The organism is Rania fehmarnensis (genome assembly GCF_056494185.1).
In genome coordinates this window covers 1,614,803-1,730,145 of the sequence record NZ_CM151398.1, presented here as the reverse complement: position 1 = coordinate 1,730,145, position 115,343 = coordinate 1,614,803, and the positions used below count along the sequence as shown (strand labels likewise).

General features: G+C 54.7%; 70 protein-coding genes and 1 pseudogene (2 of these 71 running past the window's edge). 40 read left to right on the top strand and 31 right to left on the bottom strand.

The genetic code is table 11. From position 1 onward, the window contains the following. The 3 genes from SH573x_RS05410 to xrtU all read right to left on the bottom strand — a co-directional run. Positions 1 to 519, bottom strand: the 5' portion of a protein-coding gene (locus SH573x_RS05410; protein WP_479353313.1) for a hypothetical protein. The gene continues 393 nt to the left of window position 1, outside the view; the window shows 519 of its 912 coding nt (coding positions 1–519); it begins with the start codon at positions 517 to 519; its stop codon lies off the left edge, out of view. A 126-nt stretch (positions 520 to 645) separates the two neighbouring features. After that, entirely contained in the window at positions 646 to 2,415 is a 1,770-nt protein-coding gene (locus tag SH573x_RS05405; RefSeq protein WP_479353312.1) for a tetratricopeptide repeat protein, read from the bottom strand. Between the two features lie 43 nt (positions 2,416 to 2,458). Beyond that, on the bottom strand, positions 2,459 to 4,246 hold the full coding sequence (gene xrtU / locus SH573x_RS05400; RefSeq protein ID WP_479353311.1) for an exosortase U: 1,788 nt from the start codon (positions 4,244 to 4,246) through the stop codon (positions 2,459 to 2,461). A gap of 219 nt (positions 4,247 to 4,465) precedes the next feature. On the opposite strand from xrtU, the gene SH573x_RS05395 reads away from it, so the two are divergent. Continuing rightward, complete coding sequence (locus SH573x_RS05395; RefSeq protein ID WP_479353310.1) at positions 4,466 to 5,758, top strand: outer membrane protein assembly factor BamB family protein; 1,293 nt, start codon at positions 4,466 to 4,468, stop codon at positions 5,756 to 5,758. A 94-nt stretch (positions 5,759 to 5,852) separates the two neighbouring features. Here the strand turns inward: SH573x_RS05395 and SH573x_RS05390 are convergent, their stop codons facing one another. After that, the gene (locus tag SH573x_RS05390; RefSeq protein WP_479353309.1) at positions 5,853 to 6,311 is read right to left on the bottom strand and encodes an Hsp20/alpha crystallin family protein; all 459 of its coding nucleotides are present in this window, start codon (positions 6,309 to 6,311) and stop codon (positions 5,853 to 5,855) included. An 809-nt stretch (positions 6,312 to 7,120) separates the two neighbouring features. Here SH573x_RS05390 and SH573x_RS05385 point away from each other — a divergent pair. The 4 genes from SH573x_RS05385 (at position 7,121) to SH573x_RS05370 (ending at position 12,992) form a co-directional block, all read left to right on the top strand. Further along, entirely contained in the window at positions 7,121 to 7,744 is a 624-nt protein-coding gene (locus SH573x_RS05385; RefSeq protein WP_479353308.1) for a TlpA disulfide reductase family protein, read from the top strand. Between the two features lie 410 nt (positions 7,745 to 8,154). Next, a complete protein-coding gene (locus SH573x_RS05380) occupies positions 8,155 to 9,654 on the top strand; it encodes an ammonium transporter (protein ID WP_479353307.1) in 1,500 nt (499 codons plus the stop codon). A gap of 128 nt (positions 9,655 to 9,782) precedes the next feature. Beyond that, entirely contained in the window at positions 9,783 to 11,468 is a 1,686-nt protein-coding gene (locus tag SH573x_RS05375; RefSeq protein ID WP_479353306.1) for an amino acid permease, read from the top strand. Between the two features lie 147 nt (positions 11,469 to 11,615). Continuing rightward, positions 11,616 to 12,992 (top strand): transposase, encoded by a 1,377-nt coding sequence (locus SH573x_RS05370; protein ID WP_479353305.1) that lies wholly within the window; start codon positions 11,616 to 11,618, stop codon positions 12,990 to 12,992. 77 nt (positions 12,993 to 13,069) lie between these two features. On the opposite strand, the gene SH573x_RS05365 is transcribed toward SH573x_RS05370, so the two are convergent. Next, positions 13,070 to 13,870: an alpha/beta hydrolase family protein gene (locus SH573x_RS05365; protein WP_479353304.1), complete on the bottom strand. Its 801-nt coding sequence runs from the start codon at positions 13,868 to 13,870 to the stop codon at positions 13,070 to 13,072. Between the two features lie 264 nt (positions 13,871 to 14,134). Between SH573x_RS05365 and SH573x_RS05360 the strand changes: the two genes are divergently transcribed. Then, positions 14,135 to 15,676, top strand: coding sequence for an amino acid permease (locus tag SH573x_RS05360; RefSeq protein WP_479353303.1), 1,542 nt, complete (start codon positions 14,135 to 14,137; stop codon positions 15,674 to 15,676). 103 nt (positions 15,677 to 15,779) lie between these two features. Here the strand turns inward: SH573x_RS05360 and SH573x_RS05355 are convergent. The 8 genes and pseudogenes from SH573x_RS05355 to SH573x_RS05320 all read right to left on the bottom strand — a co-directional run. Further along, positions 15,780 to 16,619: pseudogene (locus SH573x_RS05355) on the bottom strand (IS3 family transposase); the annotation flags it as partial. A gap of 20 nt (positions 16,620 to 16,639) precedes the next feature. Next, entirely contained in the window at positions 16,640 to 16,864 is a 225-nt protein-coding gene (locus SH573x_RS05350; protein WP_479351326.1) for a transposase, read from the bottom strand. A 434-nt stretch (positions 16,865 to 17,298) separates the two neighbouring features. Further along, a complete protein-coding gene (locus tag SH573x_RS05345; protein WP_479353302.1) occupies positions 17,299 to 18,930 on the bottom strand; it encodes a response regulator in 1,632 nt (543 codons plus the stop codon). Positions 18,931 to 18,947: 17 nt separating this feature from the next. Then, positions 18,948 to 19,349: a response regulator gene (locus SH573x_RS05340; RefSeq protein WP_479353301.1), complete on the bottom strand. Its 402-nt coding sequence runs from the start codon at positions 19,347 to 19,349 to the stop codon at positions 18,948 to 18,950. Then, the gene (locus tag SH573x_RS05335) at positions 19,346 to 21,688 is read right to left on the bottom strand and encodes an ATP-binding protein (protein WP_479353300.1); all 2,343 of its coding nucleotides are present in this window, start codon (positions 21,686 to 21,688) and stop codon (positions 19,346 to 19,348) included. Before SH573x_RS05335 ends, SH573x_RS05340 begins: the two co-directional genes overlap by 4 nt. Continuing rightward, positions 21,681 to 22,382 (bottom strand): biliverdin-producing heme oxygenase, encoded by a 702-nt coding sequence (locus tag SH573x_RS05330; protein WP_479353299.1) that lies wholly within the window; start codon positions 22,380 to 22,382, stop codon positions 21,681 to 21,683. The genes SH573x_RS05335 and SH573x_RS05330 overlap by 8 nt, the downstream gene beginning before the upstream one ends. Before the next feature lie 33 nt (positions 22,383 to 22,415). Further along, complete coding sequence (locus tag SH573x_RS05325; protein WP_479353298.1) at positions 22,416 to 27,341, bottom strand: CheR family methyltransferase; 4,926 nt, start codon at positions 27,339 to 27,341, stop codon at positions 22,416 to 22,418. Positions 27,342 to 27,462: 121 nt separating this feature from the next. Continuing rightward, a complete protein-coding gene (locus tag SH573x_RS05320) occupies positions 27,463 to 29,043 on the bottom strand; it encodes a sigma-54-dependent transcriptional regulator (RefSeq protein ID WP_479353297.1) in 1,581 nt (526 codons plus the stop codon). A gap of 429 nt (positions 29,044 to 29,472) precedes the next feature. On the opposite strand from SH573x_RS05320, the gene SH573x_RS05315 reads away from it, so the two are divergent. The 3 genes from SH573x_RS05315 to SH573x_RS05305 all read left to right on the top strand — a co-directional run bounded on the left by SH573x_RS05315 (position 29,473) and on the right by SH573x_RS05305 (position 31,369). Continuing rightward, the gene (locus SH573x_RS05315) at positions 29,473 to 29,952 is read left to right on the top strand and encodes a PA2169 family four-helix-bundle protein (RefSeq protein ID WP_479353296.1); all 480 of its coding nucleotides are present in this window, start codon (positions 29,473 to 29,475) and stop codon (positions 29,950 to 29,952) included. A 115-nt stretch (positions 29,953 to 30,067) separates the two neighbouring features. Further along, a complete protein-coding gene (locus SH573x_RS05310; protein ID WP_479353295.1) occupies positions 30,068 to 30,442 on the top strand; it encodes an Hpt domain-containing protein in 375 nt (124 codons plus the stop codon). Between the two features lie 15 nt (positions 30,443 to 30,457). After that, on the top strand, positions 30,458 to 31,369 hold the full coding sequence (locus SH573x_RS05305) for a YihY/virulence factor BrkB family protein (protein WP_479353294.1): 912 nt from the start codon (positions 30,458 to 30,460) through the stop codon (positions 31,367 to 31,369). Positions 31,370 to 31,384: 15 nt separating this feature from the next. Here SH573x_RS05305 and SH573x_RS05300 read toward each other — a convergent pair whose 3' ends face one another. Next, on the bottom strand, positions 31,385 to 34,450 hold the full coding sequence (locus SH573x_RS05300; protein ID WP_479353293.1) for a DUF7133 domain-containing protein: 3,066 nt from the start codon (positions 34,448 to 34,450) through the stop codon (positions 31,385 to 31,387). Positions 34,451 to 34,682: 232 nt separating this feature from the next. Between SH573x_RS05300 and SH573x_RS05295 the strand changes: the two genes are divergently transcribed. Both SH573x_RS05295 and SH573x_RS05290 read left to right on the top strand, forming a co-directional pair. After that, positions 34,683 to 35,873: a formylglycine-generating enzyme family protein gene (locus SH573x_RS05295; protein WP_479353292.1), complete on the top strand. Its 1,191-nt coding sequence runs from the start codon at positions 34,683 to 34,685 to the stop codon at positions 35,871 to 35,873. 86 nt (positions 35,874 to 35,959) lie between these two features. Next, on the top strand, positions 35,960 to 36,964 hold the full coding sequence (locus SH573x_RS05290) for a UbiA family prenyltransferase (RefSeq protein WP_479353291.1): 1,005 nt from the start codon (positions 35,960 to 35,962) through the stop codon (positions 36,962 to 36,964). 336 nt (positions 36,965 to 37,300) lie between these two features. On the opposite strand, the gene SH573x_RS05285 is transcribed toward SH573x_RS05290, so the two are convergent. After that, positions 37,301 to 39,244 carry a prolyl oligopeptidase family serine peptidase gene (locus tag SH573x_RS05285; protein ID WP_479353290.1) on the bottom strand — a complete coding sequence of 648 codons (1,944 nt, stop codon included), beginning with the start codon at positions 39,242 to 39,244 and terminating at the stop codon, positions 37,301 to 37,303. A gap of 153 nt (positions 39,245 to 39,397) precedes the next feature. Between SH573x_RS05285 and SH573x_RS05280 the strand changes: the two genes are divergently transcribed. The 9 genes from SH573x_RS05280 to SH573x_RS05240 all read left to right on the top strand — a co-directional run bounded on the left by SH573x_RS05280 (position 39,398) and on the right by SH573x_RS05240 (position 49,428). Continuing rightward, a complete protein-coding gene (locus SH573x_RS05280) occupies positions 39,398 to 41,287 on the top strand; it encodes a hypothetical protein (protein ID WP_479353289.1) in 1,890 nt (629 codons plus the stop codon). A gap of 198 nt (positions 41,288 to 41,485) precedes the next feature. Continuing rightward, positions 41,486 to 41,830 (top strand): tellurite resistance TerB family protein, encoded by a 345-nt coding sequence (locus tag SH573x_RS05275; protein ID WP_479353288.1) that lies wholly within the window; start codon positions 41,486 to 41,488, stop codon positions 41,828 to 41,830. 66 nt (positions 41,831 to 41,896) lie between these two features. Further along, a complete protein-coding gene (locus tag SH573x_RS05270; RefSeq protein WP_479353287.1) occupies positions 41,897 to 44,188 on the top strand; it encodes a dienelactone hydrolase family protein in 2,292 nt (763 codons plus the stop codon). 28 nt (positions 44,189 to 44,216) lie between these two features. Beyond that, the gene (locus SH573x_RS05265) at positions 44,217 to 45,233 is read left to right on the top strand and encodes a Gfo/Idh/MocA family oxidoreductase (RefSeq protein ID WP_479353286.1); all 1,017 of its coding nucleotides are present in this window, start codon (positions 44,217 to 44,219) and stop codon (positions 45,231 to 45,233) included. Positions 45,234 to 45,351: 118 nt separating this feature from the next. Beyond that, positions 45,352 to 46,932, top strand: a complete 1,581-nt coding sequence (gene modA, locus SH573x_RS05260) for a molybdate ABC transporter substrate-binding protein (RefSeq protein ID WP_479353285.1) — start codon at positions 45,352 to 45,354, stop codon at positions 46,930 to 46,932. After that, positions 46,932 to 47,747: an ABC transporter permease gene (locus tag SH573x_RS05255; protein WP_479353284.1), complete on the top strand. Its 816-nt coding sequence runs from the start codon at positions 46,932 to 46,934 to the stop codon at positions 47,745 to 47,747. The genes modA and SH573x_RS05255 overlap by 1 nt, the downstream gene beginning before the upstream one ends. Beyond that, positions 47,744 to 48,418 (top strand): ABC transporter ATP-binding protein, encoded by a 675-nt coding sequence (locus SH573x_RS05250; protein ID WP_479353283.1) that lies wholly within the window; start codon positions 47,744 to 47,746, stop codon positions 48,416 to 48,418. Before SH573x_RS05255 ends, SH573x_RS05250 begins: the two co-directional genes overlap by 4 nt. Then, positions 48,408 to 48,677 (top strand): MoaD/ThiS family protein, encoded by a 270-nt coding sequence (locus SH573x_RS05245; RefSeq protein ID WP_479353282.1) that lies wholly within the window; start codon positions 48,408 to 48,410, stop codon positions 48,675 to 48,677. The genes SH573x_RS05250 and SH573x_RS05245 overlap by 11 nt, the downstream gene beginning before the upstream one ends. Before the next feature lie 4 nt (positions 48,678 to 48,681). Next, positions 48,682 to 49,428, top strand: a complete 747-nt coding sequence (locus SH573x_RS05240; RefSeq protein ID WP_479353281.1) for a HesA/MoeB/ThiF family protein — start codon at positions 48,682 to 48,684, stop codon at positions 49,426 to 49,428. A gap of 185 nt (positions 49,429 to 49,613) precedes the next feature. Here the strand turns inward: SH573x_RS05240 and SH573x_RS05235 are convergent, their stop codons facing one another. Next, a complete protein-coding gene (locus SH573x_RS05235; protein WP_479353280.1) occupies positions 49,614 to 50,243 on the bottom strand; it encodes a sigma-70 family RNA polymerase sigma factor in 630 nt (209 codons plus the stop codon). A gap of 118 nt (positions 50,244 to 50,361) precedes the next feature. Here SH573x_RS05235 and SH573x_RS05230 point away from each other — a divergent pair, with 118 nt between their 5' ends. Continuing rightward, a complete protein-coding gene (locus SH573x_RS05230; RefSeq protein WP_479353279.1) occupies positions 50,362 to 51,594 on the top strand; it encodes a radical SAM protein in 1,233 nt (410 codons plus the stop codon). A 240-nt stretch (positions 51,595 to 51,834) separates the two neighbouring features. On the opposite strand, the gene SH573x_RS05225 is transcribed toward SH573x_RS05230, so the two are convergent. Beyond that, a complete protein-coding gene (locus SH573x_RS05225; protein WP_479353278.1) occupies positions 51,835 to 52,146 on the bottom strand; it encodes a hypothetical protein in 312 nt (103 codons plus the stop codon). 317 nt (positions 52,147 to 52,463) lie between these two features. On the opposite strand from SH573x_RS05225, the gene SH573x_RS05220 reads away from it, so the two are divergent. Then, positions 52,464 to 53,270 (top strand): alpha/beta hydrolase, encoded by an 807-nt coding sequence (locus SH573x_RS05220; RefSeq protein ID WP_479353277.1) that lies wholly within the window; start codon positions 52,464 to 52,466, stop codon positions 53,268 to 53,270. A 768-nt stretch (positions 53,271 to 54,038) separates the two neighbouring features. Here SH573x_RS05220 and SH573x_RS05215 read toward each other — a convergent pair. Beyond that, positions 54,039 to 54,686 (bottom strand): BMC domain-containing protein, encoded by a 648-nt coding sequence (locus SH573x_RS05215; protein ID WP_479353276.1) that lies wholly within the window; start codon positions 54,684 to 54,686, stop codon positions 54,039 to 54,041. Positions 54,687 to 55,051: 365 nt separating this feature from the next. Here SH573x_RS05215 and mdh point away from each other — a divergent pair, with 365 nt between their 5' ends. The 4 genes from mdh (at position 55,052) to SH573x_RS05195 (ending at position 64,335) form a co-directional block, all read left to right on the top strand. Next, entirely contained in the window at positions 55,052 to 55,999 is a 948-nt protein-coding gene (gene mdh, locus SH573x_RS05210) for a malate dehydrogenase (RefSeq protein ID WP_479356652.1), read from the top strand. 328 nt (positions 56,000 to 56,327) lie between these two features. Further along, positions 56,328 to 57,110 (top strand): alpha/beta hydrolase, encoded by a 783-nt coding sequence (locus tag SH573x_RS05205; protein WP_479353275.1) that lies wholly within the window; start codon positions 56,328 to 56,330, stop codon positions 57,108 to 57,110. A gap of 210 nt (positions 57,111 to 57,320) precedes the next feature. After that, complete coding sequence (locus SH573x_RS05200) at positions 57,321 to 62,393, top strand: neutral/alkaline non-lysosomal ceramidase N-terminal domain-containing protein (RefSeq protein WP_479353274.1); 5,073 nt, start codon at positions 57,321 to 57,323, stop codon at positions 62,391 to 62,393. Positions 62,394 to 62,856: 463 nt separating this feature from the next. Then, positions 62,857 to 64,335, top strand: coding sequence for an RtcB family protein (locus tag SH573x_RS05195; protein WP_479353273.1), 1,479 nt, complete (start codon positions 62,857 to 62,859; stop codon positions 64,333 to 64,335). Between the two features lie 557 nt (positions 64,336 to 64,892). Here the strand turns inward: SH573x_RS05195 and SH573x_RS05190 are convergent. The 5 genes from SH573x_RS05190 to SH573x_RS05170 form a co-directional block, all read right to left on the bottom strand. Beyond that, positions 64,893 to 67,460: a VWA domain-containing protein gene (locus SH573x_RS05190; protein ID WP_479353272.1), complete on the bottom strand. Its 2,568-nt coding sequence runs from the start codon at positions 67,458 to 67,460 to the stop codon at positions 64,893 to 64,895. Continuing rightward, on the bottom strand, positions 67,457 to 69,625 hold the full coding sequence (locus SH573x_RS05185) for a vWA domain-containing protein (RefSeq protein ID WP_479353271.1): 2,169 nt from the start codon (positions 69,623 to 69,625) through the stop codon (positions 67,457 to 67,459). Before SH573x_RS05185 ends, SH573x_RS05190 begins: the two co-directional genes overlap by 4 nt. Then, entirely contained in the window at positions 69,616 to 70,320 is a 705-nt protein-coding gene (locus SH573x_RS05180) for an acyl carrier protein (RefSeq protein ID WP_479353270.1), read from the bottom strand. Before SH573x_RS05180 ends, SH573x_RS05185 begins: the two co-directional genes overlap by 10 nt. 62 nt (positions 70,321 to 70,382) lie before the next feature. Beyond that, entirely contained in the window at positions 70,383 to 71,261 is an 879-nt protein-coding gene (locus SH573x_RS05175; protein ID WP_479353269.1) for a DUF58 domain-containing protein, read from the bottom strand. 180 nt (positions 71,262 to 71,441) lie between these two features. Beyond that, the gene (locus tag SH573x_RS05170) at positions 71,442 to 72,452 is read right to left on the bottom strand and encodes an AAA family ATPase (protein WP_479353268.1); all 1,011 of its coding nucleotides are present in this window, start codon (positions 72,450 to 72,452) and stop codon (positions 71,442 to 71,444) included. Positions 72,453 to 72,547: 95 nt separating this feature from the next. Between SH573x_RS05170 and SH573x_RS05165 the strand changes: the two genes are divergently transcribed. Together SH573x_RS05165 and SH573x_RS05160 are read left to right on the top strand one after the other, a co-directional pair. After that, entirely contained in the window at positions 72,548 to 82,369 is a 9,822-nt protein-coding gene (locus SH573x_RS05165) for a tetratricopeptide repeat protein (protein WP_479353267.1), read from the top strand. A gap of 118 nt (positions 82,370 to 82,487) precedes the next feature. Then, entirely contained in the window at positions 82,488 to 82,844 is a 357-nt protein-coding gene (locus SH573x_RS05160) for a type 2 periplasmic-binding domain-containing protein (protein WP_479353266.1), read from the top strand. A gap of 87 nt (positions 82,845 to 82,931) precedes the next feature. On the opposite strand, the gene fabG is transcribed toward SH573x_RS05160, so the two are convergent. Continuing rightward, a complete protein-coding gene (fabG, locus tag SH573x_RS05155; protein ID WP_479353265.1) occupies positions 82,932 to 83,729 on the bottom strand; it encodes a 3-oxoacyl-ACP reductase FabG in 798 nt (265 codons plus the stop codon). 224 nt (positions 83,730 to 83,953) lie between these two features. Between fabG and SH573x_RS05150 the strand changes: the two genes are divergently transcribed. The 4 genes from SH573x_RS05150 to SH573x_RS05135 all read left to right on the top strand — a co-directional run bounded on the left by SH573x_RS05150 (position 83,954) and on the right by SH573x_RS05135 (position 92,754). Then, the gene (locus SH573x_RS05150) at positions 83,954 to 85,537 is read left to right on the top strand and encodes an acyl CoA:acetate/3-ketoacid CoA transferase (RefSeq protein ID WP_479353264.1); all 1,584 of its coding nucleotides are present in this window, start codon (positions 83,954 to 83,956) and stop codon (positions 85,535 to 85,537) included. 72 nt (positions 85,538 to 85,609) lie between these two features. Beyond that, positions 85,610 to 86,392, top strand: a complete 783-nt coding sequence (locus SH573x_RS05145; protein WP_479353263.1) for an NIPSNAP family protein — start codon at positions 85,610 to 85,612, stop codon at positions 86,390 to 86,392. Positions 86,393 to 86,401: 9 nt separating this feature from the next. Continuing rightward, positions 86,402 to 89,446, top strand: a complete 3,045-nt coding sequence (locus SH573x_RS05140) for a PD-(D/E)XK nuclease family protein (protein WP_479353262.1) — start codon at positions 86,402 to 86,404, stop codon at positions 89,444 to 89,446. Positions 89,447 to 89,487: 41 nt separating this feature from the next. Beyond that, on the top strand, positions 89,488 to 92,754 hold the full coding sequence (locus SH573x_RS05135; RefSeq protein WP_479353261.1) for a UvrD-helicase domain-containing protein: 3,267 nt from the start codon (positions 89,488 to 89,490) through the stop codon (positions 92,752 to 92,754). Between the two features lie 8 nt (positions 92,755 to 92,762). Here SH573x_RS05135 and SH573x_RS05130 read toward each other — a convergent pair whose 3' ends face one another. After that, positions 92,763 to 94,928 carry an efflux RND transporter periplasmic adaptor subunit gene (locus SH573x_RS05130; RefSeq protein ID WP_479353260.1) on the bottom strand — a complete coding sequence of 722 codons (2,166 nt, stop codon included), beginning with the start codon at positions 94,926 to 94,928 and terminating at the stop codon, positions 92,763 to 92,765. Between the two features lie 829 nt (positions 94,929 to 95,757). Between SH573x_RS05130 and SH573x_RS05125 the strand changes: the two genes are divergently transcribed. From SH573x_RS05125 to SH573x_RS05110, 4 genes are all read left to right on the top strand, one after another. After that, complete coding sequence (locus SH573x_RS05125) at positions 95,758 to 96,054, top strand: hypothetical protein (protein ID WP_479353259.1); 297 nt, start codon at positions 95,758 to 95,760, stop codon at positions 96,052 to 96,054. Positions 96,055 to 96,317: 263 nt separating this feature from the next. Next, a complete protein-coding gene (gene nagB, locus SH573x_RS05120; RefSeq protein WP_479353258.1) occupies positions 96,318 to 97,139 on the top strand; it encodes a glucosamine-6-phosphate deaminase in 822 nt (273 codons plus the stop codon). A 2-nt stretch (positions 97,140 to 97,141) separates the two neighbouring features. Continuing rightward, positions 97,142 to 98,089, top strand: coding sequence for a rhomboid family intramembrane serine protease (locus SH573x_RS05115; RefSeq protein ID WP_479353257.1), 948 nt, complete (start codon positions 97,142 to 97,144; stop codon positions 98,087 to 98,089). A 332-nt stretch (positions 98,090 to 98,421) separates the two neighbouring features. Beyond that, positions 98,422 to 98,976, top strand: coding sequence for a hypothetical protein (locus tag SH573x_RS05110; protein WP_479353256.1), 555 nt, complete (start codon positions 98,422 to 98,424; stop codon positions 98,974 to 98,976). 308 nt (positions 98,977 to 99,284) lie between these two features. Here SH573x_RS05110 and SH573x_RS05105 read toward each other — a convergent pair whose 3' ends face one another. Continuing rightward, positions 99,285 to 100,928, bottom strand: coding sequence for a prenyltransferase/squalene oxidase repeat-containing protein (locus SH573x_RS05105; protein ID WP_479353255.1), 1,644 nt, complete (start codon positions 100,926 to 100,928; stop codon positions 99,285 to 99,287). Here SH573x_RS05105 and SH573x_RS05100 point away from each other — a divergent pair. Then, positions 100,918 to 101,235, top strand: coding sequence for a hypothetical protein (locus SH573x_RS05100; RefSeq protein ID WP_479353254.1), 318 nt, complete (start codon positions 100,918 to 100,920; stop codon positions 101,233 to 101,235). The genes SH573x_RS05105 and SH573x_RS05100 overlap by 11 nt on opposite strands. A gap of 407 nt (positions 101,236 to 101,642) precedes the next feature. Here SH573x_RS05100 and SH573x_RS05095 read toward each other — a convergent pair whose 3' ends face one another. From SH573x_RS05095 to SH573x_RS05080, 4 genes are all read right to left on the bottom strand, one after another. Beyond that, on the bottom strand, positions 101,643 to 102,992 hold the full coding sequence (locus SH573x_RS05095) for a trypsin-like peptidase domain-containing protein (RefSeq protein ID WP_479353253.1): 1,350 nt from the start codon (positions 102,990 to 102,992) through the stop codon (positions 101,643 to 101,645). A 333-nt stretch (positions 102,993 to 103,325) separates the two neighbouring features. Beyond that, complete coding sequence (locus SH573x_RS05090) at positions 103,326 to 105,278, bottom strand: hypothetical protein (protein WP_479353252.1); 1,953 nt, start codon at positions 105,276 to 105,278, stop codon at positions 103,326 to 103,328. Beyond that, entirely contained in the window at positions 105,275 to 107,077 is a 1,803-nt protein-coding gene (locus SH573x_RS05085; RefSeq protein WP_479353251.1) for an ABC transporter permease, read from the bottom strand. Before SH573x_RS05085 ends, SH573x_RS05090 begins: the two co-directional genes overlap by 4 nt. Positions 107,078 to 107,152: 75 nt before the next feature. Further along, positions 107,153 to 108,103 carry an ABC transporter ATP-binding protein gene (locus SH573x_RS05080; protein ID WP_479353250.1) on the bottom strand — a complete coding sequence of 317 codons (951 nt, stop codon included), beginning with the start codon at positions 108,101 to 108,103 and terminating at the stop codon, positions 107,153 to 107,155. A gap of 479 nt (positions 108,104 to 108,582) precedes the next feature. Here SH573x_RS05080 and SH573x_RS05075 point away from each other — a divergent pair, with 479 nt between their 5' ends. Further along, positions 108,583 to 109,968 carry a bifunctional folylpolyglutamate synthase/dihydrofolate synthase gene (locus SH573x_RS05075; protein ID WP_479353249.1) on the top strand — a complete coding sequence of 462 codons (1,386 nt, stop codon included), beginning with the start codon at positions 108,583 to 108,585 and terminating at the stop codon, positions 109,966 to 109,968. Between the two features lie 512 nt (positions 109,969 to 110,480). Further along, the gene (locus tag SH573x_RS05070; protein ID WP_479353248.1) at positions 110,481 to 110,993 is read left to right on the top strand and encodes a hypothetical protein; all 513 of its coding nucleotides are present in this window, start codon (positions 110,481 to 110,483) and stop codon (positions 110,991 to 110,993) included. A gap of 186 nt (positions 110,994 to 111,179) precedes the next feature. Here SH573x_RS05070 and SH573x_RS05065 read toward each other — a convergent pair whose 3' ends face one another. Further along, on the bottom strand, positions 111,180 to 112,433 hold the full coding sequence (locus SH573x_RS05065) for a BaiN/RdsA family NAD(P)/FAD-dependent oxidoreductase (protein WP_479353247.1): 1,254 nt from the start codon (positions 112,431 to 112,433) through the stop codon (positions 111,180 to 111,182). Between the two features lie 173 nt (positions 112,434 to 112,606). Here SH573x_RS05065 and SH573x_RS05060 point away from each other — a divergent pair, with 173 nt between their 5' ends. Beyond that, positions 112,607 to 115,343, top strand: partial view of a PSD1 and planctomycete cytochrome C domain-containing protein gene (locus SH573x_RS05060; RefSeq protein WP_479353246.1) — the 5' portion only. The gene runs 335 nt beyond the window's last position; the window shows 2,737 of its 3,072 coding nt (coding positions 1–2,737); it begins with the start codon at positions 112,607 to 112,609; the stop codon falls past the right edge of the window.

Sequence of the window (115,343 nt, the reverse complement as noted above, 5' to 3'; positions counted from 1 at the left end):
GGCATCAACCGTGTTTCGTCCAACCTTCATCTGGGCAGTGGGTACCACCACATTGCCTGCGACTCCGTAGACGTACAATTCGTGATTTAGGAAGCTCAACGGATCGGGAAAAGCGGCTACTTCAAATGTATTGAAATTGGTAGGTGAGTCGATGCGTCCCAGCCACACATCCGATCCTGATATCTGCTGGCCCCCAACTACATTCACTATTTGACTTGGACCGGTCACGGAATTCGATCCGTACAGAGTCAAGGTTTCGCCCACACCTGGATGAAAGTGCGTTGCACTGATGAAATAGTTAGGGCTGATCATAGTTGCCCAGCGTCCTCCACTACTTCGGGCAACGCCAGACCAATCGAACGGATCGCCGATGAACTGGCTGCTATTGGCGAAACGGTTATGTTTCGCTGGATCATAACCGCGCACCGTCAGATCCGCGATCGCCGAAGACTGAAACCATGCCACGCAGCAAGCCATGAAAGCTACAAGCGCTTGCCATTTCAAATTAGGAAGTATCATCGTCTCGTCCCCCTTAACGCGCAGAACCACCATTTCGCATTAAGTACACAATGTGCAAGATAAGCAAGTGTCCGGTTCAGTTTTCTGCAAAGATTTGCCAGGCTAGACTGTGCAAGCAAAATTTAACTACTTCTTGGGAGCAACATTGCCAGTCGGGTTTTTCACTGGCAGCGTCGTTTTGGATTGTGGGGGTGTGTTGGGGGGAGTTCCGCCGGGTTGAATAAGCCCTGTAAGAGCTGCATTGGCATCAGCTTCTGCCTCCGCCTCAGGACCGACGGCCGCTGGAGGCTTTTTGGCTGCTTCTTCTTTAAGTTGGGCCAGCGACTTCTCTTGAGCCTTGGCCAAATCTTCCAAGCCAGCTTCTCGATAAGCCTTGACCATCAATTCGCGCGTATTGATACGTTTGGCATCGATGCCAATGGCTTTCTCCAGGCTCTCGACGGCATCCAATGGACGCCCAGCTATGATGCGTATCTGCCCTTGGCTATCGTACAGTTCGGGATTGCGACCATCGACGCTAATGGCTTTGGCAATTAACTCTTCCGAGCGTTCAACTTTGGATGCGTCGGTCAGTGCGAGAGCTAACGATAGGTTGTTTAAGGCTACAGGGTGGTTGGGTGCAGCCTTTAAAGTCAGTTCCAAGTGTGGAATGGAGTCAATAAGACGCCCAGCTTTGATACATTGATTGGCTAGTATGAGGTGGGCCAAAGCCGTCGCTTTGCCTTCGGCTAATTGTTGCTCCATGACTGCTTTCAATTCCGCGGAAGCGCTGACGCCCATATCGTCCAACAGTGCAATTTCAGTACTGAGATTAGGATTGGCCGGATACTCCTTCATGGCCAAGTCGAGCAAGCTCAAATTGAACTCGAGTCCCTTGGGTGTTTTTCGAACGGATTTGCGATACATCAGGCGCAGGGCTTCGGAACCCAAATATTTCAACTGTTCGTTTTCACCTTCAAGCGTATTGAGGCCCGCCCGGGTGACTTGAAGGGCTTCCTGAAAATTCTCTTCCGTCAGTTCCAAGGAAGCCAACTGAATGAAGTCTTGTAGTTTAGGGGTGGGCTTTTTGATGGCGGCTTGCAGCGTAGAACGAGCCGAAACAGAAGCTTCGTCGGCTACCCGCGGCACATTAAAGCGGCGCGCCATGATCGAATAGGCACTTTGTAGCCCAGGGTCTTTTCGCGCGGCTTTATTCATTACCTCCAGAGCTTCTCCTCGTTTGCCCGTGTTGGCCAAGAGGTTTGCATAGATCGCTAGCAATCCGCTTCCAGCACCTTCCCAGTTCTGAACTCGCGATAAGTGATCAATCAACTTTGCCTGATCTTCTTTACTGAGAGGTTGGCGTCCAAGTAAATCAATGGCTAACCAGGCGTGTGCGGGTGCAAAACCTTTTTCATTCTCTAATGATGCGATCTCTTCCATCATGCGCCGCGCTTGGGGCAAACGCTGACTTCGAGCCATCTGCAAGGCTACGACGTAGCGAGTACGAGCGCTCTCGTCGTTGAGTTTTAGCAGTCTTCGGTAGAGCATATCGCTGAACGAAGACGTGGCCTCTTCGTCCATCAAGATGGTGCTACGTTTCTCTTCATCTTCAGTTCTTTGGGTTTCCGACTTCAACCTTGCTTGTTCTACTTCGGCAATTTGCGCGTATCTTTTAACGAGCGTGTCGCGACTAAGCGACTTACCCCACAGAACTAGCCCGAAAGCCAAAGCAACCAACAACAGGGCCGGCGAAAACAACAACAGACGTCGCCAGGGACGTGTCGAAATACACGAATTGAATACTTCCTCGGCAGCGTGTATCAAAAGGCCTGGCCGAGAGAACGCTCTGATCCAACTCTGTAGAAGCGTTGGCTGATCTTCGTCCGTTTCGACAACACGATTGACTGGGTTCATAATGCAAAGACTACTATGTGTATTGTGATCAAAGTACGAGGGGTTACTTAACGTTGGCTGCTTTCACCTTTTCGCGAAGAGCTTTGCGTGCCTCTGCGAACTGCTTGCGCAAATCATCCTTCTCATCAGCGTTAAGCTTCCGACCGCTTTCGATTACCAACTGAATCTGATAGCAAATGGGCTGAAACACCGGAGCATCAGTGGGCGAGGAATTGAGAAGTGTTCGCAAGCGACCAGTTACGTTTTGTGAGGCTGCTGACTCAATGACGTTCTCAAAGGGTTCGCAGTCGTCTGTCATGAGTGCATAACAAACGAATCCTCGCGAACCAAACTCGTTGCTCATTTCAATTTCGCGCCAGCCCCAGCCATCGTCATTTGCCTGGCTGAACGTTTCCACTGCCTCGACTTCCCAGCCCGAGTTGCCATAACAAACCTCCAAGGGATGGTAACCACGAAACGGGAAGTCTACTGACAAAAGAAAGCGTTGCTCCTGCTTGCGGTACTCCCAGATCAGCGAATGGGCACCTAAGAAACTGGCAGTGGATCGAGCTTCTGTTGCGAAATTGATACGTAACCATTCGCCTAACGAACCAGGCAAATCTTCCTTCTTTGGGAGTTTAGCCAATTGTTCAGGCGTGTATTCGGACAAGCCGTACGAAAAGATACCTGCTGGCTTGTCTCGGGCGACCACAATGGCAGGCAGAATTCCGGCCAATAGTGCAATGGCTGCCATCGAGCGCGTCACAATTCGCACCGACTTTTGCTGCCAAGGCTCTATGCGCGAAATCTTGGACTTTTGTTGCTCTCTCAACATTTGCTCATGCCGCAGCCTCGCAGCCCTTTCCTGAGGCGTCTCGTCTTCACTTTCCTCAAGCTTCGCTAAAGGATCCGTGGCAGGCCAGCATAAAAATGCATTCAGGGTCTTGAATACAAAATTGAAGTCCGGCGATGCAGGAGGAAATGGCTGAAGAAAGCCAGCCAAGAGCCATTCAGTCATCCATAAACCGAAGGCCGCCAGCGAGAATGTCAGCAATCCTAACAACTCATGGTCTAAACCGTGACTTAAGTCTCTTTGGTAATACTCTTGAGCCAACGCGATCGCCAGCAAACGCAAGAAATTACCGAACATGGCCCAGATAGGCACCGAAGCGATTACCAAGAATGAACACAAGAGGCTACGACCGTTGACCAGCACCAGCAGGGCACCTGCAGCCAACAACGCGTACATGCTAGCGATACCACTACAAGCCTCTTCGACAAACAGTTGCTGGCCCTTAATTTCAATTACGTTTGCCATGCGCATATGAGGAACGCCGAGCGCATCCATCGCATAGCCACAGGCCGCCGAGCTTGTGCCTTGTAGCCACGATATAAATCCAGCATCCCATCCAAAAGGCAGTGGTAGCGTTACCAACAACAACCCAGTCCAGGCGGCAACCGTACTCCAAGGCACCGAACCGCAACGCCCTAACCCCCACGCCAGAAACACCCCGATTGCGGCCACGTGAGCCAACCACGGCGCAAAAGCCCAGGCACCCAGCATCGAAACCAGAATCGACACACACAGCACGACAATACTCCAGGTCATTCGACCTTTTGTAATCGGCTGTTCATCAGCAGGCTGGTTCAGGATTGCGCGGATCGGGAAATAAAAGGCCACCAAGACCAGCACTGGAAAGAATTGGCGCTCAGGGCGCCCCATCACTCGCTGCCACTGCACCAGCAACAGGGGTGACATGGCAATCATCGGAACAATCAATACCCACAGGTCCCAAGCTTTAAAGTATTGGGGCGAGGTTTTCTGCGGACTCACGGCAACCGTGGCACTCATCGAGTTACTTTCCTACGACACAAACTTGAAAAGCCAATAAACTGCCATTAATGGTCAGCCGCTACTAGCGGGATCCTGTTCCTATTGTAGCCACAATCTCCCGTGATGAAATCTCTCCGTTGCCTACAGATCCGCGTGATTTTCGGCTGCGAGCATCCATCGTATGATGTCCAGATGAGTTCCAAGCTGCCTAAGTTCCCTTGCTAGCGAGTTAAAACTATGACCGTGCGTATCGCTGCGTTCGCATCCCTATGGGCCATAGCGTGCCTTCAAGTCGCCTTGGCGGAAGATTCACCCCAATTCCGCGGCGCCCAGCGCGATGGCAAAAGCTCGGAAACTGGCCTGTGGTCAGGTATCCGGAAAAAAGAAAAACCGGAATTGCTGTGGATGGGCTCCGGTGTGGGACAAGGTTACGCCAGCGTCTCCGTGGTCGGCCAGCGCATCTACACCTCTGGCAACACCGACCAAGGTCAATCGATCACAGCTCTCTCAGCCGCCGATGGACAAGTGATTTGGTCCAGCCCCATCACCCCCAATGCACCCCAGCATGACTACCAAGGCTCACGCACCACTCCCACCATCGACGGAGACCACCTGTACGCAGTCTCTTCCGGCGGCAGCATCGCTTGCTTGCAGACCGCCGATGGCAAACTCGTCTGGTCGCGCAGCTTCGACGAATGGAACGGCAAGATGATGAGCGGTTGGGGCTACAGCGAATCACCGCTGGTCGACGGCGAAATGGTCATCTGCACGCCCGGCGGTGACAAGGGCATCATGGTCGCGCTCAACAAGCAAACCGGACAAACCGTTTGGTCCGCCACGCTAGCCGCCAGCGACAACAACCAAGGACGTAGTGGTAACTCTCTCAATGACGGTGCCGGATACGCATCGATTATGATCTCCAACGGTGGTGGCGTGAAACAATATGTACAACTGGTTGGCAAAGGTGTCATCGGCGTTCGAGCCAGCGACGGTAAAGTATTGTGGCGCTACACGGGCGTCGCCAACAACGTCGCCAACATCCCTTCGGTGCTCGTCGACAAAGATTTCGTCTTCTGCTCCACCGCTTACGACACCGGCAGCGCACTGCTAAAGCTGACACCCGCCGGCCAAGGCGAAGTCAAAATGACAGAGGTTTACTACTTAGAAGCCAACCAGATGCAAAACAAACATGGGGGCATGGTACTGGTCGATGGTTACATCTATTCAGGCACAGGCAACGGCAACGGCCTGCCCCTGTGCATCAAGATGTCCAATGGCAAAGCTGCGTGGGGACCAGTCCGAGCACCCGGTAATGGAGAATCGAGCGTCACCTATGCCGATGGCGTGGTCGTCTTCCGTCGGCAAAGCGGCGATGTCGATTTTATCGAAGCTACGCCTAAGAAGTTCAATCTATTGATGAGCTTCAAACCAGAGTTTCAAGAGGGCGATACCTGGGCCTACCCCGTGATCTCAGGCGGCAAACTGTACTTGCGCGAGCAAGACAAGATAATGTGCTACAAGCTGAAGTAGTTCGCAACGTAGCGGCGCACCGGCCAGACCTGACACATTACGCGAACCAACGCCGAGGTTGGTTCGCGCAGTGACAATGGACTCAGCCATCTTTTTACTTGCTACGAATCTCGATCTTCTTCGGCTGGGCCTTGGCGCTCTTGGGCAGCTTGACATGCAGCACGCCATGCTCGTACTGAGCATCGATCTTTTCGGCATCAACATCGCTGGGTAACACAATCGAACGCAGGAAACTTCCGCTGGCTCGTTCCGTGTAATGGAAGTTCTTTTCCTTGCGCTCGCTGGTGTGATCGCGCTTGCCCGAGATGATCAATTGACCATCATGCATTTCCAGCTTGACGTCTTCCGGCTTGATACCGGGCAAATCCACCGACACCTCAAAACCTTCGGCCGTTTCTGCCAAGTCGATCGTCGGCATGAATTTGTCGTGGCTGCCATTGCGCAGCATGGTGCCAAAGGTGCGACCAAGGACCGTATCGAACATACGTTCCATGTCGGTCGAGAAATCTTCAAACGGACCATAACGACGAGCGGGAACTTGGGTGCGAGACATTTTTCTCATCTCCTGTGCAGTAACAAACAGTTGAAACTGGGCCACATTTGGCCTCGTCTGTCACTCTGACAGCCGGCCCTTGACAAGGGTCACACAATTTGCAACCAGTGTGCCAATTGCCTGCGGAGTGCGGCGGTCTCTTGCCGCTCCGCAGCCGACAATTCACTCGCGTGGAACGCTGGTCTATGGGTCGGAAGATACGCGCGTTAGCGGGTTCTGTTTTTAAACGCGGAGACGCAGAGGATCGCAGAGAAGTCCGCGTTTTCTCTGCGGACTCGGCGAACTCTGCGTTTCAAAATGGGACCATGCGACTCCGCTTTGATCCCGGCAAGTCGCTTGCCTGGAACGCTGGTCTATGGGCCGGAAGATACGCGCGTTAGCGGGTTCTGTTTTTAAACGCGGAGACGCAGAGGATCGCAGAGAAGTCCGCGTTTTCTCTGCGGATTCTGCGAACTCTGCGTTTCAAAATGGGACCATGCGACTCCGCTTTGATCCCGGCAAGTCGCTTGCCTGGAACGCTGGTCTATGGGCCGGAAGATACGCGCGTTAACGGGTTCTGTTTTTAAACGCGGAGACGCAGAGGATCGCAGAGAAGTCCGCGTTTTCTCTGCGCACTCGGCGAACTCTGCGTTTCAAAATGGGACCGTGCGACTCCGCTTTGATCCCGACATGTCGCTTGCCTGGATCGCTGGTCTATGGGTCGGAAGATACTGTGGTTAGAGGGTTCGGAGCAGCTGAGGACAGCTGCTCTACAGCTCGGTGCTCGCGTATAATGTCGTACACAACTTTACTTTAGGACACTTCCAATTTTGAGCTCTGCGACATCGAACTCATCCCAACGCGGCCCCAACGGCTTGGCCGTTCTGGCGGTGATGGGCGCTGGCATGCTGATCGGCATTGTCTTTCTGGCTTGGCTGGGGTCACCGCGACTAAAATCGGCGTTAGGTCAGTCGCTGTCGCGCGTCGAACTCCAACCTCTGCTGCACGCGGACAAACCGCTGTCCGAGCTGGATCTTCAAGGCAAAGTAACAGTACTGCATTTCTGGGGCACCTGGTGTCCGCCTTGTCGGGAAGAGTTTCCAGAGTTCGTCGAAATAGCCGAGCAGCTCAAGAGCGTCGACGGCATCCAGATACTGGCCGTTTCCAGCAGCCAAGGTCCCGAATACGACCTTGACCAACTAAAGCAATTGACTGCTGAGTTCATGACTGAAATGTCGGCTAAGATCGCTACCTACAGTGATCCGGCTGGGCTGACTCGCAGCCAAGCTGGCCTGCTCCTGCCCGACTCTTCGTTGCCCTATCCAAGCACGTTCTTGATTGACCGCCAAGGAAGGGTCGCCGGCATCTGGCTGCGCTATCAGCCTGGCAACATGAAGCTGATTGCGAAAGAAGCTCAACAGCTGGCCATCGGCAGCCAGGATCTCAAGCTGTAGAGCTGCCATTATCGGCTACTTGCGCCGGTTTACCGAGCGGCTTGGCGAGTCGTTCGGCAGCAATGGGCCGCTCCAAGTCATCTGATCCGCGTGTTTTGCTAGCAAAAAATAATGCGCGATATTTTTCCCGTCTGCAGGTTTTCTTGCCCCTCCCTTCAGGGTTGCACTAAGGCGCCGTACACGCCTTTATTTTTCTTCTATGTATAGTTAAACGCCCTTGAACCTCGATTCTGGAGTCTAAGGGCGAAGCCGGGCAAAGGCAATCTTGAGAATGTGGGGTGAAACCTACTTTCAATTCATCGATTTTTTATCAAAATGCACACAACCCCCATGCAACCCTTCATAGACGAGGTGTACCCAGATGTTCCAGACGTAGCGGCTCCGGTGGAGCTAAGAAGGGCAGTTGAATTATGTTGCATGTGTCGATTCGTGTGTTGCTGGTGGCACTAAGCATCACGCTTAGTGGTGCCTTGTCATCTCTTGCGGTAGCTCAGGACCCGGCCCCAGCAGAGGCGGCACCAGCAGCTGCGGCAGAACCGGCGGCGGCCGCGTTGACTGTTGAAGAACGGCTGGCGAACATTGAAGCCTATTTCGGCAACACAACCGGTGCGGAAACGGCTACCAACTCGCTGAACGGTCCTGGCCACAATGGCTGGATCATGGTTTGTAGTGCGTTAGTTCTCTTTATGACCTTGCCTGGCCTGGCGTTGTTCTATGGCGGTTTGGTCCGCGAAAAGAACGTGCTGAGCGTGGTCGCCCAGTGCTTTGGCTGTGCCGGACTGGTTACGATCCTGTGGGTCGTCATTGGCTACACGTCGGTCTTTGGTGAAGGCGATGGCGCTTCGCCTTACTGGGGCAGCATGAAGCACATCATGATGGACGGGGTCAGCCTGAATCCGGACACCGGTATTACCGCATGGGTATCCGAAGCGGTCTTTGCGATGTTTCAGTTGATGTTCGCTATCATCACGCCGGCGCTGATTGTGGGTGCCATTGCTGAACGCATGAAGTACTCAGCCATCATGTTGTTCATTGGGTTGTGGATGTTTGCTGTTTATTTCCCTCTGGCTCACATGGTTTGGGGCGGTACCGGATTGATGAATGGAGTATGGAATGATGCCGCGGCAATCCGATCCATCGACTTCGCTGGCGGTACGGTCGTGCACATGAGTTCGGGATGGTCAGCTCTAGTGCTGTGTATCATCCTCGGACCACGCAAAGGCTTTGGTAAAGTTCCTATGCCTCCGCACAGCATGGTGCTGGTATCGATTGGCACGGGCATGCTGTGGGTTGGTTGGTATGGATTTAACGCTGGTTCGGCCCTGGCTGCTGACGGCATTGCCGCCAACGCCTTTGCGACCACCACGGTGGCTGCGGCAGTTGCGAGTTTTGTTTGGCCAGCGATTGAGTATGTTCGCAATGGCAAGCCTTCGATCCTGGGATTCTGTTCCGGAGCAGTTGCGGGATTGGTCGTCGTAACCCCAGCTTGCGGTTTCATCACAATCAAAGGCGCGCTGATCATCGGCGTGTTGGCCGGGATCGTACCTTATGTATTCTGCACGATGGTCAAGAAAGCCCTCAAGTACGATGACGCGCTGGATACCTTCGGCGTACACGCTGTTGGCGGAACGCTCGGCGCGCTGCTAACAGGCTTGCTGGCCGACCCCAACACCAACGGCAATCTGGTTGGTGACATTGCCAAGAAGAATGGCATGGCCGAAGTCATCCAGAACAACATGTTGTGGATGGAGCAGCTCAAGGCGATGGCCCTGACACTGGTCTTGTCCGTAGTCGCTACCGTAGTAATAGCGATGATTGTCAAAGCCGTCGTTGGTTTGCGTCCATCACCAGAGACCGAAGACACCGGCTTGGATATCGTCGAACACGGCGAAGCCGGTTACGAAGGCTAATCGTCAACATGACCACCTTGCGTCATGCACCCAGTGACGTATGACTCTGCTACACTACAGCCCGGTCTTCCAAGGCCGGGCTGTTTTTTTGAATGTCTTTGCTCAAACTTCAAACTACAAACTTCTCTATGTTGTTTCGTCGCAAAAGTCTGGCTGCGATACGTGCCGAGTTGGACAATCAGTCTGGCGAAGATGGTTTACATCGCAGTTTGAATCTCTTCGATCTGGTCTGCTTTGGCATCGCTGCCATCGTCGGTGCAGGCATCTTTTCGACGATCGGTAGTGCCGCAGCCGAAGGCGGTCCCGCGGTTAGTTTATTGTTTGTACTGACGGCAATCACCTGCTTATTTTCCGCGTTGTGCTACGCGGAGTTTGCAGCCCGCGTGCCGGTCAGCGGTAGCGCCTACACGTATGCCTACGCGGCCTTTGGCGAGTTGATCGCATGGATCATCGGCTGGGCGCTGATCATGGAGTACGCCATTGGCAATAGCACGGTAGCCTTTTCGTGGTCTGAATACTTTTCAACACTGCTAGCTGGACTTCAGATCGACATTCCAGATTGGCTAGAGACCGACTACTACTCATGCTCGCTGGCTGCCGCTCGCGATGCAGCGGGTGAGACGATCGAAGATAACAAGCGTATAGCTCACGAACTGTGCCTGCGCATCTGGAACCAGGCGCCACGACTGGGCAACTTCCCAATCATTCTCGACGTGCCAGCGCTTCTAATTAATGTTGCAGTAACGGCTTTGGTGTACATCGGCATCAAAGAGTCGAAGAACGCCAGCAACATGATGGTGATCTTGAAGGTCTGTGTCGTGCTAGCGGTCATCGCAGTTGGTCTGTTCTACGTGCAGCCAGCCAATTGGTCACCCTTTGCACCGCGTGGAGTGGGTGGAGTGCTGAACGGTATTGCCGCAGTATTCTTTGCGTATATCGGTTTCGATGCGATCTCGACCACCGCCGAGGAATGCAAGAATCCGCAGCGTGACTTGCCGCGAGCGACCATAATCACGCTGATCATCTGCACGGTGCTCTATATCGTGATCTCCTTGGTGCTCACCGGCATGGTTTCGTATAAGGAATTGGCGGTCGCAGATCCACTAGCCTTCGTCTTCGAAAAGTACAATCTAAGACTAATGGCTGGGATTGTTTCGCTGAGCGCTGTCGTCGCGATCACCAGCGTGTTTCTGGTCTTTCAAATTGGCCAACCGCGCATATGGATGGCCATGTCACGCGATGGTCTACTGCCACCTCGCTTTGCCAAGATTCACCCACGCTTCAAGACGCCTGCCTTTGCGACCGTGATCACGGGTGTCTTAGTGGCGATTCCTACGTTGTGTTTGAACCAGGCATTTGTCACCGACCTATGTAGCATCGGCACCCTGTTCGCTTTTATGCTGGTCTCCGCCGGTATCTTGGCGCTGGACGACCAGGAAGAGCATCATAGTAAAGGTACGTTTCGGGTACCGTACATCAACGGCGCGTATATCATGCCGCTCGTATGGGCTGGGTACACCTATGGGATGATGTTTCTGTTGCCCAGCAATCACAACGTATTTCGGCAACTGGCCTACGCCAAAGTTCCCTACGTTATCTTTTATGTCGCCTTGTCCATTATGACCGTGCTGGCTATTCGCCGCGGTTGGTCGCTTATTCCCGTGCTCGGTGTCTTAACCAATCTGTATTTGATCGCCGGCTTGGGCGTTAAGACTTGGGAAGGCTATTTGGTGTGGTGCGTGATTGGTCTGGCCATCTACTTCTGCTACGGCTATCGCCACAGTCGCCTGGCCAAGGCGGCCACTGGACAGTAAGCCGCGAGCGTTAGCCCCGGTTCCAACTAAACCGCGGGCGTTAGCCGACCGCTTTGAAGCTAGCATTTTAGTGTTTTTTGACCATTGCGGTGTGATCGCCGTACGATTGCTGGGGTCAAGTATGGCAATCAGTACGGAATGAATCAAATGGTATTGGACGAACTATTGGAGCGTTTTTCAAAGGCGGCTCCTGCGGCGGTTATGGCGAGAGCTGCTTTGGTCCGTGTTTTAAACGCTGACCGAATGGATGAGATCTTTGGCAAGCACCGGGTTAAGCAGAAGTGTGGCGAGTTATTATTCTCCACAGTCGTCGACTTAATGTCATTAGTAGCATTGAAAACCAAACCAAGTGTCAATGCAGCATATCTCCATCGAATTGACTCCATCGAGGTATCAGTAAAGTCGATCTACGATAAGCTCAAAGGTATCGAACCATCGGTTAGTCGAGCGTTGGTTCGCGAGACGGCTAACACGTTTGTCTCCACTGCAAAGCATCTGCATAAGGGCTTACGCAAACCACTTCTGGGCGACTATCAGACTCGTATTGTCGACGGCAGCTTACTGGCAGGCACTGAGCACCGCATTAAAGAGCTTCGCACCCAAGGCGCCGCAGCTTTGCCTGGTAGATCCCTCGTAGTGCTGGATCCCGATCGACACATGATTGTCGACTATATTCCCTGCACCGACGCACACACCAGTGAATGCAAACTGTTTCCTCAGCTTTTAGAAACGATCGAGCCGGGCGAGCTCTGGATAGGGGATCGTAATTTCGGCACGCAAGAAATGCTCACGACGATCGCCTTGGACAAACAAGCCTTCTTTATCTTTCGACACTCGATGGGATTCGTTCAAAATTGGGAAGCAAAAGGTAAGCAGCGGCGCGTTAGCCTTGGTGTGGGCGGAGTGATCTACGAGCAGTCGATTGAAATTACCTATCAAGGCCGCACGTTAGTGCTGCGACGAATCACGCTCAAGCTGGATGTTCCTCTGCGTAGCGGCGAAACCGAGATCAACTTGCTGACCAACCTACCTAAGCGCCATAGAGCGGCGACGATCCTTAGTGCCTACCGTGAGAGATGGACTATTGAAAATGCCTTTCAACATGTAGAGAGTGTTTTCAATAGCGAGATCAGCACTTTGGGCTATCCCCAAGCAGCGCTCTTCAGCTTCGCAATGTCGCTCTTAATGTACAACGTGTTGAACCTGTTGAAGATCGCCATTGCCGCTAGTCACGAAGAGCCTGAACTGGTTGAACAACTCTCAACGTACTACTTGGCTCTGGACATCCATGGCACCTGGCAAGGGCTGAGCATCGCAGTTAATGACACAGAGTTTGATTCCATATACGGCGATCTCACCGACGAGCAGTTCATCCAACTGCTAATCGATCTCGGAAAGAAGGTTAACTTGAAAGCCAATCGAAAGAACAAACGCGGCCCACAAAAACCGCCCCCAACAAGAGTCAGCGGAAACCGGGGTAACCACCTAGCAACACAACGTGTGCTCGACAAAAGCAGGGGCTAATGCTGGCTTCAAAGCGGTCGGCGTTAGCCGCGGTTCCTAACCGCAACCATCCAATAACCGCGGCTAACGCCGTCGGTTTAGTGGGCATGTTTGATGACGAAGTCGACCAGCTCTTGGCAACGGAAAAAGCCTTCCCAAAAATTATGACCTTGGCCAGCAACGACTTTTAGTTCGATCGCGTCGGCTGCGCCCAATGCGCGGTATCGATCGGCGAGCGTTTGTGAGTTGGGGCCCAATGGGACCACTACATCTTGATCGCCGTGAATGATAAAGACCGGCAAACGGGCTTTGGCTAGCGCGTCGACTCTCGCGATCGGATTGAGCTCCGGTAGACGCGCGGTCAGTTCGGCCGCACTGAGGCCATAAGCCTCGGCCGCTTTATCGATACCTGGATACGTTCGCCAGTCGTAGACCGGGTAGATGCCGGCCAGTGCAGCGAATCGCTCGGGATGATCACAGGCCCAACTCGACACCCACAACCCACCGCGACTGCGTCCTAACAGCACTGGCTTAGGACTCATCTTGCGCTTGGTGGTTAATTCATCGTAGAAGCGATCAAAGACTTGGCGAGATTTCGCACTGCCATAAGCTTCGCCGACATCGATGCCTGCCACTGCAACGCCCGCGGCTAAAAACTTGCGGTGCATCCACTCTTCATGCGTATCGGGATAACCGGGCAATGTCGGGGCATAGAAGACCCAAGGTTGTGGGGTCGCCCGCAGCTTCTCGTCGGGCCACAGAATGAAGGCAGCATGTCCTTCCAGTTCAAAGAACTCGCCCTCGGCGAACAGCTTCTCACGCTCGGTCTGGGCGGAAGCCTGCGCTGTTAGGACAAGGCTAAGGTAAATCAAACAACCAAGAATGCAAAGTGTACGCATTGGTGAAACTCGGGATGTTAGCGAAGGTATGCACGCTGGAGGGGCATTGGTAGACTACAGATGAACCAGTCGCATTTCATCATACTCCAAGGCACGAAGGAAAACTGAAGCCGGGAGGGCAAGGTTCAAATCGCAGAGCCACGACTCCGGGGCGCTCTCTGGAGGACAATATCTCGCAAGTGGCAGTAGCATGTGCCAGCTCTGGCATTTAGAATTTTGCGAGAAGTTAGCGCATCGCCTCTTGAAGAAAGAATTGGGGATTGAATGGCCAGTCAACTGTTCCGCACGAAGTCGTTGAATACCATGGTCGCCGACATGGAGGGAAGCCATCGATTAAAGCGGACTCTGGGGCCCATATCGCTAACTGCTTTGGGCGTAGGAGCGATTATCGGTACCGGCATCTTCGTCCTGGTGGGCAAAGCGGCCGCCAATCAAGCTGGGCCCGCCATCATGCTCTCATTTGTGGTGGCCGGTCTGGCTTGCGTCTTTGCAGCCCTCTGTTATGCAGAGTTCGCCTCGATGGCTCCGGTGGCTGGCTCCGCATACAACTATGCTTACGCCACGCTCGGGGAGTTGATGGCGTGGGTCATCGGTTGGGATTTGATTCTCGAATACGCAGTCGCGTCTTCGACGGTAGCGCACGGCTGGTCGAAGTATACGCAGAACTTATTGGGGCAGTTGGGTATAGACTGGTTTGGCAAAGGTGGTGTCTTGCATAGATTTGCAGATGCGCCATTTGACTACAACGGCAAGGGGACCGAAACTGCGTTTACCTTGGCATCCGGCCTGGAAACGACCGTAGCTAGTGGCCAGTTCTACGCGACCGGTTATTACTTTGATCTGCTGGCGGTACTGATCGCTTTTATTGTGACTGCAATTTTGGTGCGTGGCGTATCGGAAAGCGCATTCACCAACGCCATCATGGTTGTCATCAAGATCGCCGTCGTGCTCTTCGTGATCTTCGCGGGCTTGCGCTTTGTGAAGATTTCCAACTGGACGGATAACTTCGCCCCTTACGGATACGGCGGCATTACTTTCTTCGGCTATCCTATCTTTGGCACTGACAAAGGCATGATGGCTGGTGCAGCCGGTATTATCTTCGCCTATCTCGGCTTTGATGCAGTATCAACTCAGGCCGAAGAAGCCAAGAATCCCAAGCGTGATTTGCCGATCGGCATTATAGGCTCGCTGATCATTTGCACCGTGTTGTACATCGCGGTGTCTGGTGTGCTGACGGGCATGGTTCCCTATAAAGAGATCAATCTCGATGCTCCAGTGGCTGTCGCTTTCCAACAAGTTGGATTCGAATCCGCGCAATTCCTGGTCACCGTCGGTGCCATTGCCGGGATCACATCAGTACTGCTAGTCATGATGATGGGCCAGCCCCGTATTTTCTTGGCCATGGCCCGCGATGGCTTGATGCCCTACAGTTTCTTTGGGGCCATTCATCCCAAGTTCAAGACCCCATACAAGTCAACCATCTTGACCGGTCTACTGGTCGCGAGCGCCGCCAGCTTGTTGCCACTGAATATTCTGGCCGACTTGACGAACATTGGTACCTTGTTCGCCTTTGCACTGGTTTGTGCATCGGTGCTCATCCTGCGTTATGTTGATCCAGATCGCGAGCGCCCATTTCGCTGTCCGTTTTCACCGTTATTCCCTTCGCTGGGAATCCTGCTATGTGTAGCGCTAATGTTGTCACTGCCGAGTGAAAACTGGCTACGCTTGATCCTCTGGTTGGCTTTTGGACTGGTCATTTATTTCTCGTATGGCTACTTCCATAGCAAGCTTCGTCACGCAGCCTGAGCGGAATGCGTCAACACGTAGCCGAGTCTCTCCGAGACTCGGGGCCTTTTCAGTGTCTCGGTGAGGTGGTACCGCTTTTCTGGACAGTCCAGTCTCTTGCGCTTCAGGACTGGGTTGATTCGAACTGGACTGGACTGAGATAGCCAAGAGAAGAGTGCCTTCTCTCGACGTTGTAGTATTCGATGTAGGAAGCTATGTCTTTGAATGCTTCCTTGGTAGTACTGTATTCGGTTATCTCCAACTCTCTCTTGAGTGTTCCAAAGCAAGATTCCATGGCTGCGTTGTCGTAGCAGTTATCTGCTCGAGACATGCTTTGGCGCATGGCTGCTCGTTTCAGGATTTGACGATATTCTTTGCCTGCGTACTGTCCACCACGGTCGGTATGATGGATCAAGCCAGGCGATGGCTGTCTCGCGGTGATCGCGTTGCGCAGTGCGGTTAGCACTAGTTCCTCGGTCATGTCATCACTTAGATGCCAACCTACAATTCGACGCGAGTATGCATCCATCAAAACGGCCAAGTAGCAGTAGTGACATTCAGCACACGGGATGTAAGTAATGTCTCCTACCCACACCTGTCCGATGCCATTTGCACTTTCACTTAAAAGCAGATTTGGGTTGTATCCTAAGTGGTGCTTACTTTCAGTACTGCGAGGCTTAAATGACTTGGGTTGAATTGCACGAAGTCCCTGCATTTTCATTATCCGACGGGCTTTGCGACGACCGCATTTCATGCCTTTCTCAGTGAGCTCAGTTGCAATTCGACGGCTACCATATCGACGACGATGATGCCTGAATGCTTCGCGCACCTTAGGCGAGAGAATACGATCCTCCTCATCGCGCTGTGTGTCGTCAGAATTAAGCCACGAGTAGTACGCACTACGGGTCAACTCCAACACTTCACAGATCTGGGTGATCGGTGCCACTTCCGTCTGTTCAATGGCCTGAACGACTGCGTAAAGCTCTACGAGTCGTTCCGGCCTAAAATACCCAAAGCTTTTTTTAAAATGTCTCGCTCACGCTCCACGCGGTGAAGCTCCGCCTGCATCTGCTTTAGCCTGGCATCCATAGCGTCAGCGACTGGGCCTGCGTCTGTGACCAATTCTTGCTTCCATTTGTACAGCAAGTTCCTTCTGGGGATCCCAAGCCGTTCACAAATCGACGAAGCTGAATGCCCATCAAGGTGCATTTGTACAGCTTCTTGCTTCAGGTCTTCCGGATAAACTCTTCGTGAATTCTTTAGCTTCTATTGAGGCTTCATGCCGTCTCCTTAGATTGCTCATTCTAAGAGACTGGACTGTCCGGAAAAGCGGTACCACCTCACGGGGCCTTTTCAGTGTCTCGGGGCCTTTTCAGTGTCTCGGGGCCTTTTCAGTGTCTCGGGGCCTTTTCAGTGTCTCGGAGTCTTTTCAGTGTCTCGGAGTCTTTTCAGTGTCTCGGAGTCTTTTCAGTGTCTCGGAGAGACACTGCTACGTGCCCCACGTAGCCGAGTCTCTCCGAGGCTCGGGGCTTATCAGTGTCTCGGAGAGACACTGCTACGTGCCTGATAGCGCAACGCGTCAGCATTTCGAGGGCTCGCCATTGGCATGTTCACGAAAGCCTTGACGGCTTCCGCTACGACGCTTAGACGTGGCTTTCACTGAACAGCTGCGCCACCATATCCAGCAGCTTTTCGCGGGCGATGGGTTTGCTGAGATAGTTGGTGCAGCCGACGCTCAAGCAGCGTTCACGGTCGCCGTCCATGGCCGCGGCAGTCAGAGCCACAATCGGAATTTGGAAACCGAGTGCACGCAGTTGCCGCGTGGCCTCGTATCCGTTTTGTACTGGCATCTGCATATCCATCAGTACCAGATCGTACGGGTGTTCTCCCCGCGTTGATCGCACCATTTCCGCTACAGCCTTCTGGCCGTCTTCGACGAACTCCAGGCGAACACCGCTTGGTTCCAACATTCTGCGAATCAAGAATTGATTGGCGCGAGTATCTTCGGCAACTAAAATTCGGCGACTGCGCCAATCGAAGTCATCCAAGCAAGTGGGGTTGACCGGTTCGCTCAAACTGCGTTTGTAGGAATCAGGATTGACCATACCGATACTGCTGGCATCGTTGGCACGGACAGTGAGCGTAAAGCGACTGCCTTTACCCAATTCCGACGCGACGCACAGGTCGCCACCCAAGGCCCGCGCGAGTGAACGACTGATGGCCAGCCCCAATCCCACGCCGCTACGAGAGTTGGCTTTGGGACCAACTTGCACGAAGGGCTGAAAGATGGAACGCAAGTCTGCGTTGGATATCCCGATCCCCGTGTCGACGACATCGATTCGCAGCAACTGGGTATACGCATTTTCTTCGAACGTCACCACGACATTGATCGAACCATCTTTGGTGAATTTGATGGCGTTGCTGAGCAGGTTCATCAACACTTGTCTCAGGCGAACCGCATCGGTAGTGATCTTGGCGGGCAAGGCCCCACGAAATTCGAGATTCAGATCGATACCTTCGTCGGCAGCCCGAAATCGCAACAGCGTGCAAAGTTCGAAGACGATGCGCAGCGGTTCGCACGGCAAGAGTTTGATATCGGAATGGCCGGCTTCGATCTTGGCCAGATCGAGAATATCGTTCAATAGTTCGGCTAGATGCTGGCCATTGCTTTGAATCATCTCCAGCATTTGCCGAGCATCATGTGCGCCTGGGTCATCCAGTAACAGTTCGGCCAGGCCCAGTACGGCGGTCAGAGGCGTGCGCAACTCATGGCTCATGCTTGTCAGGAAGATCGACTTGGCGCGATTAGCATCTTCGGCCCGCACCTTGGCCTCGCGCGCATCACGCTCGCTGTGCACCAATCGCTGAATCAGGCGGTAGCGTTCCATGGCGTTGCGAGTGACCAAGGGCAGGATATCGCCACGGACCATCGATTTGGTAAAGAAGTCCTGCACGCCCACCAAAAGCGCATCCTGCGCAATACTGTTGGAGGCGCTAGAGGTGATCAGTACGATAGGGTAGGGCGGTATCTGCGCATTGCCTCGGAGCGCCCTGACGAATTCGATTCCCGTTAAATCGGGCAGGTGCCAATCAAGAATGATAAGATCAATATTGCCATTAGCTTGACGCACCAAGTCCAACGCTTGACTTCCGGTCGCAGCATGATGGAATTGATATCGACAACTACGATCACTTTTAAGGGCATGGACGATTGCTTCTCGATCCGATTCACTATCATCGACGATCAAGATGTCGCGCCGTGGCACTCCCGTCATTATGGCTCCAGCAGTTTTTATTTTGTTTGCGGGAGCCAGCGACTGACGATTTCTTCGACAACGCGTAAGAAGTCATTAGGTACAACTGGCTTGACGTGATAGTCATCTGCGCCGCACATCCTGGCAGCTTCCGCATCACGTGGATTGGTCGACGAAGAAAAAATCACAATTGGCACATGGGCTGTTTCTGGGCTGCCTCGTAATTGTTCAGCAATTACAAAACCGGATGTGTCAGGCAAACTCAGATCCAGAATATATAAATCAACGCGTTTAGGTTGCTGGCTCATGTAACGCTCGAGATCGCGACCAGTACTGACGCGCTGCGCCTCGACTCTGACCTGTTCTAGCCCGATACAAGCCAATTCAAAATCCGAATCGCAATCTTCGACAAACATTACCGTTGGGGTGCTACTGGTCATGGCGACACTGCCTCCAGCGTAAAATAAAACGTTGATCCTTGTCCGTCATGTGATGTTGCCCAAACAACGCCACCGTGACGCTCAACCACCCTCTTAACGATTGCCAAGCCGACCCCTGACCCGCCTTCGTATTCTCCAGGTTGATGCAGCCTTCTAAACACTTGAAATACGTCCTTCAGTCGCTCCCTTGCAATTCCTATACCATTATCCCGAACGTAGATGGCCGTCTTGCCCAAGGCTCGATCGGGCGGATCATGCTCCGGCGATACCACTACGCTACCAACTTCGATGCGTTTGACGGTGGCCTGCGAGTACTTTCGCGCATTGCTGAATAGATTTTGAAAAACATCGCGCAGGCACATGAAGTCTGCTTCTACGCTTGGCAGGGGATGTACTATCAATTCGATGGATTGAGAGGCTGAGTTGTCGACGTCCACGGCCGAAGCATCGAGCGGCTCGCCAGGCAGCGCCAATTCGGCCGCTTCCTCGACCACATCCTTCAACTGTGTCAGCTCCAAACGCAAATCACTACTGCCGGCGCGCGAGACTCGCAGCAGGCCCTCCAGCAAGTCCGTCATGCGTTGCGTAGTTCGCTGAATAGTGTCAACGCGCTGCCGAACCTCTTGCGCGTTGTTGTTCGACAACGCTCGCTCGAGGAAAAACACCGTCTGATTGATCGTCCGCAACGGCTCTTTCAGATCATGTGAGGCAGCGTAAGCAAACGAGTCGAGATCAGAATTTACTCTAACGAGTTCTTCATTGGTGCGAAGCAAGTGGGCCGAACGCTGGGCCAGCAGACGCAGCAGACCAGAGTGAATATCAACCGCCAGAACTTGGTCGATACGAGACCACGGCCGTGACTGATTGCGCACAGTTTCAGTCCACTGCGCGAACGACTTGCGTGGCGACAGACGAATACCATCATCGGTCACTTCAGCACACTTGTCAGGATTTCCCGCCCAGGTAACCTCGGTGACGTACTGGGGACGAAAGAAAATCAACATGTCCGAGGCATTCACCCCCAACGACGAAACTAAAGCCCCGCTAGCGGTCTCGACGTGGTCTATTGCAAGCGGATATTCATTCGATAGCCTATCCGTCGACCACAAGGGAAACCGATGCTGTGCCAAAAAATGCTCACATAGTTGCTGTACAAACTCAGTCGGCGGGGTCGCACCGTGTAACATCAGCGCGCCGTGCCACTGAATTGCGATCCCTTGAGCGTCGACGACTTCCATCAATTGCGGGGCGACGTGCCGCAAGCCTTGTTCGATCGACTCTTCATTGGCCATAATTCGCCATGCGTGTGAGAGCTGTGCTTGACGCTCATTCTGAATGTGAATCTCATCACTGATCTGTCGCGTCACCACGTAACTACCCGCCAAGGTACCCAACAATTCACAGGCCGCGCGCACCTCTAGTGATGTATTGCGCGGTTGATAATGATGGCAAGCGATCAGCCCCCACAATTGTCCTTCGTTCAGAATTGAGATCGACATCGATGCTGCCACGCCCATGTTGCGCAGATATTCAATGTGAATTGGTGAGACGCTGCGAAAGGAACTGTAGGTTAGATCCAAAGGCCGACCGTGCAACGGACAAAGTTGAGGTTGCAGTGGTACAGCGGGCGCATTTAAATCAGCGATGACTCGAATCAGATTTAGCGCATACAATCGTCGAGCTTGCGGGGGGATATCGCTGGCTGGATAGTGTAGACCGAGATACGACTCCAAGCCTTCGCGCAGAGCTTCGCCTTCTACCACTCCATGTTGATCGGGCATAAAGCGATAAACCATTACCCGATCATAGCCGGTTAGTTGCCGAACCTCATCGGCCAGTACTTGAAACAATTCCTGTTGTGACTGGCTGGCATGCAGGCGGGCAGTGGCCCGTTGTACGCAGCGCGTAATGGACTCGGTACCTTCGTCCACCGTGGTATGCAACAGGATTTGATCGGTTGACTCGCGCTCAAACTCGACCAGCAACACACCTTCAAAGACGTGCGCATTACCGAGATGAAAACCACGATCCGCTTGGCGCGTACTGAACATGGTCATCAGCGGAGTGGTCACGGCCGTAACCCCGCTCTGGACAAGTTTCTCAATGCGAGTGAAAGTTCTCCGATCGACCAACTGCTGCAATGCGTGGTTATTCAGCTGGTCCCGGCTGATTCCGAGCCACTGGGGCGCATTTCGACTCCACTGAATAACCTGCAGCGTTTGAGGGTCCACCGCCAGCAGTAGACCATGAGGCTGGATGGATCCAGGAATATGAATAGGTTCGCGTGCACAATTGTCCAAATCAACCGATTGGCCCACTGGGGTCATCGTCTTATGCATAGGTGATTCCGCTTAGCGAATTCCGAAAACAGTTGAACGTAAGCCGGGCCGCTTCGGCAGCGGCCGCCGCGCGGTTCCCCTCGCGCAGTCGCTCGTTCAGCCACTCACAAAAGCTTCGCCAATATTCCATGGTGCGAGAACCACGACCGAAAAAATAGGTATTCACTCGCGGCAGTTGAGCTGCAGTTGCATGACAGTCAGATAGCAGCCACAGTTGCTGGCTGGTACTAATTTGTCGCGACAGCATTTGGCCGCCCAGAGCCGAACCTTCCAGGACATATAGACTCCCAATGGCTGTCGCTTCGTCCGCGATGTACGACAGCTCAGGCAAATCATCACTGCCCGAGGCCGTCAGCTGGCCGGTCGCCTGCAATTGTGTCGCTGCCTGGTCGCTGCGCAGACAAGCCTGAAGTGCGTCGAGATCTTGTATCAAGGACTCAGTACGCAGATGCAAGTCATAGCCTTCGGGCGTTATCGACAAGTGACTGGCGATACGCGCATCAAGGGGCTGCACCACATTCAAGAAGCGTCGCAATAACTGGGCGTATTGCGAAGCCGAACCAAATGCGGCTGGCCAATCGATACAACTCTCCAGCTGGCGATGGCACTGGGCAGTGTGACTTCTGATCAATTCCAGCGGAGCCTGACCAACGGATTTCTCACCCGTCGGCTCACCGTACTTGCGGTTCGTCATCGAAACCAATCTTCTCTTCTACAGGGCAGGGCCTCAGCTGTTACTGGCGACTGCTTCGGTGGGCGGCAAGCCCCCTTTGGCATAGCGTCGCAACATGTCGATCAACTGCGTCGCATCGATCGGCTTGCTTAAATAATCGGTGTATCCCGCGCTGAGGCAAGCCTGGCGATCGCTATCCATCGCATTGGCTGTCAACGCAATAATCGGCCCTGTATAGTTGGTGCTGCGCAAGTGTCGTGTAGCGGTAATGCCATCCATCTCCGGCATCTGCACATCCATCAAGATGATATCCAGCATGCGTCCCGCGGCCCGTTCTTGATCGGCGATGCTGAGGGCTTGCTTGCCATTTTCGGCCAACAAGACTTCGCCTCCGACTTGACGCACAAAATGCTGCGTCAGAAAACGGATGTCGCGCCGGTCGTCAACTACCAGCACCCGCAGATTCAATGTGCCGCTACCCACTTCGCTGGTGGCGGTTGATCGACCTAAGTAGTTATCGCCGTATTCTTTGGCGATCTCATGCATCGTCCAGTCGTTGCTGGAAGCATACGAAATCAACTTCATTCCAGCAATCTCGCCCGTGGAGATCGAAAGCGTAAAAGTACTCCCCAGCCCTGGCTGACTGGTCACTTCGATTTTGCCCCCCAGCACTTGAGCCAATCGCTGACTGATCGCTAGTCCTAGACCGCTACCTCCATAGCGACGCACAATCGACGAGTCACCTTGTTCAAACGGCTTGAAAAGCTTGGCCTGCAGATCGGGAGTAATTCCAATACCGGTATCGACCACATCGAACTTGAGGAGCTTCAGCGTGGCATCATAACTGAGTCTCAAGCAAATCGAGCCTTCGTGAGTAAACTTAATCGCATTGCCAACCAGGTTGATCAGAATCTGGCGTACACGAATCGGGTCGTTTTCGATGACATCGGGAATCAGACCATCGAATTCCACTTTCAATTGCAAATTCGATTCAACTGCCCGTACATGCATCAAGGAGCAGACATCTTCAACCAACTTGCTGGGACTGAAACGCAGCACATCGATCTCGATCTTGCCGGCTTCGATCTTGGATAGATCCAGAATGTCATTGATCAGTTCGAGCAAGAATTGACCATTGCGACGGATAGTTTCGACCTTCTCGCGCTCATCGTCGCTCTGGGCTTCCAGCAAATCTGCAAAGCCCAGAATGGCTGTCATCGGTGTACGAATCTCGTGGCTCATATTGGCCAGGAAGTCACTCTTGGCTTGATTGGCAGCTTCAGCCAGGCGCCGGGCCTGTTCTAGTTCACTTTCGATGTGGATGCGTTCGGAAATATCGGTGTTCGTTCCAAACCAACGGGTGATCTGACCTTCCGCATTGCGAATCGGGACTGCCCGCGACAAGAACCACCGCCAACTGCCGTCACGGCCGCGCAGCGGAAACGTGTCCTCCCAAGGGAGTCCATTTTCCACTGCGTGTTTATACTTTTCCGTTACTTGATCTACGTAGTCAGGATGCTGAACGTTTTGCCAACCCCAGCCCTGCATCTGCTCGAACGTCGTGCCGGTATAGTCATACCAGCGTTGGTTGTACCACAGCAATGATCCCGATTCATCGCCAATCCAGGCGAACTGAGACATGTTATCCAGCACCGAACGAGTGAAGGCTTCACTCTCCCGCAAGGCTTTCTCGGCCGTCTTGCGCTCGGTTATATCCGTGCCCGAGGGAATCAGATGTGTAATGACACCTTCTTCGTTTAAGGCGGGCACCAACATGAAATCGATATCGATGATGCGATCTCCGGCCATGCGAACGCGCGCGTCGTAGCGCACGGTCTGGCCGGCGCGCGCCAAGGCGATTGATTCCTTCAGACGCTCAACCTCGAACTCATCGTGATTCCACCATTGGCAATCCCAGAAGAATTTGCCCACGACTTCTTCGGCCGAGAGTCCGCCCGCTTTTAACGCGGTCGCATTGGCGTCGATGAGCGTACCGTCAGTGTTCATCACACCCACGAAACCGAGCATATTGTCGATGATCCGCCGCACATGATCGGCACTGTCGGCCAGGGCACGTTCGACTTGCTTGCGATTGGTAATGTCGCCCAAGGTGCCGAACATGCGAACCGTTTCACCGCGATGATCTCGCACGGGTTGACCTCGGGCGAACAGCCACCGCCGCTGTCCATCGGCGCGAATGATCTCACACTCCAACGTCCAGTCGTCTACTTCAAAGCAACGCTGAAATTGTCGCTCGACATCTTCCAGTTGCTCGGGCACGACATGTTGGATGAATTGTTCGTAGGACCATTCTTCCAAGTTCTGAGGATAGCCGAACAGCATGTCATGCTCGGGAGTGCGCCAGACCTTTCGCGTGCGCAGGTCGATATCGAAAGCCGAAACGCTGCCGCCGCGCAGCGCCGCCGTCAGTCGCTGCTCACTCTCTCGCAGCGGTGTTACATCGACGAAGGTGATGACGCTACCATCGCGTGCATCATCTGCTGTGTAGTAAGGTAACACTCGACGAATGAACCAACGCCCATTCAACGTCTGTATCGTATCTTCGACCGGACCACCCGCATTCTTGAGATCTTCCAAGTCGGGCAAACGTGGCATCTCCGCCACCAGCGGACTCAACTGCGATAGTGGGCGTCCCACGTCGCTAGCAATCAAGCCATAGATGCTGGTTATGGCCGGCGTGAAGCCCCGGATGTTGCCGGCGGACGTCAAGAAGATCGTGGCGATATCCGTGCTGCGAAGCAGATTCTCCAAGTCGCTGTTGATACGTGCCAGGGCATCGTTGGAGGCCTGCACTTCTTCTTTGCTGGTCTCGAGTTCTTCGTTGGCCGAGTGCAACTCTTCATTCATCGACAACAATTCTTCGTTGGATGACTTGAGCTCCTCGTTGGCCGTTTCCAGTTCTTGGACAGTTCTTTCCAGATCCTCGCGCGTGTTCGCCAGTTCGCGTTCCAGTTGCTCGACCAGGGCCATCGTGTCGGTGCTATAGCCGGTCGCCGCAGACTGTTCAGCATCTTGTCCTTCCACATCGCGAACAATCGGCTTGCCCAACATCTGGAAGGCCACGTAGTACAGTCCGGATTCCTGACCGACTTGGGGCATGGGTTGGACAATAACCACCACGCGTTGAATTCCAGCAGATGTTTTGATCGAAAGATTATCATGAACGACTTGCCGCTTGATGCGTTTGGCTTCGGCCAAGGCGCTGCGCAGGCCGCTGCGCAGGCCTTCATGCGCCATCTTGATCACGTTGTTCTGAAAACTACCTTCCGCCAACTTTAAATATGGTGAAGTATCGGCCGACAGTGAGAGGATCTGCGCATCTTCGTCGATAATGGCCCATTGGGCGGAGAATTCATCCAGGGCAATGCGTTGGCCTAGTTGATGTAAGTCCACTTGCATGCGCGATTCTTCGCTCATCTGAAGGCTGCGGGCCAGCGTGCCGCGCAAGGCGCCTTGAGGCGACAAGGGCGTAATCGAAGTCGCGCGGCGTTGGCTGATGCGATGCTTGGCGCTGATCGGTCGAAACAATTCCTTGTGAGTCGACATGCTCTCCGAAGGCCCCAGAAACAGGTAACCACTTGCACGGAGCGCATAATGAAAGAGTGGAACGAGTTTCTTCTGTAGATGCGAACCCAGGTAGATCAGCAGATTCCGGCACGAAATCAGGTCCAACTTGGTAAACGGTGGATCGCTGATCAAATTATGGGCCGAGAAAGTCACACAGTCGCGAATCGTCTTGCTGACAACGAAGCGCATCCCGCGTTTGATAAAGTACTTTTTCAAGAACTCTTGAGGCACGTCTTCGGCAATGCTGACAGGGTATGATCCGCTGCGCGCTATTTGCAGTGCGCGTTCATCCAGATCGGTCGCAAAAATCTGTAACTGAATCGAGCGCTCCGAATTTTGAATGGCCTCATGCAGTACCATGGCCAAGGTGTATGCTTCTTCGCCCGTTGCGCATCCAGCCACCCACACGCGCAACGTGCCGCCATCGGGTTGTTGTGCCAGGAGTTTAGGGATGATTGTGCGCTCAAGGAACTGAAATGCATCGGCGTCACGAAAAAAGCAGGTGACACTGATCAGCAAATCGCGAAATAGGCGGCCTGCTTCGTCTCGAGATGCCGAAACGACATCTACATAGGCGTCTACCGATGATTGTTTGAGCACCTGCATGCGGCGCTTGATGCGCCGCGCCAGCGTCGTAACTTTGTAATGTCGAAAGTTATGCGACGTATGCTTCTCGACTGCATCGGCGATCGTGGGAATAGCCTCGATGATTTGTTTGTTTAGTTCTGTTTCTCGATCGACTTGATTCGACTCGTGAACGTGCACAGCGTAACGCGATAATTCAATCGCGATATCGGCTAGCGGGAGCACGTGGTCGATGCCAGTGGAATGTGAGTGGGCCAGTGTCGGAGTTTTCTCGGCGCCTTGCTCTGGCCGCTGAACTATCGTCATTCCGCCCGCATCATTGATGCTCTTGAGTCCCAGCAATCCGTCGGTGCCTGCGTCGGCCAAGACAATTCCTACGGCCAGTTCATGTTTGTCATCGGCCAGTGATGACAGAAAGTGATCCGCGGGTCCAGCCAGTCCGGTGGGCGGAGGCGCGTCGACGTGTAAGGTAGTGCCGCTGATCGACAAACTCATCGCTTCCAGCACCAAGTAGACAGTGTTGGCTTTCAGCCGCATTGTGCCGGTGACAAACTCCAGCCCAAGTGGCAGCTTGGTTTCGCTCAAAAACTGATGGGCATCGGCCGTGGCCGCGGGACCGGTCACCGATTGACCACTTTCGCCTTCGCTGCCCGATATCAGAACAATGACGCTCATGCCGGTATCTGCAGGGAGGCCATTCAATAGAGACCGCAGAGATGCCAGGCTTGCTCGAGCCGCAGCGATACCCACACACAGACGCACAGGTTTGCGTGGCTTGCTGTCTCGCAACGTTGAACGATGAGCCATACGGGCACGAGCTTTTGGAGTGATGAGGTTGGGGGGCGGACCAATGTGCGGCTAGGGCCCAGGAGCGAGTCAGGCGTCACCCAGCCTGAGCAGCTTGGGCGACAAGTAACTCCGCTGGCGTCTAACGATTGGAACCAACAGTTACTGTGCGATCTAATTGAATGTTGAAGGCGGCTATTCGGTCGCGAACTTTACCACGCGTAATACCAAGAATTTCGGCAGCCCTGGATTGATTACCACCGGTTGTTTCCAAGACGCGCGTAAATAAGTAACGCTCAAGTTCACGCATGGCTTCAGCATACAGATCGGTGGAACTGTTGAGTCGAGATTCGATAAACTCAACGATCCCTTGGGACTGAGCCGAAGACTCGGCAGACAAAGGTATCGTGCCTTCGCTGGCTAGCGATTCACTATCGCCAACAACATCTTTTCGACTGGCGACTACCGCCGGCACCGGGCCGGCCAGGATGCCTGCAGCTCCACTGCCTGTGGATACCGTCGAGGTGGCTTCGCTTAGCGGTGCGCCATGTCGCGACTCGCGCACGATGCTCGGCAAGGACTCGACGCCCAGCACAGTACCAGTCGTATTCAATACCGCCTGACGAACCACTGATTGCAATTGGCGCACATTACCTGGCCAATGGTAACTCTTGAGCATCTCGAGCGCGGCGGGTGCTAACCCGTCAAGGTTGTTTTTGTTCATCTCCTTGCGCGCACGTCGCAAGAAGTACTCCAGTAGCAGTGGAATATCCTCCTGACGTTCACGCAGTGGCGGCAGTTGAATGGTGAAACCATTCAACCGATAGAACAAATCTTCGCGAAACTCTCCATCTTTAACCATTTGTTCGAGGTTGCGATTGGTCGCAGCCACAATACGCACATTGGTACGAATTTCTTCGTTGCCACCGACACGCTGGAACGATTGATCCTGAAGCAACCTAAGGACTTTGCCTTGGACCAACGGCGACATGTCACCGACTTCATCTAGGAAAATGCTGCCGTTATCGCATTGTTCGAACTTGCCGACGCGCCGTCGTTCGGCGCCCGTAAACGCGCCTTTCTCGTGACCGAAGAGTTCACTTTCCAGCAACTGATCGGGGATGGCCGCGCAGTTAACCGCGACAAAGGGGAAATCTTTGCGATTGCTGTGCTGGACGATTGCCCGAGCCACCAAATCCTTGCCTGTCCCGCTTTCCCCCCGAACCAGCACGGTAACATCCTGGCCAGCCACGCGGCCCACGGCTTTCAATACTTCCAGCATCACGCTGGAACGACCCACAAAACGCTCGCCGATTTCACCTTCACCTGTTAATGACAGGGCTACTGGATGATCCATCAGACGTCGCGATTCCGCCGCACTGGCGGTCAGGTTCTTCAGCTGCTGCAAATTGATCGGCTTGGCCAGATAATCGAACGCCCCCAAGCGCATGGCTTCGATCGTCGTTTCGCTGCTTGTATCGGAAGTGACGAAAATCATCGGCAACTTACGGTCAAGCGCACGAATTTTGCGGAATAACTCCAAGCCGTTCATTTCCGGCATAAAGACGTCCACGAGCGCGACATCTGGTCGATGAGCGTCCACAGCCGCCAAACCTTCGGCTGCATTGGCAGCCTCGATCACTTCAAATCCTTCGCCGCCCAACCCTCGCTGAACTGCCGTGCGTATCAACCGATCATCGTCGATGATGAGTACTTTGCTCACAACTTTTGCTCTCGGAAGTGGAAACCGACTTTCGCCGACATGGAACACCCACACTCACGCGTTAGACTTCGCGACATTATATCCGCATACAATTTCTTGAAGCCAAATCGGATCGAATCTAACCCAGTTAACATTTCGCGCAATCGCCGCGCAATCAATAACAGCATCGGGCCCGAGGCATATGCATTTGGTGTGCCGAACAGCGTGAGTGTAACGGTAGCGTGATTTCTTACTCAGCTAGGCTGCTGCGGACGCCCTAGGCGACTGTGATGGGCACTAAGGGTCCGCAGCTTCTCCCTTGTGACGGACGGCACGCCACTTGCAATCACGCGTCTCTGGTGTATTTTCGCTCACCGCAGCGCAGGATAAGTCGAACTAATGTCGCTGAGCGACCAGCAACTGTCTGTTTATCTGCCAAGGAGACTTAGGATGGCCATGCCTACCAATTTGAATCTCGATCACAGGACGGTTACCAAACTCCGCGAATTGGCCCAGTTGAATATCGACAGCCGTGACGGATTCGATTTCGCCGCTGAGCGTATCGACGAGCAGGCGCCCGCGATTGCCAAGCGGTTCCGTGAGTGGTCGGACCAGCGAGCCAAATTTGCTGAACAACTTGCTGGTCTACTCCGAGGCAGTGGGGAAGAAGCTCAGGAAGATGGCTCGTGGGCTGCTTCACTCCATCGTACCTGGATGAATATCCGCGACATGTTTACGACTTCAGACGAACCCGACCTCTACGCGGTCGCAGCTGAGGCGGAGCGCGGCGAAGATGTGATCAAAAACGCGTACGAAGACGCGGGTCGAGACTTGTCCGGTAGCATACTTGGCATTCTCAACGACCAGTTCGCTTCGATTAAACAAACACATGATGCAGTTCGCGATTTGCGAGATTCGCTGAAGAAGTGAAGCGCTGGCATCAAAGAGCGTAACAAGTTACGGATGGCTGTTTTACCTGCTGGTTGATTCCAGATTATGATGAGTGGGGTGGAGCGTGTCGAGTGTACTAAATAGCGAGAATGCAATGGGCGATCTTGATCGAGGAGACTCCGCGGAGGTAACTCTCGACTTGGCGCAAGCCCGCCAGAACTTCGGTAGCGATGAAGGTCTGCTAGTGGAAATTGCAACGGTGTTCATAGAAGATGTGCCCCTGCTGATCAGCGAGCTCGAAGCAGCTTGCCTCCGCAATGATACGCCCACGGTTTCGCGACTGGCGCATTCCCTGAAAGGCCTGTGCGCCACCTTCGGCGCCGAACCGGCCCGCACTTATGCGCAAGGTCTCGAACTCGACGCCACCGATTGCAGTTCACCACTTACGCGTGATCGCATTCAAGTGCTGATCGGTTCACTAGAGCAGACCATCGTCACCCTCCGTAACTCACTTCGCTTGAGTGCGTAGGTCGGCATCGGCATCATGCATTTAATTCGCGGGCTAACGCAGAGCTTCTCTAATTTCATCGAGGATGATTGCCCAACCTTAGCCGCTGCATTGGCCTATTACACAGTCTTTTCGTTACCTCCACTTTTGTTCTTGCTAGTCACTGTTCTCACTGCCTCGCTAGCCATGTTCTCCAGCGACCAATCGGCCGAAGAACGTGCCAAGAACATCATCACGCGGCACGCGGCCACAATCCTGGGCAACGATACGATCCAAGAAGAAGTCGGCGCCATACTGACGACGAACGAACATGAATCGCGGACCTGGTGGAAATCATTGCTGGGTATCGCGGCGGTGTTGGTGGGAGCGTCGGGCGTTCTGTCGGCCTTGCAAAATTCGCTCAACCGCGTATGGAAAGTGGCTCCGCGCAAAGACTCTAACCAGGCGATGCGTTTCGTGCTCAAACGCCTCGTTTCCTTGACAATGATTCTCGGGTTTGGTTTTATTCTGATCGTCTCGTTTGTAGTTAATACCGTCATTGAAGTAGTCATGCATACTGTGGGTGAGCGCCTGGGTATGGCCGAAGGACTGGCTCAAGTGGCCAACTACCTGGTGTCATTCCTGGTAATCACGGTCTTGTTGGCTGCGATATATCGCTATATGCCTGATGCACGAGTCAAATGGCGAGATGTGATCTTGGCCGCAGTACTAGCTTCGCTACTGTTCTCACTCGGTAAAGCAGTTCTCGAGTGGTATTTCAATCTCGCCAACCCAGCCGCTCAACTAGGCAGCGCTGCAGCCTCGCTGGCCGCGATTTTAATTTGGGTCTACTACACATCCATGATCATGCTGCTGGGCGCCGAATTCAGCAAAGCCTGGGCCAACGTAAACGGTCGAAGAATCTTGCCCGAACCCGGGGCCCAACGCGTCGAGACCGTTACCAAGTGACCACTCGGCTAGCGGTCAGCGGCCTGCCGCTTCCAGTAGTGTTAGCAGGTCGGCCAGTTCGTCCAGCGTCAGTTGCTGCTCCAGTCCAGCTGGCATAATCGACGTTTGACTGGCTAGTTGTTGCTGAATGTCTTCTTTGGCAATCGTCACCCGTTGATTGGCACCGGTGATCAATTCCAATTCAGATTCGGTCTGTCCCACCACCAACCCGTTGTAGACTCGACCATCGACGGTCAGCACTCGCAGAGGCGTGTAGCTTTGCTCCAGACGAGCATTGGGAAACACAATCGCCTCCAAAAGTGCGCGGCGCGTGCGAGTGGTGCCTATACGCGTCAACTCTGGACCGACCGTACCGCCTACGTATCCAATTCGATGGCAGGCACTACATGCCGCTTTGGTACTGCGGAAAACTTGAAAGCCGCGGGCTGCGTCGCCACTCTTGAGTTTGCCGAGCAGCTCATCCAACTTGGCTTCGACATCGGCCGGTGGCTTGCTGAGCGATTCCACTACTGTTTGAACACGCTGGCGCAACTCTTCGGAGCGACTTCGATAAAGCGACGTCACTTGATCAAAGGCCAGCGTTCGCGCGGCCGGTAATTGGGCCAGGCTTTCCAAGAGTTGCCCGTCCAGTCCGTCTTGACCGAGAGCCGCGACGCTCGACACTGCCACCATCAGCTCCAGTGGCTGAACGCGTTTCAATTCTGCAATCAAATGCTGCGCGCTCGCAGTCTCCACTTCTAGGCGAGCCAGGGCTTTCGATGCATCGCTGACTAGTTCTGCATCTTTCACTCCCAAAAAATGGTCGAGCACCACTTGCTCCATGGCCGCATCGCTCAGCTTGGCGCGAGGGCTCAAAGTGCCAATCAACTGCAGCCGTGCCTGTGGATCGCTGGTGTGCTTGGCTAAATCGATGATCGCCGTGTTGATGCGTGGAGCATCAGCCGGGTCAACCTTGAGACTGCTAAGCCACGCGGCCAGCGGAGCGCGGGCCTCAGCCTCGCAGCGCACGAACAACTTCAACACGCCATCGACCCACGCTGACGGTAGTTTTTGATTACGAACGCCGCCGAGCAGCCCAAGCAGCTTGTCAAGCTGCTGGCGCGTGGGTGGAATAGGGGATCCCGCCAACTCATCGATGCGCGCGGCCACCATGGAAGTCACTGCCCCAGATGTGCTCCACGCGGCGATAACGCTGGCCAGACTCGATCGCAAGCCTTCATTATTCTGAGATGCTTGCCAGGCCTGAGCCAAATGATCGACATTGCTGTCTGCCCACTGACTTTGCCGCGCTAGAATATCGGTGGCAGCTTGACGGTAGGCAGGGTCAGCCGCTGACAGAGCCGCAATGACCCGTTCGCTCTGCAGCAACTCAATGTGGCCCGATTGATCCAGCGCGATCATGACGCCACGCTGCACCGTCGGACTCTTGGCAGTCAGATAGGGCACCAACACCTGCGGTTGTTCCAGTTCCATCAAAGCATAGATTAGCGAATGTTCGAGCATGCGATCATCGGTAACCTCTGTCAGCTTGTCGATGATCGGCTTGATGGAATTCTTGTCACCCAATCGCCCTAAGGCTTCCGCCAGTGCTCGCGTGACGGCAGGTTCTGTTTCGCGTACCAAGGCTTGTTCCAAGTTCACCCGAGCTGACTTCACGCGTTGCACTGAAACACTATGAGCCGCAATTTGACGCAGCGGCGCTTGTGTGGAACCCAGTGCTGCAATCAGTGCCTCTTCAGCTTGGTCGCTGCGCTCCCCGGCTAGTCGACAGATGCGCCACAATGCTTGTTGACGATCACGCAGCGGTGCTTGTTCATCGCTGACGATCGTGGTGGCTGCCTGCAATGAAACTTGGTTCCACTCTTGCTGCGGGGCGGCCGCAGTGGTGCGAGTTCTGGCACTAGTCAAACGATAGATGCCGCCGGAGGCAATCGATTGGTCGACATGCGAACTGGGGCAACACAAGTTGTACCAGCCTCCAGTATCGATGACCAACAAACTACCATCGCCCCCTTCGATAACATCAGTCGGATGAAAGTCGATGCGCTCTGAAGCCACCAACTGACGGTCTTCGGTAACAAATCCGGCCCCGCGTGGCACTAGCGTATGGGCCGTTACTTTATGAAAGTTGAACTGAGCTGCGATCAACGTATCGATACCAGCGGTAACCGGCCCCAACAGTCGATCGGACTCCAGGCATATCAAACCACTGGGAGCGGCTGGTCCCAAGTGCGTCATAATCGGCAAGAGCCCGCCGGTGCGTGGATGACCATCCACTACGCCATGGACCTTGCCATAGACTCCTCCATAAACGGCATGCGCAATGCCATCGCGCAGACCATCACTTGGGTTCTGCAAGAAGGTACTCGTAAAGAAGCGCTCGCCCGTGTGACTGATCGCCAGTTCGACAGGATTGTCCATGCCACCGGTCATGACCGGTTCGATCGGCCCACCCTCCAGTCGGCGGCGAAAGATGTGCGCGGCTTTGGTCGTCAGCTGTTTGCCATTGACGAGTTCATGCTGTTGCTGAGCGAAAGCTCCTTTGCACCAATAGATCCAACCATCGCGACCCAAGTATGGACCATGGAGATCATTAGCGCAGCCGGTGATCGTTCCAGGGTTGTACCACACCTCGCGCTGTTCACAGACTCCATCGTCATCAGCATCCGTCAACTTCCAGATCTCTGGCGGCGCGCTGACCAAAATCGAATTGCCAATGCACAGCACACCTTCGGGGAAGGCCAAATCGCTGGCTGCGACCAGCCTCTGGTCGAACTTGCCATCGTGGTTGGTGTCGACAAGCCGCACGATGCGATGCAGCCGTTGTTTGTTGTGGTCGGCAATCGGCTTGCCCACGCCCCCACACTCTGCCACCACCAATCGGCCTGCTCGATCCCAGTCTGCGACAATTGGCCACTTAATCAGTTCACCATCGGTGGCAGATTGCAGATCCAGATCCGCGTCGACGCTCAGCGTCAGTGCCCCCACTTGGCGAAGGGTCGGTTCAGCCGCGGTCAGCGACCAACAGCTGCCGCAAACGACCAGCAAAGCTAGCGAAACGTACTGCGATGAAAATTTCACGACCCGGCCTCCAGGCATGGCAAGAACTACAGACTGGGGAACAGTTTAACAGGAATTTACAGACCGATCTAAGTTTTTGATTTCACAATTCCGGGGAGCACAAATCTCAGAGCCTGTTTCGCCCGGTAGGCGAGAAAATCTGGGCGATTACACTATTAGTGAAGCGATGGTTTCATAGCAGCGGCTATCCACAACCGCTTTACATATCACACCCCACAATGGTTCGTTAAGCATGCAACGTTTTCGATTCTTGGCTCTGGTTTGTTCTCTGTGCATGGCAGCGTCCGTCTGTGCGGCCGCCGAGCCAGCCAATCAATTAGGCTTCTCCAAGACCAAGCCTACCTCGGGAACCATCGTCGAAGTCGATGGCGGCTACCTGGTTCCTTACACCACTACAATTCCTGGCAGCCAGGTCAGCTTTACGATGCTGCCGATTCCTGGCGGCGTCTTCAAAATGGGCAGCCCAGCAGATGCTGAAGGCCATAAGGACGACGAAGGTCCACAAGTGGAAATCAAAGTCGAGCCCATGTGGGTCGCCAAGTGCGAAATCTCGTGGGCCGAATACAAACTGTTCATGTCGATGTACAAGATGTTCAAGACGTTTGAACAAAAGAAGATTCGAAAAGTCGACGCTGGCAAGTTACCTCTATCGCTAACTGCGCCGACTCAGTTATACGAACCAACCTTCACCTACGAATTTGGCGAAGAGTTGGACATGCCGGCGATCACAGTTACTCAATACGCTGCCAAGCAGTACACCAAGTGGTTAGCTGGTTTAACTGCACTGCAATATCGCTTGCCCACCGAAGCCGAATGGGAATACGCTTGCCGCGCCGGCACGACCACCGCTTACAGCTTTGGCGATGATCCTGAATCGATTGGTGATTACGCTTGGTTTGCCGATAACTCGGAAGAAGTCTTACATGCCGTGGGCAGCAAGAAACCCAATCCTTGGGGACTGCATGATATGCACGGCAGCGTGATGGAGTGGGCGATCGACGGTCACACCGAAGACGGCTACAAGTCGTTGGCCGGGAAATCCATGCCGATATCGGTCGTCGATGCCATTAATTGGCCGAAGGAGTTGGTGCATCGCTCGCTGCGTGGTGGCGGTTGGCAAGACGACGCCGAAGCCTTGCGTAGTGCCGCGCGCGTCGCCAGCGAGGATTACGACTGGAAGGAAACCGACCCCAATATTCCCAAGAGCCCTTGGTGGTACACCGACGATCCCGCCCGCGCAGTTGGCTTCCGAATCGTCAGATCTTATAAGCCTCTAGATAATCAGACGATTACCAAATTCTACGAGATCGACAACGAAGACATCCAACTGTCGGTCGACATTCGCTTGGAAGAAGGTCGCGGAGTTCGGGGATATAGCGATCCGTCTTTGGCTGAAGAGATCCAAAAGGTAACGCCCGAGTGATCAGCTTCTAAACGAGCCACAGTCACTCAACATCAGTAGACAACGCGGCGGTAATAATTCAGCCCAATCGATTCGGAAAGACATGGATGGCCACCGAAAAACCCACGTTTGAAAACGACCAGATAGAGGCGGACCATTTGCAATGGGGACGCCTGAGCGATTGGGCTCAACTGGTCAGGTTACCAAATGTATTTACTGTCTTATCCGATTCGCTAGCCGCGGCCATCCTGGTCACTGGTGGGGCGCTGCCATGGTTTACCCTGGTTCTGACCGTGCTGGCATCCGTGCTGGTCTACTGGGGCGGCATGATTCTGAACGACGTGGTTGATCTGGAAGAAGATCGCACCACGCGCAGCCATCGACCGTTGGTACGCGGGCACATCTCACCGGTCATCGCCGGCCACGTTGGCAGTGGCATGCTGATCACGGCACCGATCGTGGTTCTGCTGGCCACCAATCTCAATCGTCAACAGCCTCTGTGGATGGGAGCGGCGTTCTTGGCCGCAGTCGCTTTATCATTATGTGTGCGCACCTATGATTCGGCGATTAAGCGCACGCCCATCGCGCCGCTGATCATGGGGCTATGCCGCTCGCTGAACATTATTATGGTCGGCTTGGTCATGTTGGCCGTCAATCCGGTCGAATCCAACATCCCTCACTCGCTGCTCATCTTTGCTTTGGGCATTGGTGTGTACATCATCGGCATCACCGTCTTTGCGCGGCGTGAAGAGGGGCAGAGCGTCCCGAGTGGTTTGATGCTGGGAATCATTTTAGAAATTGCTGGCACGGTCCTGATCGCCAGCATACCTTGGTTTAGTGGCGAAGAAGACACGCGCTGGCAGCTCGATCCTTGGCGCGCGTATCCACTTCTAATTGGACTGGTCAGTTTGACAGTGCTCAATCGTGGAGTCCAAGCTGTGTATCATCCAGTGCCTCGCAAAGTTCAACTGGCTGTCAAACATGCGATTCTCACACTAGTGCTGTTAGGCGCCGCGGTCGCGGCCTTAAGCGCCGGTCCTTACTTCGGCTGCGGTGTCGCCCTCTTGCTCTTTCCAGCCATGCTGTTGGGTAAGATGTTTAAGAGTACATAAAGGAAGAATGTAGAGCGGCTGTCCTCAGCCGCTCAGCACCCGGTGTTCTTTTTTGAAACGCAGAGGCCGCAGAGCCCGCAGAGGCCGCGGAGAAAACGCGGCGGATAGTCGGATGCTCTGTGTCTCTGTGTCTCTGTGGTTAACAAATTCAAGAGCTAACCACAGAGGCACAGAGAATAAAAAGGGGTCAGGTCCATTTTCAGTTGCCCCCGGGGACACAATCCGTTGGCATCAAACAACACCAAGGTTGATGCGTCCATCTCCACCTTCCCCCGCAACTTTGTCCGTTCTTCATAGCGGTGTTCGGCTCAGCTGGAGCATTCGCCCTCCCACGCTCTATTTCCAATTCTCATCAAAGAAGCCCGCGGCGGTGACCGGTGCGGCGGATTCGCTGCTGCGGGTGCCCTGCAGCTCGAGCATGGCCCAATCGGGTAGTTGAGGATTTTGCAGCGAGTTGGTGCGATCGTGCGCGTCGCGAAAGGTCGGTCCGGAATTGAGCACTACATAACGGTTTGGCGAAAGCGGACTGGGCATGATCAGACTGGGAACAGTCACTGCGGCATCCCAATGCCGCGCTGCCAGTCGGATCTCTTGACTACTCCACCCAAAGGGGATCGTAGGTTGTTTCAGCACACGCGCGATGAGCGAATTGCTGGCAGGATCGCCCCACAAAATTAGATGGTACTTCTGTATGTCTTCCTCAGTTACTTCCACATCACGCTTCGTGCGCGGCTCACCGCGCATCAGCGACTTCCAGCGCGAGATCTGATATTGCGATTCACACTCGACCCACTTCGACAAACTGGTATTGCTCGACTTTGCACTGGGCAACACAACTAGGAAAGGATCAAAAAAGGCATCATCGATGGGACCGGATAGTCCAGGTCGTTTTGCAGTCGAAGAGAGTTCTTCAGTTACATGCCATGAACCCTTGCTACCTGGTGTCAGCAGCAAACTCTGGCCGCGCGAAACTGGAAAACTGGACGAGCCAATCACTAGTTCGTCACCGCTTGGAATATCCAGTTTCAAAGCGGCTACGTTTTGGGTATCGATTTGCCAGGTGTTACCGCTCTTGGTTGCCGTAACTTGTGTATCTGCGTATTGTTTCTCCATGCGTTCCATACTGATCCAGCGCGTGCGATGCACGCGCCAGTGTCGCGTCTGCAGAAACAATTCAGTGGGCGATTCAGCCTGGCCCTGATCGGCAAGGCTACTCAACGATTTCAGCAACTCTTTCAAGACTTCGGGATGATATTTGTGTCCCATGCCCGGTCCAATCAAATGTTTCAACGTTCGCCCGTGCGATTGAAACGCCTCCTCCATGACGCGAGCTGCTTGAATCTGCTTGTCGTTCTCACCGCTGTAAGCGATCACGGGCAAGTTAAAGAGGTTGCGAGTGTAATTGGGAACATCGTAGATGCTCCATAACGTCTGCGTGTACTCAGGCGGATACTTATCGGGCTTTAGATTTTGGTAGCGAGCCGTTTCGGCAAAGCCAGCACCAGGACTAACGGCCACGAAGCGATCCCCATTTCGAGCAGCCACATGCCACGCACCCGCTCCGCCCATCGAGAAACCGATCAACACAATCTTGCGTTGGTCGATTGGATAATTGCGACAAACAAAATCGATGGCTTCCATCACATCGGTAGTGCCGGCGCTTTTGTAGCCGACACACTGCCGACCGAAGGGATGCAGGGTAATCGCATTGGCCGGCGCGACCTCGCCGACGCGATCCAGACGTTCGCACAAGAAATGTAAATCGGTGGCTTTATCACCTCGACCATGCAACCACACAAACAACGGCACACCTTGGGCAGAATCGAGCGGCGACTCGGGCATCACCAGTCCAATAGGCTGGGCCGAATCGTCGACGCGCGAGACAAAGCCACGAACTTGCAAACGCTTTTGACCTTCGAGGCCGGGCAGGGGACCAGTGGCCGTTGGATCGACGTTGCTGGCTAGCCAACTCAGCCGCGATTCCGCCAGGTCGAGTAAGCGATCGCACTTGGCAAAATCTTTTTCTTGATAAAACTCGCGAAATTCAATCGCCAGGCGACATGCCTTGACCAAAGCTTGCACATCGGCCCAATAGGGCGACTGCCGCTGCGTTTGTAGCGACTTGTCCAGCTTATTCAGGCGCTGATTCCACGCGGCTAGGCGTTCAGCTGGAATCTCCATCCCCTCAGGTGGCAAAGCACGCGGCCAACTGGCACATTCTTGAGCCAGAGCCAACGGCGCGAGCCAGAGACAGCTCAGCCACAATATGTAGCGAATCATGGTGCTTTCGACCTCGTAGCGGGAGCCGTCAAGGATTTTCAATTCATAGCTATTGCCTGCGTCAACATGATACTCGAAATGCTCGACGCATTCCGCAACTCGCAATTGATGGCAACTTGACACAAGCCAGAAGGCTATGCCACATTTGACTACATGACGAAACCACTTTCACCGCTGGCTTTAGGTAAATCGATCACTTGCTTGCCCGTTGTTCATGGCAGCGGACACTGCGCGCTGATGGTGCGCCAGTGGTTGTTGGAGCATCCGTACGATTGTGTAGCTGTCTGTTTGCCACACTCTTTCCGCGAGGATGTGCTCGAAGCGATCAACAATTTGCCGACTCCTTCAATGGTTTTGCAGCGTGTGCTGCCGGACTACGCCGCTTATCAGAATGACGAGGGCGACGACGAACGCGAGGAGTGGAGCTATGTGCCGATCGATCCTTGCCAACCGGTGATCATGGCCTTACGTTTAGGCCTGGGCGAACATTTGCCGATTGAGTTTATCGACCTGGAGACCAATCAATATATTCCGCAGTCGTCGGTTATGCCCGATCCTTACGCACTCAAGACGGTATCGCTCGAGCGGTTTGCCACGGCAGTGCTCACGACGGTCACGGCACCTGACAATAACCAGACCTGGCAGCGTTTGCGGCACATGGCCTACCGGCTGCACGAGTTGGAGCAGAAATACGATCACATTGTGGTGGTCTGTTCGATTCAAGAATGGCCCTGGCTCCGCGATGCTTATCGTCAATGGGCTGAAGACGAACTATCGGTCGATGAACTACCGGAACATGATTCGGTCGAGCCGCCAACGACTTACGCCGTCAATCCCAACTCGCTGCTGTTTATGTTTGGCGAATTGCCGTTCATCACAGGCGTTTACGAACGGGCTCGATTGGAGCTAGAGGAAGACGATAACCTGTCGATCGATGGTGTCAAACAGTTGTTGATATCAGCTCGCAGCAGTTATGTGCAGGACTTGGGCAAGCGGGCCAGACGCATTACGCCGTTGTTGCTGCGGCAATGTTTGAAGTACATTCGCAATCTGACGCTGATGGAGCGGCGACTGACTCCGGAGATGTACACGATCGTCACCGCCGCTCAACAGATCCTTGGCGATCAGTATGCGATTCATGTCATCGATACGGCTCGCAATTATCCCTTCGAAGAAGATCTCGGCCTGCAAACGGTAACCTTGGGAGTGGATCAAGCGCGCCTGCCTGGCGAAGAAGTCGTCGACATTGTCAGCCGCCTTCCCGGTCCTCCGGTGCTCTGGCGACGCTTGCAGCTCCAGCGCAAGCCGGCCAAGCAAGAAATGGATCGTTGGAAGACGCAGTGGAACCCACGTTCGCAATGTTCGTGGCCTCCCGAAGATATGCTGATCGAAAGCTTTCGCACGCGCGTCATCGATCGAGCTCGCGCGATCATCGGTGCCGACCTGGCGCGCAGCGAAAAATTTACGACTAGCATCAAAGACGGCATCGACATTCGCGAGACGATTCGCCATTGGTACGACGGTGACATCTATGTGAAGGTTATGCCGCCTAGTGTAGGCACGATCGACTGCTGTGTAATGTTATTTGATATACCGTCCGATCCAAATGCGTATCCCTGGCGCACAACTTGGTTTGCAGAACACATCGAAGAATCAACGCTCGCGTTTTTTGCCACCGACTATCGCGAACAGTTGGTGGGTCCAGGTATCGCCATGGCCACCTATGGTGGAGCCATGTTCTTGTATCCGCCAGTATCCATACCGGATATCTGGCACGATCGGCGCTTGAAGTTTGCTCAAGGTCTGGAAGAACGTTTAGTAGCGGCTGCGTGCCTGCATGCGCGCGAGCGGCAAATCGCCCTGCTGAGCCCCCAGGCGCCAAGTGCCGTCTTTCGTCAGATTGCGCGAAGATTTCGTAAATCGCTGGTCCATATTCCGCTGAGCCAATTCAATGACGCTCTCGTCCAGCAACTGCGCATGGTGCATGTGCTCAACGGCCGCGAAGTCCGTTCGTTCGCAGCCCATTTCATCCGCAAAGCCTAAACCGACGGCGTTAGCCGCGGTTGCTGAACTAAACCGACGGCGTTAGCCGCGGTTACTGAACGTTCAAGATGTTTGAGTAGGAACCGGGGCTAACGCCCACGGCCAACGCACTCCTGCTTGTCGTCAGAGGCAAGCACGATTATTATCGAGCGAAGCTTTTCACGCACTCTATCTCGAAGATCGAAGGAACCGTTAGCGATGTCCCCGCTGGATCATCTGAAGAACCTGGTCATTATGGCCGCCGCTGACGGTAGTCTGTCTGAACAAGAGATCGCCCTGCTAATCGATCGCTGTGGACATCTGGGCTTGCAGGAAGAGGATCTTGAAAAAGCCATCGCTTTTGCTCAAAGCGGACAAGCGAAACTGCGACTGCCTAGCGATCGACAAGAACAGATCGACCTGCTGTCAGAACTAATGCGCATGATGGCCGCCGATGGCCAACTGATGGAAGTCGAAAAACAACTCTTTGCCCTGGCTGCTGCCAAAATGGGCATCGAGAAGCTTGAACTCGAAACTATCATCGACAAGCTGATCAGCAATTAATTTGCTGTTCAGCGACCGATCTGTGGAGTAATGACTAGGGAGAGCTTTGACAGTGGGGTGATGACTATGTGGCGATCCACGATTGTGGCCCTGGCGGCGCTGACCAGCCTCTCACTCGTTCAGTGTGCGTCACTGTCCGCACAGGATGCAACGCTCGCCAAAGTCTTACCCGACACGCAGGCCCTCCAGTCCAACGGCGATATAACATCGGAATTAGTCGCTGGGGTCGACAAGTTCTTGCTCGACCAAATCGCCCAAGCCCCCGCAGCCCGCCAGCGACACTGGCCAGCCCTGGTCAGTGCCACCCCCCAGCAACCTCATCCACTGGCGGCCGAGCTGAGCAATATCATTGGTCTGCGCGACCAACGGGTACCCAATCCCCGCTTGCAGATCGTGCGCGATCGCCAACAGACCACCCCGTATCAGTCGCATGCGCGGTGGCAGGCCGACCTGGTGCGTTGGCCTGTGCTCAAGGGTGTTGATGCCGAGGGCATCTATGTGCGACCGCTCGACGCCGCGGCGATTAAGTTTCAAGCGGTTATCGTTCCCGACGCTGGCCAAACGCCTGAACAACTGATCGGCGTTGGTCCGGACAACTCGAACGTTACTGCTTGGGCAGCCAACCTGGCTGCCATCGGCGGCGAAGTTATTGTCGCTACTCCAGTTAGTCGGCATCGCGAAGCTCGTCGTGGCCGCGCCAAGATGACCGATCAAGAGTTTCTGTATCGCAGCGCATTTGAGCTTGGTCGACATGTCTTGGGCTACCAAGTTCATGAGTCCCTAGCAGCCATCGACGCTATGCGCACGAAAACCTTGCCGCTGGTGGTGATTGGCTGGGGCGAAGGTGGTTGGGTTGCCCTGCATGCAGCCGCTGTCAGCAATTCGATCGATGCCGTGTGCATTTCGGGCCACTTTCAAGCGCGCGAGAATGTGTGGCAAGAACCCATTCATCGCAACGTGCAAAGCTTGCTGAACAAGTTCGGCGATGCGGAGCTAGCGGCCATGATCGCGCCGCGTCACGTGATCATCGACAACGTGGCCGGCCCCACCGTTGATATCGCAGGCGAGGGAGGTGCGCCTGGAAGACTTGCCGGCCCGACCACCGAAGCAACCTCAGCCGAAGTCGCACGAGCTCTAAAGATTTTGCAACAGAAACAACTACAAGCCAGTCTTCGCGAGGTAAAGCCAACGTCGATGCCCCAGCGCGCAGGTGCATCCCTCGAAGCCGTAAGTGCAACTCTGGCTGCGGTCAAGATAGATGCGTCAGTCTTGCAGGCAGATCCCATGGCCGGCGAAGTCGCATCCGCCCGCGAGCTTGTTTCAGCCGAATCTCGACGTCTCGATATGCTCGACAAGTGGAATCGCTTTACCCAGCAAGTGCTCGAACAGGCTGATGACGAGCGGGCCGAGTACTGGCAAGCACTCAAGACCGATACGCTCGAAAATTTCAAAACCACCGTCGAGCCTTATCGCGAAAGATTCGCAACCGAAGTCATTGGACGCTGGGAGATGCCGCTAGCCGCACCCCAGCCGCGTTCGCGTTTGATCTACGAAAAACCTAAATGGGTTGGCTACGAAGTGGTTCTGGATGTCTTTCCCGACGTCATCGCCTACGGCGTGTTGCTCTTGCCACGCGAGCAACCACTGGGAGAAAAGCGACCGTGCGTGGTATTCCAACATGGACTAGAAGGTCGACCGCAAGATTGTATCGCAGGCGATCATCCCGCTTATCACGACGTCGCAGCCAAGCTGGCCGAGCAAGGCTTTGTGGTGTTTGCGCCACAGAATCTCTATATCTTTCATGATCGGTTCCGCACGCTGCAACGCAAGAGCAATCCGCTTGGGAAAACGCTGTTTTCGACCATCATTCCGCAGCATCAGCAAATTTGCAATTGGCTAGGAACCTTGCCTCAAGTCGATCCTAGTCGCATCGCGTTTTACGGACTGAGTTACGGCGGGAAAAGCGCCATGCGTATTCCACCACTGGTGCCGCAGTATTGTTTGTCGATCTGCTCAGCGGACTTCAACGACTGGGTGTGGAAGAATGCCTCGACTCATTCCAACTACAGTTATGTGTGGACGATGGAGTATGAGATTTTTGAATTCGATCTCGGGTCGCGTTTCAATTATGCAGAGATGGCGACGCTCATTGCACCGCGACCGTTTATGGTAGAACGCGGACACTTTGATGGCGTCGCTCCCGATGACCGCGTAGCGGCCGAGTTCGCCAAGGTGCGCCACTTGTATTCCGCCAAACTGGGACTGGCCGATTCAGCCCGGTTGGAATGGTTCGTAGGCCCGCATACGATTAACGGCCAAGGCACGTATCAGTTCCTGCACGAAAAACTCAAGTACTAAACTTCAAACCTCCGAAGGCTAACCCACCATGCGCACTTCTCTCGCGCTCCTCGCCTCGCTGCTGATCGTACTGCCAGCAATGGGACAGAGTCCCGCCGTTACCAAGCTGGGCATGATTGGCTTGGATACGTCGCATGCTCCAGCGTTCACCAAGCTTTTTAATCGTCCACCAAATGAAAACGCTTTTGGCGGCATGAAAGTTGTGGCCGCGTTCCCGGGTGGTAGCCCGGACATTGAATCAAGTCATTCGCGCGTGGCCGGTTTTACGGAAGACCTCAAGAAACTCGATGTGACGATGGTCGACTCGATCGACAAGTTGGTCGAGCAAGTCGATGCGGTCTTACTGGAGAGTGTTGATGGTCGCCCGCACTTGGCCCAAGCCATCCCTGTACTGAAAAGTGGCAAACCGCTATTCATCGATAAACCACTGGCAGGCACGCTGGCCGATGCCATCGCCATTGATCTACTGGCCAAGAAATACAACGCTCGCTGGTTTAGTAGTTCGTCGCTACGATTCAGTCCCAGCATCTATCGTTATCGCACCGATGAAGCCTTGCGCGCAAGCACGCGTGGGGCGGCGGCGTGGAGTCCGTGTTCCCTGGAAAAGACACATCCAGATTTGTTCTGGTACGGAGTGCATGGCGTCGAAATTCTCTACACGGTGATGGGGCCAGGTTGTCAAAGCGTCACGCGTACCGCCACACCGGGTCTCGACATGGTGGTCGGCGTATGGGACGGCGATCGCATCGGTACCTTCCGCGGCATTCGCGAGGGCAAGGCCGACTACGGAGTCGTGGTCTTTGGTGAAAAGTCCATCGAACTGACCGGCAAGTACGAAGGCTATCAACCACTGGTGGAACAGATTGCCAAGTTCTTTCAAGGCGGACCGACCCCGGTCAGCAATGACGAAACGCTTGAACTGTTTGCCTTTATGGAAGCCGCCCAGCAATCCAAAGATCGAGGCGGCGTTCCCGTGCAAATCGCCCAAGTCATCGCTGAAGCCACCGAGAAAGCCAAACAGCGTATCGCCGAGCTTGACAAGTGATGCCGAAAGCCACGCCTGCTTCCCCTACTCACCCCTCCCGGAGTTGCGCTTCGCTGGCTCCGACCTCCCTATGCAGCGCATGGAGAGGTGACTATCACATATTTCAACTGACGATACTATGAATCGCGCCGCCACTTTCTTAGTCGGATCAATCCTGCTCGCCGCCGGTTTGATTGTCTTACTTACTCAGGCGGGTAGACAAACACAAACTATTCAACTGGGTAATGGTAACGCTACTGGTACTAACGGCGCGCCTGCACCAGCTGCGCAGGCCAGCGATCCTCTTATGATTTACTGCGCCGCCAGCAATCGCGCCGTCATTGAAGCCATCGCCGGCGATTATGCCAAAGAATTCGGTCGCCAGGTGCAATTGCAATTCGGGGCCTCGCAAACGCTGCTCTCGTCGATGAGTATTAGTGAGACGGGCGATCTGTTTTTGCCGGCTGATGACAGTTACATTACCATCGCTCAGGAAAAGGGACTGGTCGAAGAAGTCTTACCTCTGGCTCAAATGCACGCAGTCCTGGCCGTAGTCAAAGGCAACCCCAAGGGCATCAAGTCCTTCGATGATCTGCTCAAACCCGACGTTCGCGTCATTCAAGCTCGCCCAGATTCAGCCGCTATTGGCAAACTCACCCAGCAAGCGCTCACGGCGCTTGGGCTGTGGGATAAACTCGAAAAGTCGACCACTGCCTATCGCCCCACGATCAGCGATGTCGCCAGCGATGTCGTGGTCGGGGCGGCTGACGTAACGATCGTGTATGACGCAGTGCTCCATACCTATCCTAAGCTCGAAGCAGTGTCGATTCCAGAACTGGAGCAAGCTACTTCCAGCATTTCGCTGGCGATTGTCAAATCCACCAAACGTGCCAGAGACGCGTTGCATTTCGCGCGATATGTGGCTGCCCGCGATCGTGGGCTCAAACGGTATACCGAATTCGGCTTCCAACCAGTTACCGGAGATCTGTGGAGTGATCAACCAGAGCTTTCGATCTTTGCCGGCTCGATGCTACGGCCTGCGATCGAAAAGACCATCATCTCATTTGAGCAGCGCGAAGGTGTGCGCGTATCGCGAGTCTATAACGGCTGCGGAATCCTAGTCGCTCAGATGAAAGCCGGTCAGCATCCCGATGCTTACTTCGCGTGTGACAAGGAGTTCATGAATAGTTTACCCGATCTGTTTCCGGCTCCGGTCGACGTCTCCCAGAACGAATTGGTAATCCTGGTACACAAAGGCAATCCGCACGGCATCAAAAACCTGCGCGACCTCGGCAACCCTGGACTGCGCATTGGCATAGGCCATGAAAAGCAATGCGCCATGGGTTGGCTGACGCAGAACACTTTGCGTGAAGGAGGTGTAGAACAAGAGGTCATGGCCAACGTGACAGTGCAATCGCCCACCGGCGATATGTTGGTCAATCAAATGCAGGCCGGTAGCTTGGATGCCGCCGTGGTTTACTTGAGCAACGCAGCTGGTGCGGGTGAAAAACTGGATGCTATTCGGATCACAGGCCTGCCGTGTTCGGTCGCCGTTCAACCTTTTGCCGTAGCCGTCGACTCGCCGCATGCTCAGTTGGCCGACCGCATGTTCCGGCGCATCAAATCGGTGGACTCCAAGCAGTCATTCTTGTTGGAGGGCTTTCGCTGGTCCGAAGATTTGAAGACGCAAGCAAGTGCCGCAGCTACAGGGCAGAATTGATGGAGAAGTTTCGTCGACGCTCTGATGCGCCTTTTTTCTTAGTGACGGGCGGTATATCGGCTAGCTTCATTCTGTTGATCGTATTGCTCTTGGCAGCCGACATTTGGTTTGTCACCTGGACTGATTTTGTAACGGCTTTTGAAAAAGCCGAGATTCAAGCGGCCCTAAGGTTGACGCTGCTGACCTGCACATTATCAGCGATCATGTCGGTGTGGGTAGGAACTCCGCTGGGTTATATTCTGGCGCGTTATCGTTTCCCTGGTCGCTGGATCGTTGATACGTTAGTCGACATTCCCATCGTGCTGCCACCGTTGGTACTGGGTATCAGCTTGTTGATCTTGTTTCACACTCAGCTTGGTAGTGGAACATTGGAAGATTGGTTGAAGCATCGCAACTTGCCTGTAACGTATCATTGGCCCGCGGTGGTGCTGGCGCAGTTCACAGTCGCCTGCGCCTTTGCGGTGCGCACGATGCGGGTAACTTTCGAACAGATCGATCCGCGTCCAGAAGCGGTGGCCCGTACGCTGGGATGCACACGTGGTCGCGCGTTCACCGAAGTCGCCTTGCCGCAAGCCTGGCGGGGTATCGTTGCCGCCTTGACGATCTCCTGGGCGCGGGCCTTGGGAGAGTTTGGACCGATCATGGTCTTTGCTGGTACAACGCGAATGCGCACCGAAGTCCTCTCGACTAGCGTCTTTCTGGAGTTGAGTATTGGCAACCTCGATTCAGCGGTGGCGGTGTCACTATTGATGGTCGCCATGGCGGCTATTGTGCTGGTCGTGCTGCGCTTCCTGGGAACAGGGATCAACGCATGATCGAACTGAAACAAATCGCTTACCAGATTGGCCAGTTCCAATTGAGCAATTTGTCGCTGGTGATACCTACCGGACAATATGCGGTCTTGATGGGTCAAACAGGGCAGGGCAAGACCACGCTGGTTGAGATCATTTGCGGCCTGCGCAAGCCGAGCGCCGGCCGGGTGCTCGTTCAAGGCCAGGACGTTACCGATTGGTTGCCCGGTGATCGACACATCGGTTATCTGCCTCAAGACCTGGCTCTGTTTCCGCACATGCGCGTCGTCGATCACTTGTCGTTCGCGCTGCGACTGCGCAGGCAATCGCCCGCGACAATTCAAAGTCGTGTAAACGAACTGGCCGAAGTGCTCGGTCTGACGCATCTGCTCACGCGTCAGGTTCAAGGGCTCTCCGGCGGCGAGGCACAACGCGTAGCCCTTGGCCGAGCCATAGCATTTCGACCTGCGGTGCTGCTGCTCGATGAACCGCTCAGCGCGCTGGACGAGCAAACGCGAGGCCATATGCATGCACTGCTGCGGCAATTGAAAGAATCGACCGGTATGACTACCTTGCATATCACCCACAACTCCGAAGATGCCGCCGCGCTGGCCGATCGTCAATATCGCCTGGCCCAAGGCCAAATCATTGAAACAATTCACGCACCGAAAACTGAAACGCACCATGCAAGTTGATGTCGAGTTTGGAACTCAAGTTCGCGCTGCCAGTGGTGTCAGGCTGCAGCCGACCAGTTTGCCGGAGGGCAGTTCACTGCGACACTTGTTTGCGCAGCTAACTGGTTTGCATCCGACGTTATCGACTTGGATCGATACAGAGGGCGAGCCACGACATGGTCTGCTGGTGTTTGTAAACGATCAATCGCCCAGCGGCATTGATCAACCACTGAAGGAAGGTGACCACGTTGCTCTCTTGACGTTGGTCTCGGGTGGCTAACCGTATGACGCCTGAAGAACTCGATATATATCAGTGGCAGATGTGGGTCAGCGACTTTGGCCAGGCCGGCCAAGAGAAACTGCGTTCCGCCTCGGTACTCATCTCGCGCATCGGAGGACTGGGTGGCCTGGTCGCCTATCAACTTGCCGCCGCGGGTATTGGCCAGTTGGTCTTGGCTCACGCCGGTAATGTCAAACCGAGCGATCTCAATCGTCAGTTGTTGATGACTCACGATTGGATTGGCAAGCCGCGCATTGAATCAGCCGAGCGACGCTTGCATGAACTCAATCCGCGCATGAAGATCGTAACCATCAATGCGAACATAAACACTGACAATGCGGCCAGCATTATCGAACAAGTCGATATGGTCGTCGACTGTGCACCGCTGTTCGAGGAACGACTAGCGATGAACGCAGCCATTGTCGCTCAGCGCAAGCCGATGATCGAGTGCGCTATGTACGATTTGGAAGCCAGTTTAACAGTCATCATCCCTGGCCAGACACCTTGCTTGGCGTGTCTAACGCCGACTGCACCGGCCGGCTGGCGCCGCGAGTTTCCTGTCTTCGGTGCCGTCTCGGGTACTGTTGGCTGTATGGCAGCGATGGAAGCGATCAAACTGATCGCCGGTTTCGGCCAGCCCTTAACCGGCTCGCTGCTGAGTATGGACCTGCGCTACATGCAGTTCCGCAAACGCACCATCCAGCGCAATCCCCAATGTCCAACCTGCAGTTCCTGTGGCATAGGCTTCTAGCCTGTGTGGCATAGGCTTCTAGCCTGTGTGGCATAGGCTTCTAGCCTGTGTGCGTCTTAAGCAATCTCTGAAGGCTGCCAACTAAGGAAGAACACAGGCTTCCAGCTAACGACTAAGCCACACAGGCTGGAAGCCTATGCCACAATAGCCGAGCCACACAGGCTGGAAGCCTATGCCACATCGGCTTATCTGGGCATTTGTCCGCTGGAACTATCGGAGAGCATGCGTTCGCGCAAGGACTGCAAGCCGCGTTTGAGTAGTCCTGCCACGGCCATTTCGCTCTTGTCCATCGTGACGGAGATTTCTTTCAGCGACTGTCCTTCGACATAGCGCAAGCGTAAGGCTTCGCGTTGGGTGTCGGGCAACGTTTGCAGGCAGTTGGCCAGGTAGACCGCCGCTTCGTCGCGCATCATGCGTTGACTGGGTGACGTTGTTTCCGAGGGCACCAGGTCGGTCAACATAGGTCCGCTGTCATCACCGCCGCCGCCACTGCGGGCTTCGCGACCTGCCGAGCGTTTCTGTGTATACAGATGTTTTTGATGCGCAGAACTGACATTGTTGCGCAATATGTTTCGCAACCAGCCCAGCAATTCTTCGATCTGATGACCGCGAAAGGCGTGTAGGTCGCGCTGGGCTTCCATGAAGGTGACTTGCACAATATCGGCCGGATCCAAGCGGCCGCGGAGGCGATCATCGAGGTAACGCTGAGCCAGAACCGTTAAATAAGCTCGATAATCTTCCAATAATTTGCCCAGCGAATCACGGTTACCCGCCAGGGATTCTTCGAGCAAATGCTGGTGATAAGTGCGGTTCACGTGCGGTTCTTGAGAGCTGAATTGAGCGACTGGCAGCTATGCCCTGGGCATTATTGCACTGTATAATGAGCGAACGCTTTTTGCAATTCTAGTCGGCTCGTCGAGCCAGAGGTTCAGTATGTATTTGAGGATGGCCAAGCGGCTGTTGTTGGAAACCGACAAACGACTGCTGTGGAAATTGGCCTGGCAGGCTGGCTGGAAGGGCCTGCGAAGTGTGCAGAAACACCGTAGTCGCCTCAAACGTGGTGAGTTTTTCCCACCGTTTCTCTACCTGTCGGTCATCAATACTTGCAACCTACGTTGCCAAGGCTGTTGGGTCGATGTGGCCGGCAAACAGACCAAAATCGATTTGGCTGCGCTGAACCGGACGGTGAACGAAGCCAAGGCGATGGGCAATGCCTTCTTCGGCATCCTGGGCGGCGAACCTTTCCTGCATCGCGAATTGCTCGACTTCCTGGAAGGCCAAAAGGACGTCTACTTTCAAGTCTTCACCAACGGCCACTTCATCACCGACGAAGTTGCCAAGCGACTTCGCAAGATGGGCAACGTAACGCCGCTGATCAGCGTCGAAGGTAGCCAGCTCGTCAGCGACGAGCGACGTGGACGCGAAGGCGTGCTGAGCGCGACCATGCAGGGCTTGCAGAACTGCCTCAACAACAAAGTCCTCACCGGCGTTTGTACCAGCGTCTGTCGCACCAACATCGATGACCTGCTAACCAGCCAATGGGTCGACCGTTTGATCGAGATGGGCGTCATGTATTGTTGGTTCCACGTCTATCGACCTGTAGGACCCGAGAGCAATCCCGATTTGTCGCTCGACACCGAACAACTGCGCCGCGTGCGTCAATTCGTAGTCGATACCCGCGCGACCAAACCGATCATCGTCATCGATGCCTATCACGATGGTGAAGGTCGAGCTCTGTGTCCGGCCGTCACAGGCTTTACACATCATATTGGTCCGGGCGGCGACATCGAACCCTGCCCGATCATTCAGTTGGCCAAAGAGAACATCAACGATGGTCGACCATTGAAAGATGTATTCAATCAAAGTGAGTTCCTGCGCGACTTCCGTGAACTGACTGCCCAGCACACGCGCGGTTGTGTTGTCCTGGAGCGTCCCGACATTCTCGTGCAACTAGCCACCAAACACGGCGCGCACGATACGACCCAGCGTCATAGCGTAATGGCCGAGTTACAAGCGACGCAACCTCGACGCTCGCAGTATGTGCCTGGTGCCGAGATCCCCGAACGCAATCTGCTAGTGCGACTAGCCAAGTGGTACGCATTCAACGATTTCGGTGCCTACAAGAAACATTTCAAAAGCGAAAAGTGGACCGACCCCGAGGCCTAACGTGGCCTCATGTGGCATAGGCTTCCAGCCTGTGTTCTTGGCCCTGTGCTTTGCTAAGCGCGTCGACTCGCAAACATCGCGGTTTGGTGACGCATCCACCGTCTGGCGACGGTGGCTACTCATTGGCCAGTGTCCACTTGCCTAGTTAAGAACCGCGGCTAACGCCGTCGGTTTAGTTCGACCTCCCCCGACGACCGGGGGAGGCGAAGGTTCAGCACAATTATCGATATGGGTCAACGATTATCGATATAGGACAGTTGCATACCAACCATTTGCACCGCGGGCTACGCCGATGCCAGTTGGTTGACGTTGTCCCCAATAGCAACTCTGACGAATTGCCTCATCGGCGGAACGTGTAGAAAAGCCTACGCCTTCGTAGCCTCCGGAGCCCAGCGATCCACCTACGTGTCGCATGCGGCCTTCAGAAGCTTGTTGCTGGGCTTTGCGCTGCGCAATGCATTTATCGCATGCACTAGCCGAGGATGTGCCAATGTCGCTCATTGCCAACATCATCGACAGACCAACAACCGACCATAGACTGGTTCGAAGCATTACTCACTCCCTTTTTTGCAACGCGATTCCGTCGCAACTATTGCGCAGTTCCGCATTGCTAGAATCGAATGGTGAATCCCTTCCTGATAAGACGTGCTCGCATTCTTGCTGCACGCAACTATTGCCCATGGGTGACGTCCCAGTGTTGTGATCGAGTCCAAATCGTCAACCAGACTGACCAATGCTAGCTGCGACCGAATGACGCTAAGTCGTGTGAGTCAAAGGAAATAAAAAAATTGGATTTTTTAACGCAGAGCCCGCAGAGCCCGCAGAGAAATCGGTGGTGATATAATCAACATTCACTATCCGGAGATATCATGCGCGCATCTATCTTGGCTGCGATCGTCACCACACTGTTGGCGCCGTTGGGGTTTGGTCAAGACACTCGCGGGCCGACGCTCGATGAGATGCTGCTCTTCTTTCCTTCGAAATTTCCAGAAGGCAACTGGCAACCTCCTGGTCTCAAGTTTCAGGATGTAGACTTCGCATCGGAGGACGGTACGAAGTTGCACGGATGGTATTGTCCAGCAGACAACCCCCGCGCAGTGATCTTGCTGGCGCACGGTAATGCTGGTCACATAGCGATGCGCGCCGATTGGTTGAAATTTTTACAATCGCGAGCTCGAGTCTCAGTATTCGCCTTCGACTATCGCGGCTATGGTCGCAGCGATGGCGTGCCCACAGTCCCGGGCGTATTGGCCGATGCAACCGCAGCACGCGCCAAGCTCTGCCAGTTGGCCAACATAAAAGACTCCGAGATGATGCTGATGGGCGAGTCACTGGGCGGAGCCGTTGCGGTGCAACTAGCCGCAGTCAGCTCACCGAAAGCCCTCATTCTGCAAAGCACATTTCCGACGATGCGCGACGTGGCCGATGTGCATTATCCGAAAGTCTCGTGGGTCATTCCGCGCAGCAAACTGAATTCCGTCGACACAATTGGTAAATACCGTGGACCGCTGCTGCAGAGCCATGGAACCAACGATCGCACTGTCCCACTTGCTCTGGCCGAAAAACTTTTTCAGGCCGCCAATGAACCCAAGAAGTTCATCCGAATCGCCGGCGCCGATCACAACGATTGGCTGACCGACGAATACTTAAGAGAATTGGATAAGTTCTTGCAGTGAAGAACGTAGAGCGGCTGTTCCCAGCCGCTCAGCACCCGCTAACCATTGCGTCTTCCGACCGAGCGTCCGGGAGGGCGAAGGTCCTCCTGAGCCAAACACCGCCTTGAAGCGCGGACATAGTACCGGGGGGAAGAATGTAGAGCGGCTGTCCCCAGCCGCTCAGCACCCACTAACCCATGCGTCTTCCGACCGAGCGCCCGGGAGGGGCGAAGGTCCTCCTGAGCCAAACACCGCCTTGAAGCGCGGACATAGTACCGGGGGGAAGAATGTAGAGCGGCTGTCCCCAGCCGCTCAGCACCCGCTAACCATTGCATCTTCCGACCGAGCGCCCGGGAGGGGCGAAGGTCCTCCTGAGCCAAACACCGCCATGAAGCGCGGACATAGTACCGGGGAAAGAACGTAGAGCGGCTGTCCCCAGCCGCTCAGCACCCGCTAACCATTGCGTCTTCCGACCGAGCGCCCGGGAGGGCGAAGGTTCTCCTGAGTCAAACACCACCTTGAAGCGCGGACATAGTACCGGGGGGAAGAATGTAGAGCGGCTGTCCCCAGCCGCTCAGCACCCGCTAACCATTGCGTCTTCCGACCAAGAGCCCGGGAGGGCGAAGGTCCTCCTGAGCCAAACACCGCCTCGAAGCACGGACATAGTACCGTGGGAAGGATGTACCGCGGCTGTCCTCAGCCGCTTCAGGTTGAGATGCGCAGGCGGAGCCTGCAAGGCAATGGGTTACCAGGCAGAGCCTGGTAACCAGATGGGCCTGGTAACCAGATTTACTTCGGCAAGAGTGCGAGCACGCTCTGGCTGGGGCGAGCGATGACGTGGGCGGCGATCAGTTTGCCGAGTCCTTCTACTTTGGGCCGCGCGGCATCGATCGCGGCGCGAACGGCTGCCACATCGCCACGCACCACGACGGTGACATAACCGCCGCCAAGCTTTTCTTTGCCGACGACGTCGACTTGGGCCGCTTTGCAGGCCGTATCGATCGCTTCGAAGACAGCGGTGAAGCCTTGGGTTTCGATGAATCCGAGTGCTTGGATGGGTTCGTTGCTCACGGTATTAGACTCGCTGGTAGCAGGTGACGTAAATGGATTAGCAGTCAGCTCTTTGACGACTGCTTGTTGAATCAGAGGATTGAATTCGACCGCGCTGTTGATCGCACGGCTACTGGCAACTGTGGGCCGGGCAATGACGGTGCACTGAGCTTTGCCGGTCATGGCTTGAGCGATTTCGTAGCCAGCATCAATCGCGGCCCGCACCGCGTCGACAGAGCCTACGATTTTCAGGACCGTGCCCAGCATGTCGTTCAATTCGACTTGCCAGACTGAAACTCCAGCCGCCTTTTCCATAGCGTCCAGGGCCACCATGGCCGGTGTCCAACCTGGGGTTTCCAAGATGCCAAGGGCAGGTGATATCGACATGGTAAAACTTCTAGGTGGGCCAACTTCAGACCTGTCGGCACAAAACTCGTCTCTAAACCCGGGCAGATTCAGAAATTAATAACAGTGGCTCCGACACCGATCGACACAGTACACACTGCGATAGTTTAGTCAGTCAAGGCAGGGCGTGAAGTGTGGTAAAGCTGGTTTCTTTGCGTAAAGCTGGCCGGTTGTACCAATTTTGAGTCCCTAAGCTAGCAAAACACTTTCTGACGCACCCTGGCCAACATAGGCCGCGCCTAACTTGACGAGGACCCTCCGTGCGAATACTTTTTTGGAGCGATGGCAACAGCGGGCTGTCCGCGCCACTCACGAGCGACTACTTGATAGGGGGTCACAGCTGCCAGATGCGTCGAGCCAAAATTACCATTGTTGGAGCCGGGAACGTTGGAGCCACTTGTGCACACTGGTGTGCTGCTGCCGAACTGGGCGATGTTGTCCTGCTGGATATTCCGCAAGTCGAAGACATGCCCAAGGGCAAAGCGCTTGACTTGATGCAAGCTTCTCCGATCATGGGTTTCGATAGCCACGTCATCGGCACCAATAACTATGCCGACTCGGCCGGCAGCGATGTCGTAGTTGTCACCGCCGGAATCGCTCGCAAGCCCGGTATGAGCCGCGATGATTTGCTGAGCACCAATGCCAAGATCGTCACCAGCGTCGCCAAAGAAATCAAAGCGACATCACCCGAGGCAGTCGTCATCGTCGTCAGCAATCCGCTGGACGCTATGGTGCAACAAGTTTGGAAGACAACCGGCTTTCCTGCCCAGCGCGTGATCGGTCAAGCAGGTGTGCTCGACACCGCTCGCTACCGCACGTTCTTGGCTCTGGAGCTGGGTGTAAGTGTCGAAGACATTTCCGCTCTCTTGATGGGTGGTCACGGCGACACCATGGTACCGATTCCTAGCTGCACCAGCGTGGGCGGTATTCCAGTTACGCAACTGATCAGTTCGCAGCGACTGGAAGAAATCGTGACGCGCACTCGCAATGGTGGTGCGGAGATCGTGGCACTATTGAAGACTGGTAGTGCGTATTATGCGCCAGCCGCAGCTACAGCGCAAATGGTCGAAGCCGTAGTGCGCGACAAGAAGCGTTTGATTCCTTGTGCTGCCTACTGCGACAAAGAATATAATGTTGGCGGATACTATGTCGGTGTCCCAGTGATCTTGGGTACCGGCGGCGTTGAGAAGATTGTCGAACTGAAGCTGAACGAAACTGAAACCCAAGCGTTTCAGAAGAGTGTCGATGCTGTAAAGAGTTTGGTAGCTTCGATGGACAAGTTGCTGCAAGCATAAAAGCCTTTTTAGAGTGATGCTAGCGCTCAGCGCGTTACGCGTTTGCTCTTTGGTTGAACCGAGCAGTCCGCAGGGCTGCTCAACTCTAAAAACGCCCGTCTCGTCATCCAGTCTGTTCTCATTCTTTGAAAGCGTTTCAGTCATGCCAGCATTCGAGGCCCTGCGCTTTGTTTTGACCATGATTGACGTTGACTCAGACGGGCCCTTCGTCGTAAAACGCCTTCACTGAGGCTAGTCTACTGCGATCATCGGCGATGGCTGTCTTTTATAAGGCAGCGATGGCCAAACTTGGGCCGATCTTTATTCCTGCTACCAAAGATTGTTCAAAATGCGGAACCGCCTTGACCGCTCTCAGGAGCTCGGTAGTCAGTTAGACCTATTGAAAAAATCTGTCTCTTCTACATCTTCGCCGTCGCGAGTTACCTCGGTTCGCTCCGAGCAGCCGCTGGCCATGTTTGGGCCCGAACGTTATGAGCCCAATTACGACTATCCACTAGTTGTGTGGCTGCACGGCTGCCGCAGCAGTGAACGTGAACTGGAAGCGGTCATGCCCGCGCTCAGTTTGCAAAATTACGTCGGCTGTGCGCCGCGAGGCACTCAAGCCACCGAAGCCTGCGGTCATACTTACGAATGGTCACAGTCTCGCGCCGCCATTGCGGTAGCCGAGGAAACGATCTTCGCCTCGATCGCTGCCGCCGCCCGCTCGTTCTCCATCGCCAAGCAACGGATCTTCTTGGCCGGTTATGGTTCTGGTGGTACAACAGCCCTGCGCATCGCGCTGCGTTATCCTCAACAATTCGCCGGCGTGATTTCCATCTGCGGCGCGTTCCCGCGCAATCAGTGTCCTCTAAATAACCTCGACGGGGCTCGCAAACTTCCTATCCTGTGGATGTTTGGTGGCGAATCGACTCGGTGTGGCGTCGATCACATCTGCGAAACGTTGCCGCTCCTACACGCTGCTCGCATGCAAGCCACGATTCGCCAATACCCCACCTGCGATGACCTGCTGGATAACATGCTCAGCGATATGAATCACTGGGTCATGGAACAAGTGACCCATATGCCATCCAACATGGACAAAGCGATCGAAGAAAGTTTTTCTCGAAACTAGGGTGGCACTGGCTATGCGCAGCATTGCCAGTGCTCTTCGCCGGGAGAGGTGACCGCCGCCTTCCCACTCCTACTCGAAATTGCGCCGAGTAGGAGTACGAGTACGAGTTGTTGGAGGCGGGGTCTTGCCCTCGAACACTCGGCAGCGTGTATAATCTCAGGTAACCCCCGCGATGGATCTAGCCGAATTACCTTCCTGAGATCGAAGCGCATGTCCACTACTCTCGTACTGCGCGCCGCGCAGTTCTGTTTGTTTCTGTCTATCGGTACTTTCTTTATTCAGGCAACGCTCGCCGACGATTCTCCGGCTGCTGCTGCGACGATGATCGAGCGGGCCGATGTTTACGCTGTCGGCGTGGCCAAAGTCGATATTACGCCTGACTATCCCATTCGCATGAATGGTTTCCTGGTGCGCAAACAAGAGTCGATCGGCGTGCGTCAGCCGATCTGGGCCAAGGCGCTGGCGATCGGCCAAAGTGACGCTGCAGCCGTGTTGATCACTGTCGACGCGCTAGGCATCCCGCAAGAGATCACCAAGACTATTGCAGATCGACTTCAACAGAAGACAGGCCTCAATCCAGAGCGATTATCGATCACGGCTACCCATACGCATACAGCGCCGATGATCAACGGCTGCGCGCCGAATATCTTTGGTGAACCCATTCCCGCAGCTGATCAAGCCCATATCGATCGCTACACCCAAGAGTTCACCGACAAGCTGACGCAAGCAGCCATGGAAGCCCTCCAATCGCGGCGGCCATCGACCATGCATTATGGTATTGGGCTAGTCAGCTTTGCTAAAAATCGTCGCGATAAAGCTGGACCTTACGATCATGATCTGCCCATGCTAGTGGTGCGCGATCAGGACCAATCGATTCGCGCGATCTATGTCAGCTATGCGTGCCACTGCGTCACCCTCTCTGAGCCGCAAATCGGCGGCGATTGGGCGGGCTTTGCGCAAACTCAAATCGAAAAGCGATTCCCGCAAGCCATCGCCATGACCTCAGTGGGTTGCGCTGGCGACCAGAATCCCACCACCGGTGTAATGAATGATCGAGCTGATCTGGCGCTGGGCCAAGGCGAAGAGATTGCGGCTGAAGTCGATCGCTTGCTGGCCACGCGACTGCGTCCCATCACCGGCCCACTAGTTATCCACAACCAAACCCTTGGCTTACCGCTAAGCGAGCCCAGCTCGCGCGCCCAGCTGGAGAAGACTGCCCAGGAACAATCGCCCGTTGGTTATCACGCAAGAGTACAGTTGGCCAAGCTCGATCGTGGCGAAAAGTTGCGCACGTCGATCGATTATCGCGTGCAATCCTGGTCCTTCGGCGATTCGCTGGCCATGCTCTTTCTACCAGGCGAAGTTGTCTCGGAGTACGGCTTGCGATTGAAAGAAGAACTCGATGGTCGAAAACTCTGGGTCAATGCCTATGCCAACGCGTGCCCATGTTACATTCCCAGCGAGAAAGTATTGGCCGCAGGCGGATACGAAGGCGGCGAAGCCATGATCTATTACGATCAACCATCCAAGTTCGCCCCGGGACTGGAACAGCCCATCATCGATGCTGCACTGGCGCAGTTATCAGCCACGTTTCCGCCACAGATGGAACCCGGCAAAGGGCAGGGCACTCGGCCGCGAGCGGCCGAGCAATCAGTCAAGCTGATGAGGACACGCAGCGAGCTAGCCATCGATTTGGTCGCGGCGGAACCACTCGTTACGTCACCGGTGGCGATCGACTTCGGACCCGATGGTAAGATCTGGGTGGCCGAAATGTATGATTACCCGGCGGGCACCGATGGCACTTACGCCCCAGCCGGCCGAGTCCGCGTGCTCACTTCGTCGGATGGACAATTAGTTGATACATCAACTATTTTTCTGGACGAGATCCCCTTTCCCACCGGGATCACGGTCTGGCGTAAAGGTGTCCTGGTATGCGCGGCCCCGGATATTCTGTATGCCGAAGACAGCGACGGTGACGGCCGCGCCGATATCGTTAAAAAACTTTACTCCGGATTCGGTACCGATAATTTTCAAGCCCGCGTCAACAGCCTCGAATATGGACTCGATGGCTGGCTATACGGTTCGTGTGGCTTCTTCGGTGGATCGATCAAGTCCTTTGCCAAAGATGAACCCTTTGAACTGGGCAATCGTGACTTCCGCATTCGACCCGACACCGGCGAGATAGAAGCTGCGACCGGTCAAACGCAACAAGGCCGCGTGCGCGATGACTTTCAGAATTGGTTTGGTTGCGACAACATGGATTTGGCGCGGCACTATCCCATTTCAACACACTATGCCCAGCGCAACGGCTTCGCGCCACCACCGCCGGGCGCCGTGCATGTGCCTGCCACCAGCGACGATGATCGCATCATACCGGGCAATGCCGAATTGCAGCTGTTCAAACTATCAGGCAGTAGCGGTATAGCTACGGCCGCCTGTGGTATCGGCGTCTATCGCGATCGAGTTTTAGGTGCAGGCTTGCTAGGCGATCTCTTTACCTGTGAACCAGTTAATCTGCTGGTCCACCGACTCAAACTATCGCCCAACGGTTCTTCGTTTGCAGGCCAACGGGCCAGCGATGAAAGCCAAGTCGAGTTCTTATCATCACAAGACACATGGTTCCGACCTGTACAAGTGCGCACAGCGCCCGACGGCACTTTGTGGGTACTCGACATGTATCGCTTTGTGATCGAACATCCACGTTGGATTCCCCCTGAGTCGCTCGATCAGGTCGATGCGCGGGCTGGTGCCAACTTGGGTCGTATCTACCGAGTCCGTCCCCAGGACCAGGCGCAGCTGAAATGGCCCAAGCTGGCTGAGCTTTCTACGGACCAGTTAGTCGCTGCCTTGGATAGTGACAATGGTTGGCAACGCGATATGGCCATGCAGCTCCTGCTCTGGAACAAACATGAGCATGCCTCGCCAGCTCTCCACCAACTCTGGCGAAGTAGCCCGCGGCCAGAAACCAGAGTTCAAGTATTATCGACCCTGGATCAACTTGGCGAACTAACGGCTGAAGATGTACTGGCTGCGCTAGCCGACAAGCATGCTGGCGTGGCGCGGCATGCAGTTCGGTTAAGCGAGCAGTTTGCAAGTGGATCAAGTGGTCAAGCGCTTTTGAAAGAAGTTGTAAAGCTTTCGCAGACCGCCGATGGACAATTGAAATTGCAAGTTGCTTGCTCGCTGGGTGCCTGGTCCGATGCAGTGGCTGCGAAGACCTTGGCCGAGATGGCGCTGGGTAATCCACAAGATCTATACCTGCGTTCGGCTATCAGCAGCAGCTTGACTCCCGCGACCATCGACGCCTTCACCACGCATCTGACCAGCAGTTCCTCGCCAGCGCTGGGTGAAGTTGCGCCCAGCATCTTGCCACTGTCTGTAGCTATGATGAGCCCCGAGTCGGCCAACAAACTACTACAGCAGATTGCAGAGTTACAAACGCAGGCGCCCAGTGTATGGGGATTCAAAACTCTGGCCAGCATGCTGTCGCGGTCCGAGCGCAATGAGGCGTTAGCCAAAGCCATTGCCTCGTCGACAACTCCAGAAATGTTGCGCAAAGCCATCGCTCGAGCCCGCGCGATTGCCAGCGATGAATCGGCCGAACAAACGCTGCGAGCGGTTGCCATTGGTTTGCTCAATCGTGAAAAGGTGGACAAACCCAATAGCGATAGCGATCAAACATTATTGGCTGGCATGTTGAATCCGCGCAATCCTGCGGCCATTCAAGCGGCAGCTGTCGCCGCGCTGCTTCGCGGATCTAGTCCCAGCGTGGCCAATGAATTGCTGAATGTTTGGGCTCAGCTGTCACCTCAATTGAAAACCGATGCTCTCGATGGCTTGCTAACTCGACCCCAGTGGATTGCTACTTTGCTCGATCGCATCGAACGCAAACAAGTGGACGTGGCTGAACTGGATGCGGCTCGGCGCGCGCAGCTGCTGGCTCACCAGCAAACGGATGTGCGCGAGCGGGCTGAAAAACTGTTGGCAGGCAAATTGAATTCCGACCGGCAACAAGTCTTAACCAACTACGCGCCGGTTGAAAAGTTAACAGGCGACGCCCAGCGCGGTGCAGAGCTGTTCCGCAAGAACTGCAGCACCTGCCATAAACTACAGGACATGGGACACGCTGTTGGTCCCGACCTGGCGGCGCTGGCTCACAAGCCAGTCAACTTCTTCTTGCAAGAGATCCTCGATCCGAATCGCAATCTCGACAACCGCTATCTTTCATACACGGCGCTGACTGATAGTGGTCGGACGCTGACGGGCCTCTTGGCTGCTGAAACAGCTACCGCCATTACACTGCGCGGCGCGGAAGCCAAGGAAGAGGTGCTGGATCGCGAGGAATTGGACGAGCTGCGTTCGACGCGGGCTAGTCTCATGCCTGAAGGCCTGGAAAAACTCTTGCCGCCGCAGGAGATGGCAGACGTAATTCGATTCGTCAAAGCCACCGCGCCGCAAGAAGCTCCGCCGGAAACGATGGCCTCTGGTGAACTGGCTCGCGATATGCTCAACGAAGACATCGCGGACGACGCGCGGTTGTCTTTGGTGCCACTGGCGATCAAGACTGCGCCCGAAGTCATCACGGCGATGGCGGCCAATTTGCCGCGCGATGAAAAAGAAGAATATCGCCGCATACCATGGATCTGGCGCGTCGCCGTGGCCGCCGGTAAAGGTGGCGATACCAAGCTGAACAAGAAAGTCATCGACGTAGCCATGCCGCGCGAAGGAGCCGAGCTGCGAGATTGGCAAGCCGTGGTCATCGGTGGTGGCGTCATCAACGGCTTGGGTCTGCGCGGTGATTGGCCCAACGAACACATTCAGAAAATGTTGGCTAGCGACAAGAAACTTGCGGCTAAGTGGGAACGATTGTTAGGACAATCCCAAGCGATGGCCGACAATCCCCAGATTCGTACCGGCACGCGTTATGACGCCTTGCGTATCATCGCTCTAGCCCAGTGGCCAGCTCCCAAAGAACAACTCTTAAAATACATCGGCAAAGATGTCGATCCCGAGTTACAAATGGGCAGCGTCAGCGGCTTGGCCGATGTCGATCATCCCGAAGCCACTGGCTTATTGATCGAGCATCTACCCAACTATGACAAAGAGAATCGACGCCTGGCAGTTGTAGCTCTCTCGCGCGGCAGCGTGCGTCAAAGACTTCTGCTGCAATTGATCGAAGAGGGCAAGATCAAACCTGAAGAGGTTGTAGCCCAAGAACGACAATTGATCCTCGGTTCGAAAGAAGCCGACATCGTCGCTGCAGCCAAGAAGCTGGGATTCTAAGGTGACTGTCACCTCCCCCAGCTTCGCTGGGGGAGGTCGCAGACGAGGCGTTTAGCCTTCGTCTGCGGGAGGGGGCTCTGCGCTAGGCAAGACTCCTGCGTTACTAACCAACTCCACCGCCAAGACCCCTCCCGAATCTCGCAAAGCCTCGATTCGACCTCCCCAAGGCGAAGCCTTGGAGAGGTGACTGTCACCTCTCCCGCGCAGCGGGGGAGGTCGCAGACGAGGCGTTTAGCCTTCGTCTGCGGGAGGGGGCACTGCGCCAGGCAAGACTCGTGCGGTAATAACCACCTCCTCTGCCAAGACCCCTCCCGAATCTCGCAAAGCCTCGATTCGACCTCCCCAAGGCGAAGCCTTGGAGAGGTGACTGTCACCTTCACGAACCTCGCAGCGCAGCAAGGGGTCTATAATTGGTCAACGCTGTGATCTGCCAATTTTCTAGAACAATGAAACCCATCCTCTCATGCGCGAATTGATTCCTACGGGTGAAGCGACGGCGATTCTGCCGACGGGCGACTCCAAGCCGATTACGGTCATTGAAACAGAAGCTATACGCTCGACGTTTGATGAATTGTGCTTGACGCAGGCGATCAATTCACGCTTGGCTCCAGGTGTAACTGACCTGGTGCTTAACCCCGATGGTCACTGCGGTTACGGTGCGCCGATTGGTTGCGTGATGGTTTCACCGACGCACATTTATCCCGGACCAGTGGGTGTCGATATTAAATGTTCGATGAGCCTATTGCAGTTCGACTTGCCCGCCGATCAAATCATCGAGCGTCCGGTGCGTCGGCAGTTGATCGATGCCGTTTGTGCTCGCATACCGACCGGTGCCGGTCGCGGTCAGCGACATGCCAAGAAGGCTCGCCACGTGTCTACCGATATTGGACGTCGGCTCTTGGCTGAAGGGGCAAGCGAGGCGGTCTGCGATGCGCTAGGCATTCCTTCGGAGTGGGCCAAGCGTTGCGAAGACAGTGCGCACTTCGGCCATGATGACACGGCCGATGCCTTGGCTGCTCGGCTGGAACTATTGCTCGGCCAAGATGCGCTGCGCAAGTTTCCCGATAAGGTAGCCCAACTTGGATCGTATGGAGGTGGCAATCATTTCGGCGAGTGTGAAGTAGTCCACGTAGTTGATGCGCCCCGCGCACGATCGGTGGCGGATACTTTTGGGCTGCAGGACGGTTGCGTAGCGTTTCTATCGCATTGCGGCTCGCGCGGCATTGGACACAACCTGGCGATGGGTCAGTTTCGCGCGCTGCAAGACAAATTCAAGCACTGGGACATTCCCTTGCCGGGCGGAGATCGCGAACTGGTGTATGCGCCGCTGGGAACACCCGAAGCGAATGCCTATTTGGATGACATGGCACTGGGTGCCAACTTTGCCACGCTCAATCATTTGTTGATCAATGCCTTGGTGGCTGAAGCCTTTGAAGAAGTCTTCCCTGGCATCAAGAGTCAGCTCGTCTACTTCATCAGCCACAACATTGCCCGCAAAGAGTTTGTCAACAATGTGCCGAGTTGGGTTCACCGCAAGGGTGCCACGCGAGCGTTTCCCGCTGGCCATTATGCACTTAAAGATACGCTTTATGCTCAGACAGGCCATCCCATTCTCTTGCCGGGCAATCCTCAAGCCGGTTCGAGCGTGATGGTAGCCGATCCGGGTGCATCGCTCAGTTGCTTTAGCGTCAATCACGGCGCAGGCCGCACCCTGGGCCGCAAGCGTGCCATTCGTGAACTAGACCAAACAGCCATCGATCAATCCTTTGAGCAGCATGACATTCTGACCAATTGCCGGCTGTATCCCAAGGACGAAGCTCCAGCCGCGTACAAGAACTTCGAAGAAGTCCTGCGCAGCGTAACCACCGCCGGCCTGGCCACCGAAGTGGCTCGCCTGAAAGCCCGCTTCGTCATCAAGGATGGCGATTCGGCTGATGATTGATGTTTTGTTTCGCGATTAAGCCGCAATGCTTTACACATAAAGTAATCGCCAGACCGCAGGGGGCTCCCCTCGCCCCTTGTAGAGACCGTACAGCTATTAAGTGTTGATGATCAAAGGCTTCAGGATCATGTCTTTCCCCCGGCCCCGAAGCGCCAAACATCCCTTTTAAAAACGCTGAGACGCGGAGGATCGCAGAGAAGACCAAAGGGCGGGTCGACTCATCGGGTGGCACTGGCAATGCGCAGCATAGCCAGTGCATGGAACGAAGTAGTGCAGTTAGCGAGCCCTGTTTCTGGCCCGATGGCAGCGAAGTTTTGGATACAGCCTGCCAGGTTGCAGCCTGTGACGGGGTTGGTTCGTTGGCCAATGAGCCCTCTCAGGGTGCTTTGAAACTTCGGTTTCATTAGCTCTGGTCAACTGCAGCCCGAATATCAATCGCTGCGTTTTGAGCACTGGCTATGCTGCGCATTGCCAGTGCCACCCAAATCCTAAACACAATGCGATTGCTCGACTTAAAAGCTTGACGATCTCCAAGGGGAGAGGTGGACCCTGCGCATCTACGACTTAAAACTTACCCACAACGAAAAATCTACGCGTCGCAGTGCCACATCGAGCAGTAGCAAACAGGCTGCGGCAGCTAGCAGGTAAGGCCACAGAGGTAGTACGGATCTGGCCGCGCGTTGGCCAGGCTCGAAGATGTCTTGAACGCTGGGGTTATAGGAGCCATTGGATACGCGACTGATCTGCTGCAATAGATCTTCGTTGGTCGGCCCTAGTCGCAATTCATCGGGATAGCCAACCACCAAGCCCCGACTTTGCCTGAAGGTCGTTACTCCTTGGCGGCTCTGAGCGAGCTCTAATTGATACGCGCCACTCTTTTCGGTCTGCAATTCAGCTTCGTAGCGGCCCGGGGCCGTCTGTTGCATTTCGAGAGCCGTGTTCTGCAAGCTGGGATTGATAACGGTCAGCTTGGTATTGGCAGCGTTGATAAACTGGCCAGCATCATCGACAGAGTCAACGATCACCCGCGCTCGATCGCCTTGCCGCGCCACTTCCACAAACACGCCCTTGGTGTCGCTCTTGCGCATCGCGTGCCGTATGACCTGAGCCCAAAAACTACCGAACTGCGGCCACGATAACCATTCAGCCGCCCATTGGCGTTTAGCATCCGAAGTGAAAGCCACCGTCATACCTAATCCATAACGCCACCACGCTAGAAGTGGGTCACCGGTTTCAGTTGCTAATATGAATTCGCTGGTGGGCTTGGGCCGCGTGATGACATAGCCCAACAGAAACGGGGCTGTCTCCAACTCTATACCGCTGAGCACTTGAGTTGGACGAATCAACTGCGGCACGAAGGGCAGTTCGTTGATCGCCGACTTGCTGGCTGTTACCGTTTCCTTGGCAAAGACTTGCGGCACATTGGTCGCATCATCGCAGAAGTAATAGCGGCCGCCCCCGATTTGCGCCAGTTCCTCTAACAGCTTGGTATCTGACTCGCTGCCAATGGCTACGCTCGAGAGCGTAATGCGGGCACTGGCCATATCACGCGTAATTCCTTCAAAATCCCCTGGTGATGAATGACCGTCGGTCATCAGAATCACGTGCTTCAGTTTGGCCGTGGCCGAAATCAGGGCTTCGTATGCATTGGTCAAACCTGGATAAATCGCCGTGCCACCACTGGCCTCGATCGTACTGATGTTGTCGACGATGTAAGCCTTGTCGGCCGCCGAATGCAATTCGCTCACCCAGTAGGCATCGCCATCAAAGGCGACCACGCCCAATTGATCGCTGGGCGATAACAGCTCGACAGTCCCCTTTGCCGCGTCTTTGGCCAGTTCGATTTTCTGTCCACCCATCGATCCGGATTTATCAATCACCAACACCATCGCCAGGCTGGGTTTCTCTTTTTCCTTTTCGAAGTTGCTGCGAACCGGCAAAATCTCTTCGAGCGTCGTTTTGTAATATCCACCCAAACCGAAGGATTGATCACCGCCCAGCATCACCAAGCCACCACCCAAGTCCTGCACATAGGTGCGAATGATCTCCATCTGCTGCAGCGACATCGAGGTAGCCGGCACGTTGGATAACACGAGGCAATCAAAACGTTGCATCTCGGTGAGCGATTGTGGCACACCTTCAACCGGTCGAGTCTGTACCAACAGACCTTGCTCCTCGAGCGCCCAGCGCAGGTCGTTGGTCTGTTCGGCATTGGAATCGATCAACAGCACACTCGGTTTTCCAGAGGCGAACACGATAGCCGAGGCTGCATTGTTATCCAGCAGCGTATCGTTAAACTGGCGCACGCGGGCCACGTATTCGATCTGCTTGTCGCCGGTAATTGAATCACGAATGCGGAACTTGGTTTCGCCAGCTTCGATTTTGACTTTCGCACTATCTTGATTGTGCAGAATGTCACCGCGATAAATATCGATGTAACCTTCACCAGCTTTGTTCGAAGCCACGGTGATCTCGACATAAAACGGTTCGTCTTGTCGCACCTGCGCCGGTGCAGTTACTTCGGCAACCTGAACTTCGGGTTCATCGCGCGTCGGTAAAGGAATCGTGCTAACTGGAATCTTGGCGCTCGCGGCCGCTTGTACGGCGTCACCTTGCGTCTGTCGACCATCACTCAAGACGACGATGTGCGGAACATAGCTGGGCAAGATGGAAGCAGTGGCCGTTTCAATGGCTGCAGCCAGGTTGGTACCGCGCACGTTTTCTTTCTCGATCTCTTCTTGCTCGTCCAGATTCGATACTACACTAGCTGGCTCGGACGCGAAATCGAGAAAGGCGAGCTGATTCTGGCCTTGAACCGCTTTGGCTTCGGCGATCAAGGCATCGACGCGCGTGCGAGCTTCAGCATCGACGCTTTCACTGCGATCGATGGCCATAACCACAAACATACGTTGAGTGGGGCTGAGCCACGCCAGGCCAGCCAAGGCCAATACCAACAGCACCACAATCGCCGAGCGCATCACAGTTGACCAGCGGCGTTGCCAGATTGGAAAGTCGCTCAGGCTGCGCCAGTAATAGAATACGATGGGCACCAGCGCTAGTAGCAGCCAGAGCATCCACGGTCTCGTCAATTCGAGTGCATATGTCAAGTTGGTACTTGGGCTCATCCGACGATCCTGCGTTGATACAACCACCACTCCAGCGCTGTCAGTGCGAGAGCTGCACACACACAATAGAACCAAATCGATCGTCCGCCCAGACTTACAAGTCCCAGTTGATTGGCTGTCGGCAATTCAAATTTTGGCCGCAAGTCACTCTCGGCTCGATTGGACAGATTGCAGGCCAGGTGGGTCACAGCCGACGGCCCCACTAACTTCGTTGCATCCTGCGATGGTTCTCCAGCCACGTTATCGGTTTTCAGCAGTGCTCCCTTTTCGTCCACAGATAGCCAGGGATCACTAGACAAGCTTGCTCGGGTACCCACAGCCCACAGTCCGCTGTGCTTCATTACAGACAGCGTTGCAGACTGCGCATCATGCGCCAGCGGCGTTAAACGACCTAACGGATCGCGGACCCAGTAGTCAAGCGCATCAGAAGTCGCGTCCATATTGTTATTTGTCGCCGTTGCATTCGACTGGTCTTTGGTTTCAAGTTTGGCAAGTTGCTGATTGTTCTCAGTGCTTGGTTGGGCAGCGGCATCGGTAGCGGCATCGGCGGCAGCTTTGGTTGGCTCCGGCTCATCGGCAGTCTTGGTGACTTGAGGCAGCAGCACTTTGGTCGTGCCCCCGCTAGCCAGCGCCGGTTGCAGTTCACCTTGCGAGCCATCGAACCATTCGAGCGCGTTCTTCATAAGCACGGGAAACGCAATCCGCAGTGGCAAATCACCTTCGTCGAGATTGACGTTCAGCACCAGCACATCGCCACTAGGGCGCCGAACACGCGCCAGCAGCGGTTCATCCAGCGGTGTCTTGATAAGTAGCTCGGCCTCTTGATTGAACGTGATGCCGCGAGCCTGCGGGAACAAGACATTGGTTAGTTTGACATGCTGGGTGACGGGCGAGTCCGTACTAATCGAAGCCACCAGCGGTTGGGCAATGGGTTCTCCCAACGACCACAGCTCGCTATCAAACGCAGGGTTGATCACCAGCAGCTTACCCGGTGGCAATTTTTCAGGCAGCACACGATCCAGGATAATGATAGGTCGGAGAGCATCGGCCGGTAATTGAATGCGTGAAACATTCGGGCTTTCAGCGGTGGCAGAGCTCTGTTCAAAGATCTTCACATCAACCAACGGAATCGACTCAAGCACGCTTTTCAAGAACAAACTGCCAGGTGTAGCTAAGGCTACACTAATGGGACGGCGCGTGGGCAAGACGGCCAGCGCTTGATTATCGGTGGAGAGAGCATCATCGGACTCGAGCCTGGCCCGTAACCGCCCGCCCGTCGCGGACGCTTGATCCATATGCAGCGTCTTGTGTTCTTCGGGCTTCAGTTCCAGCGGTATGACATCGACTAGTTGATCTTCCAGGTTCAGTTCAAGCCGCCCTTTGTAGTCTTGATCGCTGAAGTTGCTGACTTCGATCAAAATCTGGTAACCGATGGCATCCAATAAGCTGCGACGTACTTGGAATTGGGTAATCGCCACGTTGTTCTGTTGACCACCAAAGCCTACCAGGTTGACCGCTTCATCGTCCTTTAGCGCGGCAATCGACGGATCGCAGCCATCTGTCAACACGTAGACGATCGAACGCGTGTCACCTACCAGCAAACGTTTGGCGGCTGTTACCGTTTCGGCTAAAGCTGACGGCGCGTCGGTCTGTTCGATAGCGTCCACGGTATCCAGTAGCGTGCGTGAATGATCGGTCAAGCCGATGGCCACTTCAGGCTTGCCGCCGGCTGACAGGATGGCCATCTCGTCACCGACGCGCAGCGAGCGCACCAAGGCCGCCGCCGTCTCTTTCGCCCGCTGCAAACGCGATTGACCTTCTTCACTGGCCGCCATGCTGGCCGAATTGTCGATCACGACCAGTACCTTGCGTCGCTGAGCCTTCTGCCACTGCCAGAGCGGATCGACCAGCGCCAAAACCAATAGTGCCAAGAAAGCCAACTGCAATAACAACGACAACAAGTGTCGTAACTGCTGCCACCAAGAGCGAGGTTTCTTTTCTTGAAAGACCTGATCCCAAAACAGAAAGGTACTGACATTCTGACGGCGCAAGCGCACTTTCAAGATGTATAACAAAGCCAGAGGCACGGCCAAAGCCGCCCACCACCAGCCAATCGGATTTGCAAACTCCAGTATGTTCATTAGTTTTTCGGTGGCTATGCGCACCCTAGATCGAATACAAAGTTCGCTTCAGGCTTTACTTGCTCTCGCTTAACGCCCAGTTGCTCGACGATTATTTGTTGTAACACAGTCCACACATCCGTCGGGTTCCATGTGTTGAATCGCTCGGACAGCTTCGTATAGTTCAGTGCGACCAGTTCAGTCACTAGCCCACGGTAGGTTCGATGAGCCGCGGCAGGAAAAAGGGCCCAGGGCACCGTGATCAAACTCGCGAATAAACTCGACAGAACCAGTACCAACAGCGACAAGCAAACAGCCCCAGCAACGCCAACTACCGATTGGGAAAACGTAAACGCCATCATAGTCGCCAACACAACGACAACGGATGCGAGCAGCGTTAACCAACTAGGTCGGCAAAGCGGTGGAAATCGCAGATCAAGTTCGTGCGCCAATCGCGACCATAACATTCGACGCGAAGAGATGGGCAAGGTGCAGTTTACATCGGTAGAAGGGCGCCAAGTTCGAGCACCTGCAACGTGTGCCATCAAGCGTCGGCGGAGGGCATAAAAAGTTGCCGCACTCACACAGCGATGCGAATCCCAAGTGTGATTTCGCGTTGCCTCGAGCACAAATGCGTACAGATCACCTACCGTGCGCATCTCGCAGGCTCGTTCATCGGGAATGGTTATATCGAACGCCCGTTCGACTTCCAAAGTAAGTGCCACTGTATCGAGTCCCATCTATTCGCTCTCTATGGACTTGGATCTATCTTCACGCGAAGAGCACATCACAACTTAGTGCGCTACCCAACACCGCCGGCGGCTCGCATCATGCGCAAAATCAGTTCGTCGAAGGGAATGTCGACTGTTGAGCGTGTGCATGAGAGCGAGTAGTTGCGGCAGTAGGTATCGATGCCTTCGAGGAACTCTTTGAACAGTTGTTGATACTGTTTTAATTTGCGTTCGGTCACCGTCAGCTTGCGTTGTTCGCCGGTTTCTACCTCGACCAATTCGATATCGCCCAAATAAGTTGGCTGAGCTTCCTCTTTTGTGTGCAATTGGATAACGTGCGGTTCAAACTTGCGATGCCTCAGCAGGTCGATGCCTTTCCGAAACCCGTTTTGATCGAATAGATCGCTCAGCAGAATAACCAATCCTGCCCGCGGCGCACGATTGACGAACCCACGCACCACGCGTGTCAGATCGGTACTTTTCCCAGATGGCTGCAGATCGTCCAGAAAGCGCAAGACCGAAAGGATGCGATCCTTGCCGCGCGTCAGGGGCAGCGTCGATACAATGTCGTTGGCATACGCATGGATGGCCACGCGATCGAGATCCGCCAACGCGATGTAAGCCAGCGCAGCGGCCATCTTCCGCGCAAAGTCAAACTTGGATGGATTGCCCGTATTCATGCTCGGCGAAATATCGAGCAAGACGTAGACGTGCAGGTCTTCCTCTTCTTGAAAGCGTTTCAGCAACAAATCGCCGTAGCGAGCATAGATATTCCAGTCCAAGTACCGCAGGTCATCGCCTCGAGAGTACTCGCGGTGATCGGCAAACTCGATGCCGCCCCCAAGTTGCTTAGTGCGCCGCTGAGCCAATAGCTGGCCACGGAACACGCGCTTGGAAACCAGAGAGAGATACTCCAGGCGTTTCAAAAACTCGGAATCAAATATCGACATAGCTCGTTAAAACCCCGTGGCCGCAATCGTTTCGATATTTCACCTACCAACTAAACAATTGCCCCTGAACTAGCACTCCTACTCCTACTCCTACTCCTACTCCTACTCCTACTCCTCTTCGTACTCGTACTCGCAAGCTTTTCGAGTACGAGTAGGAGCACGAGCACTGGCACCTGTCAGCTATACCGGTTGCAATCGATCGACACTCTTGAGGATATCATCGATGATGGCATCGGTCTTGACATCTTCGGCTTGGCCTTCGAAGTTCAGCAAGATACGATGTCGCAAACAGTTGGGAGCGACTGCGCGAATGTCGTCGCGAGCCACGTGGAAGCGATGATCGAGAATGGCGTGAATCTTAGCCGCCAGGATCACCGCCTGTGCCCCGCGCGGACTGGAGCCGTAACGCACAAACTGACGAGTCATAGGACTCGCCAACTCATTGTCAGGATGGGATCCCATCACAGTTTGGATAGCAAATCGCCGCACTTCATCGCTGATCGGAATCCGCCGCGCTAATCGACTCATCTCCAGCACACTACCAGGTTCCATCAAGCGTGACGCTTCGGGTGTCTCTGATTCGGTCGTGCGATCGAGAATCACTTCGATTTCTTCTGTAGTTGGAAAGGGAACTAACAGTTTGAAGAAAAATCGATCCAATTGCGCTTCGGGCAGTGGGTAAGTGCCTTCCATTTCTAGCGGGTTCTGCGTGGCCATCACAAAGAACAGCCCCTCCAGCTTGTGCGATGTGCCCGCGACGGTAACACTCTTTTCTTGCATGGCTTCCAACAAGGCCGATTGTGTCTTGGGTGTCGCGCGGTTGATTTCGTCAGCTAAGACGATATTGGCAAACAGCGGACCGCGCTCAAATTGAAATCGTCGGGCACCTGAAACTTTGTCTTCCATCAGTACATTGGTGCCAATCAAGTCAGCTGGCATCAAGTCAGGTGTAAATTGAATACGCGAAAAGGTCGAATGCATAGCGCTAGCTAAAGTTCGCACTAGTAATGTCTTACCTAATCCCGGCACGCCTTCCAGCAGCACGTGACCACCAGCGATTAAACCTGTTAAGACTCCTTCGACTGTTTTCTCTTGGCCTACAACTACTTTGCCAATCTCGGCTCGCAGTTTATTAAATTTTTCACGAAAGCCAACAAGTTCATCTTTTAGATGCTGATCAAGATCCGGCATAAGTTTTATCTCTGTTGTATTACTAGAAAGAGATTCGGCCCCTCCTTTATAATGACCCGTGAGAGCTTTCGCAAACTTTTTCGGAGCCCCTTGTTATGCGATGGATTCTGCGCTGCACGTTAGGTGCCTTCGTTTTGGTTGCTCTGGCTGGCTGGCTGCCATTACGAGCGCAGGATGCATTAGAGTCTGCCGATGAACAGAAAGAACGCGCAATTGTCGAACGATTTCTGCAAGTATTAGAGAAAAGCCCGAAAGAAGGCACGGCTCTGGAACGTGTCTATAACTGGCATGTGGATCACGGCGCGCTGGAAGAACTGTGCGAGCGATTAAAAACGCGTCAGCAGGCGCAGGCTGATGGTCAGGCCGCCTTGCTGCTGGGACTATTGCAGATGCGCCGTGGTCAAGAAGCGGAGGCGCAGTCGACACTCCAAGCAGCCGAAAAACTCTCGCCCGCCGAGCCGCTGGCCAGCTACTACTTGGGAAAATGTTGGCTGGTTCAAGGCAACATCGACGACGCCACAGCCGCCCTGCAAAGAGCAGTGGACAAAAATCCAGGTAAAACCGAAACGCTCGAAATCCTCAAAGAACTGGGACGCACCTTTCACAGAGCCCAACGACCTGGTGATGCACTGGAAGTCTGGAAGAAGATGGAGTCGCTCTTTCCAAGTGATGGCCAGGTACAAGAACAGATCGCCGTTGTCATGGCCGAGGAAGGTGCCGATGCCGAAGCACTTGCGCGTTACCTCGCGCTGGCCAAGTCAACTCAAGACCGCTTTCGGCAAATTGAGTTTGCCATGCAAGCTGCCAGCCTGAAGCTGAAACTGAATCAATCGAGCGAGGCGCTGGCCGACTTTGAATCTCTATTAGCTCAAGTGAATCCCGATAGTTGGCTGCATCAAGAGATACGTCAGCGGATCGAGCAATACTATGTACAACGTCGCGACTCGCAAGGCCAGATCGACTACTACACCCAGTGGATCGCCAAACGTCCTCAGGATCTGGATGCAATGCTGCGCGTGGGCGGGTTGTTATCGATTCAAAATAAAACCGCCGAGGCTTGTAAGTGGTTCAACAAAGTAATCGAACTGGCCCCCAGTCGCGAAGATGCCTACGTCGAGTTGTCGCTGGCGCTGGAACGCGATGGTCAGTTCGATCGTTCAGCTGAGGCGATGCAGAAACTGTGTGAACTTGCGCCGCATAATGTCGATCATGTCGTGCGGTGGGGGCAACTCGTGCTGGCTGACAATTCTCGTGCGATACCTGAACGTCAACGTGTGGCAGCCGAGATATGGCAGCGACTGCTGATCGACCACGCTGAGGATCAAGTGATGTTGGCGCGCGTGGCTGAACTGCTGCGCAGCGCTGCACAATCCGAACAGTCGCTCGAGCTCTTGCGCCGCGCCATCGCTGTAGATCCCGCGCAGTTACAGTACTACGAATACCTGGGCGAGTACCTGTTTAAGCTCAATCGTCGCGACGAGGCGTTGCAAGTTTGGAACGACATGGCTAGTGGGCCGCGTGAGTCCGTAGACAATCTGTTTCGCAAGGCCGAGTTGTTAACCAAGTATGGATTCGAGTCTCGAGCGCTCGAGACGCTCAGCCAAGCCTGCCAACTGCGTCCCACTCTCGCGCAAAGGCTGCGATACATCGACAAGCTGATCATTGCCTCGCAATTCGATGAGGCTCTCGGGCAAATCGAGCTAGCCAGTCAACAGGCCACGTTAGAAGACGAACGCAGTCTGGTTCTTGATCGCGAAATCAAATGTTACCTGGCCAACGGCAGCCTACCACAGAAGACGCGCGAACAAGAGGCGCTGGTGACCGCGCCCGATGGGAGTCCCGACGCAAGTCATTGGGAACGTTATGCGCTCTACTTGTCGGCCGGCGGCAAGCAGCAACTTGCCAACCTGGCGATCGATCAAGCCCTGAAACTCCAGCCGCAGTCGTCTCGCTTGCTGGCCATCGCTGCAGACCTTGCAGACAAAGCTGGCCAGACAGACCAAGCGATCGCTTCCCTGCGTAAGCTGATCGTCATCGACCGCCGTCAACAAGTCTCTCTATCGATGCAGATCGCCATGTTGCAAGCTCGCAATGGCAATACCGACGAGGCGCTGCAAACGGCCAGAGAATTGGTGGGCCTGCCTGGGGCAGGTATCGAACACGTACGCTACTTCGCAGATCTTTGCTTTGACGCTGGAAAACCCGACGACGGTTTGGCTGCGCTGCGCAAGAACTTGCGACTAAATTCCAATGACCGTACTGCCATGTTGGCCCTGGCTCAGCGACTAGCCTCGACCTATCAAACGGATGAGGCCATCGAAATAACCTGGCGAGCCTTGGAGAAGGCGAGCAGCGATGATGAACTTCGTCAAAATGTGCAAGCACTGGCCAGTTACTATCAGCGCATGGGCAATCTTAAAAAGTTGATGACTCGGCTGGATGCATACGGTCGGCAGAACAACCGCGTGCGCCCAGCCAAACTACTGCAGGCCCATGCCTGGCAATCGGTCGAAGACTATGGTCTGGCGAGGCAAATCCTGGAGGAACTGAACACCGACAACCGCGATGAAGAAGTTCTCAGCACCCTCGTCGCCCTGGCACAAGGCGAAGAAGACTTTACGCTAGCCGCCAAGTACCAGGCCTTGTTAAATCAAGTCGCCCCATCTACCGATGGCCGATTGCAATTGGCTCGCTACTTAGTCGCCAGTGACGATACCAAGTTTGCCAGCCAGGCCTGGGATGAATTGAAGGCTGGCGAACTGAGTCTGGATCAATTGCAAAATGCCTTGCAGTTGGTGATCACCAATAAAGATCAACTGCGGATCGCGGAATTGAGCCGGCGGGTCTTGGCCGAATCGCCGGGTGATTGGGAGAAGCTGGCTACGTGTGCCGTTGCGCTAGCGATCAATCAAAATCATGTAGACATGACCAAGATCTGTGATCATCTGAGTCGACTTCAGTTAGCTCCAGATACGCTCAGCCAACGTCCCAAGTCTCAATCCTCGACTACCGCTCGTACCAACGTCAACTCACAAACCTGGCTCCGTGGCGGCCTACCAGCCAACTATGCGATTTCATATTCGCAGTTACAACGATCGCAGTTTGGTCAAACATTGATTCGTGACTGGCCCGAACATGTGCGCGAGGCCAATCCTACCAACTCCACTCTGCCCTTGGTGTGTATGACCAGGGCGATTAGCATGCTGCGCACTGTCAACCTCGCCCAACACCAAGACGAAACCAGTTCGATTCCGCCACTGTCGACCATAACCAGTGATGTAGTCTGCTTTGAAGATGTACGCTGGCTGGCCGAAGGGCTAAAACAGCTGCATAAGCAGCAGCAAATAGCCGAGGGACAGATTCCGGTCACGTCATCCAACACCGCAGCTCTTGCCCAGGAAACCGATCCGAGCGTCTTGTGGCGTGAGTTGTTTCTATCATCCCTTTCAGGAAGTGACAGTGATGGCACAATGCTTATGCAAATGGCCAATGGTTCGGTGGTCATCATGCAATCGTCAGGTCAATCGGGGATAGCGACTGGCTGGAATGTCGATCTTCAGTTGCTCAAGGACTCGGAAGCGAAAACGCGAGTCCTCGAACGCTTGTGCCAGTTGCAACAGCCTGGTGCGATCTTTGTACTACTGTCCGAGGACACATTCAGACTCGCTGCCGCCAGTGCTCGCGGCTGGCAGCTCAATCAGGCAGGCAGGCTGGTGGTTGAGTCTGGAGCCTTGACTGTGTCGGATGAGACTCTGCAACGTATGGCGGATACTTTTGCCCAGGCGCCCCATGTGATCAACAATAGCGCGCCGGTCCAACGACTGATCGAGCATGGCATAACTCTGAGAAGCACACTGACGGATCGAGGAAAGAGTGACGCGCGCATCGATGCCACTCTCAAGGCACTGGCCTTGCAATATCCGTCTTACGAAGACGCGCAGGCGATTCTGGCCGTAGATGTGGGCCTGGCCTGCGATGTGCTGATCGCGGCCAGTCGCGACAATCTACGTGCGACAGCTAGTTCGCCTGGTGCAACGACCAACTACCAGGGCAGGGCCTCACAGATCCTGACCTTCATCGATGCTATTGTTTCTATGCGGGGTACCGAGGCGCATCTCAAGAAACTGATGACCGATTTAAAACATATTCAGGTCGAACATGCGCGCAGCTTACGCCCCGGTCAACTTGTTCAATACGATCACGATGCTGCGATCAGCATCAACTCATACAATGGTGGTACGCAACACACGCTGACGTTGGCCTTTCCGCCACCTTCGGCAATCATGTCAGGCGACTTGATCGTGGTGATGTACGCTTGCCAGCTCAAATGTGATTCGCAACTGGCAGACGAAATCGAGGCGTTACTGACTCAGCAATTGCAAGCTCCGGGTGCCGACGCAGTCCAGCAGAGCGTGGATACTCTAGCCCTGGCTACGTGGAAGTGGTGGTATGGAGATTACCAACACGAACAAGAGTGCCGCCAATTGATACACGGCCTGAGCTCTATTTGCCCATCTCGAGAACTGGCCCTCTTACTTGAACACAGTTTGCTGGTGGCGTTAGAAAAGCCAGCCGAAGCCATTGCAGTCCTGGAAGGTCTCGACACGACGAACTCCCAAGTGCAACTCACCCGCGAGAGCGCCATCTTCACACTAAATATCCGGGTGGGTGCGATGGAGAAAGCTCGCGCCTCCGCGGAACGTCTGCTGAAGATGCCGCTGGCTGCCCGCAAACAACTCGAGATACTTGCCTTTTTGGATCAACTGGGATTTGGTGACGACAAAAAGATCTCCTTGAGGCGAACGCAAAACTCGCGAGCCCAGTCAATCGACATGCAAGTCGAACTGATGAATCGGCTCGTGACGGAAAACAGCACCGAGCGGGCGCGCGAAGTGGCCCGTGAAATTGTGCAAAATACGCGCGGTGTTTTGCGCTCGCGCTTCGCAAACTTGTCCACGACTTTTTCTACTGGAATCAATCCGTTCGATTCGAAGGATCGCAATTACGCTTCCGCCCGCGCGCAAGCCCTGCGCGTGCTGGCCAGTTCGCCCGAGGTTGCACAACAGATTACCGATCTACAAGAGCGCTTGGCCAAGTCTCCCCGATCCAAAAGTCTCATCAATGAATTGTCTGAACTGTATGAGGCCACCGGCAAACGTAAGGAAGCTGCACAACTGCAGCAGCGCCTCGACGCAGACAAACGTCAGGCCTCACGAGCGCAGTCGCGCCCCCAAGCGTCGCCTCGCCCCCAAGTTGCTCTGGCAAACTTGGTCCAAGAAGAACTGCAAAAGTTCACCCAGGACCCAGAGTACCTGAATCAATCGATGGCCGGTTTTTTGGTAGAAATCGACAACCGCAATGGTTGGGATGCGCTGATTACGGAACTGGTCAAGCTCGACTTGTCCCCATTCCCGCGCGAAAACGCGGCTTTGCATGCTATGTTCCGGCGCTGTGCGCAGAAGACCTCTGGTCGACTGGCCGGCGAGGTTATTACTCAAATGCTGCAGGCTGATCGCATTGAATACGTTGCCCCAATGATTCGGGCGATCGATCGTCGTCGACCGCCCCTTGCGCTCAATACTGCTCAGCAGTGCCTCGACAAGATTTTGGAACAAGCAGCGATCAAGCAGTTAGATCAACTGTTTCCCCAAGAGGTTCGACCCGACGGAACCATGCTTGGCCCGCTGGGTATCGTATGTCGACTGATAAGCGAAGACCACCAAGCTCAGCAAGTCTTGGATACGATTTCTCCATTGAGCGCTACGCGAGTCGACCTGAAATGCCTTCAGGTTCTGATGTTGCTTGAGCTGGGAAACACTAAGGACGCGCGCACGCAGGTTGCTGAGTTAATCAACATGGCAGAAGTCGATTCGAAGTGGCCATGGGAACTGGCCAGCGAACTTTACCTGGAGTACAAGCAATTCGAACTTGCGGCCAGCACACTGGCTCCATTGGCAGACAAACAAACGCAGCCAATCGACATGAATGTTCCCAGTTTCAAACTACTGCTGCTGAATTGTTACGACCTAGGCAAGAATCAGATCAAGCTCAAAGAGATGCTCGATAAGGTGCTGGCGACGGAACTTGAAAAATTGAACCAAGACCAACAAGCCAGCGTTGTCAGCTCTAATAACGGTGTGATGGCTAACCTGGCTGTGAAGTATTCTAACGGCGGTTGGATGTGGGACGCTTTGATAACAACCGTTAAAGCTCGCACAGTGCAAGAGCGAACCAATATTCAAATTATCAACCCGCAGCTCAATCCTAGCGCCAACTTGGCGGAATATCAAACCAACTATGAGGCAGCCCTCACTGAGTCGATGATCCTCGAGGGTCTGAGCCGAGAGACCAATCCCGAGTACCGCCAGCATCCGCTGGCCATGCCGGTTGAAATGCTGACTCCTGTTCTGGCAACGGATTTTACTATCGCGGACAATTGTCATAGCTTGCTAACTCAGCGGTTGGCGTTGATCAAACGAGAGCCGAAAGTTCTCGAGCTGGCTCAACCAATTCTTGCCAGGGCGATCAGCAATGCTCGGTCGTTGTCTCCTAATTCGCTGATCGCCCTCTTTTGTTTAGCCGACCGGCTAGGCGCTGACGAGGAAGCACTGAAGTTAGCCGAAGTGCTGCATGACAAACTGGCTGAACTGGGCGAAGCAACGGCCGCCCCAGCTTCAGTAGTCAGCCCAGCCGAGGAGATCGACCAGACCAGGGACGCGTTATGGATTGTCGCGCATCGCCTGGTGGCCCGCAAACAACATGCATGGGTGAGAGATTTTGTCGACGCGGCCCATGCAGCTCATCGTGATCATTCTGTCCATGGTATCCAATCACAATTGAGCCTGGCTCGGGAATTCTTGCGACACGAACAGCCCCCGCAGGCCGAGGAGTATCTACGCGATGCCTTGCAGAAACTGCGAAACGTCGAGCGTGCCAGTCATATGCAAGGGTTGCTACTGACGTTTGAATTAAGCCAATTAGCCAGCCAAGCCAAGATGAGTGAAATATCGCTGGCGGCTTTCGCGCAGGCATTTGAAAGCGCAGCCATGCAACAGATTCTCTTGAGCCATCCAATCCCAGTGGCCCAATACCAGAATTCCCCGAACATGCGCAGGCTGGCCAACCAATCCGCAGACCAAGTGGTTCCTGAGGCCAGGAAAGTTGTGTTTCAGAAGTTGTTCATGTTGTTGGCTAGCTGGCAAGAACAGCAAATCGATGCGAGCCTGGTCGTCGATACACTTCAGAAATGCGTGCTCCCGCAGGACGTCAGCGACGATATTCGCCCGTTGCCCGATTCGGTAAGCGCCGCCACCGAAGATATGTGGATGGCCATTTCGTCGCGGGCTACCCGGGCCGCGCAAACCTCTCGCCCTGCTAACCTTAATTACAGCGTGAGAGTCGCGAGTGCGATTCAGAAGTTCCAGCAGATAGAACCCATACGCTATTTGTCGTTTGTGTTGATCGATTTGGCCAAGCGCAGTGGTCGACTACAACAAGTCACGGATGAAGTGAGCAGCCGTCTGCAGAAGCAACCCCAAATCGAGGGACAAATTCTCATGATCTACGCGCTCCGCGTGGACGGCCAGGCTGAGGCCGCCGGCAAGTTAGTCGAGGAACTTTTTAGGTCCGATGCAGTGTTTTATTCGCACATTGAAATGCTACTGCAAGCCGCTTTGTTCGCGGAACCGGGTTCCCTGGCAGTATCACTGCCGCCAGCAACTATCGATGTATTGTTGCAGAAGGCCACCACCTTGAATCTGGCGTCAGCAGCTCCCTACTGCCAACAGTTCATCTTGCAAACGATCAAGGAGAATGAAGTCGAGCGATTCGTAAAGCTGACCGATCTGATGTGTGACTATTGCCGAGAGCTCAACAATCCACAAACAGCAGGTCAACATTCGCATCACGAGTACCTCTTCTTGAATGAAGTTTATGCGCAGTGCGTCAAGGCCAAACATCAATACATGGCCATTTGGGCTCTAGGTCGCCTGCAAGAGTTGTCGCGTGGCGGCAAAGGCGATGTGCGTTACCGCAGCGGCTTGCGATCCCAAGAGGCCGTGTTGACTTTGGTTCAATTGCCCGAGGAACTGCGTTACCGTATCGCCCGCGCGATGTTGCTAGGCCAGCAGCGACTGACCGTGGACTCGATGCACATCCATTACTTGCCTCACCTGGGCATTCCCGACTGGGCACAGCCACAATCCCAGACGCAACTGCTCGCCAGTATGCGACCGTACCCGCAGTCCAACTCGATTAGTTTGTTAGACGTCTTATTAAGTGGAGCGGAACAACGGGGCGAGTTGGAAGCGGTACTGGCCGAGTTGCAACGCGCCGCCAAAATTGGGCTGGCGGAAACTCGAACTTCCAGACCTTCCGAGGAACCACCGCTCGCGGCGCTGCGACTGCTGTGTCAGTGGTTGCGTATGCGGGCTGAAAGCAGCGAAGGGCCGTTAACTCCTGCGATAACGCAACTCGAAGCAGACTTGCCTCCGCAATTTGATTTCAGCAAGTGGCTGCTGTGGCTACCCGAGACCGCGCAGTGTGAGCTGTTCCAGTGGCATCTTCGAAAAGAGACACTTCCCAGTGAAACGCTCAAAACTCTAACTCAGATTTTTTCCGACCAGCCTGAAACATGGCGCGATTGCATGTTGTTCAGCGTCGGGCAACATCTGTGCCAGAGCGACGGGTACACATCGACCGACTCGCTCAAGTACTGGCTGCAAACCAATGCGCTGGCCCCACAGACTGATGAACCTGAAGACACGGTCACGAGCTGGCTTACTTCCGGTAACGGTCATCTACGAGCGCCCGCTCGTGGGCGCTGTTTGTACTTAAATGTACCGTTGACAGGCGATGCCTCACTCAGCTTTGAGGCCCAAGTAGCGGCCGCTTCACCCAAAAACATCTTTGGCTGCATGCTCGGCGGACTAGGCATTCAATATCGCGACCGAACCAATCTGGCAGTGCGCGATGCACCGTTGAAACTTAGCGCGTGGCTTAGCAGTGGTCGCGAGACCGAACTGGTCGTGCGCGATGTTACTAAACCCGACGAATCCGCGCTGCTGCGAAAATTCGAAGTCAATCGTCAAGGAGAGACGATAACGCTTACGGTGGATGGAGTTACCATTGCCCGCAGCCAATTCGCCAGCCGCAGCTTTCCCTTTATGGGTCTACATGCCTCGGGCCATGCTATTACTCTCACCAATGTCCATGTAACTGGCACGCCGGCTGCCAAGATTGAGTTGTTGGATGAAACTCTCAATGGCTGGAACGCGCAGCGCTACCAATCGCGGCTGCCGACGACTAGCGATATTCTGCAACCACCCGACGCTTCACCAGTGGCACTCACCATAGATCAAGCAGGGGCCGATTGGTTTTTTGCAGACGATCAACTTCAACATAACATCGATGTGCCTGATTTCTCGAATGCCAATGCGAAAGACCTGCCCGCTACCCATTGTTACTTGGGTTACGCTCGCCCACTTCAAGCAGGTGACGTGCTGGAGTATGAAGTCTATTGCGAGTCGGTTGAAAGCTTACCGTGGCCGTGCGTCGGTTATCAAGCCATGCTGGCTCATGACCAGCAGATTGAGTTGCACTGGTTACCGACGCCCACAGCTTACGACATGCACAATCAACTGTTACACCATCGCGGCCAGGCACCTGGTAGTGAACAACTCGCGCCGGTCAACTTCAATGTCCAGCAGTGGAACGCGATTAAGGTGCGTGTCGAAGATCAGTGGCTGATCTTGACGATTAACAACAAGGATGTTTATCGCCGACCGCACTCGAACGAAACGAGCCGCGAGTTTGGCTGGTATTGCGATCCAGTGAAATCTCGAGTGCGGATTCGCAATGCTTGGCTACAAGGAAATTGGCCGCAGCAATTACCCACCGATTTGTGGGAGAAACGCTGAAGTCACACCTGGCTGACGATTTGCCACAGGTAGAAATCCGACTGGTCTCCGAAACACTTGGACGATACAAGTGTTTGAGAAGAGAAGCATCAGATATCTGAGCTTCGGGAGACACATCATGAACAGTATTGCGGTTGAATGCCCTAATGGTCACCGATTGACCGGACCAGCCGATTTAGCGGGGCGAAAAGTCCGTTGTCCTAAATGCAGCACCAGTTTTGTATTGACCTTGCCGCCTAAGCAAGCTTTAACCGATTCGGGTGTTATGAAGTTGTTAGGTGACGTGGACCCAGTTCCTCTACCACCAGACGAAACCCCCAAAGCCAAGAAAACTTGCCCACGTTGCCACCATGGCATTTCTGTGCATGCTAATGTTTGCGAGCATTGCAAATGCTACGTAGGTGCCATGCCCAGTTTTCTGACGCAAATGATCGCCGACGGCAAGAACATCATCGGCTACAAACACGAAGCCTAGTCGCGGAAGGCTTTCGATGAACTACGAAACGTAGCGGAAGCCGTCAAGGCTTTCGATGAACTACGAAACGCTTGACGCGTTCCGCTACTATCCCCACCAGCCGCCGTTGACGTGTAGAGTCTGGCCTGTCATGTAACTCGCTAGCGGGCTGCATAGGAACAAGATCACCGATGCGATCTCTTCTGGCTGGCCAAAACGATTGAGAGGAATCTGAGCGAGCATCTGCTGGCGAGCTGACTCTGGAATCGACTTGCCCATCTCGGTCAAGATCACGCCCGGCGCGACTGCGTTGACATTGATGCTCCGCGCAGCCAACTCGCGACTGAGCACTTTCGTCAGCGCAATGACTCCCGCCTTAGCAGAAGCATAATTGGCTTGGCCAAAGAAACCGATGACCCCGGAGATCGATGCCATATTGACTATGCGTCCGCCATCTTGCAGATGCGGCAGTACAACTTGGGTCGCGCGATAGAGTGCTGTCAAGTTGGTCTCGAGCACATCATCCCATTCCGAATCGCTCATCTTCTTGAACGTACGATCGCGCAGGATGGCGGCGTTGTTGACCAAGATATCCAAGCGCCCGAAGCGGGCGATCACTTTATCGACCAGTTGTTGCACATCGCTGCGCGAGCGCACATCCGCCGGCTCGATCAAAACACGCTCATCGTTCCACTGATCGCGCAATTGGTCCGCTCGTTGCCGGCAGATGCCTTCGGTATCATCAAAATAATTGACAGCCACACTAGCACCCGCCGCATGCAGCATCTGCGCAGTAGCCAACCCCAGGCCTTGGATACCTCCGGTGACAATAGCCACTTGATTGGATAGGTCAATTGCGTGCATGAGTAAACCTTTGTAGCCGAAGTCGCCAGACTTTGGACGCATCACCAATCGCTTTCCAATCTCTGGCGAGATCAGCTACTGTAGCCGAAGTCGCCAGACTTCGGACGCGCCACCAATCGTTTTCCAATCTCTGGCGAGATCGGCTACTGTAGCCGAAGTCGCCAGACTTTGGATGAGTCACTGTTGTTTTTCCAATCTCTGGCGAGATCGGCTACTTGACACACAGGCTGGAAGCCTATGCCACAGTGGGGCTACAATCGGCAGTCATGACAAACACTCTACTATCACCGAAACTGATATCACAAAAACTGATAACCGCTCGAGACGTTGTGCGACTAATTCCCGACGGCGCGACCATTGCCGTAGGCGGATTTATCGGGGCAGCGCATCCTGAAGCTTTAACGGCGGCTATCGAAACGAACTTTCTTGAAACGGGCGCGCCTCGCGATTTGACGTTGGTGTACGCAGCCGGGCAGGGTGACGCTCAGTCACGCGGGCTCAATCATCTCGGCCATGTGCCCCTGCTGAAGCGTGTCGTCGGCGGTCACTGGGGACTATGTCCTAAAATAGGCCAGCTGGCGCTAAGCAATCAGATCGAAGCGTACAACTTTCCGCAGGGAGTTATCTGTCACTTGCTGCGCGATATTGCCGCTGGGCGGCCGGGCTGCATTACGCACGTAGGTTTGGGGACGTTTATCGATCCGGAACTCGAAGGGGGCAAGTTGAACGCGCGGACCACGCAGGACCTGGTCCATCGCGTCCAGCTCAGTGGACGCACCTGGCTCTTCTACGAGTCCTTTCCAATTCATGTTGGACTGGTGCGAGCCACTGCGGCCGATCCGCTAGGTAATCTGATCATGGACGAAGAAGCGATCATCGGCGATGTGTTGCCGATCGCTCAAGCGGCTCACAATCATGGCGGTATCGTGATCGCCCAAGTCAAACGCCTGCTTGAACGTCCCGCCAATCCGCAACATGTGCGTGTGCCGGGACGGCTGGTCAATCATATTGTCATCGCGCAAGAGTGTGATCATTGGCAAACCTTTGCCGAACAGTTTAATGCCAGTTACTGCAGTCCTCCAGCGTTGGAATCGCTGACGCACGGCCCGGAGTGTCGGGAAGTGCCGACGCTGGATGTACGCTGTTTGATTGCGGAACGGGCTTGCGATGAATTGCCCGCAGGCGCCATTGCCAACTTGGGTATTGGCTTGCCAGAAGGCATTGCGAAAGTGGCTGCGCGGCGTGGACTGCTGGCCGATGTTACACTGACCGTTGAAAGTGGTCCGATCGGTGGTCAGCCTTCGGGCGGCCTGAGCTTTGGTACAGCCAGTTATCCTCATGCGGTCATTGATCAACCTGCACAGTTTGATTTTTACGATGGTGGAGGGCTCGACTTTGCGGCCCTCGGCGCGGCCCAGGTCGATCAGTTTGGGAACGTCAACGTCTCGCGTTTTGGGGATCGCTTTGCAGGTGTCGGCGGCTTTGTGAACATTTCACAAAACGCACGGCGTTTGGTGTTCTGCGGAACGTTTACTGCAGGTGGCCTCGAAGTTGCCGTCGATGACGGACAGCTGAAAATCATTAGCGAAGGCCGCGCGGTCAAGTTTGTCGAACAAGTCGAGCAGATCTCTTTCAGCGGCCCTTTGGCCCAGGCGAGCGGAAAAGATGTGTTGTATGTGACGGAGCGAGCCGTCTTTCGACTCTCGTCCGCAGGTATTGAATTGATTGAGATTGCAGCCGGAATCGATATTCAACGCGATATCTTGGCCCACATGCATTTTCGCCCAGTCATCAATCACGTTACAATAAGGCCCGCCGTCTTATCGGTTCTTAACTCGCCGACGCATTAGTGCGAGAACCGATACCACGCTCGGCAATCCTCACGTAGATCGTTCAATTCCTCCCACCCACAGGACAACTCCATGCTCCGCCTCTTAAGTTCACTCACGCTCGCGCTGGCCTTATCCGTTTCGTACTTTGGCAACGTCAAACAAGCCAGCGGCGTCGAACCTGACAAACGTGTTTATGAAATGCGCGTTTACTACGCAGCTGAAGGCAAGCTCGATGCGCTCAATGCGCGCTTTCGCAATCATACTTGCAAGCTGTTCGAAAAACATGGCATTACCAACATCGGTTACTTCGAACCGCTAGAGAATCCAGAACGCAAGCTAATCTATTTCATATCGTTTCCTTCACGCGAAGCTCGCGAAAGTTCTTTTAAAGCCTTTGGCGCGGACCCCGCCTGGCAAAAAGCTTATAAGGAAAGTGAAGTCGATGGCAAGCTGGTCGATAAAGTTGACTCCGTCTTCATGCAGGCCACCGATTATTCACCAGCGATCGAACCGAGTACCGATGGTGAGCGCGTCTTCGAAATGCGAACCTACGTTGCCGACAGCGGCAAGCTGGCAAACCTAAACGCCCGCTTTCGAGATCACACTTGTAAACTTTTCGAGAAGTATGGCATTCACAATGTTGCTTACTGGGTCCCGATGGACGATCAGCCTGGTGCCAAAGATACGCTGATGTACATTGTCTCGCACAAGAGCCAGGCAGCAGCCAAAGAATCGTTCGCCGCCTTTGGAGCTGACCCAGCCTGGTCCGCAGCTCGCAAAGAATCAGAAGAAAAAGCCGGTGGTCCACTGACTGTCAAGGACGGCATCAAGTCCGTATTTATGAAAGCGACCGATTACTCTCCGATCAAGTAAGCTTCGAAATTGAACTTCGATATCGCCAAGCTGAAATCGTTCGACGAAAAGTGGTTGCTGGTCGAGCAACTACGTGTCGGACAATTATGGAAGGATCGACTGGCGCTGGCCGGCGTCAGTCAACTCAATCTCCATTCGAAAACGTTTCGACAGATCGCCCATCAACTTGCTAGTCCCAGCCTGGCTGAAACCGATCACGTATTGGTTGGCCAGGCTGCAATCAGTATGTTGATCCATAAAGTATTGCGAGACCTGGCCGCCGCCGGCCAGTTAGCTTACTTCCATACTGAACCGGCCCGCCAAGGCAACCTGGCGCGCTTGATGGCCCAGAGCTTTCAAGATCTGCGACTGGCAGGAGTCGGTCCCGCATCCATACCAGATGCAGCCTGTGAAGTAGCTGCGAAAGCTATTGACCTGCGAGAAATTTATAAGCAGGTTCAACATCAACTGGGCGCAGCCCGCTGGGTTGATTACCCGTGGTGTATCCAGCAAGTCATCGACGGCTTGACCCAAGGCACTCTGCTTCTCCCTAATCCGCTGCACATTCTGCAGCCTGAGCTCTTCCCAGTTACCTGGCTAGAACAACAACTGTTGGCAGCTTTGATTGAGCGCGGCGCGCATTACGTGGCGACGCCTAAGTTGATCGATGCGTCCCATCAGGCTCCGCGCGTCCGTGTGCACTCGGCGGTTGGCCCAATCAACGAAGTCCGCGGCCTGTTCCAAAAGATCTTGCGCTCGGGTGAGGCCCCACTGCCACCGGATGCAATCGAGGTCGCGGTCACCAGCTACGAGCGTTACGTTCCGCTGATTCTGGAATGTGGATTGGGCTTCCAGCCGGTGAAAGATGAAGCTGACCTGCCGCAACCAACAGAGGCAACGCAATCGCAATTACCGCACATCACCTTTGCCGATGGAATCGCTTGCATCTATTCGCGACCAGGTCGTCTGTTGCGTAGCTGGGTGCGGTGGCTCCTGGCAGACTGCCAGCAGAGCAAAGCCATTGAAATTGTTCGCGAAGGTTTACTCAATCGCCCTGGCACGGCCGAGCAATGCGGCTATGCGCGCATGGCGGGCACGCTGCGCCGTCTGCCTATCGGCTTTGGTCTACGGCGTTATCTGCCGGCCATCGCTCAGGCATTAGCAGAAGCTCGTCAACTTGCGCTCGATGATGCCGAGCAAAGCAGTGAGCCGCAAGGCCGCGACTTTGGAGCAGCCACGCTCGAATCCCTGCAAGCCACGATGCAGCCGCTGATTGTCGCATCCGAGCATGCAACCACCGCGAGCACATCAGTATTGCAGGCGGCTCGGCGATTGCTCAGCTTGCATGCTCGCGCCGAATCCAAGCTTGATCGTTATGCACGCGCGCGATTGATCGATGACATAGACCTGATGGCGGGGCTCATTGAAACCGTGCCGCAAGATGCGCTCGAAATCTTCAATTGGCTAGAAACACTTCCGACCAGCAGTCGCATCTTGGCCCAGTCGCCCCAACCGGGCTCCATTCATGTATCCTTGCTAGAGCAAGGCGGAGCGGCAGGTCGCAAGCATCTCTTCGTATTGGGACTCAACGCTGACCTGCATCCCAAGCTGCAATTAATGGATCCGATACTCTTGGATCACGAGCGCCAGCGCATCTCCGATCATCTGCTTACCTCACAAGACCAGTACCGACATCAGCAAGCTGCTTTGGATCGCCTGACCCAACGTTTAAGCCAGGTAGTTGATGCTGAGATAACGTATAGCTACTCGACGCGCGACATGGTCGAAGATCGCGAGAACTCGCCAAGTGCTGCCCTGTCGCGATTGGGCCAAACGCAGAGCGATTCCTCGATCGCTTTTGTTGCACGAGACGACCACGATGCGCTAACGGACGATGAACTCTACTGGCATAGGTTGCTGAATTCCGATGATAGCGACCAACGTCAGGCGTGGCTGATGAGTTACTATCCACACCTGGCCGCTCGTCACGCCGCCCGACAAGCCATCGGCGACGAGCGTTTCGGTGCCTTTGATGGACTTGTACCACCAGCTGGCGCCGATGCGCTCCTGCATATGGAGGAACATGCGTTTTCCCCAAGTCGTTTAGAAGTTCTCGGAACTTGTCCACGCAAGTATTTCTTTCAACGATCGCTGGGTATTCGAGCACCAGAAACGTGGAACGTCGATCCTGATCGATGGTTGTCGCCGTTGCACTTAGGCTCACTCTTGCACGAACTGTTGGAAGGGTTTGTGCGCGAGCTGATTAACCAGCCATCAACTGCGAGTACTCCTGTTAGCTTCAACCAACACTGGCCGCTACTGACGGCCTTACTCGACGATGTCCTTGCCTCTTGGCGCTTGCGTGTACCCGCACCTGGTCCACAATGTTACGCTGATACGCGCGAAGAATTGCTCACCACCTGCGAAATATTCTTGAAAGCCGAAGAGCTATACGCACATCAACGTCAGGCGCATGCCCGATATTTGGAAGTGGCCTTGGGCAGTGCGCAGCCCGACCGCGCAGGTGTCGTCGATGGCCCACTGGATACCGACCACCCCATCTCCGTAACACTTGAAGACGGCCGAACGATCAAGTTACTGGGTCGCGTCGATCGCATAGATCAGGTTCCTGCCAACAGCGGCGCGAGCTACCTGATATGGGACTATAAATCTGGTTCAACTTTTGGTTATGCGCTAGAAAACCCTTTTGATCAAGGCAGACACTTGCAGCACTGGTTGTACATTCGCATGCTGCAAGCTCGACTGGCCCAACTCGGTCAGCTCGACTCGACCGTAGCAGGTTTCGGTTACTTCTTTCCGTCGGCCAAAGCAGAGGGCCTTCGCTTGGAGTGGTCAACGCAGGCATTAAGTACAGGCGATACGGTTGTCTCGTTGCTCCTAGATCTATTGTCCGCTGGTACCTTTATCGCCACCGATCGCAAAGAAGATTGCGGCATGTGCGATTACGCCTGCGTCTGTGGACCGGCGGAATCACTGGTGCAGATAACCAAGATGAAATCGGAATCAGCGTTTAATCACCAACTATCGGCCTGGCGTACCTTGCGGCACAAGTAAGTACGTCGAGACGTCCAATTCGGGATTAGGGCACTTTGCGCGTGAGCAATTCCATTGAACAACAAGATGAAGAGTCTCGGCGGCTGATTCGCGAAGTACTCGACCAGAACTTCATGGTCGAAGCCGCCGCTGGTACCGGCAAGACAACGTCGATCATCAAGCGAATGCTCAACTTGATTGCTGAAGGAGTCTGCGATGGTCAGCACCTGGCCGCCGTGACTTTTTCACGCAAAGCTGCGGCCGAATTGCGAGCACGCTTCAGCACCGAAGTCCACCACCGCCTCGCTCAGCTGAAATCGTCAGCAGTTATCAACAGCCAGGCTGAGCAACTGCAGCTGGCTCGTTTGCAAACAGCTGCCGAGTCGCTGGGCCAAATATTCATCGACACGATCCATAGTTTTTGTGCGCGATTGCTTCGTGAACGCCCTGTGGAATTCGGCGTCGATGCAGCCTTTTCCGAACTGGATGCCAGCACTGAAGAGAACCTGCGGCGAACAGCTTGGGAACAGAACCTGGCCGAATTAAAGGCCACTTCCGATCCGCTTTTGGGACAACTGGCCGAAGTCGGCTTGCGTACGAAGCAGTTGCGACAATGTTTTGATTATTTTTTGAACTATCGCGATATTACCAATTGGCCGATGGGCGAAGTGGCCAGACTGGACCTGCAACTCTGTCGCCAGCAAACCAGCCAATACCTGGACCACATCCACTCCCTGGTCGCCCAATTCGGCGATGGACGGCGTGATGATTTGATGTCGCGATATGAGTTCATAGATCGTTTTCGATTGCGGGTAGATTCCACCGACCGCACACTGCTGGCGCTGTTGGAGTTATTTGAAAAAAGATCACCACGCCTCTCTCAGAAATGCTGGCCTAAGTCGGCTGCGTCTAAAGATGAGCTGGCGAGATTTAAAACGTTTCACGGCGACGTTGCAGCTCCAGCGCTCAGCTATTGGCGGCAATATCGTTACCAGTTTGCCGTACGATTTTTGACCCGCGCGGTTGAATGTTATCAGAAGTTGAAGGCCGCGAGCGGCAGTCTCGATTTTACAGATCTACTGTTAGTGACGGCTCGGGGCCTGCGGACTCATCCACATTTGCGCGAGTACTTCCAGACGCGATTCTCTCATCTGCTGGTCGACGAGTTTCAGGATACGGATCCGATACAAGCCGAGATTGTTATATTGCTTACTAGCGCAAGTGTGACACAATCCGCTTGGCAAGAATGTCGCGTGCGCCCAGGATCACTGTTCATTGTGGGTGATCCCAAACAGTCTATCTATCGCTTCCGGCGCGGCGACATCGTCACCTACAATCATGTCAAGTCAATCATGGTGGCCAGTGGTGGTCGCGTGTTACCACTGTCGCGCAATTTCAGATCCAGTCCAGCGTTGATCGACTGGAACAACCAGGTATTCGCACAGATCTTTAAAATCGATGACCAGAATCGCGATGCGGTCACACCTCACTGGCCCATGCTGGCCGCCAAGGACCGCAACCAGCGTGGCACTCTTTCTGGCGTATTCAAATTGACGATACCGGCCGACGAAAAGCCGGCCATCGACTGGGAAGTTGTGCAGGTTGCTCAGTTCATTCGCTCTGCCATCGATCAACAGCTAACGATCGAAGTCGAAGATAAAGCTAAACCGGATAATTGGCTGGTAAGGCCCGTCCAGGCGGGCGATTTTCTCGTGTTGATGCGTAACAAAAAACACATGAGCAGTTTTAAAATTGCAGTCGAGCAGTTGGGACTCGAGTGCGATGTGACGGGCAGCAATGCCCTGAGTGCCTTGGCGGAACTGCGCATCCTGCAAATGGTGCTGCAAGCGGTCGATGATCCCTATAACCCGGTACCTTACCTGGCCCTGCTGCGCGACCAACTGTTTGGTTTTAGTGATGCTGAACTGTATGAACTGAAACGCAGCCAAGGCAGCTTCCTCTTTACCGCTCCACTACCCTCAGGTTTGCCAGTCGAGCTGAGAAGCCGCTTCGAGAACGTCAAGCGTTTGTTAAGTGACAGTCAACTTTGGCTACGTTCGTTGCCGCCTGCGGTGGCTGTAACTAAGATCGCTTCGGCCATCGGACTACTCGCGAGCGCCGCGGCCGGCCGCGAAGGCAACGTGGCGCTAGGCACGCTGTTGAAAGCCATTGAAATGCTGCGAGCCCGGAGTTGGCAGTTCGACAGTGCCGCCGACATGATCTCCGGGCTGGCCGAGTTGCTCGAGCAGGACGAGATCGAAGGCATAGCCGCCAAGCCTCCCACCGGCACCGCCGTGCGCATCATGAATCTGCACAAAGCCAAAGGGCTGGAGGCGCCCATCGTGTTCCTGGTCGATGGCTCCAAACGTAACGACATCGAGCCTAAGTACTACATCGATCGCAGTCAGCGTGAACCACAAGGACACATGTGGATTACGGAAAAAACAAACTTCCAGACACGAGCGCTGGCCGAACCCGGCAATTGGAAAGAGCTGCAGCAAACGGAGAAACGCTTTCAAGATGCCGAAGAAGATCGATTGCTGTACGTCGCTACTACTCGCGCTGCAAACATGCTGGTCGTAACTTGTAGTCCAGCAAAGTCCAGTTGGTCAGGGCTGGAGCCTCACCTGGCCGATATGCCCGATGTTTGGGACTTATGCAGTGCACCAGACAACACATCGGCAACCTTTCATCCTGGGGCATCACTGAAGCCAGTCGATATAGCAGACGCTTCAGCCGAACTGGCCCAGCGATGGCAACAAGTCATGTCACCTACTTATCAAATCTTGAGCATCAAGAAGGAAGCAGTGCGAGGCCGACGGCGTCCCGAATGGCAAACATCGACCGATGAGCATGGCGCGACCTGGGGTACCGCTCTACATCAATTGCTGGATATGGCTATGCGCATGCCCACGTTTAACTTGGATCGCCAGGCGATTTCGATTGCTATCGAACAAGACATCCAGGCCGAACGAGCCAGCGAGCTAGCCAATGCTGTCCGGTCGGTGATGAGTTCAACCATCTGGAAACGTGCCACCGCTGCTCAGCGTCGATTGAGTGAAGTGCCGATCGATGCAGCCGAGCATCTCAATGGCGTGCCGACAATCATGCGTGGCGTCATCGATCTGGTGTTCGAAGAAAGTGATGGCTGGTTGATCGTCGATTATAAGTCTGACAACGTCACGAGCGACGGAGCGACAGCCTTGCTGGAGTATTACCGCGGCCAGTTAGAGGCCTATGGGGCGTATTGGCGGCAACTGTCTGGGGCCAATGTCAAAGAGCTGGGCATCTACCTGACACGGCTGGACCGGTACCTGATCGTGTCGTGAGGATTACGTTATTGAACCAACCATCTCAGATTCTTGCGCGCCCAGGCGCAGGCCCGCGCGGCCAGCGTTCGCGGAGGTGCGTTGAATACGGCCTCGACGCTGGCATCAAAGGGCAAATCGTCTGCTGGCAGAAATACGATCGCTGCGTAGGCCGCATCAGCCGGAGCATTGGCTGTTGGACTTGCTTGTGTAGCGCTGGAACTATCGAGTTCCTCTGGGTGTTGATTGAGCAAGCGGCTGAGGGTATCGATCTTGTCCAGTTGCACAATCTCCGCGACCTGGCCATTCCAGATCTGATCATTTTGCGATGGCAACAGCAGGCGTACAGGAGTGCCCACAGCCACATCGGCTAGTTGTTCGTCTTGTAATGGCAACACAGCAATCTGCTTGCCGCTGCAAACGGCCGCCAACATAGTAGCGGCGGCTACTACGCGACCTTGTTGCTGCGGGTCAAGCCATAGGCTAGGTGCTGCGGCCACCGCATGTTGATCGAGATCGCTCAGCGGCGGGGCTTTGCAACTGATCAACTTACCCGTCATCTCGGCCCTTAATTGATACTGCGAAACAATTTGATCGGCATGTCGCGATTGATTGGCAGCCGTTCGAGTGGTTGATTCAAGTGCGCGCAAGTCGAGCGACAAGTCGTCTCGGCGACGTTGCTGCGAACGTAAAGCAGCCAGTTGCAACTGGGCACTTTCAGCGGTGCGTTTCAGTTCGATACTTCGCAGGTGAGGCTGGTGGCTATCGAGTTGAATGAGCACATCACCCGCGTGAACAAGTGCTCCAGCAGATTGATGCACGCGCAGCAAACGCACGGTCGCGGGAGCATACAGCCCTTGCATCCGTTCGGGTTGGATCCAACCCTGCGTAGAAACGCGATAAGGCAATGGCACCGCGCAGACCATCAGTACGACCCAAGCGGTTAACAATCCCAAACGCATGCGCGACCAGATCGACTTGGCTGAACGCCACAAGTGCATAACAAATTTCATCGCAGGTATTCCCCACCAACATAGGAGCAGTAGCCCAGCAATCATCCGTCCCAACCAGGCAAAATGCCAGGCAGCATACAGAGCGACAATCACTGAGGCCATCATCCACGACAAACTGAGTCGATAGATGAAACCACCCAGACTGAACAGCGCCAGACCTCGCTCGCGGGCTATTGATAACTTCAGCGGTCGCGATTCCCGGGTGCCGAGCAGCCAGCGCCGCGCAATGCGCATGCAGCATTCGTCGGCTCGAGCTCGCAGGTTTGTTTCGCCCAGCCAATCACTCAGGATGTAATAGCCATCGAAGCGCATCAGAGGATTCGCGTTGACCAGCCAGGTACTGATCGAACAGACGATCATCGTTTGCAGCGCCAGCGCGTTAACTAGACTGGGCGCTGTACATAACCACAGAACTGCAGCGCAAGTGGCCACGATCATCTCGGCATACATACCACCGGCGGCCACCGCCGCTCGCTGTTGGGCAGAGCGCAGGCGCCAGCTCTCGGTAACATCGCAATAAACACAGGGCGCTCCCAGCATAAAGATCACGCCAATATCTGGGCAACGACCGCCCATGCGCGTCAGTACCAGTGCATGCCCCAGTTCATGGATGCCTCGCGTAATCAAGAAAATGACAAACAGTGTGCTGCCACTGGCCGGCGTCATCAGCCATTGCCACAGAGTGGCCTGCTCAGTCAAACGCTCAAAATCTGCGAGCACTAGCAAACCGACTAGCCAGGCAGTGATGATCCAGCCGCGCACTGCGACCTTGGAAAAAAACATCTCGGTGTAAGGTACGACGCGATCAAGCCATCGGGATGGATTGAAGCCGCGTAGACGCCAGGAGACGCTTTGGCTGAACCACTGCAGCCAGGTTTGTGGGCGAGATTTAGACTCAGCCTCAGGGGCATCGTTCAGCTTGCGCACCAATCCCCGCGACAAGAGTGCTTGGGCCAGCGCCTGCAATTCGGGCCAACTAACAGCTGGATGATCGGGACGAATCGCCCACTGGCGACTAATGTCGGCTAGCGACTGACGGCCATCAAACTGGTCGAACAGCCAACGTTCGGCTTGACCGCATCGATAGCTCAAGCGCGACAGCGGGTCGAAGACCAACCAACCATCAGCTTCGATTTGCCAGAGAACGTCGCGTCGAGCGCGTAAGACGCAGTCAGTTTTCAATTGCTTGCATTACCGCAGATGGTGAGACGGCAAATAGCGATTTATAGGTGGTCGGGACCGTTCGGGGCAATGTTGGTTTTGGCAAGTCTTCGTTGTAGCCGATCTCGCCAGAGATGGGACGCAACAACGTACTTCATCCAAAGTCTGGCGACTTCGGCTACGGCGTTCACTACTAAGCGCGGGGACACACCACTGGTCTTTTTGCTAGCGACACCCGTACGCGCGCGGGGACAGACCCGGTGCGCGTCAAGTGTCTGTCCCCCAGCCGACCGCCCCGCTAAATCAAGTCACTCGCGCCCCACGTCTGTCCCCCGATCCCGTGCGTGTGAGTGGGGACACACCACTGGTCTTTTTGCTAGCGTTACCCATACGCGCGCGGGGACAGACCCGGTGCGCGTCAAGTGTCTGTCCCCCAGCCGGCCGCCCCGCTAAATCAAGTCACTCGCGCCCGACGTCTGTCCCCCGATCCCGTGCGTGTGAGCGGGGACACACCACTGGTCTTTTTGCTAGCGTTACCCATACGCGCGGGGACCGACCAAAGGCGGATTTCTCAATCGGACGACCTGTTACGGTGCCAGAGGCGTTAACGTAACTCGTCCAAAGTCTGGCGAATTCGGCTACGGATTGTCAACTTGGAGAAGCCAGAGAATCTATGTGGAGAGATGGGCCTGTAGTGTAGTTGGCGAATCGATTGTTCCGATCATAGCTGCGAAGACTACCGTACATTTTGCCCAGGAGGGCTCTGTAACCGCAGACAGAGTTCCTGGCATGACCCAACTCGCACCGATCACTTGGGGATCGACCAGCGATAGCGTAAAGGAAGACGCAGATGAAGCGCGCATTGATGGTTGTTGGATTAGTGGTGAGCATGATGGCTGGCACTGGTTGTGTCGCTCGCAATCGAGCCTGCAACAATTGCAATGGTCCTATTGGATGCCGTCCATGCCAGATGGGTTGGCAACGTGGTGGTACCAACTATGGCCACATGCTGTCGCATTCCAATGTCCGCAACGGTGGTGATACGGGTCAAGCTGGCCCAGCGACCGCTCAAGTCGCTTATCCTTACTACACCGTCCGTGGTCCACGCGATTTCCTCGTGAACAACCCACCCACCATTGGTCGGTAACGCACGGTTGATTTTGGGGTAGCCGAAGTCGCCAGACTTTGGATTACGCTCACACAACATTTTCCAATCTCTGGCGAGATCGGCCACGCCTCGTAGCCGAAGTCGCCAGACTTTGGACGAACTACCTCAACATTTTCCAATCTCTGGCGAGATCGGCTACATCGCGCCTCCAATGTCTGGCGAGATCGGCTACCACCCCATAGTTGTGGGATCGCAGCGTTTGCCTTATAGTCGGCTTCTTTCACAATGGGAAAGCGGTCGGCATGCGGGTTGTGATTCTTGATAGCGCTGAGGAAGTCAGTCGGCGCGCGGCTGAACTCTTTGCAGCCACCCTCAATCGGCGCCCCCAGACTGTATTAGGTTTGGCCACTGGCAGTACGCCACTGGAGACCTACAAGCGGCTGGTCGAGCTCTATCGCTCGGGACAGATCAGCTTTGCACAGGCTACCTCGTTCAATCTGGATGAGTATGTCGGCCTGGCGCCTGAGCATCCGCAGTCCTATCACTACTTCATGCATTCGAATTTATTTCAGTACATCGACATTGCGCCGGATCGCTGCCACGTGCCTAATGGGCTGGCTAACGATTATTTTGAGTACGGCCGAGAGTACGAACGCGATATCGAAGCGGCGGGGGGTATTGATCTCCAGTTATTGGGGATTGGCAGCGACGGCCACATTGCATTTAACGAGCCGGGGTCGTCGCTGGCCAGTCGTACGCGTTTGAAGGCGCTGACCGCAGAGACGCGCCGCGATAATTCCCGTTTCTTTGGCTCGCTTGAGGAAGTTCCCAAGTTAGCAGTCACGATGGGAGTGGGTACAATTCTGGAAGCTCGACGTATTCTGCTGTTGGCCACTGGTGAAAGCAAAGCCAGCGCCGTGCGCAGCTTTATTGAAGGGCCGGTTACTGCGCAGATCACCGCCTCGGCGCTGCAGTTGCACCCTGCGGTCACGGTGTTATTGGATCGGGCGTCCGCCGGTTGGCTGGAGCGCCGCGACTATTACTTGGAAGTGGAAGCCGCGCAGCGCGAGCTGGAGTTGAGTAACCCGCGGTTCATTTCCGTTCAATTTGAAAATCTTGGTTAACGATGCGATATCTGGCAGAAGTTGAAGGCAAGCAGCGGGCAGAAACCTTCGTGGCTTACCTGATCACCCAGTCGGTCGCCACTCATATCGAAGCTGCGCCAGGGGCTGCCGATGTTTGGGAGATATGGATCCGCGACGAAGACGCGCTGCCGCTGGCGCGTCAAGCGTACGACGCTTTTATGGCTGAGCCGGATGCCCCCAAGTATGCTCAGGCCATTCCAGTGGCTCGACAAATTATCAAGGACAAGCAAGAGGCCAGCCAGACTGCTGTCAAGAATGTTCGCAAAGTCCAATATCGTGGCTCAGCGACTTCACTGACCGGCGGGCGCATGCCCCCGCTGACTTTGACGCTAGTGATTCTGTGTATAGCTGTCTCGTTAATGTCCAACTTCTATAGACCGCGACCAGATTCAAAGTTGGGCTTGGAGATCGTCGAGCGGCTGAGTTTTGTATCGAAGAAACAGTTCATCATCAGCGGCGGCGATCCGGCGGCTTCCATCAAGCGTGGAGAATTTTGGCGAATCATCACGCCCATCTTTTTGCACGGTGATCCATTGCACCTGGTGATGAACATGTTGGCTTTGGTCGCCATTGGTCGCGTGACTGAACGACTAATAGGCACGCCCAAATATGCGTTAATGATTCTGATCTTGGGCGTGCTGCCAATGACGTTGGCTTGCATGATTCCGCTGGGCGCCCCGTTCGGCGGTTCGCCGTTTACCATCGGTATTTCAGGTGTCGTGTACGGCCTAATTAGCTATCTGTGGCTGACATCATCCATGCGGCCCGACTTGGGTTTCCGCATTCCCGATGCCATGATTGGTTTTCTGCTGTTGATAGTTGTCCTGGGCTTTGCCGGCATCATCAACGGCCTCAGCAACTGGGCACACTTAGGCGGCTTCCTTGTGGGCTTGGTATTGGCCTTATCTCCTTTGGCTCCCCAGCGGTAGCTCGTAGCCGAAGTCGCCAGACTTTGGACGAACGACCTCGACACTCTCCAATCTCGGGCGCGATCAGCTACACCCGTAGCCGAAGTCGCCAGACTTTGGATGAACGACCTCAACGCTTTCCAATCTCTGGCGAGATCGGCTACGGTGCCACCCCAACAATCGCTACAAAGCCATACCGGGGAGCCCGACCGTAATGGAAAGTCTGATTTTCGTTGGTGGTGGATTGGACGGTAATTACGCTGGGAGGTATGAACCGCACATTTCAACATGCTTGTTTATTGGCCGTTTGTTTCGCAAGCTGCTGGACCCATTTGGTCCGGGCGGATGATTGGATGACGTGGCGTTCAACTTATACGCACGATCATCAGACGGGGATGCGCGTTGATCAATACGCGGCTCCTGTTCAGCCTCCAGCGCCCGACCAAGGCAATCTGGTGCGCAGCGGTTATCGTAACTATCGCAGCACCATACAGGGAAGCACCTCGGCCGATAATCTGCATGTGGTTTACGAATGGGGCCGACCGGTTATGCCCTATGAGCATTGGCGATTTCCGTTTCGTCCCTATGGCGTTCCCTATCAACAATGGGGCCCACCAGTACCCAACGTCTTGAACAACTTTAACCAGAGCAATCAATTTGGACCCTGGTCAGCTCCGGGGGTTGGTGTTGCACCAGGCGCCCCGGGAGCCGGTGTCGTTCCTGGTGTCGGTGGTTATCCCGGTGTCGGTGGTTATCCGGGTGTCGGTGGTTATCCGGGAGTGGGTGGTTATCCGGGAGTGGGTGGTTATCCAAATTTTGGCGGCTATCCTCAAGGTCAAGCCTGGCCACTCGTGCCGCCCTTTCAGCCAGCCCCCTGGTACGACGGCCTGCACCCAACCGCCCCATAGTAGAGCGGCTGTCCCCAGCCGCACAGCACCCGGCAAATCGCTCACCTGTAACGCTGGTCAATCGGGCGGAAGAAACGGTGGTGTAGAGCGGCTGTCCCCAGCCGCTCAGCAGTCGGCAAGGCGTACACCTGTAACGCTAGTCAATCGGTGGGAAGAGACAGTGGTTAGAGGGTTCTGAGCAGCTGAGGACAGCTGTTCTACGCTCAGCAGTCGGCAAGGCGTACACCAGTAACGCTAGTCAATCGGTGGGAAGAGACAGTGGTTAGAGGGTTCTGAGCAGCTGAGGACAGCTGCTCTACGAGCGAGGGTCACTCGGGCGTTTCCACTTCGGGTACTTCGGGCTCTGCGGATTCCACTTTGCGGGGAGGCCGGACATCTTCGGGTTTGATGTCGTAGAGAGCCAGGTGGCGGTAATAGACTTCCAAGCAGTAGATGCTAAAGCAGGTCGTATACAGCCGACCACCAGAGGGACCAAACTGGTCGTTGCTTGGATCCCAACTACCTGCGTCGGTGCCTTTCTTGTCTTGCAACTTGGGCAAGACAACTTTCATTTTGTCATTCCATTGCGTCCAAGCTTTACCACCTACGTGATGCAAAACTTGCGTGGCATAGTACCAGTAGTAAACGCTGAACAGTGGAGCATCGATATCCGGCGCGTTGGGCAAGAGGTCAACTTCGATCGCGCGCTGCAACGCGGGATGCGAAGCGGGCCAGCCCAAGTATTGACGGCACAACAAACCTTCGGCTGTCATGGTGAGCGTCGGTGGTTCGGGCCGTTGATAGGAATAACGTGCACCGTAATCATGCGACACATCTTCCAAGTATTCTCCCACGCTGCGAATAATCTTTTCACTTGGCTCCAGGCCAGCCATCTTCCCGGTCATCAAGGCCATCAAATACCAACCGGTCACCGACAAATCGGAATCTTCGCGCGGCTCATAACGCCAACCTTTTTGTTTGCCTTGGGCCCACTCAGCAAACTTGATGGCCCGCGCCGCTGGCGTTTTCAACAGCTGAGAATCGCCCGTCATACCATAAGCTTCGCAGACCGTAATGGTCGCCAAGGCCTGCGAATACATTTGGTTATGCGAGGGCTCGCCACCGGCGAAGAAGCCTTCTTTGTCTTGTCGACGCAATAGAAACTTGAGACCATTGGCCACAACTTGCTGATACTCGCCGGGCGTTGTGTGCGTGTGTCCATCACCCAAAAAAGCATTCAGCGCCATGGCCGTGGCCGCTGTTCGATCTTCGTTAGCTGCGCCATCGTTATAAGGTCGCACCAAACTCCAACCACCATCAGGCAGTTGGTTATAAGCTAACCACTTCAGACCAGCTGCCACCGCAGCTTGCGTTTCACCAGTACCGCCGAACTTCCCCAGCAAAGCTCCTTTGAGTGAACCGGTTCGACCGGCCAGGCCATTGGAGATGCTCAGATTGTCCAGCGCCGCGCTGGCTCCATCGGCCTGCGTGCGATTGGAGGTTAGCGTTGAACTGACCGCGTTGGGATTGAAGTCCAAATCCGGGGCATTCAGCACCATGCTGGACATGGGCAGTTCGATTTCCTCGAGCGATATATCCGCACCAGCCGGCACCGGTGTGAATTCGATTGCCCCTTGTCCGCCATCAACAAATTCACCATCAAGGATCTGAATATGTTCCGAAGCCATCTGAGCCAGTGGGATCAGAGCCAACACCAACAGCAGTCCCACGTGGACGAAGAAACTTATCATCCAAGCCGGTAATTCACGTTTATGCTCGTCTTCACTGGCAACAGCCCCTGCATCGCGGACTTTCACAAACCGCAGCCAGATCGACTCGACCAGGTCGTAGCCTGGCAATTTACGCAGCCAGTCCCATTTGCGAGCTCGCCGTCGCTTAATCTGCTGCATGCGACTGCGAATCAGAGCCTCGCTTCCAACCACACTATTGGCAGCAACACTCTTGCCGGCCATAGAGCCCGGTTTCGCCAGCGAACCTGCTGCCAGCGACAAACGCGGTGCGGGCGCCGGTGCTTCGACAGGTGGTCTAGCAGGAGTTGAAAATGCCGGCGGAGCCACAGGCAAACTTGGCGATGCCGCAGGCCTATTAATCGAGGCGGGAGGCGCGGCGGATATAGGGGGCGGAGGAACAATTGAAGGTGGCGGCGGAGGTACAGGCACCGAACCCGAGACGTTTTCCGGCCAGGAAACGCCCGACACTGGCCTATCCGGCGGTGTGGGTACGGGTCGCGACATGCTAGTCCACTCGGAAAGAGTTTGAAGTCCTATCTGGTTTCGAGGGAGATTTAGCCACGGCCCACTAACTGTATCGTACCAAGAATCCCAAGTTTTTCCTAATCTCGGCCGAGGCTAAGTTGGTCTACTAAGCCGTGGGCGTTAGCCCCGGTTGTTGCACCTAGCTGTCGTGGGCGTTTAGGAACCGAGGCTAACGCCTGCGGTTTAGTTGGACAACTATGCCGTGGGCGTTAGGCGGCGTTAGGCTCAGTTGTAACCATTTGCTGTCACGCCAAGAGAATCGGGCGGGCCTGGAGACCCGCCCTACGCGGCCCTAGCGGGCTAGCAGCTGCGGGGAGAGAAGCGAATCTGGGTCGATTCGCTTCTCTCCCAACTCCAATCCCTCCCGGGAAATACGTGCCCAGCATTTGAGGCTACTGACCCCTCGCCGATTCAGCGTATGGATTGACGAGTCAAGTCGAGCGTTCCGTAGAAGACACCGTTGCCGCGAATGATGCGGAACTTGGGTTTGCGAGCTTGCTTTAGTTCGCTGGAATTCAGAATCCAATCAAGATCTTTAAAGTTCGGTGTTTGCCAATCCAGCAACCCAACCAGAATATCGCCACGCTCCAACTGAGCCAGCTGGGCTGGGCTGTTGGGTCGAACGCTCTCGATCAACAATCCACCACCATAACTTGCATCAACCGTTTTGACTTGCTGCGCATCAGCCGGCTTGAGCTTGAGGCCCAGCATGGTCCAAGTTGCTCCGCTTTGCTCTTGATTGCGGGCCGAAACCAAACTGACCGCTGATGAACGTTGTGAACTAACCAGCTTTTCAACCTTCGACTGTCCAGCATGCTCAACTTCGATCTCGATCGCTGAGCCAGGAGTGTGATCGAGCAGCGCTAGTTCGTACTCCAAGCGGTTTTTGACCGTGTGCCTGCCAATCCGTTTAACCACGTCGCCATTGGCAAAGGTGTCTCCACCGCGAACTCGTGAAACTCTCAGTTCTGAATTTCCATCGCGATTGATGGTGCGCACATCGACAGGAAAATCGACTCCATGAGTACGTTGAATTAAAGTTGCGGCTATATCCAACGCTTTGTCGACCGGTATGGCAAAGCCAATCCCTTGAGCACCGACGCGTACGGCGGCATTCAAACCAATCATGTGGCCATCTATGTTTACCAGCGGGCCGCCTGAATTTCCAGGATTGATGCTGGCATCCGTCTGAATCAAATCTTCATATTCTTGCACGCCGTTGACTGGAATATTGCGATGGAGCGCGCTGATGATGCCCTCGGTAACAGTGTGCTGGTATCCAAACGGATTACCGATGGCGACAACCTTCTCACCACGCATCAAATCGGAAGATGTACCGAACTTAATCACTGGAACTGACCGCGGCGCATCGATTTTTACCAATGCCAGATCCGTGCTGGGATCATGCGCTATCGAGCTGCCAATGTACTTGGTACCGTCATGCAGTGTTACTTCGATGCGGGCCACGTCTTGTACGACGTGCTGATTGGTCAGAATGTAGCCGCGCGAATCGATGATCACGCCCGACCCCATACCGTTGACTTGCTGGGGTTCACCAGCACCTTTGCCACTGGGCTTGTTGCCCTCAATATTGACCACAGCCGGTTCGGCAGCGCGAATGGCTCGTACAGTATCGGTCTGTCGGGCTGAGACTGGTGACTGGGCATAGGCAGCAGGCGACATGGCCTGAACACCAACCCCAACCACCAACGCTGCCAGCGCAGCAGATGCCTTACGCAATCGCTTCTGTTTATTCAACATCGACGCCCTTCCAGGCGAGTTCAGCGGGTCATCTTGTAGCAATGCCCGTTGCGGACAGACGCTGCTACAAACCACCACGCATAACGCGGGATTGTGGTGGCATGCCGGTTGAATCGGTCGCTCGCAATAGAGTGCTTAAGCCACCAATCTGTGGTCCGTAAGAAATACCCAGTTTAACACTCTGGGAAATCAGGCAAGCTTTGCTTGATGCGGCAGATGATCCAGCAAATCTGCGCGGGCTCATGTCTTAAAGTCCACGCAGCTTGCTGAATGTGAATGCGATGGTTCGATATCGATAGCCTAAAAATTCAAAATCGAAACTCTCGACGAGATCTACTCAGGTGCAGGTGGATCTTCTACAGGTGGCGGCTCAGTGCCAGAAGCAGCCGGCGGTTCAGCCGGAGCAGCCGGCTCCGAGGCTGGGGCCGCTGGCTCACTAGTCGGTGCCGGGGGCTCACCGCTTTCTGGCAGTGCAGCTTTAGGTTCTTCTACTTTAGGTTCAGAGGGCTCTGCCGGCTTGGGCTCCTCAACCGTCGACTCAGGCTTCGGTTCTTCGGCCGGTGTTTGCTTGGCAGCCTGCTCTTGAGCCACAATGGCTGCGCTGGCTTGGGTGGTCTGACTGGTGCCACCGGAACCAGCCGCCGCTTCCGCAGCCCGCAGTTCTGCTATGCGCTTGAAATAAGCCCCGCGATCGACCTTGGACCACTCAGCCAGAATGGTTTGCAAGCGTGGATCGGCGTTGGCCGATTCGTATTCGTCTCGGAACTTGAGGAAATCGCTCAAGGCAAAATCGTTGCCCAGCGGTTCGTCGCTGATATTGCGATATCGTTTGATCGCCTTGGTAACCTCTTCAGCCGATTCATCGGTCATCATGGCAGGGAAGCGATTGAAGACGTTGGCCCAGTTCACCCAAGCCAGTTTATACTTGGCAATAGCATCGTCCAGCTCACCGCGCTCAAGTGACTTCTCGGCATCATATAGATTGCGCCGTGCAGCCAACGCATCGTCGCTCTGCTCAGCCTTGCAGCGCATTTCCCAGTACTGGAAGTTAACTTGATTGCGATAGATCTCAACGTGTTGAACGAACTCTTCCGCTTTGGTTACGTCCAAGGCCAACTTGTTGGCGGTGAACTGATCTTTAGCCGGCATGGCGGCGGCGACATCGCGGACCGGAACCTCTAGCTTGCCTTCGGTCTGCATGGCCAGGTAAACTTCTTGCGTCGAGCGTTGCAGGGGAGGCACCGCCAGCACAGCTCGCTCTTCTTCCGAAAGTTGGCTACGGCGTTGCTCGCGCAGTTCTTCAGTCTTTTCCTTACAGAATTCGTAGAACTTCTTCTTGGCCTCAGCCAGGCTTTGATTGGCTACATCGATGTCATTCATTTTGAGGTCTTCACCCCAAGTGGAACGCATGGTCTGGTTGCCATAACCCATCCAACCATCTGCTGCTTTGATCCAAGCAAACTTGGAGGGTTCACCCAAATGACCGTCGGTGGCGATGTTGGCTGCGTAATTGATCAACCACATCGGACCCATGCGATAGAAGTTCGTTGGTCCTTTGCAGGGCAGCGAACCACCGTCGACCATCTTGTAACACTGCTCGTACCACAGCCGACCGGTCAGCCAGCTATCGGGGAGTTGGTCGGGCCCTAAGCCTTCAGCTTGCAAGACGTCGACATCGTTAGCCTTCTCCGACAACTCTTGATGCCAATCGGCATCGGTGCGATAGAGTTGGCGGAACTGGACCTTCTCGTCCGACACACCGAACTTGTTGCCGAACTTCCACCCAAGTTCATACGGCAAGTCCGTCTTGCGACGGTTGTATTTGGTACCGACCAACAAGTAATCGATACCCTTCTTGACCCAGGCATACCGCTGCCGGTAATCGTCGAATTCAATCGATATGTTGTAAGACAAGTTCCAAGACAAGTAGTCCCAGACTTTCACAAAGTGTGGTTCTAGCCGCGTAATTTGATTGAGCGTCGCAGAGTAGTTGTCCCAGAACTGTTCGCGCTTGTAGTATTCGGCGCGTTGCCACAGGATACTGACAGCCACTCCGCGCAGACCCAATGTTGCTAGCCGCATCGATTCACTTGCAGGATCGATGGCGCCCAAGTCAGCCTGGCCCAGTTCATATTGCGAACGAATAGTGGCCAGCGCCCCACCTTTGCTCAATTCACCGCCAGCTTGATTGCGGACCGATGGGTTACCGAGCAAGTAGATAGGAAACAGCAGTAGTACCATCGCCGCGATGTACAGCAATCGTCGTCCAAGAATTTGCTTGTTCATGCTGCGAGCTCCCGAGTCTTCAGGAAGAAGTATCCAATCATCGCCGTCACCATAAAGTAACAGACAGTTTGTGTTATATGCCTGAGCAACAAGTCATCAAAGATATCGACGCCGTAGGCTACGAACGACGATGTGTTGAGCGCACCGAAGTTGGGCAGCACATACCCCACTGCGCTCAGCGGATACATGATGAAGTAGTCGACCGTCTTAATTGCACCCTCTAAAGCATCGTTGCCCAAATCCAGCTCGGTCATCGATCCAGATTGCATCGGCATGCGGATAATCGATTCCAGCGGCCCTCCACCAGGGATTTTGCCCGAAGCCACTTCGATGGCCACGCCACCAAAGAAACCAAAGCCCAAGCAGGTCATGGTTGCGATCATAGCCACCGGTCCACTCAGGAACGTGCTGAACATCACTCCAAAACATACGATGATCAACAACTGCAGCCAAATGCCCACATAGGCTTTGAACATGTTCCACACGAACGAACGATCGGCTTGACGCACGAACAAGTCGGCCTGTGACATACCCAGATACTGACTGCGATCTTCGCAGCGCACGACGACTTCCAGGTTGCCCTCGTCGTCGACCAGGTCTTCGTACAAATCCAGTTCGACGGGCTTGCGATCGCGAAAACCTTCCATCTTGCGAGGAATGGTCATTTGATCGACTTGGAACTCTTTCACGATGAAACGCAGTCGATTGCTTTCGACTTTGGCTTTGGGATTGCGCAACTGAATTGTGCCTTGAACTCCCGTAACGATGTCGCCCTTGAATGTGCGGAAGGCTTTCAGCGTGTACTCCAGGTTCAATCCATCCTGGCCGTAGGTGCTTGGATTGACGTTTTCGAAGGTCCAGATCGCCGACATTAGCGACGCGCCTTCGATGTACTTCTGGTAATTCGATTCGTAACCGACGTTCAGACCTTCACCCGTGTTGCCTTCGCGGTCGGTGAAACGCAGCGAACCCAAGACGGGCACTTTGGCTTGCAACATGCCCACGGGTTCATCGATCTGGAAGATCGGCTGGCCGTCTTTGTCTTTCTTACCCGTATCGGACACGCGGTGGCGGTGCCCTTTGACTTCATTGGTTACGCCTTCGCCATCATCGCCAACTTCAAAGGTGTGCACATGGAATGCGTCGAGCGTGGTTTGCCCAGACTTGCCATCGGTTGCCAAGGTGCGGACATCATGGACGTGGCGCACGCCACGTTCCACGAAGAAATAGCTCAGCACACCCATGATCACCAACAGCACGGTACCGACGCCGGTAAAGCCGATAATGCGGCCAAGCACGATCTCCGTGCTCCGCACCGGTTTGGTGACGATCGTTTGAACGGTCTTGTTCTTGATGTCGGTCGGCAAGCTAAAGCAACTGAGGAACAGGCCCAGCAGCAGAATCATCCAAGACGTACCAGTTAGCACCGTTTCTATATACAAGCGGGCTGGGAACTCAGCTTTGGGATCCAGGAACCATCCTGCAAACAGCAAGCAAACGATGAACACGGCGACGACGGCGAGCACTTTTCTGCGCAACGCTTCCTGGAAGGCCAGGCGGGCGATGGCATAGGTTCGCCGCCAGGTCGTGCCTGGCAGATCGCGGGCAAACAACTCATAGATAACCCGCGTTACGGCGTGAAAACCTTCGACCGGGCCGTGCATGAACGTGGCGACCACGAAACAGACGGCAAAGCCCAACAGGGCCAGCCCAGCCAAAATACCCACGCCCCATAACAGAGCGAGTTGCGGAAAGAGCCACTCGAAGTAGCTCCACATTTGATCCGATTCTAAGCGCATAATGCAGAAGCTGTTTCAGCGAATTTCTAGGGGTGGTGACAAGATGAACAAAACCAACACTCTGACCTACACGCTTTACTTGGTATCGGTGGAGGCTTGTGCCGAGGCCGAAGTACGCATGCCTGGACGTGCTTCGCTTTCGCGCACGATTTCCAGGAACAGCTCCTCCATCGTTGTGGTCGGATTGTCGATCGACACTACCTCGCCACCTTCTGCCCTGATCAACTCGGCAATCTTGGCCTGTGTTTCGGCTGAGATTCCCTTGGCATGAACTTCCGTCACTTCACGAACCTTCAACAAATCGTTGACGCGTCCCAGTTCACGCAAGCGACCGCGATGCAAGATCGCAATGCGATCGCACACGTCTTGAACGTCTGCCAACTGGTGCGAGCACATCAAAATGGTCTTGCCTTCATCCCGCAAACGCAAGATCAAGTCCTTCATTTCACGACTGCCGATCGGGTCGAGGCCCGAGGTCGGTTCGTCCAGGATCAACAGATCCGGCTCGTTAATCAGCGCCTGTGCCAAACCAATACGTCGCGTCATGCCTTTGGAATACTCGCGGAGCTGGCGATGCCGTGCTCCCTTTAGACCCACCAGTTGGATCAACTTCTCGGTGCGACTCTTGCGCACATCGGCCGGCATGTCGAACAGCCGACCATAAAAGTCCAGCGTCTCTTCGGCATCCAAGAATTTGTAGAGATACGATTCTTCGGGCAGGTAACCGATGCGTTCGTTCTTGCTAACGTCCCGAGCATCTTTGCCAAACACAAATGCTCGTCCAGAGGTGGGGAAGAGAAGACCTTGAATCAGTTTGATCGTGGTCGACTTGCCCGAGCCGTTGGGGCCCAGCAAACCAAAGATTTCGCCGCGGCGGACTTCGATGTCCAGGGCTTCCAGAGCCTGAACCTTGGGGCGGCCCCAGAAGTCGCGGTAAATCTTGCCCAGGTTGCGAGTCTCGATAATTACGTCCGATTCCACCTTGGCACTGGTAGAACTGGCGGCGGCCGGTGCAACTGCACTCATTTTCAAAAGGTCTCGTCGTTTACAAGATTGTGAAGAAAAGTTCTCACGCAGGTGGGCAACAATCTAGTGCGATTACGCCGCCACCGGGGCAAAGGTTCATTAATTGTCAGCCCACCATGTGGCATAGGCTTCCAGGCCTGTGTGGCATAGGCTTCCAGGCCTGTGTGGCATAGGCTTCCAGCCTGTGTACGGCATAGGCTTCCAGCCTGTGTACGGCATAGGCGGCAACAAACGTTTGACTCTCGTGCCACGTAGACCATGATACACCATGGGACCTGACAACCCCGCCTCAACCGACGTAAGCTGATAAAAAGTTGGGATCAAAAAAGCTCCCGCGCCTCAGGGCACGGGACAGGCAGATGTTATGGCGGCCGAGCGCTCGGCACTATAAATTGACCGTAAAGTATTGACAAGCCAGCGGTACCGATTTCGGATAATTGGACCTCAAGCGAAATTTGACACGTGTGACGAGAGGGCACATGCCGGAATTGACCCAGGAAACGGCCTATCAGGCGGCGGTTCGCTCGCTATACGAGCGGATCAATTATGAAAAAACTGGACATGCTCCGTACTCGGACACCCATTATCGCCTGGACCGAATGCGGCGATTGCTTTCGCTATTGGACGAACCCCAATTGGCTTGCCCGGTCATTCACATAGCGGGCACCAAAGGCAAAGGCTCCACCGCCACGCTCATTTCGCGCATGCTAAGTGGCTGCGGCTATCGGACAGGACTGTACACTTCGCCCCACTTGGTACATCTGGAAGAACGTTTTCAAGTCGATGGTGTCCCCTGCCCGCAAGACGAACTGACCGAATTTGTGGACCAGTTGTTGATCGCTGCCCAGCGACTGGAGCTAGAAGGCGTCGGTCGCCCCACGTTCTTTGAACTGACCACAGCTCTGGCGTTTCTGCATTTTGCAAGTCAACGAGCCCAAATCGTCGTGCTCGAAGTAGGTCTCGGGGGCAGGCTTGATAGTACCAATGTCTGCCAGCCGGCAGTCACCGTAATCACCACCATCGGCATGGACCACCAAGCGCAACTGGGCAACACCATTGCCGAAATCGCCGGCGAGAAAGCCGGCATTATTAAACCCGGCGTGCCGATCGTCACTTCAGCCCGGCACCCGGACGCACAGGCTGTTATCCTGGAGCGAGCGGCTCGCGCAGCTGCACCTTTGCGTGTGATCGATCGTGATTTCAGCTGTAGCTGGACACCCACGGCCAACGCCAGCGGCGCGATCATGCCGTGTGCATCCGCAATCTACCGACCAAACTATCAACAGTCCATCGTTGGCCCTTCGCGCTGGTCGTTGGCGATGCTGGGACGCCACCATGCCGACAACCTGGCAGCCGCCCTATGCACGCTGGATCTGCTAGGCCAACAAGGCTGGGGATTGGCGTATTCTCTTATGGCGGATTCGGTTTCTCAAACGCAGGCCCCCGCCAGGCTGGAAGTTGTTGGCCAGAACCCGCTGAGGCTGATCGACGCGGCTCACAACCCCGATTCGATCACTGCCATGCTCAAAGCCTTATCCGAACATTTTCCGGGCACGCCTACCCACTATGTCTTGGCGACCAGCCGCGACAAAGACGTGGAATCCATGCTCCGCATGTTGATTCCCACCTGCACCAGCTTGATACTAACTCAGTATCACAACAACCCGCGTGGCTTGCCGATCGAGGACTTGGTAGCCCTGGTACGTCGAATTGATCCCACGACCAAATACTCCACCGCCCCCACACCAGTGGCTGCCTGGCATCAAGCTTTGGAATACGCGGCCCCACGCGACTTGATTTGCGCGACGGGCAGTTTCTTTCAAGCCGCCGAATTGCTGGCAGCAGAGGTCCCAGCGGAGTTCTAATAGCTACGGGCAATTCGCCTGCGAGCGGTGCGTTTTCTAATTTAGTTGCCTGAGTATTGAGATTTCTCTGATTGCCTGTGACACCATGACCGGTCATCTCAAGCTTTAGATGTATCGATCGGCGTCACCAGAAATAGGTACGGCAACAAAAAATCTTTCCCCAGTAACATATGGTTAGGCTCGCATTTAAACTTCTGCGCGATAAACTGTCAGCAGAGTTAGAGATGAATCGAACGTACTGTCCCTCCAGTTCGAGCGGTCCAACAAAAGCCCTACAGTGTTTTTTTAAACATTGTGTTTTTGAACACCGTGTTTGCAGACATTGTGCTTTTTCAGACATGCTTTATTCCGATGGTGCTTCACCAGACAGTGCCTTTGTCGCTCACGCATACACGCTTGCACTTTCATTGTTAATCTTCACAGTTAGCAACGTGTACTGGTCTGGACCGCTGTCCTAAGAACCTATTTTCACTGATACGCCCATACCAGGTATTTGACCAACAGGTGGAATCTTGGCACGCTACGATGACGACGATGATGATGAAAATGATCTGCCAGTCATGACACTGGATCAGATCTTCGGGCCCGTACCCGAGACGACAGAACAGCCCACGCACTACTACGGCCTGGATGATATCCCTAACAAGATGAGCAACACTGTGAATGAAGTCAGTAAATCGCAACGCGTACGTGATTATCTAGAAGAGAATCCTGAAGCTCGCAATCGCGACATTGTCGATGCGTTAGCTCCTTATGGTGTAACAGCTGCCGATGTATCCAACGCCAAGGCACATCTGAAACGCAAAGGTGGCGCTCCTGCAGGCAAACGCGGCAAACCAGCCGCCGCCGCCAGCCCAGCTCCTGCCTCCAGCGTCAAAGCCGTGGCCGCCGCCGCCCAGGATGCCGCGGGTGGCTCCATCGCCATCGGTGAGCTAGAAGCCGCCATCAACTTCGTGCGCCAGATCGGCTCCATCGAACGTGCGCAGCACTTGCTAGTCATCATTCAACAAGTGCAAAAGCTGTAGTTCCACGTCCATCTAAACCGTAGGCGTTAGGCTCGGTTACTGAACTTACGATAACGCCTCCAAAGTCTGGCGACTTCGGCTACAGGCTAACGCCCTCGGCGTAGTGGTCAAACTAAACCGCAGGCGTTAGCCTCGGTTACTGAACTTACGATAACGCATCCAAAGTCTGGCGACTTCGGCTACAGGCTAACGCCCAGGGCTCAGTGGCAAACTCAGCGCGGCAGTATGTCCAGTGGCAAAGGCGGCTTGAAAATTAAAGCCGCCGATCGGACCGTCGACATCGAGTATCTCACCAGCAAAGTACAGCCCAGGTACCAAACGACTCTCGAGCGTTTGCGGATTGACTTCTTTGCGACTAACTCCACCGGCGGTCACTTCTGCTTTGGGATAACCGCGCGTGCCGGCCAGCGGAATCGATAATCTTTTCAAACTCTCTACCAACTTCAAGCGTGATTTCTTCGGTAACTCGGCCAACGTTACCTCACTGGGCACTTCCGCTTGCTCTAACAAACATTCTGACATGCGTTTGGGCATGTGCGCAACCAAAACGCTGTGCACCGAACGTTTACCATTGCCCGCCTGGCCAGCAAGCAGTTCAGCGCAGGCAGCTTCGCTCAGCTCAGGCACTAAGTCTACGTGTAACTTCGCACGATGCGGTTCGGGCCAGCCCGATACGGCTCCCGATACATTCATGGCGGCGGGACCAGAAAATCCAAAGTGCGTCCATAACAAACTGCTACGACTAGTGTGCCGTGGATCTTTCTCCGGCCTGGCATCGCCGTAGGCAGCTGAGACTCGGACATCTTCCAGCGTCAAGCCTTGCATTTGATGCACCCAAGTCGCGGGACTCAGCAGCGGCGTCAAGGCTGCATGCGTCGGCTGGATGGTATGCCCCAGCGCAGCAGCCCATGGATAACCGTCACCCGTCGTACCACAACCGGCATACGACAAACCGCCACTGGCCAGCAACAAGTAGCGTGAACAAAATTCTTGATCGCTTGTAGTTACGCGCCACGTCTGGTCGGCGGCGCGGGTGAAATTCGTCACCGCGATACCCGTTTGCAGTTGAGCCCCGCTTTCGGTTAGGCGCAGCACCAGAGCATCGCGCACATCCAAGGCGCGGTCGCTGACTGGAAAAACTTTGCCAGTATCTTCGACTTTGGTCGCCACTCCCCACCGATTGACTTCGGCCACTACGTCGGCCGGTCCCAGGTTATGCAGAGCCGGCTTCAGAAACCGGCCTTGGTTCCCAAATGCTGTCATGATGCCATCAATGTCGCAGTGGTGCGTAATGTTGCAACGACTGCCACCGGACATGAGAATCTTGACGCCAGCTTTGACGTTCTTTTCCAGAACGAGCGTAGAAAAACCGCGGGCGGCAGCCGTGCCCGCTGCCCACAAGCCCGCAGCTCCTCCGCCGATGATAATCAAGTCCAGCATGTTTCGTTCAGGCTCAGGTTTCAGGCTTCAAATTTGAATTTGGTAATATCAGCTTTTGAGATGTCAGAACTGGTGGCTTAATGACAATGGATGTTTCCCCACACACCGATTCCAGTTAGGATAACAGTTATCCTTCCTGCCTCCCTCCTCAAATCCCGCCTCGAGAACCACCCATGCTTCGCGCATGCTTCTTATTGTGTCTGGCACTTGTGGCCCTTCGCGCCCAGGCGGCCGATACGTCGATTGACTTCGACAAGCATATTCGTCCCTTGCTGTCCGACAACTGTTTCAGTTGCCATGGCCCCGATGCTGCTCAGCGGCAAGCCGACCTGCGACTGGATCGACGCGACGAGGCCGTGACCGCAGGCGCGATCGATCTCAATAATCTGTCTGCCAGCAGCTTGTTAGCCCGCATCACTTCCGACAAGCCTGACGAAGTCATGCCGCCTCCCAAGTCAAACAAGCAATTGTCGGCTTCTCAAATTGAACTGCTGCGAAAGTGGGTGGAGCAAGGGGCACAGTATACTCAACATTGGGCGTTCTTGCCGCCGGTGCGACCAACTGTTCCGACGGATCAACATCCGATCGATTACCTCATCGAGGCTCAACTATCGCGTGAAGGATTAACCTTCTCGCCACCGGCCGACCCCACCACGCTGGCACGTCGCCTGGCACTAGATCTGATTGGACTGCCACCTGAGTTGTCCGACGTCCAGCGGTTGACTGCCGATCCATCAGCGGCACGCTTCAACGCTTACATCGATCAGTTGCTCGCGTCGCCACACTACGGCGAACGCATGTCGATTGGCTGGTTGGACGTAGTGCGTTTTGCCGACACCATCGGTTATCACTCGGATACACCTCGCAATGTCTATCCGTATCGCGATTACGTTATCAACTCCTTCAATAGCAATAAACCGTTTGATCTCTTTACACTCGAACAGATTGCGGGCGACTTGCTGCCCGATGCCACCCAAGAGCAGCAGGTCGCCTCTTGCTTCAATCGCTTGTTGCTAACAACCGAAGAGGGTGGAGCACAAGCCAAAGATTATGAAGCGCGTTATTTGGGCGATCGCGTACGAGCGATCGGCACCACCTGGCTGGGACTAACGATCGGTTGTAGTCAATGCCATGATCACAAGTTCGATCCGATCACCATGCAAGACTTCTACTCGATGGGCGCGTTCTTTGCCGACATCGACGAAGCCATCATCGGTCGACGCGAAGACGGCCAGGTCACTCCTACGCCCGAACAAGCGATTGAACTGCAACGACAAAAAGTAGCTTTGGCTACACTTCAAACAGAACTGAGCGCCCCCCATCCGCGTTTGGCCGACGAGCAGGCCGCTTGGGAACAACAGCAACTGGCCTTGGCTGATGCCTGGCAAATTTTCAAGTGTGCTCAGTGCACCACCACGGGTGCCGTCGAACCAGCACCACCGCACTTCGAGATTCAAGCGGATCAGTCGGTCTTGGTCTCAGGACCACGTCGTGATTTAGAAACCTACGAAGTTATTTTATCGACAGCCCAGCCATCGACAGCCGGCTCACCTGCTATCGTAGCCCTGCGATTGGAAGCGTTGCCCCATCAGTCGCTGCCGGGTGGTGGCAGTGGTCGAGCCAGCAATGGGAACTTTGTCTTGAACGAGGTCACCGCGTCGGTACGTCACGCCGACGGATCCTCAACACCGCTAAAGTTCACCGCGGCTCGAGCATCGATTGAACAAACAGCGGCTGCCGAGAATCATCCTGACAAAAAGTGGTCCGCTGCCTCGACCATCGACAATGACGCGCGCGGCAAGCAATGGGGTTGGGCGATTCTGCCGGATGTCGCGAAACGCCAAGAGCTGCAACTGAAACTCGATCAACCGCTCGAGCTAAAAGTTGATGACCGGTTGCTCATTCAAATGCATCAGCAACACGGCAACGCGGGCCATGTGTTAGGACACTTCCGCTGGTCAGCTTCGAGCCATGCGCAAGCATTCGAGGCCCCCATGTCCGACGCCCAAGCGGCGCTGATCGCCATTCTAAAAGTCCCGGCCGCCGAGCGGAGTGCCGAGCAACTGGACAAAGTTCGATCTGCATTTCATGCCACGACACCAGCCCTAGCAGAACTCCGCACGCAGATCGCTGCCGCCCAAAAGCAACTCGACGCGTTCCACGCCAGCTTGCCACGCTGCTTGATATCGCGGTCCATGCCGCAACCGCGCGTCGTGCGCATCCTGCCGCGCGGCAATTGGCAAGACGAAAGCGGTCCGATCGTTCAACCGAAACTGCCTGCGTTCCTTACCAGCAGCCAAGCTCCCATCGATCGACCACTGAATCGCTTAGATCTGGCCCGCTGGTTAATTTCGCCAGAGCACCCACTAACGGCTCGCGTCTTTGTGAACCGATTGTGGAAACAGTTCTTTGGCGTGGGGCTCTCAAAGACACTCGACGATGTCGGCGCGCAAGGCGAGGCACCTGCCAATGGACCACTGTTAGACTTCCTGGCCACCGAGTTCGTGAGCACCGGTTGGAATATCAAACACCTGGTGCGTCTGATTGTGACTTCGCGCGCCTATCAACAATCCTCGGATGCGTCGCCTGAACTTCTAACGCGTGATCCAGAGAATCGATTGATCGCCCGCCAAAGTCGCTTTCGCTTGCCTGCAGAACTCGTGCGTGATAATGCCCTGGCCATTGGCGGGTTGCTATCGTCTGAAGTTGGCGGCCCAAGCGTAAAGCCTTATCAGCCCGAAGGCTACTGGGAAAACTTGAACTTTCCACCTCGCAACTACCAGGCCGATCCTGCGCCGTTACAACATCGTCGCGGTCTGTACGTTTGGTGGCAACGTTCGTTCGTGCACCCCAGCATGCTCGCCTTTGATGCCCCCACACGCGAAGAGTGCGCAGCCGATCGCCCGCAAT

Bases quoted from the DNA above. Each gene is read 5' to 3' on its own strand.
- SH573x_RS05405 (WP_479353312.1), bottom strand. From the start codon at position 2,415: ATGAACCCAGTCAATCGTGTTGTCGAAACGGACGAAGATCAGCCAACG.
- xrtU (WP_479353311.1), bottom strand. From the start codon at position 4,246: ATGAGTGCCACGGTTGCCGTGAGTCCGCAGAAAACCTCGCCCCAATAC.
- SH573x_RS05395 (WP_479353310.1), top strand. From the start codon at position 4,466: ATGACCGTGCGTATCGCTGCGTTCGCATCCCTATGGGCCATAGCGTGC.
- SH573x_RS05390 (WP_479353309.1), bottom strand. From the start codon at position 6,311: ATGTCTCGCACCCAAGTTCCCGCTCGTCGTTATGGTCCGTTTGAAGAT.
- SH573x_RS05380 (WP_479353307.1), top strand. From the start codon at position 8,155: ATGTTGCATGTGTCGATTCGTGTGTTGCTGGTGGCACTAAGCATCACG.
- SH573x_RS05375 (WP_479353306.1), top strand. From the start codon at position 9,783: ATGTTGTTTCGTCGCAAAAGTCTGGCTGCGATACGTGCCGAGTTGGAC.
- SH573x_RS05370 (WP_479353305.1), top strand. From the start codon at position 11,616: ATGGTATTGGACGAACTATTGGAGCGTTTTTCAAAGGCGGCTCCTGCG.
- SH573x_RS05365 (WP_479353304.1), bottom strand. From the start codon at position 13,870: ATGCGTACACTTTGCATTCTTGGTTGTTTGATTTACCTTAGCCTTGTC.
- SH573x_RS05360 (WP_479353303.1), top strand. From the start codon at position 14,135: ATGGCCAGTCAACTGTTCCGCACGAAGTCGTTGAATACCATGGTCGCC.
- SH573x_RS05350 (WP_479351326.1), bottom strand. From the start codon at position 16,864: ATGCACCTTGATGGGCATTCAGCTTCGTCGATTTGTGAACGGCTTGGG.
- SH573x_RS05345 (WP_479353302.1), bottom strand. From the start codon at position 18,930: ATGACGGGAGTGCCACGGCGCGACATCTTGATCGTCGATGATAGTGAA.
- SH573x_RS05340 (WP_479353301.1), bottom strand. From the start codon at position 19,349: ATGACCAGTAGCACCCCAACGGTAATGTTTGTCGAAGATTGCGATTCG.
- SH573x_RS05335 (WP_479353300.1), bottom strand. From the start codon at position 21,688: ATGCATAAGACGATGACCCCAGTGGGCCAATCGGTTGATTTGGACAAT.
- SH573x_RS05330 (WP_479353299.1), bottom strand. From the start codon at position 22,382: ATGACGAACCGCAAGTACGGTGAGCCGACGGGTGAGAAATCCGTTGGT.
- SH573x_RS05325 (WP_479353298.1), bottom strand. From the start codon at position 27,341: ATGGCTCATCGTTCAACGTTGCGAGACAGCAAGCCACGCAAACCTGTG.
- SH573x_RS05315 (WP_479353296.1), top strand. From the start codon at position 29,473: ATGGCCATGCCTACCAATTTGAATCTCGATCACAGGACGGTTACCAAA.
- SH573x_RS05310 (WP_479353295.1), top strand. From the start codon at position 30,068: ATGGGCGATCTTGATCGAGGAGACTCCGCGGAGGTAACTCTCGACTTG.
- SH573x_RS05305 (WP_479353294.1), top strand. From the start codon at position 30,458: ATGCATTTAATTCGCGGGCTAACGCAGAGCTTCTCTAATTTCATCGAG.
- SH573x_RS05295 (WP_479353292.1), top strand. From the start codon at position 34,683: ATGCAACGTTTTCGATTCTTGGCTCTGGTTTGTTCTCTGTGCATGGCA.
- SH573x_RS05290 (WP_479353291.1), top strand. From the start codon at position 35,960: ATGGCCACCGAAAAACCCACGTTTGAAAACGACCAGATAGAGGCGGAC.
- SH573x_RS05285 (WP_479353290.1), bottom strand. From the start codon at position 39,244: ATGATTCGCTACATATTGTGGCTGAGCTGTCTCTGGCTCGCGCCGTTG.
- SH573x_RS05280 (WP_479353289.1), top strand. From the start codon at position 39,398: ATGACGAAACCACTTTCACCGCTGGCTTTAGGTAAATCGATCACTTGC.
- SH573x_RS05275 (WP_479353288.1), top strand. From the start codon at position 41,486: ATGTCCCCGCTGGATCATCTGAAGAACCTGGTCATTATGGCCGCCGCT.
- SH573x_RS05270 (WP_479353287.1), top strand. From the start codon at position 41,897: ATGTGGCGATCCACGATTGTGGCCCTGGCGGCGCTGACCAGCCTCTCA.
- SH573x_RS05265 (WP_479353286.1), top strand. From the start codon at position 44,217: ATGCGCACTTCTCTCGCGCTCCTCGCCTCGCTGCTGATCGTACTGCCA.
- modA (WP_479353285.1), top strand. From the start codon at position 45,352: ATGAATCGCGCCGCCACTTTCTTAGTCGGATCAATCCTGCTCGCCGCC.
- SH573x_RS05255 (WP_479353284.1), top strand. From the start codon at position 46,932: ATGGAGAAGTTTCGTCGACGCTCTGATGCGCCTTTTTTCTTAGTGACG.
- SH573x_RS05250 (WP_479353283.1), top strand. From the start codon at position 47,744: ATGATCGAACTGAAACAAATCGCTTACCAGATTGGCCAGTTCCAATTG.
- SH573x_RS05245 (WP_479353282.1), top strand. From the start codon at position 48,408: ATGCAAGTTGATGTCGAGTTTGGAACTCAAGTTCGCGCTGCCAGTGGT.
- SH573x_RS05240 (WP_479353281.1), top strand. From the start codon at position 48,682: ATGACGCCTGAAGAACTCGATATATATCAGTGGCAGATGTGGGTCAGC.
- SH573x_RS05230 (WP_479353279.1), top strand. From the start codon at position 50,362: ATGTATTTGAGGATGGCCAAGCGGCTGTTGTTGGAAACCGACAAACGA.
- SH573x_RS05225 (WP_479353278.1), bottom strand. From the start codon at position 52,146: ATGCTTCGAACCAGTCTATGGTCGGTTGTTGGTCTGTCGATGATGTTG.
- SH573x_RS05220 (WP_479353277.1), top strand. From the start codon at position 52,464: ATGCGCGCATCTATCTTGGCTGCGATCGTCACCACACTGTTGGCGCCG.
- SH573x_RS05215 (WP_479353276.1), bottom strand. From the start codon at position 54,686: ATGTCGATATCACCTGCCCTTGGCATCTTGGAAACCCCAGGTTGGACA.
- mdh (WP_479356652.1), top strand. From the start codon at position 55,052: ATGCGTCGAGCCAAAATTACCATTGTTGGAGCCGGGAACGTTGGAGCC.
- SH573x_RS05205 (WP_479353275.1), top strand. From the start codon at position 56,328: ATGCGGAACCGCCTTGACCGCTCTCAGGAGCTCGGTAGTCAGTTAGAC.
- SH573x_RS05200 (WP_479353274.1), top strand. From the start codon at position 57,321: ATGTCCACTACTCTCGTACTGCGCGCCGCGCAGTTCTGTTTGTTTCTG.
- SH573x_RS05195 (WP_479353273.1), top strand. From the start codon at position 62,857: ATGCGCGAATTGATTCCTACGGGTGAAGCGACGGCGATTCTGCCGACG.
- SH573x_RS05190 (WP_479353272.1), bottom strand. From the start codon at position 67,460: ATGAGCCCAAGTACCAACTTGACATATGCACTCGAATTGACGAGACCG.
- SH573x_RS05180 (WP_479353270.1), bottom strand. From the start codon at position 70,320: ATGGGACTCGATACAGTGGCACTTACTTTGGAAGTCGAACGGGCGTTC.
- SH573x_RS05175 (WP_479353269.1), bottom strand. From the start codon at position 71,261: ATGTCGATATTTGATTCCGAGTTTTTGAAACGCCTGGAGTATCTCTCT.
- SH573x_RS05170 (WP_479353268.1), bottom strand. From the start codon at position 72,452: ATGCCGGATCTTGATCAGCATCTAAAAGATGAACTTGTTGGCTTTCGT.
- SH573x_RS05165 (WP_479353267.1), top strand. From the start codon at position 72,548: ATGCGATGGATTCTGCGCTGCACGTTAGGTGCCTTCGTTTTGGTTGCT.
- SH573x_RS05160 (WP_479353266.1), top strand. From the start codon at position 82,488: ATGAACAGTATTGCGGTTGAATGCCCTAATGGTCACCGATTGACCGGA.
- fabG (WP_479353265.1), bottom strand. From the start codon at position 83,729: ATGCGTCCAAAGTCTGGCGACTTCGGCTACAAAGGTTTACTCATGCAC.
- SH573x_RS05150 (WP_479353264.1), top strand. From the start codon at position 83,954: ATGACAAACACTCTACTATCACCGAAACTGATATCACAAAAACTGATA.
- SH573x_RS05145 (WP_479353263.1), top strand. From the start codon at position 85,610: ATGCTCCGCCTCTTAAGTTCACTCACGCTCGCGCTGGCCTTATCCGTT.
- SH573x_RS05125 (WP_479353259.1), top strand. From the start codon at position 95,758: ATGAAGCGCGCATTGATGGTTGTTGGATTAGTGGTGAGCATGATGGCT.
- nagB (WP_479353258.1), top strand. From the start codon at position 96,318: ATGCGGGTTGTGATTCTTGATAGCGCTGAGGAAGTCAGTCGGCGCGCG.
- SH573x_RS05115 (WP_479353257.1), top strand. From the start codon at position 97,142: ATGCGATATCTGGCAGAAGTTGAAGGCAAGCAGCGGGCAGAAACCTTC.
- SH573x_RS05110 (WP_479353256.1), top strand. From the start codon at position 98,422: ATGACGTGGCGTTCAACTTATACGCACGATCATCAGACGGGGATGCGC.
- SH573x_RS05105 (WP_479353255.1), bottom strand. From the start codon at position 100,928: ATGGCCGGCAAGAGTGTTGCTGCCAATAGTGTGGTTGGAAGCGAGGCT.
- SH573x_RS05095 (WP_479353253.1), bottom strand. From the start codon at position 102,992: ATGTTGAATAAACAGAAGCGATTGCGTAAGGCATCTGCTGCGCTGGCA.
- SH573x_RS05090 (WP_479353252.1), bottom strand. From the start codon at position 105,278: ATGAACAAGCAAATTCTTGGACGACGATTGCTGTACATCGCGGCGATG.
- SH573x_RS05085 (WP_479353251.1), bottom strand. From the start codon at position 107,077: ATGCGCTTAGAATCGGATCAAATGTGGAGCTACTTCGAGTGGCTCTTT.
- SH573x_RS05080 (WP_479353250.1), bottom strand. From the start codon at position 108,103: ATGAGTGCAGTTGCACCGGCCGCCGCCAGTTCTACCAGTGCCAAGGTG.
- SH573x_RS05075 (WP_479353249.1), top strand. From the start codon at position 108,583: ATGCCGGAATTGACCCAGGAAACGGCCTATCAGGCGGCGGTTCGCTCG.
- SH573x_RS05065 (WP_479353247.1), bottom strand. From the start codon at position 112,433: ATGCTGGACTTGATTATCATCGGCGGAGGAGCTGCGGGCTTGTGGGCA.